Below are 114,029 nucleotides of genomic sequence, written 5' to 3' on the forward strand. Positions count from 1 at the left end.
CCCGCGACGCGGCCGCGCCGGTCGGGAAACGCGTTCACGGGCGCCAGGGCGCCCTCCACTTCGGGAGGGATACGTCCGCGCGAAGGAATCAACCGGGCACGGCGGGCTCTCGGCTCGCGGCCGGACGTCGAACGGCCGCGCCGGGTTGTGGGCTCATGGCTGGCGAGGTCGCGCGCGGACGGTGGACGGGTGCCCCCGTCGCCGGGTGGGCATGGCAGGATGACGCGGTGCTTCGCCGTCTGACCCTGCTGATCTCGCTGCTGCTCGGTGGCGTGCTCGTGCTCGGCGGGTGCGGCTCGTCGATGCTGGACGACCTGGGCAAGCGGCCGTCCTCCGCGCCGTCGGCGGCGCCCGTGCAGGTGTCGGGGGCGGTGGGGGAGCCGCCGTCCCTCGAGTACGAGCAGCCCTACGACGTGGTGCAGGCGGGGGCGCGGACGGTGTGGCCCGGGTCCGGGGATCCCGTGGCGGACGGCGAGCCCGTGCTGCTGAACATGTACGCCGAGGACGGGCGCGACGGTTCGGTCATCTCGAGCACGTACATCGACGCGCCGGGGTGGTACACGATGTCCCCGGAGTCGCTCGGCTCGAACCTCTACGACACGCTGCGCGGCCAGAAGGTCGGCGCGCGCATGCTGCTCCTCGAGGAGGACGACGACGTGCCCGTGATCCTCGTCGTCGACGTGCTGCCGACGCACGCGGCGGGCGCCGAGGTGACCCCCGCGAAGGGGCTGCCGACCGTCGAGCGGGGCGAGGGCGGCGCGCCGGAGGTCACGGTGCCGAAGAAGTCCGACCCGCCCTCCGACCTGCAGGTGCAGCCGCTCGTGCGGGGCACCGGGCCGCAGGTGCAGGTGGGCCACGTCGTGACGATGCGGTTCACGGCCGTGCGGTGGAGCGACGGGCGGCAGTTCGACACCACCTGGACCGCCGGGACGCGGCCGCAGTCCGCGACGATCGGCATCGGCCAGCTCGTCGACGGCCTCGACCAGGGCCTGATCGAGCAGACCGTGGGCTCGCAGGTGCTGCTCGTGGTCCCCCCGAGCCTCGGCTACGGTGGCACCAGCAGCGACCTCGCCGACGAGACCCTGGTCTACGTCGTGGACATCCTGGACGCGCACTTCCAGGTGACCGATGACGAGTCCACCGGCCAGGGCAAGGGCGACGACGGCGGCGACCCGGAGAAGGACCCGAAGAACGACACGGAGAAGTCGTCCGGCGACTGACCGGCGAGAGCACCGACGACAGCAGAAGGAAGGGTGAGTCCCGCATGTCCGTGGCCGTCCGCGTGATCCCGTGCCTCGACGTCGACGACGGTCGGGTCGTTAAGGGCGTCAACTTCACGAACCTGCGAGACGCGGGCGACCCCGTGGAGCTCGCGTCCCGGTACGACGGCGAGGGCGCCGACGAGGTGACCTTCCTGGACGTGTCCGCCTCCTCGGGTGGCCGCGACACGATGATCGACGTCGTGCGGCGGACCGCCGACCAGGTCTTCGTGCCCCTCACCGTGGGCGGCGGCGTCCGCTCGACGGACGACGTCGACCGCCTGCTGCGCGCCGGCGCCGACAAGGTCGGCGTCAACACCGCCGCCATCGCACGACCCGAGCTGGTCGCGGAGATCGCGGCCCGCTTCGGTCGGCAGGTGCTGACCCTCTCGGTGGACGCCCGCCGCGTCACCGGCGAGACGGTGACCCCCTCGGGCTTCGAGGTCACGACGCACGGCGGCCGCCGCGGCACCGGCATCGACGCGGTCGAGTGGGCCGCCCGCGCCGCCCACCTGGGCGCGGGCGAGATCCTGCTGAACTCCATGGACGCCGACGGCACCACCTCGGGCTTCGACCTGGAGATGCTCGCCGCCGTGCGCGAGAAGGTCGACGTGCCGCTCGTCGCGTCGGGCGGCGCCGGGGTCCCGGAGCACTTCGTCGCCGCGGCCAGGGCCGGGGCCGACGCCGTGCTCGCCGCGAGCGTCTTCCACTTCGGCACGCTGACGGTCGGCCGGGTCAAGGCGGCGCTCGCAGGGGCCGGCATCGAGGTTCGGCAGTGAGCTGCTGCCGATCCTGTCGATGAGCGGCAGGCCCGGCGTGGGCGCCGGGCGCGACGGTCGTGCCGGGGACGATCGGACCACGCTCAGCGGGTCGCGGCTGCGCCGCTCGGCGACGCTCGTGTGGCGCGGCATGCGCTCCGAGCCGCGCCTGTACGTGCTGGCCGTGGGCGCGTCCGCGGTGTTCGGCGCCGCCACCGTCGCGGTGAGCCGTGCCGTGGGCTGGGCCACCGACGCGGTCGTCGTCCCCGCGATCGCGGGCGACCCCGACGCGCGCTCGCGCATCTGGGTCGCCGGCCTCGTGCTCGCCGCGGTGGCGCTCACCCTCGCCCTCGGCGTCGCCGGGCGGCGCATCTGGGCCGGCTACGGGTTCGCGGCGATCCAGGCGCACCACCGGCGCGGGCTGTCCCGGCAGTACCTGCGCCTGCCCGTGTCGTGGCACCGCGCGCACCCCGCCGGTCGGCTCCTGTCCGCGGCGAGCGCCGACGTCGAGGCCGCCACCGGGGTCTTCAACCCCCTGCCCTTCGCGCTCGGCGTCGTGGTGATGATCGGGGTCGCCGCGGGGATGCTCCTCGCGGTCGACGTGTGGTTGGCCGTCGCCGCCCTGCTGGTCGTGCCCGCGGCGATCGCCGCGAACGTCGTCTTCCAACGACACATGACGCCCGCCGTGACGCGGGCGCAGCAGCTCCGGGCCGAGGTCGCCGACGTCGCGCACGAGTCGTTCGAGGGCGCCCTGCTCGTCACGTCGCTGGGCACGGCCGACCGCGAGGAGCGGCGGTTCGCCGAGCGCACGGACGCGCTGCGCGCCGCGAACGTGCGCGTCGGCACCGTCCGGGCCGTCTTCGACCCGGTCATCGAGCTGCTGCCCTCCCTCGGCACCCTGGCCGTGCTCGGCGTGGGCACCTGGCGCGCGTCCACGGGCGCGGTCGACGCGGGCGACGTCGTCACGGCGGCCTACCTGCTGACCGTCATGGCGGTCCCGGTGCGCGCCTTCGGCTGGGTGCTCGGCGAGCTGCCGCGCGCCCTCGTCGGCTACGACCGCATCGCCGGCATCCTCGACGCGCCGTCGACGCTGTCGCCAGGCAGCCAGGCGCTCCCGCGGGCGGCGGGCGGCCTGGCCGTCCGCCTCGAGGGCGTCGGGGTCGACGTCCCGGCGGCGGGCACGGCGGCCACCCTGCTCGACGGCGTCGACCTCGACGTCGCGCCCGGGACCACCGTGGCGGTCGTGGGCAGCACGGGCGCGGGCAAGACGACCCTGGTCTCGCTGCTCGCCCGGCTCAGCGACCCGACCCGCGGCCGGGTCCTGCTCGACGACGCGGACGTGCGCGACCTCGCGGCGGGCGAGGTCCCCGCGCAGGTGGCGCTCGTGACGCAGCAGACGTTCGTCTTCGAGGACACGGTCCGCGCCAACGTCACGCTCGCCGACCCCGGCGACGACGGCGCCCCCGACGACGCCGCGGTCTGGGAGGCGTTGCGCGTCGCCCGCGTCGACGACGTGGTGCGCGCGCTGCCCGGCGGGCTCGACGCGCCCCTGGGCGAGCGCGGGGCCAACCTGTCCGGCGGCCAGCGCCAGCGGCTCGCCGTCGCGCGGGCGCTGGTCCGCCGACCACGGCTGCTCGTGCTCGACGACGCCACGTCCGCCGTCGACCCGCGCGTCGAGGCGGAGATCCTCGGCTCCCTCGCGTCGGCGCGCGGCGGCCGGGGCGACGGGGACGACGTACCGGGCACGACCGTCGTCATGGTCGCCTACCGCATGTCGTCGGTGGCGCTCGCGGACGTCGTCGTGCACCTCGAGGGAGGCCGCGTCGCCGACGTCGGGCCGCACGCCGACCTGCTGGCCCGGGACGCGGGCTACCGCGCGCTCGCCACCGCGTACGAGCAGGAGACGGCGCGCCGGGCGCGCGAGCTCGCGGACGAGGCGGCCGCCGGGGAGCGACTGCCGGGGGACGAGCAGCTGGAGGGGACACCGTGAGCACGTCGCGCATCGCCGCCGCCAGCGAGCTGGGCGTCCTCGCGACGCTCCGCCGGGGCGTGCAGATCTCGCCGCAGATCGTCGACGGCCTGTGGCTCACCCTCGCGCTCGCCGTGCTGGCGGCTGCGGGGCGCGTCGTCGTGCCGGTCGCGGTGCAGCGCACCATCGACGACGGCATCCTCGCCGGAGGCGGGCCCGACGCCGGACGGGTGGCGCTCCTGACCGGTCTCGCCGCGGGTGCGGTGGTCGTCGCGGGGCTGTGCACCGCGGTGGTCAACGTCCGCCTGTTCCGCCGGACGGAGGCCGGGCTCGCCGCGCTGCGGGTGCAGGCGTTCCGGCACGTGCACGACCTGTCCACCCTCGCGCAGGGCACCGAGCGCCGCGGCGCGCTGGTGTCCCGCGTCACCTCCGACGTCGACACGATCTCGCTGTTCGTCCAGTGGGGCGGGATCCAGCTCCTCGTGTCGACGCTGCAGGTGCTCGTGGCCACCGCCCTCATGGCCGTGTACTCGTGGCAGCTCACCCTGGTGGTCTGGGCGTGCTTCGTGCCGCTGTTCCTCGTGCTGCGGCGCGCGCAGGGCACCGTGAACCGCGCGTACGCGGCGGTGCGCCAGGCCGTGGGCGCGATGCTCGGCGCGATCTCGGAGGCGGTCGTGGGCGCGGAGACGGTGCGCGCCTACGGCGTGGCGGCGCGGACCGGACGCCGGGTCGACGCGGCCGTCGAGCACACCCGCGCCACGCAGGCCCGCGCCCAGCTCCTCGTCTCGTCGGTGTTCTCGAGCGGCGTGCTGGTCGCCAACCTGGTGCTCGCCGTCGTCGTGGTGGTGGGCACGCTGCTCGGCGTCGGCGGCGGCCTGACGGCGGGCCAGGTGGTCGCGTTCCTGTTCCTCGTGCAGCTGTTCACCGGCCCCGTGCAGCAGGCCACGGAGATCCTCAACGAGCTGCAGAACGCCGTCGCGGGCTGGCGGCGCGTGCTGGCGGTGCTCGAGACGCCCCTCGACGTCGCGGACGCCGACGACGCCACGGCGAGCCCGCGCGGCCCCGCGGCGGTGACGCTGCGCGGGGTGCGGTACGCCTACCCCGACGGGCCCGAGGTGCTGCACGGGGTGGACCTGGAGCTGCCCGCGCGCCGCAAGGTCGCCGTCGTCGGGCGGACGGGCTCGGGCAAGACGACCGTCGCCAAGCTGGTCGCCCGCCTCATGGACCCGACGGAGGGGGAGGTGCTGCTCGACGGCGTCGACCTGCGCCGCCTCACGCTCGCCTCGTTGCGCGAGCGCGTCGTGCTCGTGCCGCAGGAGGGCTTCCTCTTCGACGGGACGGTGGAGCAGAACGTCGCCTACGGGCTGCGCCCGGACCCGCCGTCCGACCCCGCCGAGACCAGGGCGCGCGTCACCGGGGCCGTGGACGCGCTCGGCCTCACCGACTGGGTGGCCGGGCTGCCCCGCGGCCTCGACACGCCCGTCGGCCAGCGCGGCGAGGCGCTCAGCGCGGGGGAGCGGCAGCTCGTCGCCATCGCGCGCGCCTACCTCGCGGCCCCCGACCTGCTGGTGCTGGACGAGGCCACCTCGGCCGTCGACCCCGCCGCGGAGGTGCGGATCGCCCGGGCGCTGGACTCGCTCACCTCCGGCCGGTCCACGATCACCATCGCGCACCGGCTCTCGACGGCGGAGGCGAGCGACCTCGTGGTCGTCGTCGACGATGGCCGCGTGGTCGAGGTCGGCGGGCACGCCGAGCTGGCGGCCGCGGGCGGCGTCTACGCGCGGATGCACGCGAGCTGGGTGGCGCAGACCCGCTGAGCGTCCGGGCCGGTGCGGGGTTGCCGGACGGGAGCCCCGAGGCCCCTCCGGGCGTGGGAAGATGCACGGGTGCCCGACCTGACCGATGCCCCCGTGCCCGCGCTCGACCCGGCGGTCGCCGACCGGCTCAAGCGGGACGAGCACGGCCTCGTCGCCGCCGTCGTGCAGCAGCACGACACCGGCGAGGTCCTCATGCTCGGCTGGATGGACGACGAGGCCCTGCGCCGCACCCTCACCGAGGGCCGCGTGACGTTCTGGAGCAGGTCGCGCGAGGAGTACTGGCGCAAGGGGGACACGTCCGGCCACGTGCAGCTCGTCCGGTCCGTCGCGCTGGACTGCGACGGCGACGCCCTGCTCGTGCGCGTCCACCAGGTCGGCGCCGCCTGCCACACCGGCACCCGCACCTGCTTCGAGGCGGGCGGCGACCTGGGAGCCGTCGTCGGCCCCGACGCGCCGGCCGCCTGACCCACCCCGCTCGCCACCGGCGACGCGCCGAGCCCAGCAGACCAGCCCCGACCAGCCCGACGACCCTCAGGAGGACCGGTGACCACGCCCACCGTCGCGCAGCCCCACCCCGCCCCGCGCCCCACCCCCGTGGCGGGCCCGACGGAGCTGGACCTGGCGTGGGGCGCGACGTGGCCGGGTCTCGGCACGTTCCGCGCGCTGGCCGCCGACCGCCGCGTGATCCCCGTGGTCCGGCGCGTGCTTGCCGACGACGTGACGCCCGTCGGCCTGTACCGGACGCTCGCCCAGGACCGCCCCGGCACCTTCGTGCTCGAGTCGGCGGAGTCGTCCGGCGGCTGGTCGCGGTGGTCGTTCGTCGGCGTCGACTCGCGCGCCACCCTCACCGCGCAGGACGGCCGCGCCGTGTGGCACGGCGACGTCCCGGCGGGCATCCCGCGCGAGGGCGACGTCGTCGACGTGCTCGGCGCGGCGCTCGAGGCGCTCCGCACGCCGCCGATCGAGGGCCTGCCCCCGCTGACGGGCGGGCTCACGGGCGCGCTCGGCTGGGACGTCGTGCGGCACTGGGAGCCCACGCTGCCCGCGAACGCCCCCGACGAGCTGGGCGTGCCCGAGGTGGCCCTGAGCCTCGCGACCGACCTCGTGGCGGTCGACCACCACACGGGCGCCGCGTGGCTCATCGCCAACGCCATCAACGGCGACGGCACGGACGAGCGGGTCGACGAGGCGCACGCGGACGCCGTGGCGCGGCTCGACGCCATGCAGGCGCGGCTCGCCGCCCCGGCGCCGGCCGTCCCCACGGTCCTGCGCGGACCGGACGAGGTGACCGAGCCCGCGCTGGAGTTCCGCTCCACGCGCGAGGAGTTCGAGGCCGCCGTGCGGACCGGGCAGGAGGCGATCCGCGACGGCGAGGTGTTCCAGGTCGTGCTGTCCCAGCGCCTCGGCCTGGACTGCCCGGCCGCCCCGTTGGACGTGTACCGCGCGCTGCGCACCATCAACCCGAGCCCGTACATGTACTACTTCCGCCTCACCGGCCCCGACGGCCGGGAGCTCTCCGTCGTCGGCTCCAGCCCGGAGACGCTGGTGAAGGTGACCGACGGCCACGTGACGACGTACCCGATCGCCGGGTCGCGCCCGCGCGGGGCGACGGTCGAGGAGGACGTGGTGTTCGGCGAGGAGCTGCTCGCCGACCCCAAGGAGCGCGCCGAGCACCTCATGCTCGTCGACCTGTCGCGCAACGACCTCGTGAAGGTCTGCGAGCCGACGTCGGTCGAGGTGGTCGAGTTCATGGCCACCCGTCGGTTCAGCCACATCATGCACCTGTGCTCCACCGTCGTCGGCCGCCTGCGGGCGGGCGCCACAGCCCTCGACACGCTCCGTGCGACGTTCCCCGCGGGCACGCTGTCCGGGGCGCCCAAGCCCCGGGCCATCGCGCTGATCGACGAGCTCGAGCCCGCGTCGCGCGGGATCTACGGCGGCACCGTGGGCTACTTCGACTTCGGCGGCAACATGGACATGGCCATCGCGATCCGCACCGCGTGCATCCGCGACGGCCGGGCGTGGGTGCAGGCCGGCGGCGGCATCGTCGCCGACTCCGTGCCCGCGCTCGAGTACGAGGAGTCGCGCAACAAGGCGGCCGCGGCGGTGCGCGCGGTGCAGCTGGCCGCTCGGTTCCGCGCGCTCTGAGCGCGGCACGGGCAGCACGGACGGACGGACGGGCAGGCAGGACGACAGACATGGACGACGCAGGAAGTAGCGCGCACGACGGCGGTCGCCCGCCGGGCCGCGGGCCGCTGCGCGCGCGGTCACGGGCCGTGTGGGCGGTGGTGGCGGTCGGCGGGCTCACGCTCGCGACGGCCTCTCCGACGTGGGTGAGCACGACGGTGTCGACGGCCCTCCAGCCGACGGTCGACGTCGCGGTCACGGGCACCACGGCGGCACCGGCGGTCGGGGCCGCCGCGCTGGTCGTCGTGGCGGGCGGGGTCGCCCTCGCCATCGCCGGGCGGGTGGCGCGCTGGGTCGCGCTGGTCGTCGTGGCGCTCGCGGGCGTCCTCGCGGCGGCGTCGGCCGCGGCGGTGCTGCTCGACCCGCTGCCGGCGGCGACGTCAGGGGCCTCGGCGACCGCCGGGGTGACCGACCTCACGTCGCCGGTCTCCGTCGCCGTCTGGCCCTGGCTGACGGTGGTGCTGGGTGTCGTCGCGGTGCTCGTCGCGGCGCTCGCGGCGGCGGGCGCGCCCGCCTGGGGAGCCACCTCCGGGCGGCACGAGCGGGCCGACGGCGAACCCGCCGCCGGCGAGACGCACCCCGGCACCGGGGCGACGTCGTCGGGGGACGACCCCGACGCACCTGGTCAGCACGACCCCCACGACGCGTGGGACGCGCTCTCCCGGGGCACGGACCCGTCCGCGGACCGCTAGGCTGGACCGCGCACCACGTCACGAAAGGGCATCACATTCCCATGACCGAAAACCGCAACGCCGAGGTCGCGTACCTGCCCCCGGCCGTCCCGCCCACGAACCACGGCCACACGACCGCCGCGTGGACGGCGATGATCGGCATCATGCTGGGCGTGGCCGTCGGCGCCGTCGGGATGCTGCCCGACGTCCCGGACGCGGTGGTCTGGGTCGGCGTCGTGATCGTGGCCGCCTCGCTCGTGCTCGGCCTCGTGCTGCGCAACATGGGTCTCGGCCAGCCCAAGGACGGCGTGACGCCGCGCCGGTCCTCCGCCGGCCACTGAGCTCGCGCCCGGCGGCTCCGGCCGCCGCCCCGCACCTCGACGGCGCGTCCCCGACCAGGGGGCGCGCCGTCGCCGCGTCTCACGGTCGGAGACGTGTCCGGACCGGCTCGCGGACGGGCCTACGATGGCTGGCAGGCGTCGGTGCGGCGTCAGGGGACGGGGGAGGCAGACCATGACGGTCCTGGAGGACATCGTCGCGGGGGTCCGTGAGGACCTCGCGGTACGCCAGGCGCGGACGTCGCTCGACGAGCTCAAGGAGCGCGCGGCCCGCGTGCCGGGCGCGCTCGAGTGCTGCGGCCGCCTGCTCTCGGAGGATCGCGTCGCCGTGATCGCCGAGGTGAAGCGGTCCAGCCCCAGCAAGGGCAGCCTGGCGCCGATCACCGACCCGGCCGCGCTGGCCGAGGAGTACGCCAGCGGCGGGGCCAGCGCGATCTCCGTGCTCACGGAGCAGCGGCGGTTCGGCGGCTCCCTCGCCGACCTGGACGCCGTCCGGGCGCGGGTGGACGTTCCGGTGCTGCGCAAGGACTTCGTCGTCACGCCCTACCAGGTGTGGGAGGCGCGGGCCCACGGGGCCGACCTCGTGCTGCTCATCGTCGCGGCGCTGGAGCAGACCGTGCTGACGTCCCTCATCGAGCGCGTCCACTCGCTCGGCATGACGGCGCTGGTCGAGGCCCACACCGAGGACGAGGTGCGCCGGGCGCTGGACGCCGGGGCGCGCGTCGTCGGCGTGAACGCCCGCGACCTCAAGACCCTCGAGGTGGACCGCACGACCTTCGCGCGGCTCGCCCCGCTCGTCCCCGACGACGTCGTCCGCGTGGCGGAGTCCGGCGTCCGCGGCCCGCACGACGTGCTGGACTACGCCCGGTCCGGGGCGCACGCCGTGCTCGTGGGCGAGGCGCTCGTGACCGACGGCGCGCCGCGCCGGTCGGTGGCCGACCTGGTCGCGGCCGGGCAGCACCCGGCCCTGTGGTCGGTGCGCCCGGCGGCTCAGCCGTAATCCCACCCCGCACGCCACGCACAGCACACGACCACGGCACAACACCACACGGCACACCGACCCGACGGCGTCCTGGACGACGGTCGGCGGAGGTCCGGGCGACCGGTACCCTCGCCACGACCACTCGTGCAGAGCGCCGAGCGGTGGTGCCGACGAGAGACGGAGGACCCGTGCCCGACCAGCCCGTACGGGAGGCCCTGACCGAGACCCTGGCGCACCAGGTGCTCGGGCGGCTGGCGGACGTCGAGGGCCCGTACTTCGGGCAGTTCGGCGGACGCTTCGTGCCCGAGGCCCTCATCGCCGCGCTCGACGAGCTCGAGACCGAGTACCGCAAGGCGCTCGGCGACCCGGCGTTCACGGACGAGCTGGCCCGCCTGCACCGCGAGTACACCGGGCGTCCCTCGCCGCTCACGGAGGTGCCGCGCTTCGCGGAGCACTGCGGGGGCGCGGAGGCCGGCCACCGGGTGTTCCTCAAGCGCGAGGACCTCAACCACACCGGGTCGCACAAGATCAACAACGTCCTCGGCCAGGCGCTCCTGGTCAAGCGCATGGGCAAGACGCGCGTGATCGCCGAGACCGGCGCCGGGCAGCACGGCGTGGCCACGGCGACCGCGGCCGCCCTGCTCGACCTCGAGTGCGTCGTGTACATGGGCGAGGAGGACACGCAGCGCCAGGCGCTGAACGTCGCCCGGATGCGGCTGCTCGGTGCCGAGGTCGTGCCCGTGACCATCGGCTCGCGCACCCTCAAGGACGCCATCAACGAGGCGTTGCGCGACTGGGTCGCGAACGTCGAGAGCACGCACTACCTGCTCGGCACGGTGACGGGCCCGCACCCGTTCCCGGAGATGGTGCGCGAGTTCCACCGCATCATCGGCGAGGAGGCGCGCGAGCAGATCCTCGAGCGCACGGACCGGCTGCCGGACGCCGTCGCGGCGTGCGTGGGCGGCGGCTCCAACGCGCTCGGCATCTTCAACGCCTTCCTCGACGACGAGGGAGTCTCCCTGCACGGCTTCGAGGCCGGGGGAGAGGGCATCGAGTCCGGCCGCCACGCGGCCCGCTTCTCCGGCGGTGCCCCGGGCGTGCTGCACGGCGCCCGGTCCTACCTGCTGCAGGACGACGACGGTCAGACGCTGCCGAGCCACTCCGTCTCGGCGGGGCTGGACTACCCGAGCGTCGGGCCCGCCCACTCCTGGCTGCACGACCTGGGGCGGGCCACCTACGAGCCCGTGACGGACGACGAGGCCATGGAGGCGTTCCGCCTCCTGTGCCGCACCGAGGGGATCATCCCGGCGATCGAGTCGGCGCACGCGCTCGCCGGCGCCCTGCGCCTGGGGCGCGAGGCGGCGGAGGCCGGCCGGACCGGCCAGGTGATCCTGGTGAACCTGTCGGGTCGCGGAGACAAGGACGTGGCCACCGCGGCGCGGTGGTTCGGGCTCCTCGACGAGGACCATGCGGACGACGCCACGCCGGAGGGGGACCAGTGAGCACCACGACCGACACCTCGCCAGCCGCGGCACCGTCCGCGCGGTCGACCACCGGAGCGCGCCTCGACGCCCTCCGGGCCGAGGGGCGCGCGGCCCTGGTCGGCTACCTGCCCGTCGGGTTCCCCGACGTCGAGCGCTCAATCGAGGCCGTCCTGGCGACCGTGGACGCGGGCGCCGACGTCGTCGAGATCGGCGTGCCGTACACGGACCCCGTGATGGACGGCCCGGTGATCCAGCGTGCCGCGGAGGCCGCGCTCGCCGCCGGCACCCGGGTCCGCGACGTGCTGCGCGTGGTGGAAGCCGTCGCCGAGCACTCGGGCGGGCGGGTGCCCGCCCTCGTGATGACGTACTGGAACCCGGTGCTGCGATACGGGGTCGACGCGTTCGCGCGTGACCTCGCCGCCGCCGGGGGCGCCGGCCTCATCACCCCCGACCTCATCCCGGACGAAGGAGCCGACTGGATCGCGGCGTCCGAGGCCCACGGCCTCGACCGCGTGTTCCTCGTCGCCCCGAGCTCGACGGCCGAGCGGCTGGCTCTCACGGCGCGGGCGTCCCGCGGCTTCGTCTACGCGGCGTCCACGATGGGCGTGACCGGTACGCGCGACCAGGTGGGCGACCGTGCCGAGCAGCTCGTCGCCGACACCCGGGCGGCAGGCGCCGACCACGTGTGCGTCGGGCTCGGCGTGTCGTCCGGCGCGCAGGCCGCCGAGGTGGGCCGGTTCGCCGACGGCGTCATCGTCGGCTCCGCGCTCGTGCGCCCGCTGCTGGCCGATCGTCCGTGGGCCGACCGCCTGGACGCGCTGCGGGAGACCGTGGCGGACCTCGCCGACGGCGTGCGCCGCGCCCGCGGGGGGCCGGGGGCGGGCGTGTGACCACGGCCATGCTGGCGACCGCGGTCTCGGTGCAGGCGGCCATCCCGAGCCCGTCGCAGCACACGTGGTATCTCGGTCCGGTGCCGATCCGCGCCTACGCGCTCGCCATCCTGGCGGGCATCGTCGTCGCGGTTTGGATGACCACCAGGCGCTGGGTCGCCCGCGGCGGCGACGCGGACGACGTCCTCGACATCACGTTCTGGGCCGTCCCGTTCGGCATCGTCGGCGGCCGGCTGTACCACGTGATCAGCACGCCCGAGCCGTACTGGGGCGAGGGCGGCGACCCCGTCCGCGCCCTGTACGTCTGGGAGGGCGGCCTCGGGATCTGGGGCGCCGTGGCGCTCGGCGCCGTCGGCGCCTGGATCGGCTGTCGTCGCAAGGGCGTGCGTCTGAGCTCGTTCGCGGACGCGCTGGCCCCCGGCCTGCTCGTCGCGCAGGCCATCGGGCGGCTGGGCAACTGGTTCAACCAGGAGCTCTTCGGCGCGCCCACGACGCTCCCGTGGGGGCTGGAGGTCTCCCCGGAGGTCATCGAGCGCCTCAACGCCGACACCGGCACGACGTTCGCCGCCGGGACGCTCTTCCACCCCACGTTCCTGTACGAGCTGCTCTGGAACCTCGGGGCGGCCGCACTTCTCGTCTGGCTCGACCGCCGGTACAGGCTCGGTCATGGGCGGGTATTCTGGGCCTACGTCGCGCTCTACACTCTGGGCAGGGTGTGGATCGAGATGCTCCGCATCGACACCGCCGAGCACGTGCTCGGGCTGCGTCTGAACGTGTGGACGTCGATCGTCGTGGGCCTGGGTGCCCTCGTCGCCTTCGTCGTCATCGGTCGGCGCTACCCGGAACGTGAGGACGGGGTGGAGCTGCCCGGTCGCACCCGTGACCGGCAGGACTCTGAGCAGGACACCGAGCCTGACACCGAGTCCGACACTGAGCTTGACACCATGAGCACCGCGCACGCCGGGGCCGCCGCAGGCGCCTCCGGCCGGGACGACGGCCGCGACAGCGGCGGCGGACCGCACCGTGCGGACGCGGGCGCGTCCGGCCCCGACCGGGGACCGGCCGACCGCGACTGAGGCGACGCCGACCGGGGCACCACCCGGGCGGGGCCGCCTATGTTTCCGACGGGCCGACGATGTCCCGACCACCATTGAGCATGACGCGCCCGCGTGCGGGCGTGCAGGAGGACGGTGTTGATGACCACGCCGCAGCATCGGGTCGCGCGGCCCTCGGCCCAGGGCCTCTACGACCCCGCGTCCGAGCACGACGCGTGCGGTGTCGCGTTCGTCGCGACCCTGCGCGGGACGCCCGGCCGCGACATCGTGGACGCGGGCCTGACCGCCCTGCTGAACCTCGACCACCGCGGTGCGGTGGGCGCGGAGGAGAACAGCGGGGACGGGGCCGGGATCCTCACGCAGATCCCGGACGCCTTCGTCCGCGACGTCGTCGCCGCCGAGCTCCCGCCGGCCGGCCACTACGCGATCGGCATGGCGTTCCTGCCGCAGGACCGCGCGGAGGCCGACGCGGCCGCGCGCCGGTTCGAGGCGATCGCCGCGGAGGAGAAGCTCGACGTCCTCGCCTGGCGCGACGTGCCGGTCACGGCCGACCTGGTCGGCCCGACGGCGCGCGCCTCGATGCCCCTGTTCCGGCAGGTCGTCGTGGCGGACCCGTCGCGCGAGCTGTCGGGGCTCGAGCTCGACCGCCGCACCTACCGGCTGCGCAAGCGCGCGCAGAACGAGCTGGACCTGTTCCTCGCCTCGCTGTCGAGCCGCACCCTCACGTACAAGGGCATGCTCACGACGGCGCAGCTCGAGCCGTTCTTCCCCGACCTGAGCGACCCGCGCTACGCGTCGGAGATCGCGCTGGTGCACTCCCGGTTCTCCACGAACACGTTCCCGTCGTGGCCGCTGGCGCAGCCGTTCCGGCTCGTGGCGCACAACGGCGAGATCAACACCGTGCGCGGCAACCGCAACTGGATGGCCGCCCGCGAGAGCACCATGGCCAGCGAGGTGCTCGGCGACCTGACGCCGCTGCTGCCCGTGTGCACGGAGGGCTCGAGCGACTCGGCCAGCTTCGACGAGGTGCTGGAGCTGCTGCACCTGTCCGGCCGCTCGCTGCCGCACGCCGTGCTCATGATGGTCCCGGAGGCGTGGGAGAACCACGCCGAGATGGACCCGGCCCGGCGCGCGTTCTACCAGTACCACGCGAACCTCATGGAGCCGTGGGACGGGCCCGCCTGCCTCACGTTCACCGACGGCACCCTCATCGGCGCCGTGCTCGACCGCAACGGCCTGCGGCCGGGGCGCTACTGGGTCACGGAGGACGGCCTCGTCGTGCTCGCGTCGGAGGCCGGGGTCCTGGACCTCGACCCCGCGACGATCGTGCGCAAGGGGCGGCTCGAGCCGGGGCGCATGTTCCTGGTCGACACGGTCCAGGGCCGGATCGTGGAGGACGACGAGCTCAAGTCGCAGCTCGCCGCCCAGCGGCCGTACGGCGAGTGGATCGCCGGCAACACGATCACGCTGGACTCCCTGCCGGAGCGCGAGCACGTCGCGCACTCGCCGGCGTCCGTGCAGCGGCGCCAGCGCGCCTTCGGGTACACCACCGAGGAGCTGAAGATCCTCCTCACGCCGATGGCCGACACGGGCGCGGAGGCGCTCGGGGCCATGGGCTCGGACACCCCGATCGCCGTCCTGTCGAGCCGGCCGCGGCTGCTGTTCGACTACTTCACGCAGATGTTCGCCCAGGTGACGAACCCGCCGCTGGACTCGATCCGCGAGCAGCTCGTCACGGCGATCGACAGCACCATCGGCCCCGAGCCGAACCTCCTCGAGGAGGTCGCGAGCCACGCCCGCAAGCTCGACCTGCCGTTCCCGGTGCTCGACAACGACGAGCTCGCCAAGATCGTGCGCATCGACCGCGACCCGCGGCTCGAGGGCGAGTTCCGCGCCGGCATCGTGCGCGGCCTCTATGAGGTGTCGGGCGGCGGCAAGGCGCTGCAGGCCCGGCTCGAGGAGATCTTCGCCCAGGTCGACGCGGACATCGCGGCGGGCGTGACGCACGTGGTGCTGTCCGACCGCGACTCCGACTCGGAGCTCGCGCCGATCCCGTCGCTGCTGCTGACCAGCGCCGTGCACCACCACCTGCTGCGCCAGGGCACGCGCACCCGGATCTCGCTGGTCGTGGAGGCCGGTGACGTGCGCGAGGTGCACCACGTCGCACTCCTCATCGGCTACGGCGCGGCCGCGGTGAACCCGTACCTCGCCATGGAGACGGTGGAGGACCTCGCGCTGCGCGGCTACCTCGCCGTCACGCCGGAGGCGGCCGTCGCCAACCTCATCACCGCGCTCGGCAAGGGTGTGCTCAAGGTGATGAGCAAGATGGGCATCTCGACGATCATGTCCTACCGCGGCGCGCAGATCTTCGAGGCCGTCGGGCTCTCGCACGAGCTGGTCGAGGACTACTTCACCGGCACGACGAGCCGCCTGGCCGGCATCGGCCTGGACGTCATCGCGGCCGAGGTCGCGGCGCGGCACGCGGAGGCGTACCCGGCGTCCGGCAACCACGCGGCCCACCAGCGGCTGACCAGCGGCGGCGAGTACCAGTGGCGCCGGGACGGGGAGGAGCACCTCTTCGACCCGGAGACGGTCTTCCGGCTGCAGCACGCGACCCGCACGGGGCGGATGGACATCTTCCGCCAGTACACGCGCCGCGTGGACGAGCAGTCGCGCCGGCTCATGACGCTGCGCGGCCTGCTGCGCTTCACGCCGGACCGCGAGCCGGTGCCGATCGACGAGGTCGAGTCGGTCTCCGAGATCGTCAAGCGGTTCAACACCGGCGCGATGTCGTACGGGTCGATCTCCGCGGAGGCGCACGAGACGCTCGCGATCGCGATGAACCGTCTCGGCGGCCGGTCCAACACGGGCGAGGGCGGCGAGGACCCGGAGCGCCTGTACGACCCGGAGCGCCGCTCCCGGGTCAAGCAGATCGCGTCCGGCCGGTTCGGCGTGACGAGCGAGTACCTCACCAACGCCGACGACATCCAGATCAAGCTCGCGCAGGGCGCCAAGCCCGGCGAGGGCGGCCAGCTGCCCGGGCCCAAGGTGTACCCGTGGGTCGCCAAGACCCGGCACTCGACGCCCGGCGTGGGCCTCATCTCGCCGCCGCCGCACCACGACATCTACTCGATCGAGGACCTGGCACAGCTGATCCACGACGCCAAGAACGCCAACCCGGCGGCGCGCGTGCACGTCAAGCTCGTCTCCGAGTTCGGCGTCGGCACCGTGGCGACCGGCGTGTCCAAGGCGCACGCGGACGTGGTGCTCATCTCGGGCCACGACGGCGGCACGGGCGCGAGCCCGCTGACGTCGCTCAAGCACGCCGGCACGCCGTGGGAGATCGGCCTGGCCGAGACGCAGCAGACGCTCGTGCTCAACAACCTGCGCGACCGCATCGTCGTGCAGGTCGACGGGCAGATGAAGACCGGGCGCGACGTCGTCGTGGCCGCGCTGCTCGGGGCCGAGGAGTTCGGCTTCGCCACGGCGCCGATGGTCGTCTCGGGCTGCATCATGATGCGTGTCTGCCACCTGGACACCTGTCCGGTCGGCGTGGCGACGCAGAACCCGGAGCTGCGCAAGCGGTTCACGGGCAAGCCGGAGTTCGTCGTGAACTTCTTCGAGTTCATCGCGCAGGAGGTGCGCGAGCACCTCGCGTCGCTCGGCTTCCGGTCGATCGAGGAGGCCGTCGGGCACGTCGAGGCGCTCGACACGCGCAAGGCCGTCGACCACTGGAAGGCGCAGGGGCTCGACCTCGCGCCGGTGCTCGCCGTGCCCGAGCCGGCTCCGGGCACCACGCTGCACCAGGTCGCGACCCAGGACCACGGCCTCGCCAAGGCCCTGGACAACCAGCTGATCGAGCAGGCGCGTCCCGCGCTCGAGGACGCGCTGCCCGTGCGGGTCGAGCTGCCGGTGCGCAACGTCAACCGCACGGTGGGCACGATGCTCGGTCACGAGGTGACCAAGCGGTACCGCGGCGAGGGCCTGCCGGACGACACGATCGACGTGACGCTCACGGGCTCCGCCGGCCAGTCGCTCGGCGCGTTCCTGCCGCGCGGCGTCACGCTGCGGCTGTACGGCGACGCCAACGACTACGTCGGCAAGGGCCTGTCCGGCGGTCGGATCGTCGTGCGGCCGGACCGGTCCGCCGTGCTCGAGGGCGCCGCGAACGTCGTGGCGGGCAACGTCATCGGCTACGGCGCGACGTCGGGCGAGATCCTGCTGCGGGGCCGCGTGGGCGAGCGCTTCGCCGTGCGCAACTCCGGCGCGACGCTGGTCACCGAGGGCGTGGGCGACCACGGCTGCGAGTACATGACGGGCGGCACCGTGCTGGTGCTCGGCCCGACCGGCCGCAACTTCGGCGCCGGCATGTCGGGCGGCGTGGCGTACGTGCTCAACCTGCGCGACGTCGCGATGAACATCCAGGCGGTCAAGAGCGGCGAGCTCGAGGTCGGCGCGCTGGACGACGCCGACTGGGAGCGCGTGCGCGGGCTGCTGGAGCGGCACCTGGCGGAGACCGGCTCGCCCGTGGCGGCCGAGCTCCTCGAGGACGACGGCGCGCGGGCCCGCTTCTCGCGCGTCCTGCCCGCGGGCTGGGCCCGCGTGCGTGCCGCGCTGGCGGACGCCGAGGCGGCCGGGAAGACGCTGGGCGAGGGCGACGACTTCGACCCGGCGATGTGGGAGCAGATCATGGAGGTGGCGCGTGGCTGACCCCCGCGGATTCCTGAAGGTGCGGGAGCGCGAGCTCCCGCCGAACCGCCCCGTCGAGGTGCGGCTGCGTGACTGGAAGGACACGCACGCCCACCGCGAGGAGGGGCAGCCGTTCCTCAAGGAGCAGGCGGGCCGCTGCATGGACTGCGGCATCCCGTTCTGCCACCAGGGCTGCCCGCTCGGGAACCTCATCCCCGAGTGGAACGACCTGGTGTGGCGCGGGCAGTGGGCCGACGCGATCGAGCGCCTGCACGCGACCAACAACTTCCCGGAGTTCACCGGGCGCGTCTGCCCGGCCCCGTGCGAGACGAGCTGCGTGCTGGGCATCAATCAGCCCGCGGTGACGATCAAGAACGTCGAGGTGTCGATCATCGACGAGGCGTTCGAGCGCGGCCTTGTGACGCCCCAGGTGCCCCAGCGCCTCACGGGGTCGACCGTGGCCGTCGTCGGCTCGGGCCCGGCCGGCCTGGCCGCCGCCCAGCAGCTCACGCGCGCCGGTCACACGGTCGTCGTGTACGAGCGGGACGACGCCATCGGCGGGCTCCTGCGCTACGGCATCCCCGACTTCAAGCTCGAGAAGACGCACATCGACCGTCGGCTCGAGCAGATGGAGGCCGAGGGCACCCGCTTCCGCCCGGGCGTCGCCATCGGCCGCGACATCACCTGGGACGCGCTGCGCCGCCGGTTCGACGCCGTGGTCCTGGCGACCGGCGCCACCGTGCCGCGCGAGCTCGGGATGCCGGGCCGTGACCTCGGTGGCGTGCACTTCGCGATGGACTTCCTCACCCCGGCGAACAAGGCCGCGGCGGGGAGCCCCGTCGAGGGCGCGCCGTCGGCCGCGGGCAAGCACGTCGTGATCATCGGCGGCGGCGACACCGGCTCGGACTGCCTCGGCACCTCGCTGCGGCAGGGCGCGGCCAGCGTCACCACGCTCGCGATCGGCAAGAAGCCGCCGCTCGAGCGTTCGGCGAGCCAGCCCTGGCCGACCGACCCGATCGTCTTCGAGGTCTCGACGTCCCACGAGGAGGGCGGGGAGCGCAGCTACCTGGCCTCGACGGTAGAGTTCGTGGGCGGCGAGGACGGGAACGTCCGGGCCCTGAAGGTCGCCGAGACCGAGTACCTGCCGGACGGCCGGCGGGTGCCCAAGCAGGGCACCGAGCGGGAGATCCCGGCGGACCTGGTCCTGATCGCCATGGGGTTCACCGGCCCGGAGACCGACGAGCTGGTGACCCAGACCGGCGCGGAGCTCACGACGCGCGGGCTGGTCCGGCGCGGCGACGACTACGCCACCAGCCTGCCCGGCGTGTACGCGACGGGTGACGCGGGCCGTGGGCAGTCGCTGATCGTCTGGGCGATCGCCGAGGGCCGCGCCACAGCGGCCGCCGTGGACGCCTACCTGCAGGGCAGCTCCGAGCTGCCCGCGCCGGTCGGCCCGCGGACGGTCGCGCTGCGAGGATAAGAAGAACAACGACGAAGCAGTACCCGGGTGCCGTTCCGGCACCCGGGCGCCGCCCCGGCTCGCGCCGGGGCGGATCGACGACGAGGCTGGAGACATGCGCAGAGCGAAGATCGTGTGCACCATCGGACCCGCGACCGCGTCCCCGACCAAGCTCCGTGAGCTGGTCGACGCGGGCATGGACGTGGCCCGGATCAACCGGAGCCACGGGGAGCAGGCGGAGCACGAGGCCGTCTACCGCGGTGTGCGAGAGGCGGCGAAGGAGTCCGGCCGCAACGTCGCAGTCCTCGTCGACCTCCAGGGCCCGAAGATCCGGCTCGGCCGGTTCGCGGGCGACCAGAAGCACTTCCTGAACGAGGGCGACACCTTCACCATCACCACGGAGGACGTCGAGGGCACCAAGGAGCTCGTCTCGACGACCCACAAGGGCCTGGCGCAGGACGCCCGCGTGGGCGACCCGCTCCTCATCGACGACGGCAAGGTGCGCGTGCGCGTCACCGCCGTCGAGGGCCCGCGCGTCGTGACGACCGTCGAGGTCGCCGGCCCGGTCTCGAACAACAAGGGCATCAACCTCCCCGGCGTCGCGGTCTCCGTGCCGGCGCTGTCGGAGAAGGACACCGACGACCTGCGCTGGGCGCTGCGCATGGGCGCGGACATCATCGCGCTGTCGTTCGTGCGGTCCGCCAAGGACTACGACGACGTCGCGGCGATCATGGCGGAGGAGGGCCGCACGGTCCCCGTCGTCGCCAAGATCGAGAAGCCGCAGGCCGTGGAGAACCTGGAGGAGGTCGTCGCGGCCTTCGACGGCTTCATGGTGGCCCGCGGCGACCTCGCCGTGGAGATGCCGCTGGAGCAGGTGCCGCTGGTGCAGAAGCGCATCGTGGAGCTGGCCCGCCGCAACGCGAAGCCCGTCATCGTCGCGACGCAGGTGCTGGAGTCGATGACCACCAGCCCGACCCCGACGCGTGCCGAGGCCTCGGACTGCGCCAACGCGGTGCTCGACGGCGCCGACGCGGTCATGCTCTCGGGCGAGACCAGCGTGGGCGACTACCCGATCATCACGGTCCAGACGATGGCCCGGATCATCGAGGCCACCGAGGAGATGGGGCGCGAGCGCATCGCGCCGCTGGGCTCCTCGCCGCACACGCGCGGCGGGGTGATCACCCGCGCGGCCGCCGAGATCGGCGACTCGCTCGGCGTGAAGTACCTCGTCACGTTCACCCAGTCGGGCGACTCGGCCAAGCGTATGTCGCGCCTGCGCTCGGGCATCCCGCTGCTCGCGTTCACGCCGGAGGAGAGCGTGCGCAACGTCCTCGCGCTCACCTGGGGCACCACGACGTACCAGGTGCCGAAGGTCGAGAGCGTCGACGCGATGGTCGGCCAGGTCGACTCCACGCTCCGTGCGAACGGCCTCGCCGAGCCCGGCGACCGCGTCGTGATCGTCTCCGGCGCCCCCGTGGGCGTGCCGGGCACGACGAACTCGATCCTCGTGCACCAGGTGGGCAGCCACTCGGACGTCTGACGTCCCCGGCGCCCGCCGACGACGACGGCCCGCACCCCCGGTGATCATGCCGGTGGGTGCGGGCCGTCGTCGTGCGGTCGCGAGGTGCCCCGGGTGGGATTCGAACCCACACTGGATCGGGTTTGAGCCGATTGCCTCTGCCGGTTGGGCTACCGGGGCGCGCGGCCCATCCAACCACGCGCACAGGGCAGGGGCCGAACCGTCCGGCCGCTGGTCGGGCCGGGCCGTCGCGCTGGCCGTCGCACTCGTCACACCCGGCACGGGACGCGGCGCACCCTCGCGGCCACTAGGATAGACGGGTGACCGACGAGAAGCCCCACGACGCGAAGCCCGAGGCGACGGTGCCGCTCGACCTGCCGCCCCTGATCGACCAGGAGCCCGAGGCCCCGAAGACGCCGGAGCGGCCCGCGCGTCGCGCGGTCGTCGTCGAGGACGAGGCCCTCATCCGGATGGACGTCGTCGAGACGCTCCGCGAGGCGGGGTTCGACGTCGTCGGCGAGGCGGGTGACGGTGAGACCGCGGTGCGGCTCGCCACCGAGCTCAAGCCCGACGTCGTCGTGATGGACGTCAAGATGCCCGAGCTGGACGGCATCTCGGCGGCGGAGCGCATCGGCAAGGCGCACGCCGCGCCGGTCGTCCTGCTCACGGCCTTCTCCCAGACGGAGCTGGTCGAGCGGGCGCGCGACGCCGGCGCGATGGCGTACGTCGTCAAGCCCTTCACCCCTGCGGACCTGCTGCCGGCGGTGGAGATCGCGATCTCCCGCTACCAGCAGATCGGGGCGCTCGAGGCGGAGGTCGCCGACCTCACCGAGCGGTTCGAGACCCGCAAGCGCGTGGACCGCGCGAAGGGCCTGCTGATGACCAAGATGGGTCTGAGCGAGCCGGAGTCCTTCCGCTGGATCCAGAAGACGTCGATGGATCGCCGCCTCACGATGCGCGAGGTCGCGGACGCCGTCATCGAGCAGGTCGGCGGAGCCTGATCCGCACCACGGTGGCCCGGTCGCAGGAGCAGTCCTGCGACCGGGCCACCGCCCGTTGTGCGGGGGCCTCGGGCTCGCTATCGTCGCCTGGGTGTCGTGACCAATCTGTGATATTCATGCTTCAACGATCGTGACCCGGGGTCGCCCGGGCAGGCCGTGGAGAACCGGTGGGAAGGCTCCCACCGTGCCCGGGCCGGGAACGGTCATTCGTCGAGGAGGTGCCGATGCGTGCAGCGGTGGAGGTCCGGCCGGTCGAGCAGGACGACATGGTCGACGTCGCGCGCCTGGCCGAGCGTGCGGTCGAGGAGTCGCCGTCGGGCGCGCAGGGGACCCCTGCGGACGCCTCGCGCCTGCTGGAGCACCTGAGCGTGCTGCTGGGCGCGGGCGGGCAGGTCCTCGTCGCGAGCCACGAGGGCGAGATCTGCGGCTTCGCCGTCCTGCGCGTCATCGACCCCCTGCTGTTCGCCACGACCACGAGCCTGTACGTCGACGCCGTCTTCGTGAGCCCGTCCGCCCGTCGCCGTGGCGTCGGTCACGCGCTCCTCGCGGCGGCAGCCGCGGTCGCGGGGGAGCGGGGCGCGGAGAACGTCTACTGCGCGCCGGCCCCGGGTGCCCGCGGGATGCACCGCTTCCTCGCCCGCCTGGGGTTCGCACCCACGTCGGGGCACCGCGTGGTGGCCACGGCGACGCTGCAGCGCAGGCTCGTCCAGGAGAACCCCCGCGCGACGCGGACGGCTGTCCGCGTGGGGCGCCGGGAGGCGACCCGCGCGGCTATCGAGGACCTCGTCGCGCGACGTCGCCGGGCCCGCGCCGCGGGCCTGCCCACCGGCCCGGTCGACCTGCGCGCGTTCCAGGCGGAGCGCGACGCGGCGCTCCGCGCGGCCGCCGGGCGGACGGCCGGGCCCGACGAGGCCGTCGACGGTGGCGACGACGTGACCTCGCTGGGTGTCGTGCCGCGGCGCGACGCGGCGAGCGAGTCCGTCCCGTCCTGAGCGTGCCGTCCCGACGTCAGCGGGCGTCGAGGATCATGCAGGTGAGCCGCGCGGTGCAGACCCGCCGGCCGTCGTCGTCCGTGACGACGATCTCGTAGGCGGCCGTCGACCGCCCCAGGTGCAGCGCGGTGGCCGCCCCGTGCACCGTCCCGGACCGCACTCCCCGGTGGTGGGTCGCGTTGAGCTCCAGCCCGACCGCGCCGCGACCCGGCCCTGCGTGCTGCTGGGCGGCGACGGAGGCGAGGGTCTCCGCGAGCGTCGCCGTCGCGCCGCCGTGCAGCAGGCCCGCCGGTTGGGTGTTGCCGGCCACCGGCATGCTGCCGGTGGTGCGCTCGGCGGCCACCTCCGTGAGCCGGATCCCGAGGCGCTCGATGAGCGTGCCCTGCGCGGCGGCCGTCCACTCCTCGAGGGTGCGGGGGAACCGGGGCGCGTCGGCGGTGGTGTCAGACATGGGCGATAGGTTGGCACCCGTGACGACCTCCGCGCGAACCGGGACCCGCCCACGCCTCCTGCTGATCGACGGCCACTCCATGGCGTACCGAGCGTTCTTCGCGCTGCCGGACACGCTGGTGACCTCCAGCGGCCAGGTGACGAACGCCGTCTACGGCTTCACGTCGATGCTGACGAACCTGCTGCGCGACGAGCAGCCCACGCACGCCGCCGTCGCCTTCGACGCCGGCCGCGTGACGTTCCGCACCGAGCGGTTCCCCGAGTACAAGGGCAACCGGGACGCGACCCCCGAGGTGTTCCGCGGGCAGGTGCCGCTCATCAAGGAGGTCCTCGAGGCGCTGCGCATCCCCGCGCTGCAGCGCGAGGGGATCGAGGCGGACGACATCCTGGCGACGCTCGCCCGCGAGGGGCGCGAGGCGGGCTTCGACGTCCTGGTCTGCTCCGGCGACCGGGACTCGTTGCAGCTCGTCACCGAGGACGTCACCGTGCTCTACCCGAAGCGGGGCGTGTCGGACCTGGCACGCATGACGCCGGAGGCCGTGGCCGAGAAGTACGGCGTGCCGCCGCAGCAGTACCCCGACCTCGCCGCCCTCGTGGGCGAGTCGAGCGACAACCTGCCCGGCGTGCCCGGCGTCGGCCCCAAGACGGCGGCCAAGTGGGTCACGACCTACGGCGGCCTCGAGCCGCTGCTCGAGCACGTCGACGAGCTGAAGGGCAAGGCCGCGGGGAACCTGCGGGAGGCGGTCGAGCAGGTGCGCCTCAACCGTGAGCTCAACCGGCTGCTGGTGGACGTCGAGCTTCCTCTGTCGGTCGACCAGCTGGGGCTCGCCGGGTTCGACCGCGAGGCGGTGCACCGGGTGTCCGACACGCTGCAGTTCGGCGCGCTGCGCGACCGTCTGCTCGCGGCGGACCCGTCCGCGGAGCCGGCCGTGGCGGTCGAGACGGAGGGCGTGCAGGTCGCGCTCGCGACGCTCGAGCCGGGCGGGCTCGGCGCCTGGCTGTCCGCGCGCTCCGGCCGTCCCCTCGGGCTCGAGGTCACGGGGACGGCGACGCCCGGGGCGGGGGACGCCTGGGACGTCGCGCTCGCCGACGACCACGACGCGGAGACCGCCGCGGCGGTCGTGGACCTGGCGGACGTCACGCCCGAGGACGAGCGGGCGCTCGCCACCTGGCTCGCCGACCCGGCGGCGCCGAAGGTCGTGCACGGTGCCAAGGCCGCCTGGCACGAGCTCGCGGGGCGCGGGCTCGACCTGCAGGGCGTCTCCTTCGACACCGAGCTCGCGGCCTACCTCTGCTACCCCGACCAGCGCGGTTACGACCTCGCCGACCTCACGGTGCGCCTGCTCGGGCGGGAGCTGTCCGCGGGGGAGGCGCCCGACGCCGCCGGGCAGGGCGCCCTCGACCTCGCGCTCGACGGCGGCGACGAGGACCCGCGGGCGCGACAGGCGGCCGTGCGCGCGGCGGCCGTGGTCGACCTGGCGCAGGCGCTGTCCGGGCAGCTCGAGGACCGGGGCGCCGCGGGGCTGCTGACGGACCTGGAGCTGCCGCTCACGGCCGTGCTGGGCCGGATGGAGGGCACGGGCATCGCGGCGGACGTCGAGTACCTCACGGAGCTCGAGAAGCAGTTCGCGTCGATGGTGGCCGACGCCGCGGCCGAGGCGTACGACGTGATCGGCCGGCAGGTGAACCTCGGCAGCCCGAAGCAGCTGCAGGAGGTGCTGTTCGACCAGCTGGGCATGCCCAAGACCAAGAAGATCAAGACGGGCTACACCACCGACGCCGCGTCCCTGCAGGACCTGTACGTCAAGACGGAGCACCCGTTCCTGGAGCACCTGCTGGCGCACCGCGACGCGACCCGGCTGCGGTCCACGGTCGAGGGCCTGCTCAAGTCCGTGGCGCCCGACGGGCGGATCCACACGACCTTCCAGCAGACGATCGCGGCGACGGGCCGGCTGAGCTCCACGGACCCGAACCTGCAGAACATCCCGATCCGCACCGAGGAGGGGCGGCGCATCCGCCGCGCGTTCCGGGTCGGCGAGGGCTACGAGACGCTGCTGACGGCCGACTACAGCCAGATCGAGATGCGGATCATGGCGCACCTGTCCGGCGACGAGGGGCTGATCGAGGCCTTCCGTTCCGGCGAGGACCTGCACCGCTACGTGGGCTCCCGGGTGTTCGAGGTGGCACCCGACGACGTCACGCCGGAGATGCGTTCGAAGATCAAGGCGATGAGCTACGGCCTCGCGTACGGGCTGAGCGCGTTCGGGCTGTCGCAGCAGCTCACCATCCCGACGGGGGAGGCGCAGTCGCTGATGGACGACTACTTCACCCGGTTCGGCGGGGTGCGCGACTACCTCACGGGGGTGGTCGAGGAGGCGCGCGCGACGGGGTACACCGCGACGATCCTGGGTCGCCGCCGCTACCTGCCCGACCTCACGAGCGACAACCGGCAGCGCCGGCAGATGGCCGAGCGCATGGCGCTCAACGCGCCGATCCAGGGCAGCGCCGCCGACATCATCAAGGTCGCGATGCTCGGAGTGCAGCGCGAGCTGGACGAGCGCGGCCTCGCGTCGCGGCTCCTGCTGCAGGTGCACGACGAGCTCGTCGTCGAGGTGGCGCCGGGCGAGCGCGAGGCGGCGGAGGACGTGCTGCGCTCCCAGATGGGATCGGCCGTGGAGCTGGACGTGCCGCTGGACGTCTCCGTCGGCGCCGGGGCGACCTGGCACGACGCCGGGCACTGAGTGGCGACGGGAGGCGGGGGGATGCGGCTCGGACCGGCCAGGGTGACCGCATCCCACGCCGTGCCGGAGCGGCCTCCGCTGCAGGTCGTCCGCGGCGACCGGGTCCGGGTCGGTGAGCGGGACGTCACGTGGCCGGCCTTCGTGTTCGTCACCGCGGAGCACGGCACGGGATGGGTGCCGGCGCGGTTCCTCGACGACGCCCGACCTGTCGCCACGGTGGTCGAGGAGTACGACACCCGAGAGCTGGAGGTCGCCGCGGGCGCCTGGGTCGACGTCCTCGCCGACGACCGGCCGTCGCGCTGGAGCTGGTGCGTCGCCGTCGACGGACGTGCAGGCTGGGTCCCGCACCGTGTCCTCGACGGTGCGGGCCAGGCGTCCGACGGCGTCGGGCCGTCGGCCGTGGCCGGCGAGGACCGGGCGGCGGACGCCGTGCGTCACCTCGTCGCCGGCGATCGGACGTTCGCCTACCGGGAGGCGGGCGACCCGGCCGCGCCGCCCCTGGTGCTGCTGCATGCCGCGGGGGAGAGCTCGGCGTCATGGTCACCCCTGCTGGACGATCTCGCGGCCCTCGGGTTCCGGGTGCTGGCGCTCGACGCGCGCGGTCACGGCGACAGCGAGTGGCGGGGGGAGTACTCCTACGTGGCGCTCTGGCGGGACGTCCTGGAGGTGTGCGACGTGCTGGGGGTCGCCGCCGCCACGGTGGTCGGGCACTCGATGGGGGCCGCGACGGCGGCTCTCCTCGCGGCGGCGGTCCCCGAGCGCGTGACGCGGCTCGTGCTGGAGGACGCGACGCCGCCCCGGCCGGGTGGCGCGCCGCTCGCGCCGTTCGACCGTCCAGACCACCCGCTGCCCTTCGACTGGCCCCTGGCGAACGCGTTGCGGGCCGAGCGCAGCGCGCCCGACCCCGCGTGGTGGGCGGCGGCCCTGACGATCTCGGTGCCGACCTTGATCGTCGCGGGCGGGCAGGCGAGCACCGTCGACCAGCACGACCTCGCCGACCTGGCTGCTGCCCTCCCTGACGCGAGGCTCGTCGAGATCCCGGTCGGGCACATGGTCCACGACGCGGCGCCGACCGCGTTCCTGACGGCGTTCACCGAGTTCGTACGGGGACGTGGGGAGGCCGCCTGATCCGTCGGTCGGCCCGTCGGGAGGGGCGCCCGCGGGTGGTCAGTCCTTCGTCGTGACGAAGATCGCGGTGCCCGGCAGGACGGCGCCGCGCTCGGGGCTCCACCCGCCCCACGTGGCGGTGTTCCAGTCGGGCCACTCGGGCTCGACGACGTCGCGCAGGCGCAGCCCGGCGGCGGCGACGTCGCGCACGTGGTCGCCGATCGTGCGGTGGTACTCGGCGTAGCGCACCTCCCCGAGGTCGTCGGTCTCGACGTAGGGGCGGCGGTCGAAGTACGAGCGGTGCACGGTGAGGCCGTGGGACGTCGGGTCGTCGGGGAAGGCCCAACGGACCGGGTGCGTCACCGAGAACACCCACCGGCCGCCGGGCCGCAGCACGCGGGCCGCCTCGGCGTGCACGCGCTCCGCGTCGGCCACGAACGGGATCGCCCCGTAGGAGGTGAACAGGACGTCCACGGACCCCGCCGCGAACGGGAGCGACCGGGCATCGGCCTGCACCAGCGGCACCTGCGTGCCGGTGGCGGCGTTGAGCCTGGCGGCTCCGGCGAGCATGCGCGCCGAGACGTCGGTGGCGACGACCGCGGCGCCGCGTCCGGCCAGCCAGCGCGAGCAGTGCGCCGCCCCGGCGCCGAGCTCGACGACCCGCGCGCCGTCGACGTCGCCGAGCAGGCCGGCCTCCGCCTCGGTCAGCCCCTCGGGGCCCCACCGGAAGCCGGCGTCGCCGAGGAACTGCCCGTGCTCGGCGAGGTACTCGTCGGCGTTCTCGTCCCACCACCCGCGCGCGGCGGCGTTGCCGGCGTCGTCGGGGACGTCGCCGTACCCCGCGTGCGTGACGGGACGGGGCGCGGGAGGATGTTCGCTCACCCGGTCATCGTGGCACGGGGCCGCGTTGACCCCTCGCCGGACCATCGATAAGATTGTCGGCGGTGCAGTGCGCCTGAGGACGTCTCGGGGTTCGGACCGCCGTCGTGCGGACCGGTCCCCGCGTCGATGCCCGGGTGCTCGCGCCACAGACCCTGTCCGCACTACGTCCTGTCCGCATCGGAGCATCTACTCAATGACCATCTCCACCACGAAGTCCGCCCCGCAGGTTGCCGTCAACGACATCGGCACCGAAGAGGACTTCCTTGCCGCCGTCGACGCCACCATCAAGTACTTCAACGATGGTGACATCGTGGAAGGCACGATCGTCAAGGTCGACCGCGACGAGGTCCTCCTCGACATCGGTTACAAGACGGAGGGTGTCATCCCGTCCCGGGAGCTCTCCATCAAGCACGACGTGGACCCGGGCGAGGTCGTCGCCGTGGGCGACGCCGTCGAGGCTCTCGTCCTCCAGAAGGAGGACAAGGAGGGTCGCCTGATCCTGTCGAAGAAGCGCGCCCAGTACGAGCGCGCCTGGGGCACGATCGAGAAGATCAAGGAGGAGGACGGCGTCGTCACCGGCACCGTCATCGAGGTCGTCAAGGGCGGCCTCATCCTCGACATCGGTCTTCGTGGCTTCCTCCCCGCCTCCCTCGTGGAGATGCGTCGCGTCCGCGACCTCGCGCCGTACGTCGGCAAGGAGATCGAGGCCAAGATCATCGAGCTCGACAAGAACCGCAACAACGTGGTCCTGTCGCGCCGTGCCTGGCTCGAGCAGACGCAGTCCGAGGTCCGCTCCACCTTCCTGCAGACGCTGCAGAAGGGCCAGGTGCGCCCCGGTGTCGTCTCCTCGATCGTCAACTTCGGTGCGTTCGTGGACCTCGGCGGCGTCGACGGTCTGGTGCACGTCTCGGAGCTGTCCTGGAAGCACATCGACCACCCGTCCGAGGTCGTCGAGGTGGGCCAGGAGGTCACCGTCGAGGTGCTCGACGTCGACCACGACCGCGAGCGCGTCTCCCTGTCGCTGAAGGCGACGCAGGAGGACCCGTGGCAGACCTTCGCCCGCACGCACGCCATCGGCCAGGTCGTGCCCGGCAAGGTCACGAAGCTCGTGCCGTTCGGTGCGTTCGTCCGCGTCGAGGACGGCATCGAGGGCCTGGTGCACATCTCCGAGCTGGCCGTCCGCCACGTCGAGCTGCCCGAGCAGGTCGTCAGCGTCGGTGCCGAGGTGTTCGTCAAGGTCATCGACATCGACCTCGAGCGTCGCCGCATCTCGCTGTCGCTCAAGCAGGCCAACGAGGGCATGGACCCGGAGTCCGAGGACTTCGACCCCGCGCTCTACGGCATGGCTGCCGAGTACGACGAGAACGGCGAGTACAAGTACCCCGAGGGCTTCGACCCGGAGACCAACGAGTGGCTCGAGGGCTTCGAGACGCAGCGTGAGGCCTGGGAGGCGGAGTACGCCAAGGCGCACGCCCGCTGGGAGTCGCACCGCGAGCAGGTCCGTGCGGCCATCGCGGCGGACGCCGACGCGGCCGTGAACGACGCGGTCCCCGGTGGCGGCTCCAGCAGCTCGTCCTCCTCCTCCTACTCGTCGGCCCCGCCGGCGCAGGAGGCCGCGGGCACGCTCGCCTCGGACGAGGCGCTCGCCGCGCTCCGCGAGAAGCTCACGGGCAACTGATCGGCGACTGACACCGACGGGTCGTCCGCGACCCACCGGTAGCCCACGGCGGCCCGTCACCCCTCGGGGTGGCGGGCCGCCGTCGTGCGTGCGGGGAGAGCGCGCGCGAGGAGACAGGGCGGGACGCCGCCCGGTGGCCGCGCCCGCCCCTCGGCGTGCGGCTCGGACCGGGCCCGAGCCGCTACTCGGCCGCCGTCGTGCCGGCGTCCGCGAACTGCGTCGCGTAGAGCTCGGCGTACAGGCCGCCCGCGGCGAGCAGCTCGGCGTGCGTGCCGGTCTCCACCACGCGGCCCTCGGCCAGGACGACGATCGCGTCGGCGGCGCGGACCGTCGACAGCCGGTGCGCGATGACGAGGGACGTGCGGCCCGCCAGCGCCTGGTCGAGCGCCGCCTGGACGGCGGCCTCCGAATCGGAGTCCAGGTGGGCGGTCGCCTCGTCGAGCACGACGACGTCGGGTGCCTTGAGGAGCAGGCGTGCGATGGCGAGCCGCTGGCGCTCCCCGCCGGAGAGGCGGTAGCCGCGGTCGCCCACGACGGTCTCGACGCCCTCGGGGAGCCGGGCCACCAGGTCCCAGATGCGGGCCTGGCGCAGCGCCGTCTCGAGGTCGTCGTCGGACGCGTCGGGGCGCGCGAAACGGAGGTTCGCCGCCACCGTGTCGTGGAAGAGGTGCGCCTCCTGGGCGACGACGCCGACGGTGCCCCGCAGGGACGCGGCGGTGACGTCCCGGAGATTCTCGCCGGCGATGCGGACGGCACCGGACGTCGGGTCGTACAGGCGCGAGACGAGCTGGGAGACGGTGGTCTTGCCCGCCCCGGAGGGCCCGACGAGGGCGACCATCGCACCTGCCGGCACGGAGAACGACACGTCGCGCAGCGTGTCCCCCGTAGGGTCGGAGCGCAGGGTCGCGACCGACTCGAGGGACGCGAGCGAGACCTCGTCCGCCCGCGGGTACCGGAAGGTCACGTGGTCGAGCTCGACGGAGGCGCCCCGGGCGGCCACCGCAGCGCGCAGGTCGGCGGCGCCGGGCTTCTCGGCGAGCGCCGGCTCGAGGTCGAGCACCTCGAGCACCCGTTCGAAGCTGACCAGGGCCGTCATGACGTCGACCTGGACGTTCGACATCGCCGAGAGCGGCCCGTAGAGACGGCTGAGGTAGGCGGTGAGCGCGACGACGGTGCCGACCGTGAGCTCGCCCGCGATCGCCTGCAGCCCGCCCAGGCCGTAGACGACGGCGATCGCGAGGGACGCGAGGGTCGTCAGGCCGACGCGGAACCACGTGCCGAGCAGCGCCGTGCGGACGCCGAGGTCGCGAAGGCGGCGGACCTGGGCCGCGTACCGCGCGCTCTCCGCATCCGGGTCGCCGAACACCTTGACCAGGTGCGCACCGGCCACGTTGAACCGCTCGTTCATCATCTGGCCGGCGTCCGCGTTGAGGTCGTACCCCGTGCGCGCCAGGCCGGCGAGGCGGCGGCCGAACCACCGGGCGGGAAGCACGAACAGCGGGACCAGCACCAGGGACACGAGGGTGAGCTGCCACGACATCGCGAGCATCGCGGCGAGGGTGAACGCGATCGTCAGCCCGTTGGAGACGACCGTCTGCAGCGTCGAGGTGAACGCCTGCTGCGCACCGAGCACGTCGCCGTTGAGCCGCTGCACGAGCGCGCCGGTGCGCGCCCGCGCGAAGAAGGCGAGGGGCATCCGCTGGACGTGGTCGAAGACGGCGGTGCGCAGGTCGAGGATGAGACCCTCGCCCACGCGCGACGACAGCCAGCGCTCGGCCACCGCGAGGACCGCGCTGAAGAGGGTGATGCCGGCCGCGGCGGTGGCGAGAGCCAGCACGAGTCCGCGGTCGCCGGCCGTGATGCCGTCGTCGATGAGCCGCTGGAAGAGCAAGGGCGTGACGGCGCCGGCGGCGGCGCTGAGCACCAGCAGGCCGACGAACGCCGCGAGCTGCGCCCGGTACGGGCGGGCGAAGCCGAGGATGCGTCGAAGCGTCGGTCCCGCGAGCCGCCGGTCCTTCACGGTCGCGTCGTTCAGGTACGACCGCATCATGGGTCCGCCCGCCATGGCACCTCCCGGCCCGCCCCGGCCCGGTGCCGCTGGGCGCTCATGGCGGGAAGCCTACGCCCGGGGCAGGATGGTCCCCATGCTTCGCATCGGCCTCACGGGCGGCATCGCCGCAGGCAAGTCCGTCGTCGCGCGTCGCCTCGCCGAGCTGGGCGCCGTCGTGGTCGACCACGACCTCCTCGCCCGCGAGGTGGTGGCGCCCGGCACCGTGGGGCTCGACGAGGTCGTCGCGGCCTTCGGCGACGGCGTCCTCGCGGCGGACGGCAGCCTCGACCGGCCCGCGCTCGGGCGGCTCGTCTTCGACGACGCCGCCGCGCGCGAGCGGCTGGAGTCGATCCTGCACCCGGAGATCCGGCGCATCGCGGCGGAGCGCGAGGCGCTCGCCGGGGCCGCGGACGACCGTGCCGTGGTGGTCCACGACATCCCGCTGCTCGTCGAGACGGGGCAGGCCGACCACTTCCACCTGCTGGTGGTCGTGCACGCCCCCGCGGAGCAGCGGATCGCGCGGCTCGTGGGCGGGCGCGGCCTCGACGACGCGGCCGCGCGGGCGCGCGTCGGCGCGCAGGCGACGGACGAGGAACGGACCGCCGTCGCTGACGTCGTCCTGGACGGCACGGGCACGGAGGACGGGCTGCGCGAGCAGGTCGACGCCCTGTGGGAGCGGCTCCGCAGCGAGGTCGAGCAGGAGTCCGAGGGCGAGGCCTCCCGGACCTGAGCGGTCCCGCCGAGCGCGACCGGCCGGAGGCCGTGGCGACGACGGCGCCCGCCGACCCTACCCCGACGACAGGCGTGTCGGCGATTTACCCCCTGTCCGTTCTGGACCCGGTGGAACGGTGAGGTGTCGGAGGCGCGCCGTACCGTGGTGGCATGCGACCCGTGACCGACCTGCAGCGTGCGGTGGCCCCCTTCGAGGTGGTGTCCGAGTACCAGCCCTCGGGAGATCAGCCCACCGCCATCGCGGACCTCACATCGCGCGTGCAGGCGGGGGAGAAGGACGTCGTCCTGCTCGGCGCGACCGGCACCGGCAAGAGCGCGACGACCGCGTGGCTCATCGAGAAGCTGCAGCGGCCCACGCTCGTCATGGCGCCCAACAAGACGCTCGCCGCGCAGCTGGCCACCGAGTTCCGCGAGCTGCTGCCGAACAACGCCGTCGAGTACTTCGTCTCGTACTACGACTACTACCAGCCCGAGGCGTACATCGCGCAGACGGACACCTACATCGAGAAGGACTCGTCGATCAACGACGAGGTGGAGCGGCTGCGGCACTCGGCGACGTCGTCGCTGCTGACCCGGCGCGACGTCGTGGTCGTGGCGTCGGTGTCGTGCATCTACGGCCTGGGCACCCCGCAGGAGTACGTGGACCGCATGGTGCGGCTCGACGTGGGCGACGTCGTCGACCGGGACGAGATGCTGCGCCGCTTCGTGCAGATGCAGTACACCCGCAACGACACGGCGTTCACGCGCGGCACGTTCCGCGTGCGCGGCGACACGGTGGAGATCATCCCCGTGTACGAGGAGCTCGCCGTCCGCATCGAGATGTTCGGCGACGAGATCGAGTCGATCCAGACGCTGCACCCGCTCACGGGCGAGGTCCTGCGCAACGAGCAGAGCGTCTACCTCTTCCCGGCCACGCACTACGTCGCGGGCCCGGAGCGGATGGAGCGGGCGATCGGCGGCATCGAGGCCGAGCTCGCGGACCGGCTGGCGGAGCTCGAGCGGCAGAACAAGCTGCTCGAGGCTCAGCGGCTGCGCATGCGCACCACGTACGACATCGAGATGATGCGCCAGATCGGCACGTGCAGCGGCATCGAGAACTACTCGCGGCACATCGACGGCCGTGAGCAGGGATCGCCGCCGAACACCCTGCTCGACTACTTCCCCGAGGACTTCCTGCTCGTCATCGACGAGTCGCACCAGACCGTGCCCCAGATCGGCGCGATGTTCGAGGGGGACATGTCCCGCAAGCGGTCGCTCGTGGAGCATGGTTTCCGCCTGCCGAGCGCGATGGACAACCGGCCGCTGCGCTGGGAGGAGTTCGTCGAGCGGATCGGGCAGACGGTCTACCTGTCCGCGACCCCGGGCGACTACGAGCTCTCCATGTCCGACGGCGTCGTGGAGCAGGTCATCCGGCCCACCGGCCTGGTGGACCCGCAGGTGGTCGTCAAGCCGACCACGGGCCAGATCGACGACCTGCTGCACGAGATCCGCGAGCGCGTCGACAAGGACGAGCGCGTGCTCGTCACGACCCTCACCAAGAAGATGGCCGAGGACCTCACGGACTACTTCCTCGAGAAGGACGTGCGGGTGCGCTACCTGCACTCGGAGGTCGACACGCTGCGTCGTGTCGAGCTGCTGCGCGAGCTGCGGCTGGGGGAGTACGACGTGCTGGTCGGCATCAACCTGCTGCGCGAGGGCCTGGACCTGCCCGAGGTCTCCCTGGTGGCGATCCTCGACGCCGACAAGGAGGGCTTCCTGCGCTCGGAGCGCTCGCTCATCCAGACGATCGGCCGCGCGGCGCGCAACGTCACCGGCCAGGTGCACATGTACGCGGACAAGATCACGCCGGCCATGCGGTACGCCCTCGACGAGACGGACCGCCGGCGCGCGAAGCAGGTGGCGTACAACACCGAGCACGGGATCGACCCGCAGCCGCTGCGCAAGAAGATCGCGGACGTCACGGACATGCTCGCCCGCGAGGACATCGACACGCAGGAGCTGCTCTCCGGCGGGTACCGCAAGGCTCCCGCGTCCGCGCAGGGCAAGGGCCGCGCGCCCGTGCCGGGCTCGCCCAAGGAGGGCGCCACCACCGGCAACCGGCTCGCCGGGGCCGCCGCGGGCGAGCTCGCGGAGCTCATCCAGGAGCTCAGCGACCAGATGCACGCCGCCGCCGCGGAGCTGCAGTTCGAGGTCGCGGCACGCCTCCGCGACGAGATCGGCGGGCTGAAGAAGGAGCTGCGGCAGATGCAGGCCGCGACGGCCTGAGCGGGCCGGGGATCCCGTCGTGACATGCGCGGATGGCGGGTCCGGGGTCTCATGTAAGGTGTGCGGGTTGGAGGGGAGTACCCCGCCCACGGTGAGGTCGTCATCACGTCCGGCACAGATGCCGGACCGGCCTCGTCGGCCCGGACGCCAGGCTCGCAGCCGCTCCGGGTGGGGAAGACCTCCGGTGCTCAGTGCTACGTACCGGAGGAGTTTCCATGGATGTGCCCGTCTGGGTCTGGATCGTCACCGTCGGCGTGATCCTCGCGATGCTCGCGGTCGACTACGTCGGCCACGTGCGCACCCCGCACGCCCCCACGCTGCGCGAGTCGGCCACGTGGTCCCTGGCCTACGTCGCGGTCGCGGTCGTGTTCGGCGTGATCGTCTGGGTCGTGTGGGGCGGGACGTACGGAGGCGAGTACTTCGCCGGGTACATCACGGAGAAGTCGCTCAGCGTCGACAACCTGTTCGTCTTCGTCCTGATCATGACGAGCTTCCGGGTGCCCCGCGAGTACCAGCAGCGCGTGCTCCTCATCGGCATCACGATCGCGCTGGTGCTGCGCACGGTGTTCATCATCGCCGGCGCCGCGATCATCGCGAACTTCGCCTGGGTCTTCTACATCTTCGGCGCGTTCCTCATCTGGACCGCGATCGCCCAGGCCCGCTCGGGCACGGGGCACGACGAGGAGTGGAACGAGAACGGCGTCCTGCGGCTGACCCGGCGCCTCTTCCCGACGACGGACACGTACGTCGGCGACAAGATGACCGCGAAGATCGACGGCAAGCGGTACATCACGCCGATGCTCATCGTCATGGTCGCGATCGGCAGCGCCGACCTGCTGTTCGCCGTCGACTCCATCCCTGCCATCTTCGGTCTCACGCAGGAGACGTACCTCGTCTTCGCGGCCAACGCGTTCTCCCTGCTCGGCCTGCGGCAGCTCTACTTCCTCGTGGACGGTCTCCTGGACCGCCTCGTCTACCTCAACTACGGCCTCGCGGCGATCCTCGGCTTCATCGGTGTCAAGCTGGTGATCCACGCCCTGCACACCAACGAGCTGCCGTTCATCAACGGCGGGCACCACGTCGAGGCGATCCCCGAGATCTCGACGACGCTGTCCCTCGGCTTCATCGTGGTGGTGCTCGCCGTCACGACGATCGCCTCCCTGGCGCGCGACCGGCGTGACCGTCGGGCCCGTGCCCTCGCCGCGCCGACATCCACCTCCGAAGGAGACGCATGATCCACGAGCTGCCGGTCTGGTTCGAGTGGGCGTCGCTCGCGGCGCTGATCCTCCTGCTCGCCGTCGACCTCGCCATCGTCGGCAGGCGCCCCCACGTGCCGAGCATGAAGGAGAGCGGCCTGTGGGTCGGCTTCTACGTCGCCCTGGCGCTGGTGTTCGGGCTGATCATGCTCGCGGTCGGCGGCACCGCCCCAGCCGGCGAGTTCTACGCCGGCTGGCTCACGGAGTACTCCCTGAGCGTGGACAACCTCTTCGTCTTCGTCATCATCATGTCGCGGTTCGCGGTGCCGAAGAAGCACCAGCAGATGGTGCTGATGGTCGGCATCATCATCGCGCTGGTGCTGCGCGGGGCGTTCATCCTCGCGGGCGCCGCGATCCTCGAGCAGTTCGTCTGGGTCTTCTACCTCTTCGGTGCGTTCCTCATCTACACGGCGATCAAGCTGGTGGCCGGGGACGACGACGAGGAGGAGTTCAAGGAGAACGTCGCGATCCGGCTCCTGCGGCGCGTGCTGCCGGTGAGCCAGGAGTACGACGGCGCGAAGGTGCGCACGGTGGTCGACGGCAAGAAGCTGTTCACCCCGATGCTCGTGGTGTTCGTGGCGATCGGCTCGACCGACCTGCTGTTCGCTCTCGACTCCATCCCCGCGATCTTCGGGCTGACCAAGGACCCGTTCATCGTCTTCACCGCGAACATCTTCGCCCTCATGGGCCTGCGGCAGCTCTACTTCCTGCTCGGCGGCCTGCTCGAGCGGCTGGTCTACCTGCCGATCGCCCTGGCGGTCATCCTCGGGTTCATCGGCGTCAAGCTCATCCTCGAGGCGCTGCACACCAACACGCTCCCGTTCATCAACGGGGGCGAGCACGTCGCCTGGGCGCCCGAGATCCCGATCTGGCTGTCCCTCGCCGTGATCCTCGGCTCGATCGCGATCGCGACCGTCGCCAGCCTGGCGAAGACGCGGCGGACCGCCGCGGTCGCCGCGAAGGACGGGGCGTCGGCGGGCGCGGCGGACGCAGCGGGTGCGGCGTCGTCGACGACGCAGGCGCCGGTGGCACAGGACGTGACGGCGGAGCCCGGCTCCACGACCGCGTCCTCCGGGCCGGAGGCCTCGGGCCGCTGACGACGCGAGCGCGCGGGCCCCGGACGGCGCGCCGTCCGGGGCCCGCGCGCATCGTCAGGGCTCGGCGTCAGGCGGCGAAGCCGCCGATCACCGGCACGAACTCGCGCGCGGCGCGGTGCGCGACGAGCCCCTCGCGGCGCATCGGGTCGGCCGCGAGCAGCTCGAGGGCGCCGGTCGCGTCCTCCGCCTCGACCAGCAGGAGCGCACCGCCGGGCTCGCCGTCCGGCGTCGCGGGCAGCGGGCCGGACACGCGCAGCGCGCCGTCCTCGTGCAGGCCCCGGAGGAACTCCCGGTGCTCGGGCCGGACCTCCGCGAGGCGGTCGGGGTCAGTGACATAGACGTACGTGACGGCGAAGACGGACATGGCCGTATCCAAGCACCCCGGGCGGTCGCGGGCAGCAGACGTCCAGCATCCCGGGTGTGACCGGTCAGGCAGCCGAAAAGGCCTCGAAAGGGCATAGAACGCCTGTACGAATGTCGGCGCCCCGACGTAGGATGCCGGGGTGAGCAACCGCCTCGTCATCTCCGGCGCCCGCGAGCACAATCTGCGCAACATCGAGCTCGACCTCCCGCGCGACGAGCTGATCGTCTTCACCGGGTTGTCCGGCTCGGGGAAGTCCTCCCTGGCGTTCGACACGATCTTCGCCGAGGGGCAGCGGCGCTACGTGGAGTCGCTCTCCGCGTACGCACGCCAGTTCCTCGGCCAGATGGACAAGCCCGACGTCGACTTCATCGAGGGTCTGTCGCCCGCGGTGTCGATCGACCAGAAGTCGACCAACCGCAACCCGCGGTCGACGGTCGGCACGATCACCGAGGTCTACGACTACCTCCGCCTGCTCTTCGCGCGCGCGGGCACGCAGCACTGCCCCGTGTGCGGGGAGCCGGTCCGCTCGCAGACGCCGCAGCAGATCGTCGACAAGCTGCTCGAGCTGCCGGAGGGCACGCGCTACCAGGTGCTCGCCCCCGTCGTGCGCGGGCGCAAGGGTGAGTACGCCGACCTGTTCGCCGAGCTGCAGACGCAGGGCTTCGCCCGGGCGCGGGTCGACGGCGAGGTCGTGCAGCTGACGAGCCCGCCCAGCCTCGAGAAGAAGCTCAAGCACGACATCGAGGTCGTCGTCGACCGTCTCGTCTCGCGCGACGGCGTCCAGCGCCGCCTCACCGACTCGGTCGAGACCGCCCTGCGGCTCGCGGGCGGCCTGGTCATGGTCGAGCTCGTCGACGCCGACATCGACGACCTCGACCGGGTGCGCAAGTTCTCCGAGAAGCGGGCGTGCCCCAACGACCACCCGCTCGCGCTCGACGAGATCGAGCCGCGCACCTTCTCCTTCAACGCGCCGTACGGCGCCTGCCCGGAGTGCACCGGCATCGGCTTCCGCCTCGAGGTCGACCCCGACCTCGTCGTGCCGGACGAGGAGAAGAGCCTCCGCGACGGCGCCGTCGTGCCGTGGGCGCAGACGTCGTCCGAGTACTTCGAGCGCGTGCTCACCGCCCTGGCGGAGGAGATGAGCTTCTCCATGGACGCGCCGTGGCGCGCGCTGCCGCAGCGCGCCCGCGACGCGATCCTGTTCGGCCGCAACCACCAGGTGCACGTGCGGTACAAGAACCGGTGGGGACGCGAGCGGCAGTACTCCACCGGCTTCGAGGGCGCGGTGACGTTCCTCGAGCGGCGGCACCGGGAGACCGAGTCCGACTGGTCGAAGGAGAAGTACGAGGCCTACATGCGCGAGGTCCCGTGCCCCGTGTGCTCGGGGGCGCGGCTCAAGCCCGAGGTCCTCGCGGTCACCGTCGGCGGCAAGTCGATCTGGGACGTGTGCCGCCTGCCGATCGACCAGGCCAAGCACTTCCTCGACGGGCTCGAGCTGGGTGAGCGCGAGCGGGCCATCGCGGCCGAGGTGCTCAAGGAGATCCACGCCCGGCTCGGCTTCCTCGTCGACGTCGGCCTGCACTACCTGTCCCTCGAGCGCCCGGCGGGCACCCTGTCGGGCGGCGAGGCCCAGCGCATCCGGCTCGCGACCCAGATCGGCTCCGGCCTGGTCGGGGTGCTGTACGTGCTGGACGAGCCGTCGATCGGCCTGCACCAGCGCGACAACCGTCGCCTCATCGAGACGCTGACCCGCCTGCGGGACCTCGGCAACACGCTGATCGTCGTGGAGCACGACGAGGACACCATCCGCGCTGCGGACTGGATCGTCGACGTCGGCCCCGGGGCGGGGGAGCACGGCGGCCGCGTCGTGCACTCGGGCGACTACGCCGGGCTCCTCGAGGCCGAGGGCTCGATGACGGGCGCCTACCTCTCGGGCCGGCGCAGCATCGCGCTCCCTGCGGAGCGTCGTGCGACCGACCCGGGCCGGAAGGTCACGGTCGTCGGCGCCCGGGAGAACAACCTGCGGGGGATCGACGTGTCGTTCCCGCTCGGGGTGCTCACCGCGGTCACCGGTGTCTCGGGCTCCGGCAAGTCGACGCTCGTCAACTCGATCCTGCACACCGTGCTCGCCAACGAGCTCAACGGTGCGCGCCAGGTGGCGGGCCGGCACACCCGGGTCACCGGGGTGGACCAGCTCGACAAGGTGGTGCACGTCGACCAGGGGCCGATCGGGCGCACGCCGCGGTCCAACCCGGCCACCTACACGGGCGTGTGGGACCGGATCCGCAAGATCTTCGCGGAGACCGAGGAGGCGAAGGTCCGGGGTTACGGCCCGGGGCGGTTCTCCTTCAACGTCAAGGGCGGCCGCTGCGAGGCGTGCGCCGGCGACGGCACGCTGAAGATCGAGATGAACTTCCTGCCCGACGTCTACGTGCCGTGCGAGGTGTGCCACGGGGCGCGGTACAACCGCGAGACCCTCGAGGTGCACTTCAAGGGCAAGACGGTCGCGGACGTCCTGGACATGCCGATCGAGGAGGCCGCGGAGTTCTTCGCCGCCTTCCCGGCGATCTCGCGCTACCTCACCACGCTCGTCGAGGTCGGCCTCGGCTACGTCCGCCTCGGGCAGCCGGCGCCGACGCTCTCGGGCGGTGAGGCGCAGCGGGTCAAGCTCGCGAGCGAGCTGCAGAAGCGCTCCACGGGCCGCACCATCTACGTGCTGGACGAGCCGACCACGGGCCTGCACTTCGAGGACATCCGCAAGCTGCTCGGCGTGCTGCAGTCGCTGGTGGAGAAGGGCAACACCGTGCTCGTCATCGAGCACAACCTCGACGTCATCAAGAGCGCCGACTGGATCGTCGACATGGGGCCGGAGGGCGGCTCCGGCGGCGGGACGGTCGTGGCCGAGGGCACACCCGAGGAGGTCGCGCGGGTCGAGGCCAGCCACACGGGCCAGTTCCTCGCCCCGATCCTCCAGGAGCACCCGGCCGTCCCGACCGCGGCGCCGCCCGCCCGGGCGCGGTCGGCCGCCGCGACGTCGGCGTCCTCCGCGCCCCGCGCGCGGAGCTCGGCCAAGGGTGCGGCGAAGGGCGCGGGGAAGTCGGCGGCGAAGGGGAAGGACACGCCGAAGCGTCCCGGTAAGCGCAGCGCCGCCTGACGCCCTAGCGTGTGGCCATGGGTGCGCACCACAACTACGCCGTGACCGTCGCCTGGCCCGACGCCGCCGACCCCGGTGGCGGGCCGGGGACGACGTCGTACACGTCGTACTCGCGGGACCACACGGTGGTCGTGGCCGGCAAGCCGCCGCTGCTCGGCAGCGCCGACCCGGCGTTCCGCGGGGACCCCGCCCGGCACAACCCGGAGGAGCTGTTCGTCGCGAGCCTCGCGCAGTGCCACATGCTGTGGTTCCTGCACCTCGCCGCCGAGCACGGTCTCGTGGTCCGCGAGTACGTGGACGAGACGACCGGCACGATGCGGGTGGAGTCGCGCGGCGAGGGCCAGTTCACCGACGTGACACTGCGTCCGCGCGTCACCGTCGACGCCGGCCCGGACGCGACGGACGAGGCCGTCGCGGCGCTCCACCACCGTGCGCACGCCCTGTGCTTCATCGCCCGTTCGGTGAACTTCTCCGTGCTCGTGGAGCCGGCGCCGGTCCGCCTCGCCACACCCGCCGCGTAAGGGGCCACCCGCACCCGAGCGGGTGATCTATACCAGTCCGGTCACACTGTCGTGTCGGCTGTTGACGTGGCGACCTCGCATGAATATTTTCCACTCCATCCCCGTGGTGGATGGGAGATATTTCCGTGAGCGGTGCGGAACCCGCCGCAACGGCTCACCGTGGCGCGAGACGAGGAGGTCGGCGCAGGGCCCGAGCGGGCAGAGCAGCACGGTTGACGGGGCGCCTTCGGACGCACCCTGACACGAAGGGCATCAACGACGATGACCAGCAACTTCACCACTGACCAGAGCAACATCACCCCCCAGCCCTCCCGTCGGTCGGTGCTCCGCGCCGTGATGTTCACGGCGGCCGCCGTCCCGCTCGGCCTTCCCCTCGCGGCGTGCGCCACGGGCGGGGGAGGCGGCGAGGAGGCGACCAGCGCCGCTCCGGGCGGCGAGATGGACGCGAAGAACCCTTTCGGCATGGCTGAGAACACCACGATCGACGCGGTGATCTTCGACGGTGGCTACGGCGTCGACTACGTCGAGTTCGCCGGGACGGTGCTCGCCGGGCTGCACGCCGGCTCGACCGCGAAGGTCTCGCCCTCGACGCAGATCGCCACGGAGCTGCAGCCGCGGTTCGTCGGCGGCAACCCGCCCGACCTCGTGGACAACTCGGGCGCGCAGTCGATCGGGTTCAACACGATCCTCGACCAGCTCGAGGACCTCACGGACATCATCGACGCGCCCAACGTCGAGGGAACGACCATCCGCGACACGCTGTACGAGGGCGTCCTCGCGCCGGGCACCTACGGGGACAAGTTCGCGGCCCTCAACTACGTGCTCACGGTCTACGGGGTCTGGTACTCGGGCAGCCTCTTCGAGAAGAACGGCTGGACCCCTCCGGCCACGTGGGAGGAGGCCAAGGCGCTCGGCGCCGAGGCGAAGAAGGCCGGCAAGTACCTGTTCCTCTGGGGCACCGAGGCCGCGACCTACTACCAGACCCTCGCGATCGAGTCGGCCATCAAGGAGGGCGGCGACGAGGTCCGGCTCGCGCTCGAGAACCTCGAGCCCGACTGCTGGTCGAACGACGCGCTCCAGGCCACCTTCACGATCATGAAGGAGATCGTCGACGCCGGGTACTTCAAGCCCGGCGGGTCGGGCACGCAGTTCACCGCGGCCCAGGCGCAGTGGAGCAACAAGCAGGAGGCGCTGCTCTACCCGTCGGGGTCCTGGATCGAGAACGAGATGAAGGACCAGACGGCGGCGGACTTCCAGATGAAGGGCGTCCCGAGCTTCTCGGTCACCGCGAGCCCGGCCATGCCGGCCACGGCGCTGCACTCGACGGCCGGCGAACCGTTCATCGTGCCCTCGCAGGCCAAGAGCGTCGCCGGGGGCAAGGAGCTCCTGCGGGTCATGCTCTCCAAGGAGTCGGCGACGAACTTCTCCAAGACGAAGCTGGCCCCGACCATCGTCAAGGACATCGTCCCCGCCGACGGGTTCGGCTCGACGGCGCTGGTGTCGCAGACCGACATGCTCAGCGCCGCCGGGACCGACATCTTCACGTTCAACTTCGTCAACACCTACGGCATGAACCAGGAGCAGCTTCCGATCTGGAACTCCTTCCTCGACGGCAAGAAGTCGGTCGCGGACCTCACCAAGGAGCTGCAGGCGATCACGGACCGTATCGCCAACGACGACACGATCGACAAGATCGAGGTGTCATGACCGCCATCCCCGGCGCCGGGCAGGTCCTGCCCGCCGGCGAGGGAGCCGCTGCGGGGCCCGGACGCGGGCCCCGCAGGGGGCGGCCGGGCGGCTGGTCGTTCGACACCGTGAGCTTCTTCGTCGTCTTCCTCGGCCTTCCGCTCGCGCTCTTCCTGGTCTTCGTGATCTGGCCGTTCGTCCAGGCCGCGTTCTACGCGCTCACCGACTGGTCCGGCTTCACGACCGAGTTCGACGTCGTGGGGCTGGCGAACTTCACCACGCTGCTGCAGGACCCGCGGTTCGTCAACGCCGTCGGCAACAGCGTGATGTTCGGCCTGTTCATCCCGCTCGTCACCATCGCCATCGCGCTCACGTTCGCGATCCTCATCACGGTGGGCGGGTCGGGCAGGGGCCAGGTCCGCGGGGTCCGCGGGTCGGGCTTCTACCGGGTGGTGTCGCTCTTCCCGTATGTCATCCCGGCGATCGCGGTGGGCATCATGTGGCGCCTGATCCTCGACCCGAGCAACGGACTCGTCAACGGGGTCCTCACCGGGCTGGGGCTCGACCGGTTCGAGTCGTTCGCCTGGCTGGGGAACGTGGGCACGGCGATGCCGGTGACGATGTTCGTCGTCGTATGGGGCTTCGTCGGCTTCTACATGCTGCTGTTCATCGCGGCGATCAAGGGCGTCCCGTCGGAGATCTACGAGGCCGCGCGGATCGACGGGGCCGGTCGGTGGCGGACGTCGTGGTCCATCACGCTGCCGCTCATCAGGGACAACGTGCAGACCGCCTTCATCTACCTGGGGATCATCGCCCTCGACCTGTTCGTCTACGTGCAGGCGCTCAACCCGCAGGGTGGCCCGGACAACTCCACCCTCGTCATGTCCCAGCAGCTGTTCCGCTCGGCCTTCACGGAGGGGAAGTTCGGCTACGCCAGCGCCATGGGCGTCGCGATGGCGATCGTCACCCTGGTGTTCGCCGCGCTGGTGTTCACCGTGAACCGCCTCGCCGGCGGTCGCAACGAGAGGGGTCGGGGATGACTGCCCACGCCCAGGCGATGCCGCGCACGGCACGCGCCGCCGTGCCCACCCGGGCCCGCACGGCCGGTCGTGGCGACCGCGTCGCGGCGGGGGTCTCGCACACCGTCCTCGTGATCTGGTGCGGCCTCGTCATCGCGCCGATGATCTGGGTGTTCATCGGGTCCTTCAAGACGAGCTCGGAGATCTTCGCGTCGCCGTTCTCGCTGCCGTCCGAGTGGTCGTTCACGAACTACCAGAACGCGTGGGTGGACGCCCAGATCGGCCGCGCCTTCGTCAACACGATCATCGTGGTCGGGACGGCGCTGGTGCTCGTCATGCTGCTCGGGGCGATGTGCGCCTACGTGCTGGCCCGCTTCGAGTTCCCCGGGCGGCGGGCGATCTACTACCTGATGCTGGCCGGGCTGACGTTCCCGGTCTTCCTCGCGATCGTGCCGCTGTTCTTCGTGCTCCAGAACGCCGGGCTGCTCGGCACGCTACCGGGCCTGATCGTCGTCTACGTCGCGTTCGCGCTGCCGTTCACGGTGTTCTTCCTCTACGCGTTCTTCCGTGGGCTGCCGGACGACATCGCCGAGGCCGCGGCGATCGACGGCGCGGGGAACTGGCGCACGTTCTTCCAGGTGATGCTGCCGATGGCGACGCCCGGCATGGCCTCCGTGGCGATCTTCAACTTCCTCGGCCTGTGGAACCAGTTCATCCTGCCGATCGCGCTGAACCCGGCGCAGGAGAACTACGTGCTCTCCCAACGGCTGGCGGCGTTCGTCTCGTCGGCGGGGTACGCGGTGGACTTCGGCGCGATGTTCGCGGCCGTGGTGGTGACGATCGTGCCGGTGCTGATCGCCTACCTGATCTTCCAGCGCCAGCTCCAGGGTTCGGTCTCGGCGGGCACGATGAAGTAGGTCGCGAGCGGCGTGGGGGCCGCGGCCGGCGACCGGGACCGTCGGTGGCCTGACCTAGGCTGACGGCATGGCCGACCCAGCGACCTACCGCCCGAAACCGGGGGAGATCCCCACGTCGCCCGGCGTCTACCGGTTCCGCGACGCGCACGGCCGCGTGATCTACGTGGGCAAGGCGAAGAACCTGCGGGCACGGCTGTCGAACTACTTCCAGGACGTCGCGCACCTGCACCACCGCACGCAGAGCATGGTCACGACGGCGGCCTCCGTCGAGTGGACGGTGGTGGGCACCGAGGTCGAGGCGCTGGCGCTCGAGTACTCGTGGATCAAGGAGTACGACCCGCGGTTCAACGTGAAGTACCGGGACGACAAGTCGTACCCGTACCTCGCGGTGACGATGGCCGACGAGGTGCCGCGCGCCCAGGTGATGCGCGGCGCCAAGCGCCCCGGCACCCGGTACTTCGGACCGTACGGTCACGCCTGGGCCATCCGCGAGACCCTCGACCTCCTCCTGCGGGTCTTCCCGATCCGCACGTGCTCGGCGGGCGTGTACAAGCGGGCGCACCAGACCGGTCGCCCGTGCCTGCTGGGCTACATCGACAAGTGCTCGGCACCGTGCGTCGGCCGCATCGGGGTCGACGATCACAAGCAGCTGGCGCAGGACTTCTGCGACTTCATGGCAGGCGACACGCAGCGGTTCGAGCGGCGGCTCACGGCGCGGATGAACGAGGCCGCCGCGTCCATGGAGTACGAGCAGGCCGCCCGCCTGCGCGACGACATCCAGGCGCTGCGCCGCGCCACGGAGAAGAACGCCGTCGTGCTCCCCGACGCGACCGACGCCGACGTCTTCGCGCTCGCGGGTGACGAGCTCGAGGCCGCGGTCCAGGTGTTCCACGTGCGGGGCGGGCGCATCCGCGGCCAGCGCGGCTGGGTCGTGGAGAAGGTCGAGGACGTCACCGACGCGGAGCTCGTCGAGCACCTGCTGCAGCAGGTGTACGGCGCCGTCGAGGACGCGCGCGCGGCGGCCGCCGAGGCCGACCTCGACGCCGAGGGGCGGACGGCGGCCCGGCGCGAGGCGCGCGACGCCGTCCCGCGCGAGGTGCTCGTCCCCGTGCTCCCCCCGGACCCCGCGCAGATGGCGGCCTGGCTGACGGGCCTGCGTGGTGCCCGCGTCGAGCTGCGGGTGCCGCAGCGGGGCGACAAGCGCGAGCTCGCTGCCACCGTCCGGAAGAACGCCGAGCACGCCCTCGTCCTGCACCGCACGCGGCGGGCCGGCGACCTCACCACGCGCAGCCAGGCGCTCCGTGAGATCCAGGAGGCGCTGGGCCTCGAGTCGGCACCCCTGCGCATCGAGTGCTACGACGTCTCGCACACGCAGGGCACCTACCAGTCGGCGTCGATGGTGGTGTTCGAGGACGGGCTGCCGCGCAAGAGCGAGTACCGCACCTTCTCGATCCGGGGCCCCGAGGGCGACGGGGCCCGGGACGACACGGCAGCCATGCACGAGGTCATCACCCGCCGGTTCCGCCGCTACCTGACCGACCGGCTCGCGTCGGGCGAGGTGGAGCTCGACGACAGCGACGACGACGGACGCCCGTCGGGCGCCGCCCGCCCGCGGTCGGGCGAGGTCCCCGCCGAGGAGACGGGGGAGCGCAAGCGGTTCGCCTACCCGCCGAACCTCGTCGTCGTCGACGGCGGCCCGCCCCAGGTGGCGGCGGCCCAGCGCGCCCTCGACGAGCTGGGGGTCACCGACGTGGCGCTCTGCGGCCTCGCCAAGCGGCTCGAGGAGGTGTGGCTCCCCGGCGAGGACTACCCGGTGATCCTGCAGCGCTCCTCCGAGGCGTTGTACCTGCTCCAGCGGGTGCGCGACGAGGCGCACCGCCGCGCCATCACGGCGCACCGGCAGCGCAGGAGCAAGGGGATGGTGACCTCCGCCCTCGACGACGTGCCGGGCCTCGGGCCGGCGCGGCGCAAGGCCCTGCTCACCACCTTCGGCTCGGTCAAGAAGCTGCGCGCGGCGAGCGTCGACGAGATCGCCCAGGTGCGCGGCATGGGCCGCCGCACCGCGGAGGCCGTCGTCGCCGCGCTCGGCGGCGCGGACACCGCCGACCCCGGTAGCACCGACCCCGATAGCACCGACGCCGGTACCCCCGACGCTGGCAGCGCGCCGACCAGCCAGGACGCGGCGGGCCCTGGCATGCTGGGCGCATGAGCGAGCCGGATCCCATCACCGTCCCGCAGGGCATCCCCGAGATCGAGGCGACCACCCCCGCCCCGGAGCAGGCCGAGCCGGAGGTGCTGATCATCACCGGCATGTCGGGCGCCGGCCGGTCGCGCGCGGCGGGCGTGCTGGAGGACCTCGACTGGTTCGTCGTCGACAACCTGCCGCCGATGATGATCGTCCCGCTCGTCGACCTCATGACGCGCGCGGGGTCGTCGGTGGAGCGCCTCGCCGTGGTGGTCGACGTCCGTGGCCGGGAGTACTTCGCGGAGCTCGCCCGGGTGCTGCAGCACCTGCGCGACGCGGGCGTGAACTACCGGATCCTGTTCCTCGACGCGCGGGACGACACCCTGGTGCGCCGCTACGAGAGCGTCCGCCGTCCGCACCCCCTGCAGGGCGAGGGCCGGATCCTCGACGGCATCGGCGAGGAGCGCCGCGCGCTCGCGTCGATCGCCGAGCGCGCCGACGTCGTCATCGACACCTCGGAGCTGTCGGTGCACGACCTCGCACGTGAGGTCCGTGCCGCGGTCGCGGACGGCGCCCCCGACGCCCTGCGGGTCAACGTGCTCGCCTTCGGCTTCAAGTACGGCATCCCGCTCGACGCCGACCACGTCGTGGACGTCCGCTTCCTGGCCAACCCCTACTGGATCACCGAGCTGCGCCACCTCACGGGCCGGGACGCCCCGGTGCGGGAGTACGTCCTCGCCCGGCCCGGCGCGCAGGAGTTCGTGGACCGCTACGTCGCAGCGCTCGAGCCCGTCCTGGCCGGCTACCTGGCCGAGGAGAAGCGGTACGTGACCATCGCGGTCGGGTGCACCGGGGGCAAGCACCGCTCGGTGGCGATCGCGGGCGAGATCGCCCAGCGGCTGCGCGACGCGGGCCAGCGGGTCTCCCTCACGGCACGCGACCTGGGGAAGGAGTGACGACGCCGGTCGCGAGCCCGGGGGCGCCGGCGGTCACGGCGCTCGGGGGAGGGCACGGCCTGTTCGCGAGCCTCTCGGCCCTGCGGCTGATGTCCGACCGGCTGACCGCCGTCGTCACGGTCGCGGATGACGGCGGGTCCTCGGGCCGGCTGCGCGACGAGCTCGACGTCCTCCCGCCCGGCGACCTGCGCATGGCGCTCGCGGCCCTGTGCGACGACTCCGAGTGGGGCCGCACGTGGAGCGACCTGCTCCAGCACCGGTTCGTCTCGGGCGGCAGCCTGGACAAGCACGCCATGGGCAACCTCATGATCGTGGCGCTGTGGGAGCTGCTCGGCGACACCGTGACCGGCCTGGACTGGGTGGGCAAGCTGCTCGGCGCGCGCGGGCGCGTGCTGCCGATGGCGTCCGTCCCCCTGGTGGTGGAGGCCGACGTGCGGGGGAGCGGCGGCCCGACGGGGCTGGAGACCGTGGTCGGACAGAGCCGGGTCGCGGTGACCGAGGGGCGGATCGAGCAGCTGCGGCTGGTGCCGGCGGACCCGCCCGCGTGCCCCGAGGCGGTCGAGGCGGTGCGCGCCGCCGACTGGGTGGTGCTCGGGCCCGGCTCCTGGTACTCGTCGGTGCTGGTGCACCTCCTCGTGCCGGAGCTCGCGACGGCGCTCCACGAGACGGACGCCCGGGTGTGCGTGACGCTGAACCTGGCCGCCGAGCGCGGCGAGACCCAGGGCCTCACCGCCACCGACCACCTCGAGGCTCTGCACCGGCACGCGCCGGGCCTGCGCGTCGACGCCGTGCTCGCCGACCCGTCCGCCGTCGAGGATGTCGACGAGCTGGCCGACGCCGCCCAGGCGATGGGGGCGCGGCTGCTCATGCGGCAGGTCCGTCGCGGCGACGGGACGGCGCGCCACGACCCGCTGCGCCTGGCGGCGGCCTATCGCGACGTGTTCGAGGGCGTCTACGGGGACGTGTGACCGGTCCTCTGCGGTACCCCGCCGACGGCTCGGGGTGCTTGCCCCGCGTGGCAGGATGACGCCATGGCGCTGACGGCAGAGGTGAAGGACGAGCTCGCGCGGATCAAGGTGACCCGGACGTCGTGCCGCAAGGCGGAGGTCTCGGCGACGCTGCGGTTCTCCGGGGGGCTGCACATCATCTCGGGCCGCGTGGTCATCGAGGCGGAGCTGGACGACGAGGCGGCCGCCGCGCGGCTGCGCCAGGCGATCACGGAGCTCTACGGCCACACGAGCGACCTGATCGTGGTGCAGGCCGGGGGGCTGCGCAAGAACAACCGGTACGTGGTGCGCGTGGTGCGCGACGGCGAGTCGCTCGCCCGCCAGACGGGCCTGCTGGACTCGCGGGGGCGGCCGGTGCGCGGGCTGGCCCCGGAGGTCGTGTCGGCGGGCGTCGCGGAGGCCGAGGCGGTGTGGCGCGGCGCGTTCCTCGCGCACGGCTCGCTGACGGAGCCCGGCCGGTCGATGGCGCTGGAGGTCACGTGCCCGGGGCCCGAGGCGGCGCTCGCTCTGGTCGGCGCCGCGCGGCGCCTGGGCGTGCAGGCGAAGTCCCGGGAGGTGCGGGGCGTGGACCGCGTCGTCGTGCGCGACGGCGAGGCGATCGGGGAGATCCTGCGGCGGATGGGCGCGGTACGCACCCGCGAGATCTGGGAGGAGCGGCGCGCGCGGCGCGAGGTGCGCGGCACGGCCAACCGGCTCGCGAACTTCGACGACGCGAACCTGCGCCGGTCGGCACGGGCCGCCGTCGCGGCCGGCGCCCGGGTGCAGCGGGCCTTCGAGATCCTGGGCGAGGACGTGCCGGAGCACCTGCGGCAGGCGGGCGAGCTCCGGCTGGCCCACAAGCAGGCGTCCCTGGAGGAGCTCGGGCAGCTGGCCGACCCGCCGCTGTCCAAGGACGCCGTCGCGGGCCGGATCCGACGCCTCCTGTCGACGGCGGACAAGCGTGCCCTCGAGGTCGGCGTCCCGGACACCGAGTCCGGTCTGAGCCCCGAGCTCCTCGACCTCTGACGGCACCGCGTCCATATGGTCGGACCACACGTCTCACGAGGTCGTCGAGGGTCAGCGGCACCGCCGATTCGGGTATAGGCTCATTCCGTCAGGTGACGACGACGTGACCCGAGGCTGACCGCCCGGTGGAAGAACGTCGGGTGGTTCCGGGGTCACGACGTGAATCATCAGCACGCCCCTCGCGGCGTGCGGAAGTCGGCATCAACCGTGTGCGTCGGGATCTCACCGGCGCGCCCTGAGGAGGGCAATCGTGACCATCCGCGTCGGGATCAACGGCTTCGGTCGGATCGGACGGAACTTCTACCGCGCTCTCGTGGAGTCGGGTGCGGACATCGAGGTCGTCGGCGTCAACGACCTGACCGACAACAAGACTCTGGCCCACCTGCTCAAGTACGACACGGTGCTGGGCCGCTTCCCGAAGTCGGTCGACTTCGACGACGACAACATCATCGTCGACGGCCAGAAGATCCGTGCGCTCGCCGAGCGCGACCCCGCGAACCTCCCCTGGGGCGAGCTGGGCGCGGACATCGTCATCGAGTCCACCGGCTTCTTCACCGACGCCACCAAGGCCAAGGCGCACATCGACGCCGGCGCCAAGAAGGTCATCATCTCCGCCCCGGCGAAGAACGAGGACGCGACCTTCGTCATGGGTGTGAACAACGACCAGTACGACCCGGCCGCGCACCACATCATCTCGAACGCGTCCTGCACGACGAACTGCCTCGCGCCGCTCGCCAAGGCCCTCAACGACTCGATCGGCATCGAGCGTGGCCTGATGACGACGATCCACGCGTACACCGGCGACCAGAACCTGCAGGACGGCCCGCACAAGGACCTCCGCCGCGCCCGCGCCGCCGCGCAGAACATCGTGCCGACCACCACGGGTGCCGCCAAGGCCGTCGCCCTGGTCCTCCCGGAGCTGAAGGGCAAGCTGGACGGCTACGCCCTGCGCGTCCCGGTCATCACCGGTTCCGCCACGGACCTCACCTTCGAGGCCCCGAAGGAGGTCACGGTCGAGGAGGTCAACGCCGCGGTCAAGGCTGCCGCCGAGGGCCCCCTCAAGGGCGTGCTCGAGTACGTCGAGGACGACATCGTCTCCACGGACATCGTCACCAACCCGCACCAGAGCATCTACGACGCGAAGCTCACCAAGGTGATCGGCAACCAGGTCAAGGTCGTGTCCTGGTACGACAACGAGTGGGGCTACTCCAACTCCCTCGTGTCGCTGACGGTCTTCGTCGGCGAGAAGCTCTGACGACTCCGGCGCCCGACACCGCTCGAGCGTGAGTCACGACGTCCGCGTGCGCGCCGAACTCCGGCTGCGCACGCGGACGTCGTCATGTACGGACCAGATCACCCGGTCCGGGGACGTGCGGACGCCTCACGGCAGCGCCGCACGCACCGGGCCCTGACGGACAGGTGTGCCCCATGAAGACCATCGACACCCTGGGCGAGCTGCGCGGCAAGCGCGTCCTCGTCCGCTCGGACTTCAACGTGCCGCTCGACGGCACCACGATCACGGACGACGGCCGGATCAAGGCCGCGCTGCCCACGCTGAAGCGCCTCACGGACGCCGGCGCGCGGGTCGTCGTGACGGCCCACCTCGGGCGCCCGAAGGGCGAGCCGAACCCCGACTACTCCCTGGCGCCCGTGGCCGCGCGCCTCGGCGAGCTGCTGGGCCAGGACGTCGCCCTCGCGGCCGACGTGACCGGCCCGTCGGCCCAGGAGACCGTCGGCGCCCTGGCCGACGGCCAGGTCGCGCTCCTGGAGAACGTGCGCTTCGACGCCCGCGAGACCTCGAAGGTCGACGCCGAGCGCGAGGAGCTGGCCGGTGAGCTCGCCGCGCTGGCGGACGCGTTCGTCTCCGACGGCTTCGGCGTGGTGCACCGCAAGCAGGCGTCGGTCTACGACGTCGCGAAGCTGCTGCCGGCCGCGGCCGGCGACCTCGTCCTCAAGGAGGTGGAGGCGCTCTCTCGTGCCACCACGGACCCGCAGCGCCCGTACGCCGTCGTCCTGGGCGGCTCGAAGGTCTCGGACAAGCTCGGGGTCATCGAGAACCTGCTCACGAAGGCCGACCGCCTGCTCATCGGCGGCGGCATGGTCTTCACGTTCCTCGCCGCGCAGGGCCACTCCGTGGGCTCGTCGCTGCTCGAGGCCGACCAGGTGGACACCGTGAAGGGCTACCTCGCCCAGGCCGCCGAGTCGGGCGTGGAGATCGTGCTCCCCACCGACATCGTCGCCGCGGACTCGTTCGCCGCCGACGCCCCGCACCGCACCGTGCCGGCCGACCAGATCCCCGACGGCACCATGGGCCTCGACATCGGTCCCGACTCCGGCGCGCTGTTCGCGGCGCGGCTCGCGGACGCGAGGACCGTCGTGTGGAACGGCCCCATGGGCGTGTTCGAGTTCGACGCCTTCGCCGCCGGCACCCGCGCCGTCGCGCAGGGCATCGTCGACGCCACCGCGGCGGGCGCGTTCTCGATCGTGGGCGGCGGTGACTCGGCCGCGGCCGTGCGCGCGCTCGGCTTCGACGAGGCGGGCTTCAGCCACATCTCCACGGGCGGCGGCGCCAGCCTGGAGCTGCTCGAGGGCAAGGAGCTGCCCGGGCTCGCCGTCCTCGCCGCCTGACCGACCACCACCCCAGCACGAGAGAACGAGGAGCCCATCGTGGCCACCACCCGCACGCCCCTGATGGCGGGCAACTGGAAGATGAACCTGGACCACGCCGAGGCGATCGCCGCGGTGCAGAAGCTCGCGTGGACGCTCAAGGACGCGAAGCACGACTACGAGGCCGTCGAGGTCGCCGTCCTGGCGCCGTTCACGGACCTGCGCTCGGTGCAGACCCTCGTGGACGCGGACAAGCTCGAGGTGCGCTACGGCGCGCAGGACCTGTCGACGCACGCGTCGGGCGCCTACACGGGCGAGGTCTCCGGCCCGATGCTGGCCCGCCTGGGCTGCACGTACGTGGCCGTCGGGCACTCGGAGCGTCGCGAGTACCACGCCGAGGACGACGCCCTGGTGAACGCCAAGGTGCGCGCGGCCTTCGAGCACGGCCTGACGCCGATCCTGTGCGTGGGCGAGGGCCTGGACGTGCGCAAGGCGGGCGAGCAGGTCTCGTATACCCTCGCGCAGGTCGACGCCGCCCTGGCCGACGTGCCGGCGGAGCAGGCCGCGCAGGTCGTCATCGCGTACGAGCCCGTGTGGGCGATCGGCACGGGCGAGGTCGCGACCCCCGAGGACGCGCAGGAGGTCTGCGGCGCGATCCGCGGCCGCCTCGCCGAGCTGTACGACGCCGAGCTCGCCGCGGGCGTGCGCGTGCTGTACGGCGGGTCGGTGAAGTCGGGCAACGTCGCGCAGATCATGTCGCAGCCGGACGTCGACGGCGCCCTCGTCGGCGGCGCGAGCCTCGACCCGGTCGAGTTCGCGAAGATCGCGCGATACCAGTCGCACGTCGCCTGACGCGCCACCACCACGGCGGGCCTTGGCCCGCCCCACGGACGCCTTCCGAGGATCGTCACCCGATGGAAACATCGGTGTTCGCCTCGGGAGGCGTCCGTCACTTACTCTTGACCCGGCCAGGACGACGTCCTGGCCGGGTGACGAACAGATGCCCGCCCCGCGGGCGGACGACGAACGAGGACAGCCGAGGACACCGTGGACGTTTTGCAGATCATCCTTCAGGTTCTCCTGGTGATCACCAGCGCCTTCCTGACCCTGCTCATCCTGATGCACAAGGGCAAGGGCGGCGGTCTGTCGGACATGTTCGGCGGGGGGATCTCGAGCGCCGCCGGCAGCTCCGGCGTCGCCGAGCGCAACCTCAACCGGATCACGGTGAGCTTTGCGCTCGTCTGGTTCGTCGTGATCGTGCTGCTGGGTCTCATCACGAAGGTGAGCTGAGCCGGCACGACCGCGACCGTCACCGGTCCGGGCTCCGGCTCGGCCGGTGCGGGCAACGGGACCGGGCGCGAGCCCGGACCGACGGTTCACGAAGATCGTCCGTGGGCGTACGCCCACTGAGTCGAAGGTGAGGACGACAGGACGTGGCTACAGCCGGTCATGCGATCAGGGGCTCGCGCGTGGGTGCGGGTCCGCTGGGAGAGTCCGAGCGCGGCGAGGCGGCACCCCGGGTGCGGGTCTCGTACTGGTGCGCGAACGGGCACGAGACGACGCCGAGCTTCTCGGCGAACGAGGACGTCGAGCCTCCGGAGTTCTGGGACTGTCCGCGCTGCGGCTTCCCCGCCGGGCTCGACGCGGCCAACCCGCCGGAACCGGTGCGGAACGAGCCGTACAAGACGCACCTCGCGTATGTGAAGGAACGCCGCTCCGAGGAGGACGGCGCCGCCCTCCTCGAGGAGGCGCTCGCGACGCTGCGGGCGCGCCGGACGGGGCTGCGCCAGGCGAGCTGAGGGGGCCGGGCGGCAGCGGGACGGTACCGCCGGGTGTCCACCTGTCGAGACGGGGGCGCCGGGCGTAGTCTGACCGCATGTTCGAGGAAGGACAGCTCTACGCCCCCGTCACCGAGGACGAGCACGGCGTCACGGTGCACCTCACGGACGACCACCCCGGCGCGGACGACCCGGAGTACCGGCGCCGGCGCGAGGTCATCGCGGGCCCTGCGCTGCGCTGGTCGCCCGGCGACCCCGTGCCCCGCGTCGAGTACACGGACGGGGAGAACGAGATCTGGCGCACCGTGTGCGCCGAGCTCGCGCCCAAGCACGAGCGCCTGGCGATCCGCGGCTACCTCGAGGGCAAGGAAGCCCTCGCGCTGCCGACCGAACGGGTGCCGCAGCTCGACGAGGTGAGCGCGGGCCTGGAGCCGCTCAGCGGCTTCCGCCTGCACCCGGCCGCGGGGCTGGTGCCCCTGGACCAGTTCTACGGGTCGCTCGCCGACGGCGTCTTCCACTCCACGCAGTACCTGCGGCACGGGTCGCAGCCCCTGTACACCCCCGAGCCGGACATCATCCACGAAGTCGTCGGGCACGGGAACCTGCTCGCGAACCCGGCGATCGCCGACGTGAAGCGACGGGCGGGCGAGGCCGCGCGGCGCTGCGAGACGGCCGAGGGTCTCCAGTTCGTGGCCGACGTCTTCTGGTTCACCATCGAGTTCGGCGTCATGTACGAGGAGGGGGAGCTGCGCGCCTACGGCGCGGGCCTGCTGTCCTCGTACGGCGAGATCGAGGAGTTCCGCGGCGCCACCATCCTGCCGCTCGACTTTTACTCGATGGGCACCGTGGAGTACGACATCTCGCACTACCAGCCCACGCTGTTCGCCTGCGACGGCATGAGCGAGCTCACCGAGCGGGTGGGGGAGTTCTTCGCGGAGTTCGACGACGAGACGCCCGCCCGACTGCTCGCCGACCGGCACCGGTCGGCGAGCTAGCAGGTCAGGCGGCGGGGCCTGCTGCCGCGGCCGCGTCGAGCAGCCACAGCGTGCGTTCGGTGCCCCGTGCCCCGGCCGCCGGGACGTCGGTCACCGCGCCCCCGGCGAGGGCGGCGGCGGCCTGGGCGGCCTTCTCGGCCCCGGCGGCGACGACCCACACCTCGCGCGCGCGCCGGAGGGAGTCGAACGTGAGCGAGACACGTTCCGGCGGCGGCTTGGGGGAGCCGTGCACCCCGACCGTCGCGCCGCGGGCGTCGAGGCCGTCGTGCCCGGGGAACAAGGAAGCGACGTGCCCGTCGGGCCCCATGCCGAGCAGCAGCACGTCGAACTCCGGGACGGCCGGCTCCTGCGAGCCGGCCGCGGGCGCCCCGGCGAAGGCCGCGAGCTCGTCCGCGTAGGCCGCGGCCGACTGCTCCGGCGTCTCGACGGTGGCGCCTCCGGCGACCGCGCCGAGAGCGGGCATCGCGTGCACGTTCTCGGCGGGCAGGCCGGAGTCGGCGACCAGCGCGTCCACGAGGGCGGCGCGGGCCTGGGTCTCGTTACGGTCCGGGTCACCGTCGGGGAGGAACCGCTCGTCGCCCCACCACAGGTGCACCCCCGACCAGTCCACCGCGGCGCGCAGCGGGCTCGCGGCCACGGCCGCGAGCGTCTTGATGCCCACGGTGCCGCCGGTCAGCACCGCGTGCACCGGCGTGCGGACCGACTGCGCGTCGAGCAGGCGGGTGAGCAGCCGGGCCGCGGCGGCCTCCGCGAGGACCGTCGGGTCCGGGTGGACGACGACGAGCGGCGCGCTCACGCCGTGGCCTTCGCCTTCGGGCCCGTCGTGGCGCCGGGCTTGGCACCGACGGTCTCGACCCGCGCGAGGCCCTTGGTGAGCACCTCGCCGTAGAGCTCGTCCGGGTCGAGGCGCCGGAGCTCCTCGATGAGGGCCTCGCTGAGCGCGCGGATCGGGAGCGCCATGCGACGTTCCGGCTTCTCGGGCTGCGTGATCGCCACGACGCGGCCGTCGGGGCGGTCGAGCACGATGGGCCCGCTCTTGCGCTCCAGCGTCACCCGGGTGATGGCGTCGTCGCTGTCCGTGCGCACGACCGTGGCCGGGCATCGCAGACGCTGCCCGAGCCAGGCTGCCAGCAGGTCGAGGGACGTGTGCTGCTGCTGCCCCTCGACGGTCACCGCGGTGACGGGCTCGAACGGGGGCTGCTCCACCGCCGCCGCGATGAGCCCGCGCCACAGCGTCACGCGCGCCCACGCCAGGTCGGTGTCCCCGGGGCTGAACGTGCCGGACAGGCGGTGCAGCATCGCGACGGGGTCCGCCGCCGTCGTCGTGTCCGTGATGCGCCGCTGGGCCATCGCGCCCATCGGGTCCGCGGACGGGTCGTCGGGGCCGCCGGTCGGCCACCAGACGACGATCGGGGCGTCGGGCAGCAGCAGGGGCATGACGAGCGTGTCGGGGTGGTCGAGCATCGGGCCGCCGGCCCGCAGCACGACGACCTCGGAGGCGCCGGCGTCGCCACCGACGCGGATCTCGGCGTCGAGCCGCGGGGCGGAGCGGTCGCGCTGCACCAGCGGCGCGACCACCACGACGCGGCACGGGTGCTCGTGGCTGGCCTGGTTGGCGGCGCGGACGGAGTCCTCGATGTCGGCCTCCTCCGCGACCACGACGAGCGTGAGCACCCGGCCGAGCGCCACGGCGCCGCCCTCGTCGCGCAGGTGGGCGAGCCGCTTGCCGACCGCGTTCGTGGTCGTGTCCGGCATGTCGATGATCATCGGGGCTCTCCTCTGTGGAAGCGGCACAGGTGGGGGCGGCTCGCCGCGGCGCGTGGTGCGTCGTCCGGGGCGGGGGCGGGCCTCACGGGCGCCGCCACGAGCGGCCGTCGCGGGCCATCATCTTGTCGGCGGACTCCGGGCCCCAGGTGCCCGACGCGTACTGCTCCGGCTTGCCCTTGCTCGCCCAGTACGCGGTGACCGGGTCGAGGATCTTCCAGGAGAGCTCGACCTCCTCCCGGGTGGGGAAGAGCGGCGGGTCGCCGAGGAGGACGTCGAGGATGAGTCGCTCGTACGCCTCGGGGGACGACTCGGTGAACGAGTGGCCGTAGCCGAAGTCCATCGTGACGTCGCGGACCTCCATCGCGGTGCCCGGGACCTTGGCGCCGAAGCGGAGGGTGACGCCCTCGTCGGGCTGCACGCGGATGACCAGCGCGTTGTTGCCGAGGTCCGACGTCAGCGAGGACTCGAACGGGAGGTGCGGAGCCTTCTTGAAGACGACCGCGACCTCGGTGACGCGGCGGCCCAGGCGCTTGCCCGTGCGCAGGTAGAACGGGACGCCGGCCCAGCGCCGGTTGTCGATCTCGAGCTTCACCGCGGCGAACGTCTCGGTCGTGGAGTCGGGGTTGAAGCCCTCCTCCTCGAGGAACCCGACGACCTTCTCGCCACCCTGCCACCCGGAGGCGTACTGGCCGCGGGCGGTGTGGCGCCCGAGGTCGCGGGGGAGGCGCACGGAGGAGAGCGCCTTGATCTTCTCGGCGCGCAGGGCCTCGGCGTCGAAGTTGACCGGCTCCTCCATGGCGACGAGCGCGAGGAGCTGGAGCAGGTGGTTCTGGATCACGTCGCGGGCGGCGCCGATGCCGTCGTAGTAGCTCGCGCGCCCGCCGATGCCGATGTCCTCGGCCATCGTGATCTGCACGTGGTCCACGTAGTTGCTGTTCCACAGCGGCTCGAACATCTGGTTCGCGAACCGCAGGGCGAGGAGGTTCTGGACCGTCTCCTTGCCGAGGTAGTGGTCGATGCGGAAGACCGACTCCGGGTCGAAGACCTGGGAGACGACGGCGTCGAGCTCGCGCGCGCTCTCGAGGTCGTGGCCGAACGGCTTCTCGATGACGACGCGGCGCCACGCGTCCGGGGACGACTTGGAGAGCCCCGACTCGGACAGCTGCCGGCACACGATCGGGAACGCGCTGGGCGGCACGGACAGGTAGAAGGCGTGGTTGCCGCCGGTGCCGCGCTCGGCGTCGAGCTGCTCGACGGTCTGGCGCAGGCGCTCGAACGCCTCGTCGTCGTCGAACGACCCCTGCACGAAGCGGATGCCCTCGGCGAGCTGGCGCCAGGTGGCCTCGCGGAACGGCGTGCGGGCGTGCTCCTTGACCGCGTCGTGCACGACCTGGGCGAAGTCCTCGTCCTCCCAGTCGCGGCGGGCGAAGCCCGTCAGCGCGAAGCCGGGGGGCAGCAGGCCGCGGTTGGCCAGGTCGTAGACGGCGGGCATGAGCTTCTTGCGGGACAGGTCGCCCGTGACCCCGAAGATCACCAGGCCGCTGGGGCCGGCGATGCGGGGCAGGCGCAGGTCGAGGGGGTCGCGCAGGGGGTTGTGCTCGGCGGTGATCTTGGCCGGTCTCACGAGGTGGGCACCGTTCTTCGTCGTGCGGGCGGGAGGTGGTGCGGGTCCCCGGGGACGCGTCGACGCCCCCGGGGACACAGATCAGGCGCTCTGGGCCTTGAGGCCGGCGGAGGCGGTGTCCAGGAGCTCGGTCCAGGAGTCCTCGAACTTGCGGACGCCGTCGGTCTCGAGGTGGTCCGTGACCTCGGCGAGGGACACGCCGAGCGACTCGATGGTCTCGATCGTGCGGCGCGCAGCGCCCGCGGTGCCGCGAACCGTGTCACCCGGGACGACGCCGTGGTCGGCGAAGGCCTGCAGGGTCGGCTCGGGCATGGTGTTGACGACGCCGTCCGTGACCAGCTCGGAGACGTACAGGGTGTCCGAGTACTCCGGGTTCTTCACACCGGTCGAGGCCCACAGCGGCCGCTGCGGGTGCGCGCCGGACGCGGCGAGCGAGCGCCACTGGTCCGTGCCGACGAACTGCTCGTAGGCCTCGAACGCGAGGCGGGCGTTCGCGACGGCGGCCTGCCCGCGCAGGTCGAGCGCCTCGGGCGTGCCGATCTTCTCCAGGGCGGCGTCCACGGAGGAGTCGACGCGCGAGACGAAGAACGACGCCACCGACCCGATCGGTGCGAGGTCGATGCCGTCCGCGCGGGCCTGCTCGAGGCCGATCGCGAACGCCTCCATGACCGAGCGGTAGCGCTCGATCGAGAAGATCAGCGTGACGTTGACGCTGATCCCCTGGGCGAGGGTGCGGGAGATCGCGTCCAGCCCGGGCACGGTCGCCGGGATCTTGATGAAGACGTTCGGGCGGTCCACGGTGCGCCACAGGCGCTCGGCCACCACGACGGTCTTGTCGGCGTCGTACGCGAGGCGCGGGTCGACCTCGATCGACACGCGTCCGTCGACGCCGTCGGTGGCGTCGTAGACCGGGCGCAGCAGGTCGGCGGCGGCGCGCACGTCGTCGGTCGTGATGGTCTCGACCGCGGCGTCCACGTCCACGCCCGCACCAGCGCCGGCGAGCTCGGCGAGCTGGGCGTCGTAGGCGTCACCGCTGGACAGGGCCTTGGCGAAGATCGTGGGGTTCGTCGTCACGCCGACGACACCCCGCTCGGCCACGAGGGCCGCCAGGTTGCCGCTGCGCAGGCGCTCCCGCGACAGGTCGTCGAGCCAGATGGACACCCCGGCGCCGGTGAGGTCGGTGATCGGGGCGGGGACGGTGCTCTGCGTCATCGGACGTCCTTCCAGGTCGGAGACCCTCGCCGGTGAGGTGTCGACGGGGGCCGGGTGGGGCGCCGCGGGGCGGCGCCCCACCCTGGGGAATCTACGAGCGCTCAGGCGGCGTCGCCAGCGCCGCGCACGGCGGCGAGCGACTCGCGGGCGGCGGCCGCGACGGCGTCCGCCGTGATGCCGAACTCCCGGTACAGCGTCTGGTAGTCGGCCGAGGCGCCGTAGTGCTCGAGCGAGACGCTGCGGCCGGCGTCGCCGACCACGTCGCGCCAGCCCTGGGCGATGCCGGCCTCGACGGAGACGCGCGCCTTCACCGAGGACGGCAGCACCGACTCGCGGTACGCGGCGTCCTGCTTGTTGAACCACTCGCGGCTCGGCATCGACACGACGCGGGCGGCGATCCCCTCGGCGGCGAGCTGCTCGCGCGCCTGCACGGCGAGCTGCACCTCGGAGCCGGTGCCGACGAGGACGACGTCGGGCGTGCCGGTCTCGTCGTTCGTGGCGTCGACCAGCGTGTAGCCGCCCTTGAGGGTGCCCTCGGCGCCGGCGAAGCCGTCGGTACCGCGGGGGAAGGTCGGCACGTTCTGGCGGGTGAGGACGATGCCCGCCGGGTTCGCCGTGTTCTCGATGATGCCGCGCCAGGCCCAGGCGGTCTCGTTCGCGTCGGCGGGCCGGACGACGTCGAGGCCGGGGATGGCGCGCAGGGCGGCGAGGTGCTCGACCGGCTGGTGCGTCGGGCCGTCCTCGCCCAGACCGATGGAGTCGTGGGTCCACACGAACGTCGTCGGGATCTCCATGAGCGCGGCGAGGCGCACCGAGGCGCGCATGTAGTCGGCGAACTGGAGGAAGGTGCCGCCGTACGGGCGCGTGAGGCCGTGCAGCACGATGCCGTTGAGGATCGCGCCCATGCCGTGCTCGCGGATGCCGAAGTGCAGGGTGCGCCCGTAGGGGTTGCCCGGGAACTTCTTGGTCGCGTGCTCGACGGGGATGAACGACGGCTCGCCGTCCATCGTGGTGTTGTTCGAGCCGGCGAGGTCGGCGGAGCCGCCCCACAGCTCGGGCAGCACGTCCTTGAGCGCGGTGAGGACCTTGCCGGAGGCGGCACGGGTGGCGACGCCCTTCTCGGAGGCCTCGAAGACGGGCAGCTCGTCGGTCCAGCCGGCGGGCAGCTCGTGCGCGGCGAGGCGGTCGAGCAGGGCGGCACGCTCCGGGGCGGCAGTGCGCCACGCGGCGTACGACCGCTCCCACGCGGCGCGCTGGTCGGCCTGCCGCTCGGCGACGGCACGGGTGTAGGAGAGCACCTCGTCGTCGACGGCGAACGAGGCCTCCGGGTCCAGGCCGAGCGCGACCTTGAGGCCCGCGACCTCGTCGGCGCCCATCGCGGACCCGTGGATGCCGCCCGTGTTCTGCTTGGTGGGCGACGGCCAGCCGATGATGGTGCGCAGCGCGATGAACGACGGACGGTCGGTCTCGGCCTTCGCGGCCGCGATCGCCGCGGCGAGCGCGTCGACGTCCTCGGCGTAGCCGGTGCCGCCCTGCGTCCAGTCCACCCGCTGGGTGTGCCAGCCGTAGGCGGCGTAGCGCGCGAGGGTGTCCTCGGTGAACGCGATGTCGGTGTCGTCCTCGATGGAGATCTTGTTGTCGTCCCAGATCACCACGAGGTTGCCGAGCTTCTGCGTGCCGGCGAGCGACGACGCCTCGGAGGTGACGCCCTCCTGCAGGTCGCCGTCGGAGGCGATGACGTACACGTGGTGGTCGAACGGCGACTCGCCGGGCGCGGCGTCGGGGTCGAGCAGGCCCCGCTCGCGGCGGGCCGCGAACGCCATGCCGACCGCGGACGCGAGGCCCTGGCCGAGCGGGCCCGTCGTGATCTCCACGCCGGGGGTGTGGCGGTACTCGGGGTGGCCCGGGGTCTGGGAGCCCCAGGTGCGCAGCGCCTCGAGGTCGTCCAGCTCCATGCCGTAGCCGGAGAGGAACAGCTGCAGGTACAGCGTGAGCGAGGAGTGGCCCGCCGACAGGACGAACCGGTCACGACCGACCCAGTGCGGGTCGGACGGGTCGTGCCGCATCGTCTTGCCGAACAGCAGGTACGCGGCGGGGGCGAGGGAGATCGCCGTGCCGGGGTGGCCGTTGCCGACCTTCTCGACGGCGTCGGCCGCCAGCGCCTTGATGGTCTTCACCGCGCGGTCGTCGAGCGAGCTCCACTCGAGCGGGGCGACGACGGGGTCGAACGCGTTCACAGATGTGCCTCTTTCCTGCCCGGAGCGAGCCCCGGGTGATTGCTGCTGCTCTGCCGGTACGGGGCGCCGTCGCGTCGGACGCCGCACGGGGTCCTCGAGGCGACGGCGGGGGCACGGCGTCGAGGGGCCGACCGGGGGTGGGCGGCCCGCTGTTCACCGTTGTGCAGCACCACCCTAGCGCCGAGCATTCCCGGCACGCCCGTCCCGGCACGGTTCGTCCCACCAGGTGAGCCGGGCGCCGTGCACGCCGGAGGATGTCCGGACAGATGACGTCCGCGCGGCATTTCTCACAGCGGGGACGCCGCCGCCCGGGCCGCCGCGACGCTGACCTCGGCGTACGATGAGGCGGCGACCGTCCCACGTCGCCCGAGCTCCCCGGACCCCCAGCCGAGAACGGACAAGCACGCGCGTGAGCACCACGAGCACCACGACGTCCCACCCCCAGGCGCCGACCCGCGCGGCCGTGCGGGCCGAGCGGGAGCGTGCCGATGCCGACCGGGCGGACCGCCGCGGAGCGGACGCGGAGCAGGGCGGGGGCGCGAGCGGTGCGCCGGGCACGGGGTGGCGCGACCGCCTCGGTGCCTATGTCGCGCTGACCAAGCCGCGGATCATCGAGCTGCTGCTCGTCACGACGCTGCCCACCATGATCCTCGCGCAGGGCGGTCTGCCGTCGCTGTGGCTGGTGCTGCTCACCCTGGTCGGCGGCACGCTGGCCGCCGCGTCGGCGAACGTCTTCAACTGCTACCTGGACCGCGACATCGACCAGGTGATGAACCGCACCAAGCGGCGCCCGCTGGCGACGGGTGAGATCACGCCCCGGGCGGCCCTGGTGTTCGCCACGGTGCTCGGCGTGGTGTCGCTGCTGTGGTTCGCGCTGCTGGTCAACGTCCCGGCGGCGTGGCTCACCTTCGCGGCCATCGCGATCTACGTGGTCGGCTACACGATGATCCTCAAGCGGCGCACGCCGCAGAACATCGTCTGGGGCGGCATCGCCGGCTGCATGCCGGTGTTCATCGGCTGGGCCGCGGTGACCGGGTCGCTGAGCTGGGCCGCCGTCGCGCTCTTCGGCGTGATCTTCTTCTGGACGCCGCCGCACTACTGGCCGCTGTCCGTCAAGTTCAAGAAGGACTACGCGAACGCCGGCGTGCCGATGCTGCCCGTCGTGGCCACCGACCGCCGCGTCGCGGTCGAGATGGTCGCGCACACCGCCGCGATGATCGCCTGCTCCCTCGCGCTGATCCCGCTCGCCGGGATGTCGTGGTTCTACACGGTCGTCGCCATCGCGTCCGGCGGCTGGTTCCTCTGGCTCGTCATCGCGATGCTGCGCCGCGCGGGGCACCCCGAGCGCGGCAAGCTCGGCGCGATGAAGGTCTTCCACGGCTCGATCACGTACCTCACGGTGCTGTTCATCGCCGTCGCGGTGGACGTCTTCCTGCCCTTCTGACCCGCCCGGGGACGCGGCCCGCCAGCAGCGTCGCCACCTCGGGGCATGATGTTCCGGTGCCCGACACCACGTCCGCCCCGCCCCTCCCGCCCGCCCTGGCGGCCGCGCTGCAGGACTACCTGGCGCACCTCGGCGTCGAGCGCGGGCTGTCGGCCAACACCGTGGCCGCCTACCGCCGCGACCTGGGCCGCTACGCCCGCCACCTGCACACGACGGGACGCTCCGGTCTCGGCGACGTGGGGGAGCGGGACGTCGAGGAGTACGTGGTGGTGGTCCGGCAGGGGTCGGACGGGGGCGCGCCGCTGTCGCCGTCGTCCACGGCCCGCGCGCTGGCCGCGGTGCGCGGCTGGCACCGGTTCGCGCACGCCGAGGGCACCACGAGTGACGACCCCGCGTCCCAGGTGCACGCCCCGAGCGCGCTGCGGCGGCTGCCGCACGCGCTGTCGATCGACGAGGTGGCCCGCCTGCTCGACGCGGCGGGCGCCGGCGACGGGGCGGTGCCGCTGCGCGACCGGGCGCTGCTCGAGCTGCTGTACTCCACCGGCGGACGCATCAGCGAGGTGGTCGGGCTCGACGTCGACGACGTCGACGGCCTGCTCGACGACGGCGCGCACGACGGCGGTGCGCCGCGCGCCGGGTCCGTGCGGCTGCACGGCAAGGGCGACAAGGAGCGGGTGGTGCCGGTCGGCTCGTACGCGCGCACGGCGCTCGAGGCGTACCTGGTGCGGGCGCGGGCGCCCCTCGCGGAGGCGGGCCGGGGTACCCCGGCACTCTTCCTCAACACGCGCGGCGCGCGGCTGTCGCGGCAGAGCGCCTGGTCGGTGCTCCAGGCCGCGGCGGAGCGCGCGGGCCTGACGCAGCACGTGTCGCCGCACACGCTGCGGCACTCGTTCGCCACCCACCTGCTCGCCGGCGGCGCGGACGTCCGCGTGGTGCAGGAGCTGCTGGGGCACGCCTCGGTGACGACCACGCAGATCTACACGATGGTGACGCGCGACGCGCTGCGCGAGGTGTACGCCGCGGCGCACCCGCGCGCCCTCGGCTGAGCTCCCTGATGCGTCGGGACCGCCGGAAGGACGGCGCGCCCGGCGTGCCGCCCGGACCCCGGGAGGCCCTGAGGTAGCGTGACGCAGGTGAGCGAGGGACTCGGGAGCGACACCATGACGCAGACGACCACGAGCGACGCCTCACCGGCCGCGGTCACCGCGACCAGCCCCGCGCCGGGCAGTCCGGCCGGCGGGCTCGAGGAGCCGCGGACCGACGTCGTCGGGCGGCCGCTGCCCGACTTCCGCGACCCGGCGCCGCTGGCGTCCCACGGGCCCGCGCGCATCGTCGCGATGTGCAACCAGAAGGGCGGCGTCGGAAAGACCACCACGACGATCAACCTGGGTGCCGCGCTGGCCGAGTACGGCCGCCGCGTCCTGCTCGTCGACTTCGACCCGCAGGGCGCCGCCTCCGTCGGCGTCGGCGTGAGCCCGCACGACCTCGACCTCAGCGTCTACAACCTGCTCATGGAGCGCGACGTCAGCTTCACCGACGTGCTGCAGCCCACGAACATCGAGGGCATGGACGTGCTGCCCGCCAACATCGACCTGTCGGCAGCGGAGGTCCAGCTCGTCGGCGAGGTGGCCCGCGAGTCGGTCCTGGCCCGCGCGCTGCGCCCCGCCCTGGACGACTACGACGTGATCCTCGTGGACTGCCAGCCGTCGCTCGGCCTGCTGACGGTCAACGCCCTCACCGCGGCGCACGGCGTGCTCATCCCGCTGGAGTGCGAGTTCTTCGCCCTGCGCGGCGTGGCCCTGCTCGTGGAGACGATCGAGAAGGTGCGCGACCGGCTGAACCCGGCGCTGGAGATCGACGGCATCCTGCCGACCATGTACGACTCGCGCACCCTGCACTCGCGCGAGGTCGTGGCGCGCGTGCACGAGGCGTTCGGCGACACGCTGCTGCACACGGTCATCGGGCGCACGGTGAAGTTCCCGGACGCGTCCGTCGCGGCCGAGCCGATCACCAACTACGCCCCGACCCACGCCGGCGCGGCCGCGTACCGGCAGCTCGCGCGGGAGCTCGTCGCCCGTGGCGACGCCGCCTGACGTCGCCCCGGAGCAGGGGGAGGCGGTCGACGCCGTCGACGGCGCCGACGCCCGGCCGGGGTTCGAGGTCCACCTCGACAACTTCACCGGCCCGTTCGACCTGCTGCTGTCGCTCATCGCGAAGCACGAGCTCGACGTCACCGAGGTGGCGCTCGCGGCCGTGACGGACGAGTTCGTCGCGCACATCCGCGAGGCCGAGGCCGCGTCGCGCGAGGCGACGGCCCGCGGCGAGGAGCACCCGTCGTGGGACCTCGGGACGGCGAGCGAGTTCCTCGTCGTCGCGGCCACGCTGCTCGACCTCAAGGCCGCACGGCTGCTGCCGGGCATCGTCGAGGAGGACGCCGAGGACCTGGAGCTGCTCGAGGCCCGCGACCTGCTGTTCGCCCGGCTGCTGCAGTACCGCGCGTACAAGGAGGTCTCCGGACTCCTCGCCGAGCGCCTGGAGACCGAGGGGCGCCGCGTGCCGCGGTCCGTGCCGCTCGAGCCGCACCTCACGGCGCTGCTGCCGGAGCTGGTGTGGACGCTCGACGGCGCGCGCCTCGCGGAGCTGGCGGCCAGGGCCCTCGAGCCCAAGCTCCCGCCCGTCGTCGGGCTCGACCACCTGCACGCCCCCGCCGTGAGCGTGCGGGAGCAGGCGGGCGTCGTGGCGCGACGGCTCCGGCGTGAGCACGTCGCCACCTTCCGCGCCCTCGTGGCGGGGGAGGAGCGGCTCGTGGCCGTGGCGCGCTTCCTCGCCCTGCTCGAGCTCTTCCGCTCCGGGCGGGTCGCGTTCGAGCAGGCGACGGCGCTGGGCGAGCTCACCGTGCGGTGGACGGCGGGCGACGGTGGCGGCGGCGAGGACGACGACGGCGAGCTCGCGGCGGGCTTCGAGGAGTTCGACGGCACGCCCGGCAAGGACGAGGGGACCGGTGCACCCGCCGCGCGGGGCGCCGGCGTGACGGAGGTCGTGGCATGACGCAGCGGACGGACGAGCACACGGAGGCCGTCGAGGCCGAGTCTGTCGACCGGGAGCCGGGGTCGACGGCGGGGCGCGAGCCAATGGTCGACGCCGGGTCCGAGATCGAGGTGGACGTCGACGACCTGCCCGGCGGCCTCGCGGCTGCGCTGGAGGCGGTGCTCATGGTCGCCGAGTCGCCGGTGACGGTCGAGCGGCTCGCGGCGGGCGTGGTCCGACCGGTGCCGGAGGTCGCCGCGGTGCTCGAGGAACTGGCCGCGGAGTACCGCGGCGAGACGGGTGGACGCCCCCGTGGCTTCGAGCTGCGTGAGGGGGCCGAGGGGTGGCGGGTCTACTCGGCGCGGGCGCAGGCCGACGTCGTCGGGGCGTTCGTGCTCGAGGGCCAGTCCTCCCGCCTCAGCCAGGCGGCCCTGGAGACGCTCGCCGTCATCGCGTACCGCCAGCCCGTCACCCGTGGGCAGGTCTCGGCCGTGCGCGGCGTGAGCGTGGACGGCGTGGTGCGCACGCTGCTGGCCCGCGGGCTGATCGCCGAGACGGGCCAGGACCCGATGACCGGGGCGGTGCTCTTCGCCACGACGGGCGAGTTCCTCGACCGGATGGGCTGGACGTCGCTGGACGCGCTGCCGCCGCTCGCCCCGCACCTGCCGGACGTGGGGGAGGCGATCGCCCTGGACCCGTCCTCGGTCCTCCGCCGCGGGCTGACGGAGGACGGGCCCGACGCCTGACGGTCAGGCGCCCATGTCGTCGGTGCCTGTGGTCGTCAGGTGCTCGTGGTCGTCAGGCGACGGTCGCGTCGACCGTGACGTCGACGTTGCCGCGCGTGGCGTTCGAGTACGGGCAGACCTGGTGCGCGGCGGCGACCAGGGCGTCGGCCGTCGCCTGGTCGACGCCTCCGAGCTCGGCGTGCAGGGCGACGGCGAGCCCGAAGCCGCCCTCGGGCGTCGGGTGCAGCGAGACCTCTGCCACGACGGCGGAGTCGCTCACGGTGGCCTTCTCCCGCCGTGCGACGAGCTTCAGCGCGGAGTGGAAGCACGCGGCGTACCCGGCCGCGAAGAGCTGCTCGGGGTTCGTCGCCCCGCCCGCACCGCCCATCTCCTTCGGGATCGCGAGGTCGACGTCGAGAAGTCCGTCGTCGGACCGCGACCGGCCGTCCCGTCCGTCTCCGGTGGCGGTCGCGACCGCCGTGTAGAGCGCGCTCATGCTGGTCCTCCTGGATCGACAACCTAGTAGAGTTACTAGTTCGTCTACTAGACCACGCGACGTCCGTCGTCGCAAGCACCCGGATCGCGTCGCGACCCACCGGGGCAGGTCTCGACGTGAGAGGTTGGTGCGATGGGAATCAGGACGGCCGCCACGCCCCCGGAGCGGTCGGCGGGGCGCGGGCCGGTGCGTGAGCGGATCCTCGAGGAGGGGAGCCGGCTGTTCTATGCGGACGGCGTCCGCGCTGTCAGCGCCGACAAGGTGATCGCCGCGGCGGGCGTGTCCAAGGTCACGTTCTACCGCCACTTCCCGACGAAGGACGACCTCGCCGTCGCCTACCTCGAGGCGATCGCGGACGAGGAGCGCGCGCTGCTCGAGCGACTCCGGACCGACCACGCCGGCGACCCGGCGTCGACCCTCGCCGCTCTCGCCGAGGCGCTGGGCTCCGTGGCCGGCAGCGCACAGTTTCGCGGCTGCGCCTTCGTGAACGCCGGGGCCGAGTACGCGGACGCGGCGCACCCGGTGCGACGGGTCGTCGCCGACCATCGCGCCCGGTACGCGGGTTTCTTCGCCGACGTCGCGCGGGACGCGGGCGCCGACGACCCGCAGGCGGTGGCGGCCGAGCTGATGATGCTGCGCGACGGGGCCATGGTGTGCGGGGACGTCGACGACGCCCGGACGGTCGCGCCCCGCCTCGCCTCGGCCTTCGCGGCGGTGCTCGTTGCCCACCGCGGGACACCGGCCGACGCCTGAACGTCGTGCCTCTCGGCGGCACCGGTGCGGGGCGCCGTGGGGCGTCGTCGAGCAGCACCGGCCCGACCTGAGAGAATCGGGCACCATGAGCACCGAACGCCGCGGCGGGAGCCGCCGCACCAGTCGCCCCCAGGGTCCCGCCTCGCGACGCACGCAGCGCCCGCGCCAGGCCCCGCCCCGCCGTCCGGCACCGCGCTCCGGCAAGCCGGACCGCGACGTGCACGTCGCGGACGGCGTCCGGCTGCAGAAGGTGCTCGCCCAGGCGGGCCTGGGCTCGCGTCGCAAGTGCGAGGAGCTCATCGCCGAGGGGCACGTCGAGGTGGACGGCGTCCTGGTCACGGAGCTCGGCCTGCGGGTCGACCCGGCGAAGGCGGTCGTGCACGTCGACGGCATGCGCGTGCAGCTCGACACCTCGAAGATCACGCTCGCCCTGAACAAGCCGCTCGGCGTGGTCTCCACGATGAGCGACCCCGAGGGCCGCCCCACGCTCGCGGACCTGGTCAAGGACCGCTCGGAGCGGCTGTTCCACGTCGGCCGCCTCGACGCCGACAGCGAGGGCCTGCTGCTGCTCACCAACGACGGCGAGCTCGCGAACCGGCTCGCCCACCCGCGGTACGAGATCCGCAAGACCTACCTCGTGACCGTGACGGGCGGCGAGTTCTACCCCCGCCACGCCAAGCAGCTCACCGACGGGGTCGAGCTCGAAGACGGGCTCGCGCGCGCCGACAAGGTGCGCGTGGTGGACTCCGTGCCCGGCGAGACCATGCTCGAGGTGGTGCTGCACGAGGGCCGCAACCGGATCGTGCGGCGCATGCTCGACGCCGTCGGGTTCCCGGTGACGCGCCTGGTCCGTACCCGCATCGGCCCCATCGTGCTCGGCGACCTGCGGGCCGGGCGCTCCAGGGTGCTCGGCCGCACCGAGCTCGGCACCCTCATGCGCGACGTCGACCTCTGACGCCGCCCCTCGTCCTCCACTGCCGTCTCGCGCAGTACCCGCACAACAGAAGGTGAGCACACACGTGGTCGTCATCGCCGTCGACGGTCCCTCCGGGTCCGGCAAGTCCAGCGTCTCCAAGGCGGTGGCGGCCCGGCTGGGGCTCGCCTACCTCGACACCGGCGCGATGTACCGGGCCGCGACGCTGTGGTGCGTCGACGGCGGCACGGACCTCGCCGACCAGGCCGCGGTGGCCGACGCCGTGCGCGCCATGCCGCTCGAGGTGGGTGTCGACCCTGCCGCACCGACCGTGCACCTGGGCGGTCGCGACGTCGCCGCCGCGATCCGCACCACCGAGGTCTCCACCGCCGTGTCCCAGGTGGCCACCAACCTCGACGTGCGCGCGGAGCTGCGACGCCGGCAGCGCGACGTCATCGAGACCGAGAGTGCGCCGGGCGGCTTCTCGGGCGGACAGGGCATCGTCGCGGAGGGGCGCGACATCACGACCGTCGTCGCCCCCGACGCGGACGCCCGCGTGCTGCTCACCGCGAGCGAGGAGGCCCGCCTGCGCCGCCGCTCGCTCGAGGTGCACGGCGCCGCCGACGAGTCGGCCGTCGAGGCGACGCGCGACCAGGTGCTGCGCCGGGACCGGGACGACTCGACCGTGAGCCAGTTCCAGGTGGCCGCCGACGGCGTCGTCACGGTCGACTCCTCCGACCTCGACTTCGACCAGACGGTGGACGCCGTCCTCGCCGTCGTCGCCCAGGTCACCGCCTGACGCGCGCCGACTGACGCACCCCAGGGCATGGCTCGGGCCCGGTGACGCGGGTCTCGTTCGTGACACGCCGCTCGGCCTGGGAGAATGGTGCGCATGACCACTCCCGCCGACGGCTCCGTGCCCGCTGCCGAGCCCACCGACGAGCCCACCGCCCCGCCTGCGCCCGGCGTCGCCGCGGCGCCCGCGGACCCTGCGGACACCGAGGGCCGTGACGCCGTGGCGGAGGTCCTCGAGTCCGACGGCGACGACGAGGCGCGCGAGCGCGCGCTGCGCGCCGGCCTGGAGGACTTCGAGCTCGACGAGGCCGACCGCGCGCTGCTGGACGCCGAGTGGGACGAGGAGGGCTTCGGCCCCGGCGAGGCGCCGCTGCCGGTGCTCGCCGTCGTCGGCCGCCCGAACGTCGGCAAGTCGACGCTCGTCAACCGCATCCTGGGCCGCCGCGAGGCCGTCGTGGAGGACACCCCGGGCGTCACCCGGGACCGCGTGAGCTACCCCGGCGAGTGGGCCGGCCGCGAGTTCACCCTCGTGGACACGGGCGGCTGGGAGGTCGACGTCGCGGGCATCGAGTCGAAGGTCGCCGAGCAGGCCGAGGTCGCCGTCGAGCTGGCCGACGCCGTCATCTTCGTCGTCGACTCCACCGTGGGCGCGACGTCGACCGACGAGCGTGTCGTGGAGCTGCTGCGCCGCTCGGGCAAGCCCGTCGTCCTGTGCGCCAACAAGGTGGACGGTCCGTCGGGCGAGGCGGACGCCGCCTACCTGTGGTCGCTCGGCCTCGGCGAGCCGCACCCCGTCTCCGCGCTGCACGGCCGCGGCACCGGCGACCTGCTGGACGCCGCGATGAAGGTGCTGCCCGAGGTGTCCGAGCACGGCGAGCTGCGGCCCGCCGGCCCCCGCCGCGTGGCCCTCGTCGGACGGCCGAACGTGGGCAAGTCGTCGCTGCTGAACAAGATCGCCGGCGCCGACCGCGTCGTCGTCGACGAGACCGCGGGCACCACGCGCGACCCGGTCGACGAGCTCGTGGAGATCAAGGGCGTGCCGTACTGGTTCGTCGACACGGCCGGTATCCGCCGCCGCGTGCACCAGACGCGCGGCGCGGACTTCTACGCCTCGCTGCGCACCCAGGCCGCGATCGAGAAGGCCGAGGTCGCCGTCGTGCTCGTCGACGCCTCGCAGCCGATGACCGAGCAGGACACGCGCGTCATCTCGCAGGCCGTGGACGCCGGCCGGGCGCTCGTCATCGCGTACAACAAGTGGGACCTCATGGACGACGACCGTCGCCCGTACCTCGAGCGCGAGATCGAGAAGGACCTGGTGCAGGTGCAGTGGGCGCCGCGCGTCAACGTCTCGGCCCGCACGGGCTGGCACACGGACAGGCTGACGCGCGCGCTCGAGACGTCGCTCGAGTCGTGGGACACCCGCATCCCCACCGGGCGCCTCAACGCCTTCCTCGGCGAGCTCGTGGCCGCCCACCCGCACCCGCTGCGCGGCGGCAAGCAGCCGCGCATCCTGTTCGGCACGCAGGCCTCGACGCGCCCGCCGCGGTTCGTCATCTTCGCCACCGGGTTCCTCGAGGCCGGGTACCGCCGGTTCATCGAGCGCCGCCTGCGGGAGACCTTCGGCTTCGAGGGCTCGCCCATCGAGATCAGCGTCCGCGTGCGGGAGAAGCGCCGCCGCTGACCTGTCCCTGCGCTGCTTCCGAGTGGCCGAGGAGCCGCCGATGAGCCGAACGACGCGCGACGACCCGCTGGCCCACCGCGGTCGGCTGCTGCGCCTGGGCGCGGCGCGCGACACCTCCGCGGCGCGCCACCTCGTGACGTTCCTGGTGGTCACCGTGGCGACGGTGCTGGTGACCCGGTTCCTGCTGGCCTTGTCCGGCTACCCGCAGGTGGGCGGCGGTGGGCTGCACGTGGCGCACGTGCTGTGGGGCGGGCTCGGCCTGGCGCTCGCGGTGGTGGTGCTGCTCTCCTGGGTGGGGCCCGCGCCGCGGTCGCTCGGGGCGGTGCTCGGCGGCGTCGGCTTCGGGCTGTTCGTCGACGAGATCGGCAAGTTCGTCACCTCGGACAACGACTACTTCTACGAGCCGACGGCGGCGCTCATCTACGCGGTCGTCGTGGCGCTGGTGATCCTCGTCGAGGCCCTGCACGGGCGGCGGGCGCACCACCCCGCGGAGTACCTGGCGGTGGCGACCGACCGTGCCGTGGCCGGCGTGGCGGGCGGCTTCACCGACGCGGAGCGCGAGGAGGCGCGGGCGCTCGTGGAGCGGGGCCGCGGCGAACCGGCGGCCGAGGAGGTCGCCGCGCTGGTGGAGGCCGTCCCGCGCGACGACGTGACCGTGCCGGACCCCGTGCGGGCGCTGGTCGTCCGGGTGTCCGCGTGGTTCGCCGAGGCGATGGAGCACCGGTGGGCGGCCGCCGTCGTGGTGGTGGCCGTGCTCGGCACGAGCGCCGGCTCGGTCGTGGTGGCGCTGCGGGTGCTGCTCGGCGCCATCGCGGTGCCGTCCTGGGTCGGCGTCGGGATCCTCGTGGCCGTCGCCGCGACCGTGGCGTGCGTCGTGCGGGCGCTCGTCGTCGGCCCCCGCGACCACCGCGCCGGCGCGGTGTGGGTGCGCAGGGGCGTGCTGGTCAGCCTGCTCGTCACCCAGCTCCTCGCGTTCCGCGCCGTGCAGTGGGTGGCCGTGGCGGGACTGGCGGTGGATCTCCTCGTGCTCGTCGCCCTCGGCGTCGCGCTCGGGCGGGACGACGAACGGCGCACGGCACGCGGTCGTGGGTGAGACGTGCGCCACTCGGGCTTGCGAGCCGGGCGCGCGGCGTGGCACGGTCAGCGGTGACGAGCGAACTTGCTCGCGTGCTCTGGGGTCGGTGAAATTCCGAGCCGGCGGTGAAAGTCCGCGACCCGGTCACAGCCTGTGACCGGTTGACCAGGTGGAACTCCTGGACCGACGGTCAAAGTCCGGATGGGAAGCGCACGCGACGGCTCCCCGTCCGGTCCGTCCACCGACCCTCGCGGCCGGTGCCGTCCGTCGTCCGTCGTGACGACCGTCCGTGACCGGCCGGCGCGAGCACGTCCGACCCCGCCTTCCTGCCCCGGGGTCCGCGACCGGACGACAGGGGCAGGACGAATGATCGCCACCACGGCGGAGCGCGCCGCGATGCAGCGCGCCCTCGAGCTGGCCGCGCAGGGGCCGGCCCGAGGGCCCAACCCGCGCGTCGGTTGCGTGCTCCTCGACGCCGACGGCGCGACGGTCGCGGAGGGCTACCACCGCGGTGCGGGCACGCCGCACGCCGAGGTCGAGGCGCTGCGCCACGCGACAGAGTCCCGCGGCCCGGGCGCCGCGCGCGGTGCCACCGCCGTCGTCACGCTCGAGCCCTGCAACCACCACGGCCGCACCGGTCCCTGCGTCGACGCGCTGCTGGCCGCAGGGGTCGCGCGGGTCGTGCACGGCCAGCACGACCCCAACCCCGCCGCGTCGGGCGGCGCCGCACGCCTGCGCGCCGCGGGCGTCGAGGTGGTCGGCGGCGTCCTGGCCGACGAGGCCCGCGCCCTCAACGACACCTGGACGCGCGCGCTGGAGCTCGGCCGTCCCGTCGTCACCTGGAAGGTCGCGAGCACGCTCGACGGCCGCTCCGCCGCCGCAGACGGCACCTCGCGCTGGATCACCGGGCGGGCAGCGCGCCACGACGTGCACCGCCTGCGCGCCGGGGTGGACGCCGTCGTCGTCGGCACCGGCACCGCGCTCGCCGACGACCCCGACCTCACCGTGCGGCACGCCCCGCTGACGGGGCAGCAGCCGGACCGGGTCGTCGTCGGCCTGCGCGACCTGCCGCCGTCGTCCCGCCTCGCGCGGGCCGCGGCCGCCGGCGAGGCCGTGCTGCACCTGCGCACCCACGACCCGCACGAGGTGCTCGACCTGCTCTGGTACCGCGAGCACCGGCACGTGCTGCTCGAGGGCGGGCCGGCGCTCGCCGCCGCGTTCTGGCGCGCCGGGCTCGTCGACGACGTCGTCGCCTACGTCGCCCCGGTGCTGCTCGGCGTCGGCGCCTCCGCCGTCGCCGACCTCGGCATCGGGACCATCGCCGACGCGGCGCGCCTCGACCTGCTCGACGTCGCCGTCCTGCCCCGGGACCCCGACGACCCCACCGACACCCCCACCGTGCGGCTCGCGCTGCGGCCGCGGAAGGAAGGCTGACCCATGTTCACCGGAATCGTGGAGGAGCTCGGCACCGTCGTGGCCGTGCGTGAGCACGCCGACGGCGCCCGCCTCACCGTCGCGGCCGAGACCGTCCTGGACGGGGTCCGGCTCGGCGACTCGATCGCCGTCGACGGCTGCTGCCTCACCGTCGCGGAGACCGGCGAGCACGACGGCCTGCCCGCCTGGACCGCCGACCTCATGGCGGAGACGCTGGCACGCACGAGCCTGGGCGGTCGGCGGCCCGGCGACCCGGTCAACCTCGAGCGGGCGCTCGCGGCGGACGGCCGGTTCGGCGGCCACGTCGTGCAGGGGCACGTCGACGGCGTCGGGACGGTGCTGGCGCGCACGCCGGGCACGCAGTGGGAGGTCGTCGAGGTCGCGCTGCCCCCGGAGCTGGCGCGGTACGTGGTGGCGCAGGGCTCGATCGCCGTCGACGGCGTGAGCCTCACCGTGGTCGACGCCCGCGACGACGCGTTCACGGTGAGCCTCATCCCCGAGACCCGGGCGCGCACCACGCTGGGCGCCCGCGCCGTGGGCGAGCCGGTCAACCTCGAGGTCGACGTCCTGAGCAAGTACGTCGAGCGGCACCTGGCGGCGATGGGGGCGGCGCGATGAGCGGCTCCGTCGAGCGGGTGGCGCGGGCGATCGCGGAGGTCGCGGCGGGCCGCCCCGTCGTCGTCGCGGACGACGCGGACCGCGAGAACGAGGGCGACCTCATCCTCGCCGCCGACGCTGCGACGCCCGAGCTCATGGGCTTCCTGGTGCGGCACACGACCGGGCTGGTGTGCGTGGGCGTGGCGGGGGAGCAGCTCGACCGGCTCGGCCTGCCCCTCATGGTCGAGGCCAACCAGGACGCCTACCGCACGGCGTACACGGTGACGGTCGACGCCGCGACGGGCGTGACCACCGGCATCTCCGGCGCCGACCGGGCCCGTACGGCCCGGGTGCTCGCCGACCCGGCGGCGGAGCCTGCCGACCTCACCCGGCCCGGCCACGTGCTGCCCCTTCGCGCCCGGCCGGGCGGCGTGCTGGAGAGGCGCGGGCACACCGAGGCCGCCGTCGACCTCGCGCGCCTGGCCGGGCGGGCGGAGGCCGGGGTGCTCGCCGAGCTCGTGCACGACGACGGCACCATGATGCGGCTGCCGGCGCTGCGGGAGTTCGCGGCCGAGCACGGCCTCGCGCTGATCAGCGTGGCCGACCTCGTCGCCTACCGGCACGCCACCGAGCTGCTCGTCGAGCGGGTGGCCGTCACGACCCTGCCCACCCGCCACGGCGACCTCACCGCCGTCGCCTACCGCGACACGCGCACGGGCGACGAGCACGTCGCGCTGGTGGCGGGGCCGCTCGACTCCCTGGCCGAGCTCGAGCGCGGGCCGGTGCTCGCGCGCGTGCACTCCGAGTGCCTCACCGGGGACGCGTTCGGCAGCCTGCGGTGCGACTGTGGCCCGCAGCTCGACGAGTCGCTGCGCCAGGTCGTGGCGGCCGGGCGCGGCGTCGTCGTCTACCTGCGCGGGCACGAGGGGCGCGGGATCGGCCTGGCCGCGAAGCTCGCCGCCTACGCCCTGCAGGACGCCGGCCGCGACACCGTCGACGCCAACCTCGACCAGGGGCTGCCCGCCGACGCCCGCGACTACACCGCCGCCGCGCACGTGTTGCGCGACCTGGGCGTGCCGGGCGTGCGCCTGCTGACCAACAACCCCGCCAAGGTGGACGGGCTCGTCGCCGGGGGAGCGGCCGTCGTCGAGCGGCTGCCCCTCGTCCTGACCGCCCACCCGCGCACGCTCGGCTACCTGCGCACCAAGCGCGACCGCATGGGCCACGACCTGCCCCACCTGGCCGACGCGGGGCACGACGACCCGCACGACGCCCCCCACGAGACCGGAGGACCGATGCACACCGCACCGACGCCCAGCCCGACCCTGCCCGCGCCCCTCACCGCCGGGGCCGCCCGATGAGCGGCGCGGGCGCCCCGGCCGCGGCGCCCGTCGACTGCTCCGACCTGCGCGTCGCCGTCGTCGCGGCGAGCTGGCACCGGGCGGTCATGGACGGCCTGCTCGACGGCGCGCTGCGGGCCTGCGCGGACCACGCCGTCGTCGCCCCCGAGGTCGTGCGCGTCCCCGGCTCGTTCGAGCTGCCCGTCGCGGCCCAGGCGCTCGCGGCCGCCGGGTACGACGCCGTCGTCGCGCTGGGTGTCGTGATCCGCGGCGGCACCCCGCACTTCGACTACGTCTGCGCCGCCGCGACCGACGGGCTGAACCGCGTGGCCCTCGACCACACCGTCCCCGTGGGGTTCGGACTCCTGACGTGCGACGACGAGCAGCAGGCCCTCGACCGCGCCGGGCTGGAAGGGTCGCACGAGGACAAGGGCTACGAGGCCGCCGCCGCCGCGCTCGCCACCGCGCGGGTGCTCGGCGACGTCCGGAAGGCCCCGGTCGGCGCTGCCCGCGTCGATGCAGGAGCAGTGTCCGACCTGGGGTAGTATTTCGGTCGGCCCTTCGGGGTGGCGCCTCGGTGTCACCAGACGGGTCGACGGGCTGTGGCGCAGCTTGGTAGCGCACTTGACTGGGGGTCAAGGGGTCGCAGGTTCAAATCCTGTCAGCCCGACGTCGTGACTTGGTCTCTGACCTGCGAATGAGCAGGTCAGGGACCAGTTTCGTTTCCGGAGAGTGCTGGTGACCCAGAGTGAGAGGTCGCCAGACATGGCCAACCGTCCAGAAACAGTCCAGAAACCTCTCGCCGGCCCGCCCGTAGACGGAACCGGACATCCGGTGCCTGCGTCACATCACAGCTGTCCCCGCCTACCCGCGCGACCTCTAAGTCCGATCGAGCCGTGCAGGGGCTGTCGCAAGAACTAGTGGATGCCTACCCTGCCCGCGATTCTGACTTCCCCGGTCGTCCTTCAGGGGCGGGCGTCGGAACAGGTGATTTTGCCGACCGCGAGGGCAGACCTGCGCAGCTCGCTCGGCCTGGCCGTCTTCCGCGGGCGAGGCCGCGTGCGTCACGCGGTGCGTGAGTCAGCCACATCGAGGACGGCGGTGACGAGGTCGTCGGGGCGGTCCGTGATCCGGAGGAACTCCTGCGGGGCAGCCCTCCCGGGTTCCACGTGGCCCAGGTAGGCCACGAATGGCTGGTCGTAGCCCTCGCCCCGCGCCCGGGTCGCAAGCTCGGGCCCGGCCGCTGGATCATTCCCGCGCCGAAAGTCCGTGATCACGATGTCGTAGTCGTCCGTTCGCAGCTCGCGCAGGGCGGACTCGGTGTCGAGTGCGTTAACGACGGTGATTCCCGCGGCCCGGAAGTAGCGCCGCTCGTGCCTGTTCCCCGATGGGTGGTCGTCGACCCACAGGATGCGAAGGCCTACCAGGTCGTCCGCGCGTTCCTTCGTACGTCGGACCAGTGCGCGGGCGACAAGTCCGGGCACGGGCGCGTCGGCGCGGGCCGTCGTCAGCGCGGCACCGGCTGACTCAAGCTCGAATCCGCCGATCGCCAGCCTGTTCGCGCTCAGCAGCTTTTCCGTCAACGGCTGTCGGAAGTGGAGGACGAGGAACACTATCGCCACGATCGTCAGCCACAGCGGGCTGGTCTCGATGATCGCGACCCAGATGTCGTCGCTCACAGTGAGCTCCTTGTCGTCCGCGGTGCCGCGGTGAATTCACCCGGGCCGGGTGCTAGCGGGTGAGAGAGCCCGATAATAGCCTCACGGTGTGGCAGCGCAGCCGCCGGAACTGGACCCGTTGTACTTCGCTTGCGTTACGTGGGCGGAGCGGGTCTCCGCGTGGATGGATGCCTCTGCGGGCAGTCCCTTCGTCGCGGCCAACGAGCGCGTCGTGCGCGACGTGGTCTCCGATCCTCGGTCCGGCGCGCGCGTCGTCGTCAACCTCGGGCCGACGGCCCTGGCAGCACTGCTGACGGGCGAGCGATACCGGAACCTCTACGAGCGGCCGTTGGTCGGCGGCGAGCGGCCTACGCCCTCGCGGGAGCGACTTCAGGTGGACGACGCCCTCGAACTTGACGGCCCGGACGTGTACTTCGGCGCCCTTGCTGTCGGTGGGACCGGGGTCGCCTTCTACGGTGAGTACTGCGCGGTGCTCGTGCTGGATGCGGTTGATCCAGAACCCCGGCTCTTCGACCGGGACTCCTATGACATCCTGTTTCCTCCGTTCGAGGGGCGGGAGGATCTTTCGCACCTTGTGGAGGCCCTCCGGGGGACGTGGGAAGAGCGGTTCGACATGCTCGTGCTCAGCGTCCTGCCGGGGCTGACGTCGGGGCCTCGGATCGTTACCTCCGGAACGGTGGCACAAGCGGTGCTTCGCGACCAGCAGTTTGTGGAGGTGCATCTTCATGTGCCGTCCACGGGCACCGGTCGGGGTGGCTTCGAACTGAGCGACATCGAGGAGGTTCGCGAGTCTCCGGACGTCGTCACGACCACCGCGTGGTTGCGTCGCCGGGCCGACGCGGGGCATCGCCTCAGCGACGTGGAGCAGAAGCTGATGGAGGACCGCGAGGGAGTCGAGGAACTGCTTGCGCTCGGCGGAGTGCGTCGGCGGGTCGTCACTCAGCACGACAGGGGCTACCAGTGGGCGTGACGCCGGACGACGAGTCGTTGCCGTGGCACCTGGACGCGTGGGCCGTGGAGGACGGCCGTGCGTTCGCTTCCCGACGCGCGCCGGAGTCGATCTCGTCGCGATCGGAAGTGTTCCTCGCTGTGCCGGACCTAGAACCGGTCCCGGTCGGAGGTCTCGCCACCGCGCTTCGTGCCACGCGGAGCGGCTTCCAGGACGGGCTGCGCGACGATGAGGGCGTGGAGATCTCGTTCGATACGTTCGAGGAGGTGCGCGACGTTGTCCGACGGGGCTTCCTCGCGGGCGGGCTTGGGCCGCTGGGTCCGGGCGCGGTTCCCGGTCCCGGCCCGGGGACCCGGCGGTGAGCCCGAGCCGGGTTCGATCTGGAACGACGTGGTCCCGGATCCCCTGGACTCCCGGCCGTGGATGCAGCAGGTTCTGTGGCGTGCGAAGCAGCCCTTCGACATCCCACCGCATCCGCAGTTCCACCTTCGCGACGCCGTCCTCGATGCAGCTACGCGCTCGGTGCTCGCCTGGGAGGAACACCTGGCGGCGGACACGAGTTCGGCCTGGAGTGCATTCGCCGGTTGGGTCGACCTGCTTGCCCTACGACTCATCGACGACGACCACTACGACGAGGAACTCCTCGACCGGGTCGACGCAGCAGCCGGTCCGGCGGTTTCCTTCGCCCTCCAGCTGATGAGAAGTGGGCGACTCGTGCGCCCCTCCCGCCGCTCGCCGCTGAGTATTCGCGAGGTAGCGGCGCATCGCCGAGTGCGCACTGCGCCGGCAGGACCCCAGCCCGGCCTCCCGACCGCGGTGGCCCGGCTGGCGGAAGCCCACACGCTGGCGGTTACCGATCGGCGGTTCTGGGATCGCCCGATCACCGCGGTGGTGTTGGCCCCCGTGCTGCTGGTCGACCTCTTGCGGTCGGGACCGTCGACGGAAGCGCTTGACGTCGAGAGCTCAATCATGGCTGCCTACGCCCGGCTCCAGGCCCACCAGCTGTTCGCCAGGCTGCCCTGGGCTGCTGAGCAGGCCCTGGACCGGTATATCGACATAAGGACCGAAGCCAACGGTCGTACCCAACCGCCGCCCAGCGCGAGGGCCACGGCCCAGGCATGAAATAGCTCGCCGGCATTGTCGCCTGAAGTGACGATCGCCCAGGTGCGCTCGGTGATCCTCGTGGGGTCAGGCGCTGAGTTCCAGGACTGGGTCGATGCCCACCTCGTTCCAGCCGGGTGGCGGTGGTGAGGCGGCAGCGGTTCAGGAACTCGAGGCCGAGGTATCGGCGGCCTTCGGCCCATTCGCGTCGGTCTGCTCGGCCAGCACGGCGCCGACGAGCCGAACGATCGGGCCTTGGTTCGGGAAAGATGAACCGTCCTGGGTCTGATGGAGGCTCTAGTCATTTGATTTCGGCCAGGGTCCTCGCGCCCTGCTGGGTAGCGTAGAGGCCGTTCTCGAACTCGGCGGGCGGGACGTCGCCGAGGTAGCCGTGCAGGCGCTCGGTGTTGTGCCAGTGGGCCCAGCCCAGGGTCGCGAGCTCGACGTCTTCGACGCTCTTCCACGGCCCTGATCGTGCAGGTCCGCGGATGAGTTCGGCCTTGTAGTAGCCGTTGACGGTCTCGGCCAGCGCGTTGTCGCACGAGTCGCCGACGGTCCCGATCGACGGCGTGGCGCCGATCTCGGCGAGTCGCTCGCCGTAGCGCAGGCTCGTGAACTGGCTGCCGGCATCGGAGTGGCACCGCAGCCCGGCCAGTCGGGTGCCGCGGGACCAGCGGGCCCTCTCGATCGTGTCGAGGACCATCGTGGTGCGCATATGCGCGGCGACCCGCCAGCCGACGATCATCCGTGAGTAGGCTCGATGATGAAGCACACGTAGGCCACGCCGGCCCAGCTCGGCACGTAAGTCAGGTCGGTCACCCACAGCTGGTTCGGCGCGGTGGCGGTGAAGTCCCGGCCGACCAGGTCCGGATGCCTCGGTGCGCCCGGGTCGGGCCGGGTGGCGGCCGCCCTGGTCGAGGGCATCGTCCGGCCGGACGTGGCCTGGCGCCCCCTGGTGTCGGTGCTCGCCCTGGCGCTGATCCCTGCCTTGCTCTGGCGGCGGAGCCGCCCCCTGGCGGCCGCCCTGGTCGGGTGGGGCGTCGCCGGGCTGCTCTCGGTCCTCCAGCTGACTGCGCACGCTGGGGACCTCGGCCTCTACGCCATGATCGCCGTCCTGATCCTGCTCTACTCCCTGGTGCGGTGGGGCTCGGGACGGGAGATCGTCCTGGGGACGGCCTTCGTGGCGCTCGTCGTCGTGCTCGGGATGTACGCCTCCTCCGCGAGCTGGGCCGACGTCTTCGGGGGGACCGTCCTCTTGCTGCTGTTCGTCGCCGTCGCGGCGGTGTTCCGCTACCGCGCGGACCTCTGGCATCGCCGGCAGCGCGAGATCCGCAATCAGGAGCGGGTGGCGCTGGCGCGCGAGCTGCACGACATCGTGGCCCACCGCGTCTCGGCCATCGCGGTGCAGGCGCAGGCCGGTGGCGTGGTCGCCGGCGTCCAGCCCGGGAAGGCTGTCGAGGTCCTGGCTGCGATCGAGTCCGAAGCGTCGCGAACCCTGGAGGAGATGAGGTCCATGGTGCGGGTGCTGCGTGAGGAGGACGCCGTCGCTTACTCGCCGCAGCTGGGTGTCGCGGAGCTGCCTGCTCTGGCGCGCGCCGACGCGACGCCCAGCGTCGAGGTCTCGCTGAACGGTTCGTTGACCCGGCTGGCACGACCCGTGGACGCCGCGCTCTACCGGCTCGCGCAGGAGTCGCTGACCAACGCCGTACGGCACGCCCGGAGCGCGACCCGCGTCCGGATCGACGTACGCCGGGAGGGCGACGCCGTCAGGCTGCGTGTCAGCGACGACGGACGGACCGAGCCAGGGCCCGCACCGGAGCCTGGGTTCGGCCTGCGGGGCATGGCCGAACGCGCCCAGCTCCTCGGCGGGTCGCTCTCCGCGGGCCCGGCAGACGAGGGCGGCTGGGTGGTCGAGGCCGTGCTGCCGGTGGAGGCGCTGGCATGAGCATCCGTGTTGTCGTGGCCGACGACCAGGACCTGGTCCGGACCGGGCTGGTGATGATCCTCGGCGCGCAACCCGACCTCGAGGTCGTGGGGGAGGCGGCAGACGGGCCCGCAGCGCTCGATCTGGCGACCCGGCTGCGTCCCGATGTCCTCCTCGTCGACATCCGGATGCCCGGGCTCGACGGCGTCGAGGTGACGCGGCGCCTGGCCGGGCCAGGTGTGACGGACCCGATGGCGGTCGTCGCGATCACCACCTTCGACCTCGATGAGTACGTCCTCGGCGCCCTGCGCGCGGGCGCCCGCGGCTTCCTGCTCAAGGACGCCGGGCCAGAACTCCTCGTGCAGGCCATCCACGCGGCGGCCGACGGGGACGCGCTGATCGCCCCCAACGTCACCCGCCGGCTGCTGGCGACCTTCGCCGACCAGGCGCCGGCGGTACCGGTCCAGCCCATCGACGCGCTCACCAAGCGCGAGGAGGAGGTGCTCGCGCTGGTGGCGCGGGGCCGGACCAACGCCGAGATCGCCACGGTGCTCTTCGTCAGCCTGAGCACGGTCAAGACCCACGTAGCATCGTTGATGACCAAACTCGGCGTCCGCAACCGCGTCGAGGTCGCGATGTGGGCATTCGACACCAGACGCGTGAGAGTCGACTAGTGGGTACAGATCGCAGCGCACGACGGTCCGGCTCGGCGCTCTCGGACCTGAATGAGAACGCTTCTGGCTCGATCGGGTGAGGTCGAGGAGACCGACGGACGGCCCGAAGGACGCTGCGACCTCGGCCTCGAGATTCTCGCCCGCTGCCGGCTTACCAGCATCACCGAGCCAGGAACGGAGGTGAACACCGACCCCGACCTCGAACTCAGCGCTTGACCTCATGAGGATCATCAAGCGCGACACCACTTCCGGGGACTTAACTCGAGGCGTGCGGGGTTCATCGGTGACGTCCGCGGGCCCTTCCCTTAGACTTTGAGCGCAGCTAGCGTGACCCGACCCGGACGCGGTCTCCTTCCGGCAGGGTGGGGCCGGACGGGCCAGAAATCGTCAAGAAACCTTCGGCCGTGGTCGGTCCTGGCCAGTCCGGATCGGTAGGCTGCAAGACCAAGAAGATGCAGGTCATCAGCACTTTTCGGCTCGTGTGAGTATGCAGCCGGACCATGTCGGACCGGGCCCGATCTCTCCAGGGGGTCGCAGGTTCAAATCCTGTCAGCCCGACCGGCACACGACGAGAGGCTCGGACCGCACAGCGGCCCGAGCCTCTCGTCGTTCTCAACAACACCTTCTCTGAGCGTGTCGGTCGCGGCCCCTACGGCGCACATATGCCACGTGAGCCGTTGTCCGGACATCTCGTGGCCTGCAGGCGATTCACGTCGGCGCGTACGAGCGCTACCGTGTGCCGGCGCTTGCCGTGCCGCTCACCTCGACTCCGGGCTCCTCGAGCGTGGTTCCCCCTTCGTCCTGACCTGGCGATGGACGACCACGGCCTCGGGTCGGGAATCTCGCCATGCTCGATCGTCGAGCAGGTCGGCATGCCATCGGGTGTCGCACTCTCGCATGGGGGCACTGGGCGGATAGGGCGCGACGCAGAAGCCTCGCGGTGGCATTGCCCGTGAAGCGATGACCACCACCGTCGTCCTGATGCGGGTCCCGAGGTGAGCCGTACCCGCGCGTCGCCCACCGTCGACGGGCGCCGAAGTGCCCATCGGGTCCGGTCGGGCAAGATGGTCGGATGCCGAACGACGCCCGCAGCGGCCTGCGCGTGACGCCCGCTCTCGTCCTCCCGGAGGCGGAGCTGTCGTGGCGCTTCTCGCGCTCGTCGGGGCCGGGCGGTCAGGGCGTGAACACGACCGACTCGCGCGTCGAGCTGTCGTGGGACGTCACGGCGTCGCGGCTGCTCACCGAGACCCAGCGTGCACGGATCCTCGAGCGGCTCGGGCGCCGGGCGACGGACGGCGTGCTGACCGTCGTGGCGTCCGAGCATCGCGCGCAGCTGCGCAACCGGGACGCCGCGCGGACCCGGCTCGCGGCACTCGTCGCCGACGCGCTCGCCCCGCCCGGGCCGAGCCGCCGCGCGACGCGCCCGACCCGCGGGTCGGCGCAGCGGCGCATCGACGCGAAAAAGCGGCGCGCGGGGGTCAAGCGGATGCGGCGGCCCCCGCAGGACTGAACCGGACGTCGTCGCCGGCGGGCGGGTCGGCTCGACGGTCAGACGCCGCGGTCGGGCGCGCCCATGTCCCCGGTGGCGGGCACGCCGTCGGCGAGGCCGTAGTGGAGGTACACGGTGCCGCTCGGGCCTGCGACGGGAGGTTCGAGGAGGCGGAGGTTCGTCGGCACCTCCCCGCCGTCGAACACCTTCTTCCCGACCCCCAGGACGATGGGGTGGACCCAGAGGTCGATGCGGTCAAAGAGCTTCTCGTGCAGGAGCGTCTGCACGAGGTCGAGGCTGCCGACGACGCGCACGTGCTCGTGCCGGTCGCGGATCTCACGCACGGCGGCGGGCAGGTCCGGGCCGAGCTGGGTGGAGCCGGCCCAGGTGAGGTCGGGGGTGCCGCGGGAGGCGACGTACTTCGGGATGCTGTTGAACAGGGTCGCGATGTCGCCGTCCTGGCCGTCGCCGCTCTGGTGCGGCCAGTAGGCGGCGAAGATGTCGTACGTCCGCCGCCCGAGGAGGAGGGCGTCCGTGCCCTCCCCGTAGGCGGCGTCGATCTGCTCCCCGGCGACCTCGTCGATGAGCGGGGCCTGCCAGCCGCCGAAGGGAAAGCCCTCGGGGTCCTCGTCGGGGCCGCCCGGCGCCTGGGCGACGAGGTCGAGGGTGGCGAACAGCTCGAGGTGGATGAGTCCCATGGTGCCCTCCCGGTGGGTCGTCCGACCCGGGTGGCCGGGCGGCTCACGGGGGAGACCCTCGGGGTCCCGCGAACTCATCGGCACAGAAACCTTCCACTGTGAGGTTTTGGGGGTAGGCTCGTCCCCGGCTTCCGGCGCGGTGCGACGTACTTCTGTACGGGCATCGACGGAAGTTGGACCGCAGACCACGCGAAGGAGCCCCCAGATGCCCACCACGTCCGTGCAGCTGTACTCGCTGCGGGATGCCATCGCCGCCGACCTGGACGCCGCCGTCGCGCGCGTCCGTGAGATCGGGTACGAGCACGTCGAGCCGTACGCGTTCGTCGAGCGCGTCGCCGACTTCGAGCGCGCGTTCGCCGCGACCGGCCTCGCCGCGCCGTCCGGCCACGCCGCCGTCATCGACGTCGCCGAGCCCGACGTCGTCTTCGAGGCCGCTGCCCGCCTCGGCATCGGCATCGTCATCGACCCGTTCGTCCCGACCGAGCGGTGGCAGACCGCCGATGACGCGAAGAAGCTCGCCGACCGCGTCAACGAGCTGACGGTCCGCGCGGCGGGCCACGGCCTGCGCTTCGGCTACCACAACCACCAGTGGGAGTTCACGAACAAGGTCGACGGTCGCCCGGTGTTCGAGATCTTCGCCGAGCAGCTCGACCCGGAGGCGGTGCTCGAGGTCGACACGTTCTGGGCCACCGTCGGCGGCGCCGACGCGCCGGCCGTGCTCAAGACGCTCGGCGACCGCGTCGTCGCGATCCACGTCAAGGACGGCGAGGTGTCCGGCGACATCGCGACCGTGCTGCCCTCCAGCGAGAGCGCGCTCGAGGTGCCGCCCGCGCTCAAGGCCGCCTACGAGAACCAGGTGCCCGCCGGCCAGGGCGACGTCGACGTGCCGGCGATCCTCGCCGCCGCGCCGCAGGCCATCCGCGTCGTGGAGTTCGACTCCTACGCGGGCGACGTCTTCGAGGGCGTCGCCGCGTCCCTCGCCTGGCTGCAGGAGAACGACAAGTGAGCCGCGTGGGCGTCGGCATCATCGGTGCCGGGAACATCTCCACGCAGTACCTCGAGAACCTCACGAAGTTCGCCGACGTCGAGGTCCGGATGGTGGCCGACGTGCTGCTCGACCGCGCGGCCGCCCAGGCGGAGGCCTACGGCGTCGCGTCGTCGGGCACGGTGGAGGAGCTGCTGGCCCGCGACGACATCGAGATCGTCGTCAACCTGACGATCCCGGCCGTGCACGCCGAGGTCGGTCACCAGATCGTCGCGGCCGGCAAGCACGTGTGGAGCGAGAAGCCCATCGCGACCGACCACGCGTCGGCCGCCGCGCTGCTGGCCGCCGCCGAGGCGAAGGGGCTGCGCGTCGCGTGCGCCCCGGACACCGTGCTCGGCGCGGGCATCCAGTCCGCGCTGCGCGCGATCGCCCGCGGCGACATCGGGGAGGTCCTCACGGCGACCACGATGTTCCACGTCCCAGGCCCCGAGGCATGGCACCCGGACCCCGACTTCCTGTACGCGACGGGCGCCGGCCCGCTGTTCGACATGGGCCCGTACTACGTCACGACGCTCGTGCACGCCCTCGGCGCCGCGTCCCGCGTGCAGGCCGTGTCGTCGAAGTCGCTCGAGAAGCGGACGATCGCGTCCGGCCCGCGCGCCGGCGCGACGTTCCCCGTGGAGGTGCCCACCCACCACGCGGCGCTGATCGAGTTCCGTGGCGGGCAGTCGGCGCAGTCGACGTTCTCGTTCCAGCACGCCCTGCCGCGCGCCGGGTTCGTCGAGATCAACGGCACGACGGGCACGATCGTGCTGCCCGACCCCAACGTGTTCGACGGCGACTCGACCTTGTGGCGCTACGGGCAGGAGGAGCCCGAGACGATCGCCGCGACGGGCTCCACCTGGGGCCGCGGGACCGGGGTCGTCGAGCTGGCGCGCGCGATCCGCGAGGGGCGGCCCGAGCGGGCGTCCGGCGCGGTCGCGCTGCACGTGCTCGACGTGCTCCTCGCGATCCGCGACGCCGCGGAGTCCGGGACGGCGGTCGACGTCGCGTCCACGGTCGACGCGCCGCCGCCGCTGGCGGAGGACTTCGACCCGGCGGCGTCGACCTTCTGACGCCACCCGCGACGAGGGCCGGGTCCTGCGGGACCCGGCCCTTCGTCGCGTCAGGACGTCGGAGAGGGCGGCGGCACCAGCCGCTCGAGGAGCTCGAGCACGCGCGCGCCGTCCACGGCGTCGGGGTCGAGCAGCCACTGCACCTGGATGCCGTCGGACGCGGCGATCGCCAGCGCGGCGAGGTCGCCGGCGTCGACGGCGGGGTCGATCCGGCCCGCCTCCTGGTCGGCGCGGACCTGGTCGGACAGCTCGGCCCGCAGGCGGGCGAAGCGCTCGCGAAAGAACTCGCGAGTGACCGGGTGGCCCTCGCCGGCGGCGTCCCCGGCGAGCGTCGTGTAGAGCTGGACGAGCCCCGGCACCTCGCGGTTGAGGACGGCGCTCTTGCGCATCCCGCCGACCACGGACGACGGCGGGCCGCCGTCTTCGCCCCGCTGGACCTCGTGCTCGTGGTAGACGGCCACGAGCAGGTCGTCGCGCGAGGGGAAGTAGTGCCGCAGCGTGGCGTGCGAGACGCCGACCGCGTCGGCGACCGACCGCAGCGAGGACGCGTCGACCCCGTGCTCCGCGACCATCCGGAGCACCTGGTCCAGGATCTGCGCCCGGCGCGCCGCGCCCTTCGCGTAGCCGCGCCGGGGCGCCGCGTCGTCGTCTGCCCCGTCCGGTTCGCCCACGCCGCCAACCTACCGGGCGTGGGCGGACCGTCCTCGGTGGCGGCCGTCAGAAGTCGAAGTCGTCGATGTTGTCCTTGTTGAAGCGGTAGGGGTCGCCGAGCAGCACGGTCGCGTCGGCGTCGACGGTGAAGTCGCCGAGCTTGCCCGCGGTGAACGAGTCGCCCTCGGCCCCGGTGATGGTGCCCTCGACCATGGCGTCGGCCGCGAACGCGGCGAGGTAGCCGAGGTCCTCCGGGTTCCAGAGCGCGAACTCCGTGACCGTGCCGTCCTCGACGTACTCGCGCATCTGGTTCGGCGTGCCGAGGCCGGTGACGGCGACCTCGCCCTTCGCGTCCGACGTCGAGACGTAGCGGGCCGCGGCGGCGATGCCCACGGTGGTGGGGGAGACGATGCCCTTGAGGTCGGGGTGCGACTGCAGCAGCGCGGCCGTCTTGTCGAACGACGTCTGGTCGTCGTCGTTGCCGTAGACGGTGTCCACCAGGGTGATGTCGGGGTGGTTGTCGGCCAGGTCCTTCTCCATGAGCTCGATCCACGCGTTCTGGTTCGTGGCGTTGGCGCTCGCGGAGAGGATCGCGACCTCGCCCGAGTCGCCGATCTGCTCGGCGATCATGTCGACCTGCACCTTGGCGATGCCCTCGGCGGAGGCCTGGTTGACGAACAGGTCGCGGCACGCGGGGTCGGTGTCGGAGTCGAAGGTCACGACCTTCGTGCCGGCCGTCCGCGCCTCGTCGAGCGCGTCGCAGATCGCCTTCGGGTCGTTGGCCGACACGATGAGCGCCTTGGTGCCCTGCTGGGCGGCGGTGTTGATGAAGGGCACCTGCGCGTCGGGCGTGGCGGTGTCCGGCCCGACCTCCGAGAAGGAGCCGCCGAACTCCTCGGTGGCGGCCTTCGCGCCCTTCGTGCTGGTGTCGAAGTAGGGGTTGCCGAGGTTCTTCGGGAGCATGACGACCGAGACGTCCCCGCCGCCGCCGCCGCTCTCGTCCCCGCCGCCGCCGTCGTCGCCGCCGGACGAGCATCCGGCGAGGGCCAGTGCTGCGGTCATCGCGAGGGCCGCGAGGGCGGCCGACCGCTGGTTGGTGAGCTTCATCGTTCTTCCTTTCCGACGGGCCGCGGGATGGTCGGGCGTCGGCGCCGGACGAACCAGGCGGTGACGCTCGGGGAGATCACCGACAGCACGAGGAGCGCGCCGATGATGATGTTGATGACGTTGACGGTGACGCTCTCCAGCCGCAGGGCGCTCGAGACGACGCCGATGAGCAGCACGCCGGCGACCACCCCGTGCAGTGCGCCGCGGCCGCCGAAGATCGACACGCCGCCGAGCAGGACGGCGGCGACCACCTGCAGCTCCATCCCCGTCGCGTTGTCGCCGCGCGCGCTGCCGTAGCGGAGGGTGAAGAACACCCCCGCGAACGCGGCGACGGTGCCGGTGAGGACGAAGAGCACGAGCTTGGTCCGGGCCACACCCACGCCGCTGAACCGCGCGGTGTCGGCGCTGAGGCCGATGTCGTAGACCCCACGGCCGAACGGCGTGAAGTGCAGCAGCACGACGAAGACGGCGGCCAGCACGACGATCGGCACGAGGGCCACCGGGAGCTGGGTGTCCCCGAGCCGGGCGGTGGCGAGGTCGGTCCAGGTCTCGGGGAAGTCGGTGACGGCCTTGGTGCCCAGCAGCCCCACCGCGACACCGCGGTACAGGGCGAGGGTGCCGATCGTCACGGCGAGCGAGGGCAGCCCGACGAACGCGACGAGGAAGCCGTTGAGGACTCCGCACACCACGCCCACGAGGAGCGCGGCGCCGGCGGCGGCCGGCACGGCCCAGCCCGCCTCGACCAGGAGGCCGACGGTGACGCTGGAGAGCCCGACGACGCTGGCGACCGACAGGTCGATCTCCCCGGTGATGATCACCAGGGTCATCGGCAGCGCGATGAGGAGGATCGGCGCCGTGTCCAGCACGAGGTAGGGCAGCGTGAGCGGGCCGCGGAAGTTGTCCACGTACTGCAGCGAGAGCGCGACGACGACCACGAGCAGCGCGATGATCCCCGTCTCGCGGGTGAGCAGGGTCCGCTGCCACCAGGGCCGCGCGTGGGCGGCGTACGCGCGCCCGGTCCGTTCCGGACGGTCCGTGGTCGTCATCGCGCATCCCTCGCTCGGACGAGTCGCCGGGCGGTGCGGTCCGCGAGCACCCGGTCCAGCACGATCGCCCCGATGATGAGCACGCCGACCACGGCCTGCTGCCAGAAGTCGGGGACGCCGAGGATCGGCAGGGCGCGGTTGATCGTCACCAGCAGGACGGCGCCGAGCGCGGCGCCCCAGACCGTGCCGCTGCCGCCGAAGATGGCGACCCCGCCGATGACGGCTGCGGCGACGGCCTGCAGCTCGGTGCCGAGGCCCGCGCCGGAGCTGATCGTGCCGTAGCGGGCGGCGAACATGATGCCGGCGAGCCCGGCCAGCGCGCCCGAGAGCACGAACGCGCCGATCACCCGGCGGCGCACGGGCAGGCCGTACAGCACCGCGGCCTCGGGCTCGGAGCCGATCGCGTACAGCTCGCGCCCGCTGCGGGCCGTGTGGAGGTAGTAGCCCACGGCGGCGAGCACGACGAGCGCGACGACCGTCAGGACGGGCACCGTCAGCACGGTCCGCGTGCCGAGGGCGAGGAAGGTGCCGGGCAGGTCGGACGCGTTGACCCGGTCGCTCCCGGCCCACGTGAGGACGACGCCCCTGTACACGTACAGCGTGCCGAGGGTGATCACGAGGGCGGGCACGCGGCCCAGGCCCACGAGCAGGCCGTTGACGAGCCCGAGGGCCGCCCCCGCCAGCATCGCGACGAGGAACACCACTGGCACGGGGAGGTCCGGGTTCGCGATGAACAGCCGCCCGCTGAGGTAGGCGGTCAGCGCCAGGACCGAGCCCACCGACAGGTCGACGTTGCGGGTGATGATGACGACCGCCTGGCCCACCGCGAGCACCACCAGCACGGACGGCGTCAGGAGCAGGTCGCGCCAGCTGTTCGGGCTGAGCAGGAAGCTGTCGTTGGCGGCGGTCGCGGCCGCGATCACGGCGAGCAGGACGAGGCCGATGGCGAGCTCGCGGGAGCGGAGCACCGTGCGCCAGGCGCGGCGGGCGGGGGAGAGGCGGCTGGGCTCCACCAGCTGCTCGGTCGCGGGCCCGGTCACGGCTGGTGCTCCAGGGTGGCGGTGGCGGCGTGCATCACGGCCTCCGGGGTGGCGTCGTCGCGCGGAAGCTCGGCGGTGACGCGGCCCTCGGCGACGACGAGCACGCGGTCGGCCATGCCGAGCACCTCGGGCAGCTCGGAGGAGATCATGAGGATCGCCATGCCCTGCCCGGCGAGCTCCGACAGCAGCCGGTGCACCTCGGCCTTGGTGCCGACGTCGATGCCCCGCGTCGGCTCGTCGATGATCAGCAGGGTCGGCGTCGTCGCCAGCCACTTGGCGATCACGACCTTCTGCTGGTTCCCGCCGCTCATCGTGCTGCCGTGCATGTCCAGCGCGCTCGTCTTCACCTCGAGCCGCGACGCCCAGGGCGCGGCGGCGTCGCTCTCGCGCCGGGTCGTGAGCATCCCGAGCCGTGCGATCCGGGACCGGATCACGGCGGTGACGTTCCGCGCGACCGTCGAGTCGGTGACCAGGCCCTGCTGGCGGCGGTCCTCCGGCACCAGCGCCATCCCGGCCCGGACCGCCGCGCGCGGGCTGCGGGGCGGCACCGGGCGTCCGTCGACGCGCACGCTGCCCGCGTCGTAGGGGTCGACGCCGAACACGGCCCGGGCGATCTCGCTGCGACCGGCGCCCACGAGTCCGGCGAGGGCGACGATCTCCCCGGCCCGGACGTCGAACGAGACGTCGTGGAAGACGCCGGCGCGCTGCAGCCCGCGCACCTCGAGCCGGACGTCGCCGATCGGCGCGGGGAGCTTCGGGTACAGGTCGTCGACGGTGCGCCCGACCATGTGCGTCACCACCTCGGTGACGGAGGTGTCGGCGACCGCCGCGGTGGCGACGTACTCGCCGTCGCGCAGCACGGTGACCGCGTCGCACAGGTCGAAGACCTCGTCGAGGCGGTGGGAGATGAACACCAGGGCCCGGCCCTCGTCGCGCAGGCCGCGGGCCACCTGGAGCAGCCGGCGCACCTCGTGCCCCGACAGCGCCGCGGTGGGCTCGTCCATGACGAGCACGCTCGCGTCGAGGGAGATCGCCTTGGCGATCTCGATGATCTGCTGGTCCGCGATCGACAGGCCCTCCGCCGGGCGCAGGGGGTCGAGGGAGACGCCGAGCCGTGCGAACAGCGCGGCGGCCTGCTCGCGCATCGCCCGCCGGTCGACCCGGCGCCCGGACCGCAGCGGGTGGCGGCCCATGAAGATGTTCTCCATGACGCTGAGGTCCGGGAACAGGGTGGGCTCCTGGTAGATCACCGCGACGCCCGCCGCCCTCGCCTCGGCGGTCGTGGCGAAGTCGACGTCGCGCCCGTGCAGCCGGAACGTGCCGGCGTCGCGGCGGTACAGGCCGGAGAGGATCTTCACCAGGGTCGACTTGCCGGCGCCGTTCTCGCCGACGAGGGCGTGGATCGACCCGCCGTCGACGCTCAGCGCTCCGGACCGCAGCGCGGCGACGGGACCGAACGACTTGCGCACGTCCCGCAGCTCGAGCACGGGCCCCGCGGGTGGGCTCGCCATGGGCCGCTCCCTCCGACGTCGTTGTCGCGAGTGATGCCTAAAAACGATTCAAAGTGCCTGCCACAGAACGCTATTCGTCCCCGGTGCGCAGCGTCAACGCGCCGTTCCGGATCGTGTCGATGTCGTGACAGACGTGCCCGTCGTCCGTCGGGTGCCCGCGACCTGCGCCCGGGGTCGTGCTCGACGCCCTCAGACCTCGTCGAGCCAGGCCTGCACCTGGGTGTGGTCGGGCATGCGGGCGTCGCCGATGACGTGCGGCACGACGCGCGAGTAATAGTCGGTGACCGGTCCGTCGGACTCGCGCACGAGACAGCCGGCGGACCGGCCGCCGACGACCCAGGACCCCAGGACCACGCGGTTGCCGTCGAGGTCGGGCAGGCGCGTGTACTGCTGGTACACGAGCGGCTGGTCGCCGTAGGAGCCGTCGTTGACCTGCTCCAGGTCGTCGGCGTGCACGTGCACGTTGTCGCCCTCGCGGCCCCACAGCGGCTTCGCGACCCACTCGGTGAGGTCGCGCGGCTCGCCGAGGTAGGCGGGCAGCAGGTTCGGGTGACCGGGGAACAGCTCCCACAGCACGGGCAGGATCGCCTTGGTGGACAGCAGGAGCTTCCACGCCGGCTCGATCCACCGGGTGGGCCGGCGCTCGTGCCCGCCCAGCAGGTGGGTGCCGAACTCCTCGCTCAGCATGTCCTCCCACGGGTAGAGCTTGAACGCGGCGTGCACGGTGAGGTCGTAGTCGTCCACGAACCGCTGCCCACGGGGGTCGTCGTCCCAGCCGAGCTTCTCGATCGGGTGCCCGTAGGTGGCCAGCCCGGCGCTCGCGGCCGTGTCCCGCAGGTAGGTGACGGTCATCTCCTCCTCGCCGGAGTCGTCGGCGGTGGAGTGCAGGAAGTGCACGCCCTGCGGGTAGCGGCCGGCCTCGGCGGCGTCGCCCCACCACCGCACCAGCCGGTCGTGCACCGAGTTCCACTGGTCGTAGCGGGGGAACACGTCCTCGAGCCAGCGCCACTGCGCGACGGCGGTCTCGACCAGGCCGGTGGGGGTGTCGCCGTTGATCTCGAGCATCTTGGCGGGCCCGGTGCCGTCGTAGGCGAGGTCGAAGCGCGCGTACAGGGACGGGTCGCTCCGCTCCAGCGACTCCCGCGCGAGGGCGAGCGCGCCGGAGGGGAGGGCCAGGTCGGCGTCGGAGTAGCGCCGCAGCATCTCCCGGGCCGCCTCGAGGCACATGCCGTACAGCTCCTCGGTGGCGCCCTCCAGCCGCTCGACCTCGGCCATCGTGAAGTCGTACCAGGCCGACTCGTTCCAGTAGACGACCTCGCCCTCCTCCCCGTGCAGCCCGGTGGTCGGCGTGACGGGAAAGACGAGACCCTGCGAGACCACCGTCTCGCGCCACCCGGGGCGAGGGGCGATCGTGTGCCGGCGCATCAGGCGATGCTGGCCACGACGACGAGCGCGACGGCGACGATGACGCCCGCGCTCACGCCGGCGAGCGGCACCACCGGGCCGGGCGCGGTGACCTCCTCGCCGAGCGTCCCCGGCGTGACGAGGTCCACCAGCCGCCACGCGAGCGACTGGAGCAGCACGCCCAGCACGCTGAACGCCACCGTCCAGGCGAGCGCGGCCCCGAACGCCGAGTCGGCGTTCGACCAGATGGCGGTGAAGACGATGGCGCCCTGCGCGACCATCCAGGTCGCGGCGACGAGCGCCGCGGAGTGCGAGTCGCGCAGGTGCTCGCCCAACCGGCCCGGCGTCAGCAGGTCCAGGACGAACCAGGAGGCGACGAGCACGAGCGTCCCGACGAGGCAGTAGGCGACGCCGCAGCCGAGCGCGGGCAGGAGGTCGGTCATGGCGGAGGGGTCTCCTTCGGTGCGGAGCGAGAGGTGAGGGGGCGAGCCGGACGTCAGGAGCCGACGTGGCCGCTGCCGCCGAAGCCGCCGCGGGTGATCGTGCCGCCGTCCGAGTCGACGCCGCCCTTGGCGGACGTGCCGGACAGCCGGGTGGAGTCGAAGCTGCCGGTGCTCGTGGCGTAGGAGGTGCCGACGGCGGGCGCGCGGCCGCCGGAACGCAGGTAGTACCAGTAGAAGCCGGACGCCGGAGTCCCGCTGCCGTGGTAGTCGTCGTCCTCGTCGCATCGGTCGTCGTCGACCCGCAGCTGGGTCTCGGGGTCGACGCAGATCGCGCGGTTGTCCGCCGACTGCGAGCTGCAGCCGGTGAGGGACGCCGCTACGACGGCGGTCACGCCCAGCGTGACCGAGGCGCTGCGCATGCGACGGACGGGGGAAGTCACGGGTGGTCCTCCTGTGGGACGGGACGGGGGCGGGAAGCGGCGGGCACTCCGGCGGTACGGACGAGCGGCACGCCGGCGGCGACCGAGACGGCGACGACGAGCAGCGAGACTCCGCCCAGGTCGAGCACCGACAGCACGAGGACCGCGCCGAAGACCACGGCCGCGACGGCCGGCACGACGACGCGCCACAGGGGGCGGGCGCCCACGCCGTCGGCGTACGGGAAACGGATCGTGGCCACCGCCGTGGCCAGGTAGTAGGCCGCCACGAGCACGGAGGTCGCGGCGACGGAGTCGGCGAGCACGGCGTCGGACAGCAGCACCAGGAGCACGTAGATCGCTGCGGCGACCGCCGTGAAGACCCACGTGGCGGTGGACGGGGTGCCGAACCGCGGCGACACGTCCGCGAGGCGCGGCGAGCCGACGCCGTCGCGCCCCATGGACAGCATCGTGCGCGTGGTGGGCAGGATCGTGGTCTGCGCGGACGCCAGCGCGGACAGCAGCACGGCGGCCACGAGCACCTTGCCGCCGGTGGTGCCGAGCAGGTCGCCGGCGAGCACGGCAAAGAAGTCGTCGTCGGCGACGTCGGCGAGGCGGTCGGCGCCCGACCAGCTGATCGCGGCCCACGTCACGACGACGTACAGGAGCACGAGGACGGCGTTGGCGGCGAGCGCGGCGGCGCCGGGGGTGCGGCGGGGGTCGTCGGACTCCTCGTTCGTGGAGAAGGACGAGTCCCATCCCCAGTAGAGGAAGACCGCGGCGAGGAACGCGGTGGTCCACCCGCCGACGCCGCCCTCCCCACCCGCCTGGACCGTGGGCCAGGCGAGCTGGTCGGCCTGCGTCAGCGCTCGGCCCGCGAACCACAGGAGCGCGACGAGCTCGATCCCGACGAGCACCAGCTGCAGCCGGGCGGCCACCTGGACGCCGCGGTACGCGAGCCAGGCCATCGCCCCGAGGCACGCGGCGCCCGCGACGGCCTGGGCGACGCGCGACCCTGCGAGGTCGGTCGCGCCCACCAGGTCGAACGCGTACACGGCGCTCACCTGGGCGAGGTTGGCCATGACCAGCAGGCAGGCGGCGATGGTGAGCCACCCGGCCATCGCGCCCGAGCGCGGGCCGAGGGCGCGCTGCACCCAGGCGTACGTGGTGCCGCAGTCGGGCAGCTCGCGGTTGAGCTCGCGGAAGCACAGGGCGACGAGCACGACCGGCACGGCGGACAGCACCAGGGCCGTGGGGGCGGCCGTGCCGACGGCCGCGACCAGGAGTCCGACGCTGACGGCGAGCGAGTACGCCGGGGACGTCGAGGCGACGCCGAAGACGGTGGAGCCGAGCCGCCCCACCACCCCGGACCGCAGACGTCCGGCCGGAGCGGCCGGAGCCGCCGGGGCGAGCGTCATCGGTCGGCCACGGCGGCCCGCCGACCCGAGTCGCACCACCACGAGACCGCCCGAGACACGCGCTGCACCACGTCCGACCCCTTCGCGCCGTACGCCCCTCGGCCGGCGTCCCTCGGGCGAGGGGCCGCGGGCGGCGCGGGCGGCAGCATAGGGTGCCCGCGCGCACCCTGTCGATCCTGTTCAGGAGCGCACAGCGTCCGGCCCTCGCCGTGCGTGCATCGGCGCGGCGGCGTACCACGGAGCATGCCTTCGACGCAGAGCGGCGCGACGACGTTGCGGACCATCACCACCGACATCCCGGCCCGGCTCGACCGGCTCCCGTGGGCGCGGTGGCACTGGATGATCGTGATCGGGCTCGGCACGGTCTGGATCCTCGACGGGCTCGAGGTGACGATCGTCGGCAACCTGTCCGACGCGCTCAAGGGGGAGACCGGCCTCGGCCTCACCAGTGCCGACATCGGCCTGGCGGGCGCCGTGTACGTGACGGGCTCGTGCCTGGGCGCCCTGGTGTTCGGGCAGCTCACCGACCGGTTCGGCCGCAAGCGGCTGTTCATCCTCACGCTGCTCGTGTATCTCACGGGCACAGTGCTCACGGCGTTCTCGATGAACCCGCTGTACTACTTCGCGATGCGCTTCGTGACCGGCCTCGGCATCGGGGGCGAGTACGCGGCGGTGAACTCGGCGATCGACGAGCTGATCCCGGCGAAGTACCGCGGCCGGATCGACATCGCCATCAACGGGTCGTACTGGCTCGGCGCCGCGGGCGGCGCGCTGCTGACCATCCCGCTGCTGAACCCCGAGCTGATCCCGGCCTGGCTCGGGTGGCGCCTGTGCTTCGCGCTGGGCGCCGTGCTCGGGCTGTGCGTGCTGTTCGTGCGTCGCAACGTGCCCGAGAGCCCGCGGTGGCTGTTCATCCACGGCCGGGAGCGGGACAGCGAGCGGATCGTGTCCGGCATCGAGCGGCGGGTGGCCGAGGAGGACGGCGTGGACCTCCCGGAGCCCGAGGGCACCCTGACGGTGAAGCAGCGGCACACCGTGAGCCTGGCGCGCGTCGCGCGCACCGTGTTCGCCGAGTACCCGCGGCGCACGGTGCTGTGCCTCGCCCTGTTCGTGGGGCAGGCGTTCCTCTACAACGCGTTCTTCTTCACGTTCGGCGACACGCTGCAGACGTTCCTCGGGGTGGGGCAGACGGGCGCGTACATCGCGCTCTTCGCGGTGAGCAACTTCCTCGGGGCGATCGTCCTGGGCCCCTTCTTCGACAAGGTCGGGCGGGTGCGGATGATCTCCGGGACGTACATCGTCTCCGGCGTCCTTCTCGCGGTCGCGGGGCTGATGCTCGGCGGTCTGACGGCGTGGACGCTGACGTTCTTCGGGATGGCGATCTTCTTCGTCGCGTCGGCGGGGGCGAGCTCCGCGTACCTCACCGCGAGCGAGGTCTTCCCGATGGAGACCCGGGCGCTGTGCATCGCGTTCTTCTACGCGATCGGCACCGCGGTCGGCGGCATCACCGGGCCGCTGCTGTTCGGGCGGCTGATCGAGTCGGCGAGCCAGGCGGAGGACATCGGCGGGATCGCGGTGGGGTACTACATCGGCGCCGCACTGATGGTCGGCGGCGGGGTGGTGGCGATGTTCCTCGGGGTCGGCGCCGAGAAACGTTCTCTGGAGGACGTGGCGACCCCGCTGTCCGCGCGCGACGCCGAGCACGACGGGGAGGGCTGAACGTCCGTGTGCGGGCGCACGCGCCGCTGACCAGCGGATTCGGGCGAGCAATACCCCCGGGGGTATTCTCGACCCATGATCGACAGCAGCACCGCACCGGAGGTCCTCGCCTCGCCCGCCCGTCGGCGGATCGTCGTCGTCGGGGGAGTTGCCGGCGGCATGAGCTTCGCCGCCCGCGCCCGGCGCCTCGACGAGACGACCGAGATCGTCGTGCTCGAGCGCGGCGCGCACGTCTCGTTCGCGAACTGCGGCCTGCCGTACCACGTCGGCGGCGAGATCCCCGACGCGGACCGGCTCCTCGTGCAGACCCCGGAGTCCCTGCGCGCGTCCCTCGCCCTCGACGTCCGCACCGGCCACGACGTGACCGCGCTGGACACCGACCGGCGCGTCGTCACCGCGACCACCGCCGACGGCGTCGTCGAGCTGCCCTACGACGCCCTCGTGCTGTCGCCGGGCGCGCGCGCCGTGCGCCCGCCGATCGACGGGCTCGGCTCCGCACGGGTGCGCACGCTGCGCACCGTCGAGGACGCACGGACGCTGCGGGAGCGGGTGCAGGGCGGTGCGCGCCGCGCCGTCGTGCTCGGCGCCGGGTTCATCGGCGTCGAGGCCGCCGAGGCGCTCGCGGCCGCCGGCCTCGAGGTCACGCTCGTCGAGCTCGGCCCGCACGTGCTGCCGCCGCTGGAGGACGAGGTCGCGCACCCCGTCACCCAGGAGCTGCACCGCCTCGGCGTGGCCGTGCGGACCGGGGTGGCCGCCGAGGCCGTCGTGCCCGGTCCCGACGAGGACGTCGTCGTGCTGGGCGACGGCACCCGGGTGCCGGCCGACGTCGTCGTGCTGTCCGTGGGCGTCCGACCGGACACGGAGACGTTCGAGGCGGCCGGGCTGGAGTGCGAGCGCGGCGCGATCGTCGTCGACGCGCACGGTCGCACCTCCGCCCCGGGCGTGTGGGCGGTGGGCGACGCGGTCGTGCAGGCCGACGCCGTCACGGGCCTCCGCCGCCCGGTGGCCCTGGCCGGCCCCGCCAACCGCGCGGGCCGCCTGGTCGCCGACGACGTCGTCCGCCCGGGCACGGCCCGCCCCCTGCCGCCGCCGCTGGGCACGGCGATCGTGCGGGTCGGCGAGCTGACCGCGGCCACGACGGGCGCGAACCGCGCCGCGCTCGACGCCGCCGGGATCGCCACTCGAACGCTGCACCTGCACCCGAACCAGCATGCCGGGTACTTCCCCGGCGCCAGCCAGGTGCACCTCGTGCTGCACGTGCGCCCGGACGACGGGCTGCTGCTGGGCGCGCAGGCCGTGGGGCGCGACGGCGTCGACAAGCGGATCGACGTGCTCGCCGCGGCGCTGCGCGCCGGCATGACCGCGCCCGACCTGATCGACCTCGACCTCGCGTACGCCCCGCCGTACGGGCAGGCGAAGGACGCGGTCAACCTCGCGGGCATGGTCGGGTCCAACGTGCTCGACGGCACCCTGCGGCTCTGGTACGCCCAGGACGTGGACGACGTCCTCGCCGAGTCCCTGGTGCTCGACGTGCGCACCCCGCAGGAGGTCGCGACCGGGCACCTGCCCGGCGCCCTCCCCGTGCCGCACACCGAGCTGCGCGGCCGCCTCGACGAGGTCCGGGAGGCCGCCGCAGGGCGGCCCGTGCGCGTCCTGTGCGCCTCGGGGGTCCGCTCGGCGATCGCCCACCGCGTCCTGACCCAGGCGGGGTTCGACTCCGCGTCGCTGTCGGGCGGGACGCTCACCCTGCGCGCCGTGCTCGGCGACCGCGCCGCGGAGCTGCTCGTCGTGCCCGAGCCCGCTCTCGCCTGACCTGCACCGACCACGCCGAACGCCCGGGAGGACCCGATGCTCACCACCGACAGCGACGCCCAGCGCCGCATCGCCAACCGCCTGCGCCGCGCCCGCGGCCAGCTGAACGCCGTCATCGAGGCCGTCGAGGAGGGGCGCTCCTGCCGCGACGTCGTCACCCAGCTGGCCGCTGTCTCGGCCGCCCTGGACCGTGCCGGCTTCGCCGTGATCTCCACCGCGATGAAGGAGTGCCTCGCCGACCCGGACGCCGGCTCCGGCGAGGACGGCCTCACCACCGAGGAGCTGGAGAAGCTCTTCCTCACGCTGGCCTGAGCCGGCCCGCGCCGCCGCTCGAACCACCGACCCGAACCACCGACCCGAACGACCGAAGGAGATCTCTCACCGTGTGCTACCCCGTGACCTGCAAGACGTGCGGCAAGACGACCTGGAACGGCTGCGGCCAGCACGTCGACGACGTCCGCCGCTCCGTCCCCGCCGGCCAGTGGTGCCCTGGCCACGACGACGAGCCCGCCGCGGGCGACCGCCCGGCGGGCGGCGGGTTCCTGGCGCGCCTGTTCGGGCGCTGACGGGTCAGCCCGCGGCGGGGCGGTAGGGGCGGAAGAACTCCCGCAGCTCCGCCGCGTAGAGCTCCGGCTCCTCGAACGCGGCGAAGTGCCCGCCCCGGGGCGGCTCGCTGACGTGCACGAGGTTCGTTGTCCGTTCGAGCCACGCGCGCGGCGGGCGCAGCAGGTCGCCGGGGAAGAGCGCGAAGCCCGAGGGCACCTCCACACGGCGGGAGAGCTGCACCGGGTCGATCGCCCCGTTGGCGTGGTACATCCGCATCGACGAGCCGATCGTGCCGGTCACCCAGTACTCGGTGATCAGCGCGAGGATCTCGTCCTTCGCGTACGAGCGCTCGACGTCGCCGCCGCAGTCGCTCCACGCCCGCAGCTTCTCGATGATCCACGCGGCCAGGCCGACCGGGGAGTCCGTCAGGCCGAAGGCGGCGGTCTGCGGGCGGGTGCGGTGCATCGCCGCGTACGCGCCCTCGGTGGCGCCCCACGCGGCGGCGGCCGCGAACCACTCCCGCTCCTCGGCGGCGAGCTCGGCCAGGTCGCCCGCCCAGACCGGCACCCCGCCGTCCGTGCGGTGCACGGCCACGACGCGGTCCGGGTGGTCGAGGGCGAGGTAGCGGCTCACGTGGCTGCCGATGTCGCCGCCGGCCGTGCCGAACCGGTCGTACCCCAGGGCGCCCATGAGCTCGGCGTACAGGGCGGCGACGTCGATCGAGCTGAGGAGGCGGTCGCGCGGCGCGGGCGACCACCCGTAGCCGGGCATGTCGGGGACGACGACGTCGAACGCGTCCGCGGGGTCGCCGCCGTGCGCCCCCGGGTCGGTCAGCAGCGGCACCACCTTGCGGTACCGCCAGGAGGAGTCCGGCCAGCCGTGCGCGAGCAGCAGCGGCAGGGCCCCGCGCGAGCCCTCCGCCGCGCGCACGTGCACGAACCGCACGTCGCGGCCCCCGACGTCCGCCGTGAAGCGCGGCAGCCGTGCCTGCGCCGCGAGGTCCGCCGCCCAGTCGAACTCCTCCGCCCAGTACGTCACGAGCCCGCGCAGGTAGTCGGCGTCCGTCCCGAGCGACCAGCCCGCGCCGTCGGGGGCGTCGGGCCACCGCGTCGCCCGCAGGCGGGCGCGCAGGTCGGCGAGCTGCGCGGGGTCGGCGGGCGGGGTGAACGGTTCGATCCGAGGTGCGGTCGTCACGACCGTCACGCTACGACCGCCCGCCGACGGTCGTCGAGGGACGACCCGGCCGGCGCCCGATGTCGAGAACCTCGCGACGGCTCCGTCCCTGGGGTGTCGGCGGTGACAGGCACCGCCCGCGACGACAGGATGAGAACCATGGCCAAGTACCTGCTGCTGAAGCACTACCGCGGGATCCCGGAGCCGGTGCCCGGCACGGACGTGCCGATGGACCGGTGGACGCCCGACGAGGTCACCGCCCACATGGAGTTCATGGGCCGGATGATCGAGGACCTCAAGGAGCGCGGCGAGTTCGTGGACGCCCAGGCGCTCTCTCCGCGCGGGGACTTCGTGCGGTACGACGGCGAGGGGCGGCCGCCGGTCACCGACGGGCCGTTCGCGGAGACCAAGGACCTCATCGCCGGGTGGATGGCGATCGACGTCGACTCCCAGGACCGGGCGTACGAGGCCGCGGCGTACCTGTCCTCGGCCCCGGGCCCCGGGGGGCGTCCGCTGCACGAGTGGATCGAGGTGCGGCCCTTCCTCACGGACGACGCCGAGGTCACCGGATGACGCCGACCGACCGGGACGAGGCGCTGAGAGACCTGGGCCCCCAGGTCCTCGGCGTCCTCGTCCGGCGCGGCGCCGACTTCGCGACGGCCGAGGACGCCGTCCAGGAGGCGCTCCTGGAGGCGGTGCGCCGCTGGGACGCCCCGGGCGGCGCGCCGTCGGACCCCAAGGGGTGGCTCGTCACGGTCGCGTGGCGCAAGTTCGTCGACGCGCGCCGATCGGCGTCCTCCCGCGCGCAGCGCGAGATCCGCGTGACGCTCGAGCCCCCGCCCGGCCCGGCGGAGCAGGCCGACGACACCCTGCTGCTGCTCAGTCGCTGCTGCCACCCGGCGCTCTCCCCGGCCTCGGCGGTCGCCCTCACCCTGCGTGCGGTCGGCGGGCTGACGACGGCGCAGGTCGCCCGCGCGTTCCTCGTGCCGGAGGCGACCATGGCGCAGCGCATCTCGCGCGCGAAGCGGACGGTGGCGGGGGAGCGGTTCGGCGAGCCCGGGGACGTGCGCGCCGTGCTGCGCGTGCTCTACCTGATCTTCAACGAGGGCTTCACGGGCGGGCCTGCGGGCCGGGCCGACGGCGTCGACCTCGCGGCCGAGGCGATCCGGCTGACGCGCCAGCTCGTCGGTGCCGTCCCCGACGACGCCGAGGTCGCGGGCCTGCTGGCCCTGCTCCTGCTGCACCACGCCCGCCGCGACGCCCGCACGACCGCGGCGGGCGAGCTGGTGCCGCTCGACCGGCAGGACCGCTCGCTGTGGGACACGGCGGCGATCGCGGAGGCGGTCGCGCTGCTGCAGCGCGCCCTCGCCCGCGACCGGCTCGGGCCGTACCAGGCGCAGGCGGCGATCGCCGCCCTCCACGACGACGCGGCGACGGCCGAGGAGACGGACTGGCCGCAGGTCCTCGAGTGGTACGACGAGCTGGTCCGGCTGGAGCCGCGCAACCCGGTGGTGGAGCTCAACCGCGCCGTCGCCGTCGGGCACGTGGACGGTCCGCTCGCCGGCCTGCGCCTGGTCGAGGCCCTGCCGCCCGACGTCCCGCGCCGGGACGCCGCTGCCGCCTACCTGCACGAGCGGGCGGGCGACCTCGCCGAGGCGGCGCGGCGCTACGCCCTGGCCGCCGACGCGGCCACCAGCACCGCCGAGCGCACGCACCTGACGACGCAGGCCGCGCGCGTGCGGCAGCAGGCCGGCTGAGCCGTCGGTGGTCGAGGCCTCCGGGGTCGGGACCTACCCGGCGGCCCGCACCCCGAGGCGGTACCAGCGCGGCCCCGTGCGGTTCATCGGGAAGCCGAGGCCAGCGGTGTCCGCGTCACGGACGTCGAGCAGGTCCCAGGCGTCGAACGCGCCGGTGACCTCGTCCTGGGAGACGCCCTCGGTCAGCCGCTGCCAGCGTGACGGGCCGAACTGGAGCATGAGCAGCGTCGCGCCGGGGCGCGCCAGGGACGTCACACCCCGCGCCTCGGCAGCACGCTGCGCGGGGTCGAGGCCCTGGAAGCAGCCCACGTCGAGGAAGAGGTCGAACGTCCCGAGCCCGGCCGACGGCAGGTCGGTGACGTCGCCGACGACGTAGGTGCCGGCAGGGTCGCGGCGGCGCGCCTCGGCGATCGCCCGGGGAACGGCGTCGACGCCCACGGCCTCCCAGCCGCGCCGCGCCAGCTCCGGGGTGTACTGACCGCGGCCGCAGCCCAGGTCCAGCGCCCGCCCCAGCGGCGGCGTGCGGTCCGTCTCCTCCCGGTCCAGCACCGCGGCGACGCTGGGCGCCGCCGCCTCGGCGTAGCCCTCCCACGGCGTCATGCCGAAGCGGTACATCCGGGCGTAGTTGGTCATGCCGTCAGTCCAGCACGACGCCGCCGCGCCCGCGCCTGCGGGGGTGCGGGGTTCGTGGGCCGCCGGTTCAGCGGGCGGGGCTCAGCCGCACTCGTCGCAGATGCCGGTGGCGGGCAGCGCGGTGAAGCAGGTGGGGCAGATCGCGAGCTCGGGCTCCGGGGCGGCGGGCTTGCGGGCGGGGGCGCTCGCGGCCTTGCGGCGCGGGGCGGCCGTCTTGCGGGCCGGGGCCGGCGCGGCCGACGCGGGGGCGGTCGCCACGAAGCCGTGCTTGCGCAGGATGGCGGCGTCGTCGCACTTGGCGTCGACGAGGTCCTCGGCGCGCGCCGGGACGCCCGTGGCGTACTTGTGCGCGACGCCGAGCACGGCTTTGGAGTCGTACGTGCGGTCCTCGTGGACGAACGTGTGGCCGGGCGTCGGCGTGAACCCGTAGACGCCGACGAAGGCGTCGGGGCCGCGGTCGTCGTGCTCCTCGATCGCCCGGAGGATGTGCTGGCGCGTCACGCTCGAGAAGGTAGCCACGGCATCAGGTTAGTCGCGCCCGGGGCCCGCACGGACCGTCCGGGCGCGACTGTGGCGAGGACCGCACCCCGGGCGCCGTCTAGAATCGATTCGTGCGCCGGAAAGCCCTTGCCAGCACGTCCGACCAGCCCCTCCTCGACGGCCGACGGCCGGTGCGCTCGCTGCTGCGCCTGCTGGCCACGCACCCGCGCCGCATGACCGTCGCGCTCCTCGCCTTCGCGGTGAAGGAGACGCCCCTGTGGTTCCTGCCGGTCATCACCGGGGCGGTGATCGATGTCGTCGCCCAGGGCGGGCCGGTCACGACCGTGCTGATCTGGTTCGCCGTGGCGGTCGTGCTCCTGGCGCAGAACTACCCGAACCACATCGTGTACACGCGGAACTTCATGACCGTCGTGCGCGACACGGGCGCCGCACTGCGCAACGCGCTGGTCGAGCGGCTGCAGGAGCTGTCCATCGGCTACTACTCCCGGGCCAGCTCCGCCGTCGTGCAGAGCAAGGTCGTGCGCGACGTCGAGAACGTCGAGCTCATGCTGCAGCAGGTCACCCACCCCCTCCTGTCGGCGGCGATGGTGATGGTCGGCGCGATCACGATGACGGCGATCAAGGTCCCCGAGTTCCTGCCCGTGTACGCGCTCGCCATCCCGACGGCGCTGGTCATCCGGCGCACGATGTCGCGGCGCTCGCAGGCGCGCAACGCGGAGTTCCGCCGCGAGATCGAGGGCTTCTCGGCCCAGGTGGGGGAGATGGCGTCGCTCATCCCGGTGACGCGCGCGCACGGGCTCGAGCGCACCGCGGTCTCACGGGTGGCGGACGGCGCCGAGGAGGTGCGCCGCGCCGCCCTGCGCCTCGACCTGCTCAACGGTCGCGTCGCGTCCGTGTCGTGGGTCGCGATGCAGCTGCTCGGGGTGTGCTGCCTCGTCCTGGCCGCGGTGGTCTCGCTCACCGGGTTCATCGCCGTCACGCCCGGCGAGGTGGTGCTGCTGTCCACGTACTTCGGTCTCCTCACCCAGGGCCTGACCCAGGTGCTCAACCTGGTGCCGGTCACGGCGCGCGGTGTGGAGTCGGTGCGGTCGATCGCGGAGGTGCTCGCGGAGCCCGACCTCGAGCGCAACGAGGGCCGCCGCCAGGTGGACGACGTGCGCGGGCACCTGCGGCTCGAGCACGTCTCGCACCGGTACCCGGACGCCGCAGACGACGCGCTGCACGACGTCGACCTCGAGATCCGCGAGGGCGAGACGGTCGCGTTCGTGGGGCCGTCGGGCTCGGGCAAGTCCACGCTGCTCAACCTCGTGCTCGGTTTCGTGCGGCCCACCGCCGGTCGTCTCCTGCTCGACGGTGCGGACATGGCCGAGCTCGACCTGCGCACGGTGCGCCGGTGGGTCTCCGTCGTGCCGCAGGAGTCGGTGCTCTTCGAGGGCACGATCCGCGAGAACGTCGCGTACGGCCTCGACACCGCCGGCGAGGACCCGGCGGCGACGGACGCCCGCGTCCGGGCGGCGCTGCGCGACGCCAACGCGCTGGACTTCGTCGAGGCGCAGCCCGACGGATGGGACACGGTGGTGGGGCAGCGCGGCGCCCGGCTGTCCGGCGGCCAGCGTCAGCGCCTCGCGATCGCCCGCGCGCTGGTGCGCGACCCGCGGATCCTCTTCCTCGACGAGGCCACCAGCGCCCTGGACCCGGAGGCGGAGGGCGTCGTGCGTGACGCCCTCGACCGCCTCATGCGTGACCGCACGACCCTCGTCGTGGCGCACCGTCTGTCCACGGTGCGCGCGGCGGACCGCATCGTGGTGCTCGAGCACGGCCGGGTCGTGGAGGTGGGCAGCCACGACGCGCTGATGGCCCGCGGTGCCCGGTACGCCGCGCTGCACGCGGCCCAGGCGGGGGCGGCGTAGTGCGGGTCGGCTCAGACCGCGGAGCGCAGCTCGGGCAACGCGGCGACCACGCCGTCGAGCTCGCGCAGCGCCGCCTCGCCCGACGACAGCACCACCACGAACTCCGTGACGCCCGCCGCGGCGTACCGCCCCACCAGCCCCGGCAGCTCGGCGAGCGGGTGCTCGCGCAGCCGCAGCTGGACCGTGCGCCGGATCTGCGCCGGGTCGCGGCCGACGTCGGCGCAGTGTCGGTCGAGCACCTCACCGAGCGCGGCGACCTGCTCCGGCGTGCTGGAGGTGTCGTTCCACACGTCGGCGTACTGCGCCACCAGGCGCAGGGTCCGCCGGGGGCCGGAACCGCCCACCCAGATCGGCGGGTACGGGCGCTGCACCGGCTTCGGCTCCGCGACGGCGTCCGCCAGCCGGTAGTGCGCGCCGTCGAACGTGGTGCGCGGCCGGGTCCAGAGCGCGGTGATGACCTGCAGCGACTCCTCGAGGCGGTCCATGCGCGTGCGCACGCTGCCGAGGTCGAGCCCGTACATGGTGTGCTCGTGCTCGTTCCAGCCGGCGCCGATCCCGAGCTCCAGCCGACCGCCCGACAGGTGGTCGACGGTCGTGGCCAGCTTGGCCAGCATCACCGGGTGGCGGTAGGAGTTGCCCGACACCATGCAGCCGATCCGCACCCGCGAGGTGGCCACGGCCATCGCCGTCTGCATGGCCCACGCGTCGAAGATCGGACGGTCGTCGTCCGCGCCCAGGGAGGCGAGATGATCCATCACCCACACGTGGTCGAACCCCGCCTCGTCGGCGGTCTGCCAGACCTGGCGGAACGTGGCGACGGGGGCGTCCTGCGTGAGCTTCACCCCGAAGCGCAGGGGAGCGCCGGGCGTCGGTCGCGTGTCCATCCGCCCATCCTGCACCGCCCCGTCCTGCACCGCCCCGTCGTGGCGGGTGAGCGCGGATGGTGACCATCCACGACGTGGCGCGGCACGTGGGCGTGTCCGCCGCGACCGTCTCCAACTACCTCAACCGCCCGGAGAAGGTGGCGCCCGCGACGACGGCGCGCATCCGGGCGGCCGTGGAGCAGCTCGGGTTCGTGCCGAGCCTGTCCGCGCGGCAGCTGCGCTGGCAGCGCTCGGGCATCGTGGGCGTGTCCGTGATCAACGCGTCCAACCCGTTCTTCGCCGACGTGGTGAGCGCCGTCGAACGAGTGGTGGCGGGCGCGGACCTCACCCTCGTCACGGGCAGCACGCACGAGTCGCCCGAGCAGCAGGAGCGGCTCGTCGCCCTGTTCGAGCAGCTGCGCTTCGACGGCATGGTCGTGGCGCCCCACGACGCGCAGATGGCTGCGCTGACGGCGCGCAAGGAACGCGGGAACCCGGTCGTGGTGGTCGACCAGCAGGACCCGGACGGGCGGCTGTCGACCGTGTCGCTGCGGCACCGGGAGGGCGGCCGGGTCGCGGCGCAGCACCTGGTGGACGGCGGACGCCGCCGGCTCCTCGCGGCCACGGGGCGGGCACGGGTGCAGCAGGTGCGGCGCCGGCTCGAGGGCATGCACGAGGTCGTCGACGGCACGCCCGGGGCGACGCTGGAGGTCGTGCACTCCGACGACCTGGGCATGCCCGAGGGGGCCGAGGTGGGGCGGCGGATCGCCGCCGCCGCGCCGGGAGAACGGCCCGACGCCGTCCTCGCGGGGAACGACATGCACGCGCTCGGCCTGCTGCGCTCGCTGCTGGACGGCGGGGTCCGGGTGCCCGAGGACGTCGCGCTCGTCGGCTACGACGACATCCCGTTCGCGACCACCGGCGCGGTCCCGCTCACGACGGTGCGCCAGCCGGCCGAGGCCATCGGGACCACCGCCGCCGAGATCCTGCTGCAGGAGATCGACGACCCGGCGTCCGCGCCCCAGGAGGTGCTCTTCGACCCGGAGCTGGTGGTGCGCGCGAGCACCTGAGCGTCAGCCGACCGCCGGGTCGCCCTCCAGCAGGGTCAGGTAGGGGGCGATCGCCGGGAAGACCCACAGGAACAGGGCCGCCACGACCGCGGCGACCAGCACCACCGACTGCAGCACCCGCCAGAACAGGTTGCCCGGCAGGTGATGGAAGATCCACGCGTACATGTCGTCTCGTCCTCGTCGAAGTCTCGTCGGGCTCTCAGCGGACCTGCTCGGGCGTGCCGTCGGCGCGGTCCATCCAGCCGACGAAGGTCGCGTACGTGATCCAGCGGTGGTCGTTCCCGAACTCGCCGAGCGTGAGCGAGTGGCAGGTGGTGAGCGTCAGCAGCCGCTCGGTGGGCTTCTCGTCGGGATGGTGGGGCACGGGCGCGACGACGTCCACCTGGTCGGGGGTGACGATCTCGTGGTCGGTGACCTCGTAGACGTACCAGGTCGTCGCCGTCTCGACGATGATCTGGTCGCCCTTCTCCAGGTCGTCGACGTGCCGGAACGAGTTGCCGTGGGTGCGCCGGTGCCCGGCGAGCGCGAAGTTGCCGATCTCGCCCACCTGCTGCGACGTCTCGTAGTGGCCCGCCATGGCGCGGTCGAGCACGTCCATGCCGGTGCCCTCCGCGATCGGCATCGCGTTGTTCGTCAGGCCGTACCAGGCCGGCACGATGAGCGTGCCGATCGTCTCGCCGTAGGCCGCCTTGTCGGGCACCGGCGGGTCGTCCGTGCGCAGCTCGGCGGGCTCGGGGTTGGCGGGCGGCAGCGTCGCCTCGAACTCCTGCATGACCTCCTGGGCCTGGGCCGTGGCCTCGACCGACGTCCACCACAGCTGCCACACGACGAACAGCCCGAGCACCACGCCGAGGGTGATGAGGATCTCGCCGACGCCGCCCACGATCGTGCTGCCGACGCCGCGGCGTCGGGCGGGTCGGGCATGGGTGGGACTCGTCACGTGCGAAATGCTACGTGGTCCGCGGCCCTGTCGCGGTCCCGGTGGCCGTGGCAACCTGGGGCGGTGACCAGCGACGACGGCGTGCAGCACGGGCGGACGGAACGCGGGCGGGCGGCGCGGCTACGACGCCGGTGGGACCGCGAGTCCGCCGGCTACGACCGGGCGTTCACGGCCGCCGAGCGACGCATGTTCCCCGGCGTGCGGGAGAGGCTCTGCGCGCTGGCCGAAGGACGCACCCTCGAGGTCGCGGTCGGTACGGGGCTCAACCTCGAGCACTACCCGTCCGCGGTGACTGCCCGGCCGGGCGGGTTCGTCGGCGTCGACCAGAGCGGCGGCATGCTCGGGGTCGCGCGCCGTCGTGCGGACCGCCTGGGGCTCGGGATAGACCCCGCGTCGGACCTGCGCCGGGGCGACGCGCAGGCGCTCGACCTGCCCGACGCCTCGTTCGACACCGCCGTGTGCACCTTCTCGCTGTGCGGCATCGCCGACGAGCGGACGGCACTGGCCGAGATGGCGCGCGTGCTGCGCCCGGGCGGGCTGCTCCTGCTGGCCGACCACGTGGCGTCCAGCGCCTGGCCGCTCCGGGCGCTGCAGGTGCTCGCGGACGTGGTGAGCGTGCCGCTGGCGGGCGAGCACTTCCGGCGCCGGCCGATGCGGTGGGTGCTCGAGCGGGGGCTCGCGGTCGAGGAGCACGCGCGCACGCGGGCCGGCGTCGTCGAGCTCGTGGCGGCGCGCGTGCCGGCCACCATGAGGGACGTCAGCCGCTGACGTCGAAGGCGGTCTGGCCGAGCGGCGGGACGTCCTCGACGACGACCCCGGTGACGAGGGCCCCGGGCGGGCCGTCGCGCAGGAACGCGAGGATCGCGTCCACCGCGTCGGGTGTGCCCTCGACCTCCGCCTCGACCGTCCCGTCGGGGAGGTTGCGCACGAGCCCGCCCACGCCCGCCCTGCGGGCCGCCTCTCGGGTCGACCAGCGGAAACCGACGCCCTGCACGCGCCCGTGCACCCGCACCCGCCGCCGCACCGTGGTGGTCATCCGCCCTCCCGTGCTCGTCGTCCTACCGCTCGTACCCCGCGGCGTCGTCGACGTCAGTCGAAGATGTCGCCGATGTCCCCGATGTCGTCGAGGATGCCGCCCAGCACCATCCCGCCCAGGACGGCGCCGAAGACGTCGGAGCCGCCGCGGCCACCGGGGCGGCGTCCGCCCTGCCAGCCGTACCCGCCCCCGTACCCACCGCCGTACCCGTCCGGTCCGCCGTTGTAGCCGCCGTCCCAGCGCTGCCCCTGGCCCGACCGGGCGATGTCCCGGTGCGCCAGGGTCGCGGCCTCCGCGGCGAGCGCGGCGCCCCGGCGGGCGGCGGCGACCCCGCGCTCGGGGTCCTCCGCGGCGCGGGCCTGCGCCACCTCGCGCTCGGCCTCCGCCAGGCGCGTGCGGGCGTCGGGGCCCACAGGGGCGCGGTAGTCGTCGACGACGGACCGCGCCGCCGCGAGCTGCCGCTCGGCGTCGTCGAGCGCAGGCCCGAGCCGGGACGCCGCACGCCGGGCGCGCTCGTCACGCTCCGCCCGCTCCGCGACGGCGTCGTCCAGCGCGGTGTTGGCCTCGCGGACCCGGGTGAGGGCGCCCACCGGGTCGCCGGGCTCGCCCGCGGCGGGGAGCGCGGACAGGGCGTCCTCGAGCGCCGCGACCGCGCCGTCGATCCGGCCCGCCCGCTGCGCCGACGGGAGGGCGCGTGCCTCGGCGAGCTCGGCGCGGGACTCCGCGACGATCGCCCCGAGGGCCGCCTCCGCCCGCAACGCCTCGGCCTCGTAGTCGTCGACGGCGCGCAGCAGCCCCTCGGCGCGGCGCACGGCCTCCTCCGCCGCGCGTGCTGCGGCGCCGGCCTCCGCGACCTGCTGCGTCGTCAGGCGCTTGCGGGCGGCTGCGGTGCTGCGACCGGCGAACTCGAGCAGCCGCTCCGCCTGCTCCGGGTTGTCCGCGACGGGCAGCAGGGCCCGCTCGGCGTACTGCCCCCGCAGGCGCTCGAGGTCGGCGCGCGCGGCGGGCACGGCCTCGCGCACCCGGGCCAGCTCCGCGTCCACGCGGTCGACGGCGTCGGGGGTCGAGCGGACCGTCTGCCGCAGGGCGGCGAGCCCACGGTCGAGCTCGTCGAGCGAGGCGTCGGCCGACCGGCACAGGTCGACGACCCGCGCCGACCACTCGCGCCTCTGCTGGTCGGTGTCCGGGACGTGGTCGTGCAGGAGCTGGTTGTGGTGGAACGCCTCGGACAGGCGCTCGCGCGCCCGCCGCAGCGTGGGCGCGAGCTCGCGCGTCTCCCGGTCGCCGAGCTCCGCCTGGGCGAACGCGAGCTCGTCCTCCGCGAGCCGGGCCCGCTCGTCCGCACGGACCAGGGCGGAGCCCGCCTCCAGCCCGAGCCGCTGCAGCTCCGCCTCCAGGTCCTGTGCCCGTCCGCGCGCCGCCCGGCGGCGTCGTGCCGCCCAGAAGGCCACCGCCGTGACCAGCACGACCACCACGACCAGGCCCGTCACGATCCCGACGATCTGCCCCGCATCCATGGTCGGCATCGTAGGCGGCTCCGACGCGGTCCGGGGACGACCCGACGGCGACGCAGGTGTACTCGAGCCGCCAGGACCATCGACCTGTCAGGGCCAGCGCGGGGTATACCCAGCCCCGGCCCTGACAGCTCGGGGGGCACCAGGACTTGTCAGGGCCAGGGCGCGGTATACGCGGCGCTGGCCCTGACAGGTCGCGGGGTGCGGCGCGTCAGCCCATGCGTCAGCCCCGGCGTCGGGCGAGCCGCAGTGCCACGAGCACCGCCGCACCGGCGAGCACGACGACGCCGCCCGCGATGCCGAGCACCACGGCCAGCTCCGAGGCGCTGCCGTCCCCGGAGGGCGCGTCCGCTTCGGACGCACCGCCCGCCGCAGGGTCCGCCGCGCCGCCGGAGGCGTCGTCCCCGGCCGTCCCGGCCGCGTCGCACGGTGCCGCGTCCGCCGCCGGAGCGGCGGCCTCAGCCCCGGCGGGCGGGTCGTAGGTGAACGAGAACTCGCCGCTGGTGGGGTGCCCGTCCGCCGACACGATCCGCCAGTCCACGGTGTACTCCCCGCCGACGCCCAGCGCGACGGGCACGGACACGGTGCGGTCCTGCGTCGTCGGGCAGCCGGTCGCGTAGTTCGTGCCGTCGGGGTCCGTGACCGTGAGGACCGTGCTGGAGCCCTCGGCGGACAGGTCGAGCACCACGTCGTCGAACGTCACGTCGACGGACTCCGGCGGCTCGGTCACGGTCGACCCCGAGGTCGGCGACGTCCCGACGACGACGTTGTGGGCGCTCGCGGGCACGGCCGCGCCGACGACGCCGGCCGCGCCGAGGCCCACGGCGAGCGCGAACGAACCGGCCGCGGCGAGGGCGCGCCGCGCGGCGGTGCTCCTGCTCTGCACGCTCATCGCTGCTCCGTGCTGCTGGTGCCGTCGGTGCCGTCGGCGCGGGCGCGCGTCCGGGCGAGGGCGACGACACCCGTGACGGCGCCGACCAGCCCGAGCCCGAGGCCCGCGGCGCCCAGCGCCAGCGGGAGGGTGCCGGAGCCGTCGTCCTCGGCCGAAGCGTCCGTGCCCGCGTCCGTGCCCGAGTCGCCGGCACCGGCGGCCGACGCCGCGCCGTGGCCGCCGTCCTCGGCGGCGGGCACGACCTGCAGGACGGGAGCAGGGTGCTCGGGCTCGGCGTCGCCCGACGCCTCCTGGTCCCAGGCGACGACCTCGCCGTCGGAGTAGGTCTGGGTGGCGGGGAGGACGATCTCCTCCACGCCGTCCGGGACGGCGCCGGCCGACACCGTGAACCGGAGGAACTCGCCCGGCGCGATGCCGGCGTCGGCGTCGTCGGCGGTCCACTCGATGGATGCCGGCGCCTCGGTGACGGTGGTGCCGTGCACCTCGACGGGCTCGGGCAGAGGCGCCTGGGTGACCTTCGCCGTCCAGCCCGGCACGGGCTCGACGGACACGCTGGTGAACGGGGTGTCGCTCGGCAGGTCGACCTGCACCGCGGTGGTCGAGGCCTCGGCGGACTCGTTCGGGACCTTGAAGGTGAGGGTGGCGTACGACCCGGTCTCGGCCGCGTCCGGGGTGACGGTCACGTGCGCGGACGCGGCGGTCGCGCCGAGCACGAGGGCAGGGAGGGCGAGGGCGGCCACGCCGGCGAGGCGGCGCGGGCGGAGGGCAGGGGTGAGGACAGGGGTGGTCCTGGACATGGGTTCTTCTGCTCCTGGCTGTCAGGTGTGTCAGACGGTCGTGGGACGGCGAGGGACCCGCCCCCGTCCGACGACGGACCAGGGCAGGGTCAGGCGGCGCGCGCGAGCGCGCCCGGGAGCAGCGGGGGGCCCCGCGGGGGCGTGCGCCGGCGGACACGGGCCGGGTGGGGGCGCCAGGTGCGCCCGACGACGACGGCGGGCTCGCGGACCACCGGCAGCACCGGCGGCTCCTGCACGAGCAGCGCGACGTGCCGCAGGTGTCCCACGACGGTGAGGGCTGCCCGGTCGCCCGCCGCGAGCAGCAGGGCGGTGAGCAGCACCGCGGCGGCGTGCGCCGCAAGCATCCAGGAGGTGGTGCCGGTGTCGGACGCGTGGTGCAACAGCCCGCCGCCCGTCGCGGGCGCGAGGGAGCCCGGGCCCAGGGCGTGGAGCGCATGCCCGTCCGGGGTGGTGCCCGGGGTCGAGAGCTGTGCCGAAGGAGCGCGCGTGCCCGCCGCGCCGAGCACGGACAACGTCGTGTGCTGCACGAGCTGCAGCGCGACCATCGCCGGCAGGAGGCGCCGGAGGGTCAGCC

102 protein-coding genes, 2 tRNA genes, 3 pseudogenes and 1 riboswitch (1 of these 108 running past the window's edge) are annotated in these 114,029 nt (G+C 73.4%); of the genes and pseudogenes, 72 read left to right on the forward strand and 35 right to left on the reverse strand.

The window, feature by feature from the left end:
• The first annotated feature begins 227 nt into the window (after nt 1-227).
• The 15 genes from ABZ493_RS09120 to pyk all read left to right on the forward strand — a co-directional run bounded on the left by ABZ493_RS09120 (nt 228) and on the right by pyk (nt 21,098).
• The gene (locus ABZ493_RS09120) at nt 228-1,220 is read left to right on the forward strand and encodes an FKBP-type peptidyl-prolyl cis-trans isomerase (protein ID WP_430581852.1); all 993 of its coding nucleotides are present in this window, start codon (nt 228-230) and stop codon (nt 1,218-1,220) included.
• A gap of 44 nt (nt 1,221-1,264) precedes the next feature.
• Nucleotides 1,265-2,038: an imidazole glycerol phosphate synthase subunit HisF gene (gene hisF, locus ABZ493_RS09125; protein WP_430581853.1), complete on the forward strand. Its 774-nt coding sequence runs from the start codon at nt 1,265-1,267 to the stop codon at nt 2,036-2,038.
• A gap of 130 nt (nt 2,039-2,168) precedes the next feature.
• Nucleotides 2,169-4,007 carry an ABC transporter ATP-binding protein gene (locus ABZ493_RS09130; protein ID WP_430581947.1) on the forward strand — a complete coding sequence of 613 codons (1,839 nt, stop codon included), beginning with the start codon at nt 2,169-2,171 and terminating at the stop codon, nt 4,005-4,007.
• The gene (locus tag ABZ493_RS09135; RefSeq protein ID WP_430581854.1) at nt 4,004-5,803 is read left to right on the forward strand and encodes an ABC transporter ATP-binding protein; all 1,800 of its coding nucleotides are present in this window, start codon (nt 4,004-4,006) and stop codon (nt 5,801-5,803) included. The genes ABZ493_RS09130 and ABZ493_RS09135 overlap by 4 nt, the downstream gene beginning before the upstream one ends.
• A gap of 69 nt (nt 5,804-5,872) precedes the next feature.
• Nucleotides 5,873-6,268, forward strand: a complete 396-nt coding sequence (gene hisI, locus ABZ493_RS09140) for a phosphoribosyl-AMP cyclohydrolase (RefSeq protein WP_430581855.1) — start codon at nt 5,873-5,875, stop codon at nt 6,266-6,268.
• Nucleotides 6,269-6,397: 129 nt separating this feature from the next.
• Nucleotides 6,398-7,951 carry an anthranilate synthase component I gene (locus tag ABZ493_RS09145; RefSeq protein WP_430581948.1) on the forward strand — a complete coding sequence of 518 codons (1,554 nt, stop codon included), beginning with the start codon at nt 6,398-6,400 and terminating at the stop codon, nt 7,949-7,951.
• A 50-nt stretch (nt 7,952-8,001) separates the two neighbouring features.
• The gene (locus ABZ493_RS09150) at nt 8,002-8,682 is read left to right on the forward strand and encodes a Trp biosynthesis-associated membrane protein (RefSeq protein WP_430581856.1); all 681 of its coding nucleotides are present in this window, start codon (nt 8,002-8,004) and stop codon (nt 8,680-8,682) included.
• 41 nt (nt 8,683-8,723) lie between these two features.
• The gene (locus tag ABZ493_RS09155) at nt 8,724-9,002 is read left to right on the forward strand and encodes an HGxxPAAW family protein (RefSeq protein ID WP_430581857.1); all 279 of its coding nucleotides are present in this window, start codon (nt 8,724-8,726) and stop codon (nt 9,000-9,002) included.
• A gap of 172 nt (nt 9,003-9,174) precedes the next feature.
• Nucleotides 9,175-9,999 carry an indole-3-glycerol phosphate synthase TrpC gene (gene trpC, locus ABZ493_RS09160; RefSeq protein ID WP_430581858.1) on the forward strand — a complete coding sequence of 275 codons (825 nt, stop codon included), beginning with the start codon at nt 9,175-9,177 and terminating at the stop codon, nt 9,997-9,999.
• 221 nt (nt 10,000-10,220) lie between these two features.
• Nucleotides 10,221-11,483, forward strand: coding sequence for a tryptophan synthase subunit beta (gene trpB / locus ABZ493_RS09165; protein ID WP_430581949.1), 1,263 nt, complete (start codon nt 10,221-10,223; stop codon nt 11,481-11,483).
• Complete coding sequence (gene trpA / locus ABZ493_RS09170; RefSeq protein ID WP_430581859.1) at nt 11,480-12,355, forward strand: tryptophan synthase subunit alpha; 876 nt, start codon at nt 11,480-11,482, stop codon at nt 12,353-12,355. Before trpB ends, trpA begins: the two co-directional genes overlap by 4 nt.
• Nucleotides 12,356-12,363: 8 nt before the next feature.
• Nucleotides 12,364-13,431, forward strand: coding sequence for a prolipoprotein diacylglyceryl transferase (gene lgt / locus ABZ493_RS09175; RefSeq protein WP_430581860.1), 1,068 nt, complete (start codon nt 12,364-12,366; stop codon nt 13,429-13,431).
• Between the two features lie 120 nt (nt 13,432-13,551).
• Nucleotides 13,552-18,120 carry a glutamate synthase large subunit gene (gene gltB, locus ABZ493_RS09180; protein WP_430581861.1) on the forward strand — a complete coding sequence of 1,523 codons (4,569 nt, stop codon included), beginning with the start codon at nt 13,552-13,554 and terminating at the stop codon, nt 18,118-18,120.
• Nucleotides 18,113-19,579, forward strand: a complete 1,467-nt coding sequence (locus ABZ493_RS09185; protein ID WP_430581862.1) for a glutamate synthase subunit beta — start codon at nt 18,113-18,115, stop codon at nt 19,577-19,579. The genes gltB and ABZ493_RS09185 overlap by 8 nt, the downstream gene beginning before the upstream one ends.
• 94 nt (nt 19,580-19,673) lie before the next feature.
• On the forward strand, nt 19,674-21,098 hold the full coding sequence (pyk, locus tag ABZ493_RS09190; protein ID WP_430581863.1) for a pyruvate kinase: 1,425 nt from the start codon (nt 19,674-19,676) through the stop codon (nt 21,096-21,098).
• An 85-nt stretch (nt 21,099-21,183) separates the two neighbouring features.
• Here the strand turns inward: pyk and ABZ493_RS09195 are convergent.
• Nucleotides 21,184-21,257, reverse strand: a tRNA-Leu gene (locus ABZ493_RS09195).
• 194 nt (nt 21,258-21,451) lie between these two features.
• On the opposite strand from ABZ493_RS09195, the gene ABZ493_RS09200 reads away from it, so the two are divergent.
• Together ABZ493_RS09200 and ABZ493_RS09205 are read left to right on the forward strand one after the other, a co-directional pair.
• Entirely contained in the window at nt 21,452-22,078 is a 627-nt protein-coding gene (locus tag ABZ493_RS09200) for an ANTAR domain-containing response regulator (RefSeq protein WP_429729957.1), read from the forward strand.
• A gap of 224 nt (nt 22,079-22,302) precedes the next feature.
• A complete protein-coding gene (locus ABZ493_RS09205) occupies nt 22,303-23,070 on the forward strand; it encodes a GNAT family N-acetyltransferase (RefSeq protein WP_430581864.1) in 768 nt (255 codons plus the stop codon).
• A gap of 16 nt (nt 23,071-23,086) precedes the next feature.
• Here the strand turns inward: ABZ493_RS09205 and ABZ493_RS09210 are convergent, their stop codons facing one another.
• The gene (locus ABZ493_RS09210) at nt 23,087-23,521 is read right to left on the reverse strand and encodes a hotdog fold thioesterase (protein ID WP_430581865.1); all 435 of its coding nucleotides are present in this window, start codon (nt 23,519-23,521) and stop codon (nt 23,087-23,089) included.
• Between ABZ493_RS09210 and polA the strand changes: the two genes are divergently transcribed.
• Together polA and ABZ493_RS09220 are read left to right on the forward strand one after the other, a co-directional pair.
• A complete protein-coding gene (polA, locus tag ABZ493_RS09215) occupies nt 23,520-26,261 on the forward strand; it encodes a DNA polymerase I (RefSeq protein WP_430581866.1) in 2,742 nt (913 codons plus the stop codon). The genes ABZ493_RS09210 and polA overlap by 2 nt on opposite strands.
• A gap of 42 nt (nt 26,262-26,303) precedes the next feature.
• Nucleotides 26,304-27,389, forward strand: coding sequence for an alpha/beta fold hydrolase (locus tag ABZ493_RS09220; RefSeq protein ID WP_430581867.1), 1,086 nt, complete (start codon nt 26,304-26,306; stop codon nt 27,387-27,389).
• A gap of 39 nt (nt 27,390-27,428) precedes the next feature.
• Here the strand turns inward: ABZ493_RS09220 and ABZ493_RS09225 are convergent, their stop codons facing one another.
• A complete protein-coding gene (locus ABZ493_RS09225) occupies nt 27,429-28,250 on the reverse strand; it encodes a class I SAM-dependent methyltransferase (RefSeq protein ID WP_430581868.1) in 822 nt (273 codons plus the stop codon).
• Between the two features lie 193 nt (nt 28,251-28,443).
• Between ABZ493_RS09225 and rpsA the strand changes: the two genes are divergently transcribed.
• Entirely contained in the window at nt 28,444-29,928 is a 1,485-nt protein-coding gene (rpsA, locus tag ABZ493_RS09230; protein ID WP_430572785.1) for a 30S ribosomal protein S1, read from the forward strand.
• A gap of 181 nt (nt 29,929-30,109) precedes the next feature.
• On the opposite strand, the gene ABZ493_RS09235 is transcribed toward rpsA, so the two are convergent.
• Nucleotides 30,110-31,993 carry an ABC transporter ATP-binding protein gene (locus ABZ493_RS09235; RefSeq protein ID WP_430581869.1) on the reverse strand — a complete coding sequence of 628 codons (1,884 nt, stop codon included), beginning with the start codon at nt 31,991-31,993 and terminating at the stop codon, nt 30,110-30,112.
• A gap of 79 nt (nt 31,994-32,072) precedes the next feature.
• On the opposite strand from ABZ493_RS09235, the gene coaE reads away from it, so the two are divergent.
• The 4 genes from coaE to ABZ493_RS09255 all read left to right on the forward strand — a co-directional run bounded on the left by coaE (nt 32,073) and on the right by ABZ493_RS09255 (nt 37,328).
• On the forward strand, nt 32,073-32,708 hold the full coding sequence (gene coaE / locus ABZ493_RS09240; RefSeq protein WP_430581870.1) for a dephospho-CoA kinase: 636 nt from the start codon (nt 32,073-32,075) through the stop codon (nt 32,706-32,708).
• A gap of 152 nt (nt 32,709-32,860) precedes the next feature.
• Nucleotides 32,861-34,975, forward strand: a complete 2,115-nt coding sequence (gene uvrB, locus ABZ493_RS09245) for an excinuclease ABC subunit UvrB (RefSeq protein WP_430581871.1) — start codon at nt 32,861-32,863, stop codon at nt 34,973-34,975.
• Nucleotides 34,976-35,190: 215 nt separating this feature from the next.
• Nucleotides 35,191-36,210 carry a TerC family protein gene (locus tag ABZ493_RS09250; RefSeq protein WP_430581872.1) on the forward strand — a complete coding sequence of 340 codons (1,020 nt, stop codon included), beginning with the start codon at nt 35,191-35,193 and terminating at the stop codon, nt 36,208-36,210.
• A complete protein-coding gene (locus ABZ493_RS09255) occupies nt 36,207-37,328 on the forward strand; it encodes a TerC family protein (protein WP_430581873.1) in 1,122 nt (373 codons plus the stop codon). Before ABZ493_RS09250 ends, ABZ493_RS09255 begins: the two co-directional genes overlap by 4 nt.
• Before the next feature lie 67 nt (nt 37,329-37,395).
• Here ABZ493_RS09255 and ABZ493_RS09260 read toward each other — a convergent pair whose 3' ends face one another.
• On the reverse strand, nt 37,396-37,692 hold the full coding sequence (locus ABZ493_RS09260) for a YciI family protein (protein WP_430581874.1): 297 nt from the start codon (nt 37,690-37,692) through the stop codon (nt 37,396-37,398).
• Nucleotides 37,693-37,831: 139 nt separating this feature from the next.
• Here ABZ493_RS09260 and uvrA point away from each other — a divergent pair, with 139 nt between their 5' ends.
• From uvrA to ABZ493_RS09335, 15 genes are all read left to right on the forward strand, one after another.
• Entirely contained in the window at nt 37,832-40,846 is a 3,015-nt protein-coding gene (gene uvrA, locus ABZ493_RS09265; RefSeq protein WP_430581875.1) for an excinuclease ABC subunit UvrA, read from the forward strand.
• 17 nt (nt 40,847-40,863) lie between these two features.
• Nucleotides 40,864-41,367, forward strand: a complete 504-nt coding sequence (locus tag ABZ493_RS09270; RefSeq protein WP_430581876.1) for an OsmC family protein — start codon at nt 40,864-40,866, stop codon at nt 41,365-41,367.
• Between the two features lie 336 nt (nt 41,368-41,703).
• On the forward strand, nt 41,704-43,074 hold the full coding sequence (ngcE, locus tag ABZ493_RS09275) for an N-acetylglucosamine/diacetylchitobiose ABC transporter substrate-binding protein (RefSeq protein ID WP_430581950.1): 1,371 nt from the start codon (nt 41,704-41,706) through the stop codon (nt 43,072-43,074).
• The gene (locus ABZ493_RS09280; protein ID WP_430581877.1) at nt 43,071-44,093 is read left to right on the forward strand and encodes a sugar ABC transporter permease; all 1,023 of its coding nucleotides are present in this window, start codon (nt 43,071-43,073) and stop codon (nt 44,091-44,093) included. The genes ngcE and ABZ493_RS09280 overlap by 4 nt, the downstream gene beginning before the upstream one ends.
• A 17-nt stretch (nt 44,094-44,110) precedes the next feature.
• Complete coding sequence (locus tag ABZ493_RS09285; protein ID WP_430581951.1) at nt 44,111-44,989, forward strand: carbohydrate ABC transporter permease; 879 nt, start codon at nt 44,111-44,113, stop codon at nt 44,987-44,989.
• 67 nt (nt 44,990-45,056) lie between these two features.
• A complete protein-coding gene (gene uvrC, locus ABZ493_RS09290; RefSeq protein WP_430581878.1) occupies nt 45,057-47,198 on the forward strand; it encodes an excinuclease ABC subunit UvrC in 2,142 nt (713 codons plus the stop codon).
• Nucleotides 47,195-48,130, forward strand: a complete 936-nt coding sequence (gene rapZ, locus ABZ493_RS09295) for an RNase adapter RapZ (protein ID WP_430581879.1) — start codon at nt 47,195-47,197, stop codon at nt 48,128-48,130. The genes uvrC and rapZ overlap by 4 nt, the downstream gene beginning before the upstream one ends.
• Nucleotides 48,127-49,098: a uridine diphosphate-N-acetylglucosamine-binding protein YvcK gene (yvcK, locus tag ABZ493_RS09300; protein WP_430581880.1), complete on the forward strand. Its 972-nt coding sequence runs from the start codon at nt 48,127-48,129 to the stop codon at nt 49,096-49,098. Before rapZ ends, yvcK begins: the two co-directional genes overlap by 4 nt.
• A 63-nt stretch (nt 49,099-49,161) precedes the next feature.
• Nucleotides 49,162-50,142 (forward strand): DNA-binding protein WhiA, encoded by a 981-nt coding sequence (gene whiA / locus ABZ493_RS09305; protein ID WP_430581881.1) that lies wholly within the window; start codon nt 49,162-49,164, stop codon nt 50,140-50,142.
• 250 nt (nt 50,143-50,392) lie between these two features.
• On the forward strand, nt 50,393-51,397 hold the full coding sequence (gene gap, locus ABZ493_RS09310; protein ID WP_430546145.1) for a type I glyceraldehyde-3-phosphate dehydrogenase: 1,005 nt from the start codon (nt 50,393-50,395) through the stop codon (nt 51,395-51,397).
• Nucleotides 51,398-51,570: 173 nt separating this feature from the next.
• Nucleotides 51,571-52,770: a phosphoglycerate kinase gene (locus tag ABZ493_RS09315; protein WP_430581882.1), complete on the forward strand. Its 1,200-nt coding sequence runs from the start codon at nt 51,571-51,573 to the stop codon at nt 52,768-52,770.
• A 63-nt stretch (nt 52,771-52,833) separates the two neighbouring features.
• Nucleotides 52,834-53,601 carry a triose-phosphate isomerase gene (gene tpiA, locus ABZ493_RS09320; RefSeq protein ID WP_430581952.1) on the forward strand — a complete coding sequence of 256 codons (768 nt, stop codon included), beginning with the start codon at nt 52,834-52,836 and terminating at the stop codon, nt 53,599-53,601.
• 195 nt (nt 53,602-53,796) lie between these two features.
• Nucleotides 53,797-54,039 (forward strand): preprotein translocase subunit SecG, encoded by a 243-nt coding sequence (gene secG / locus ABZ493_RS09325; RefSeq protein WP_380326827.1) that lies wholly within the window; start codon nt 53,797-53,799, stop codon nt 54,037-54,039.
• Between the two features lie 143 nt (nt 54,040-54,182).
• Complete coding sequence (locus ABZ493_RS09330; protein ID WP_429729145.1) at nt 54,183-54,548, forward strand: RNA polymerase-binding protein RbpA; 366 nt, start codon at nt 54,183-54,185, stop codon at nt 54,546-54,548.
• Nucleotides 54,549-54,625: 77 nt separating this feature from the next.
• Nucleotides 54,626-55,522, forward strand: a complete 897-nt coding sequence (locus ABZ493_RS09335; protein ID WP_430581883.1) for a phenylalanine 4-monooxygenase — start codon at nt 54,626-54,628, stop codon at nt 55,520-55,522.
• Nucleotides 55,523-55,526: 4 nt separating this feature from the next.
• Here ABZ493_RS09335 and pgl read toward each other — a convergent pair whose 3' ends face one another.
• The 5 genes from pgl to tkt form a co-directional block, all read right to left on the reverse strand.
• Entirely contained in the window at nt 55,527-56,318 is a 792-nt protein-coding gene (gene pgl / locus ABZ493_RS09340) for a 6-phosphogluconolactonase (RefSeq protein ID WP_430581884.1), read from the reverse strand.
• The gene (opcA, locus tag ABZ493_RS09345) at nt 56,315-57,289 is read right to left on the reverse strand and encodes a glucose-6-phosphate dehydrogenase assembly protein OpcA (protein WP_430581885.1); all 975 of its coding nucleotides are present in this window, start codon (nt 57,287-57,289) and stop codon (nt 56,315-56,317) included. The genes pgl and opcA overlap by 4 nt, the downstream gene beginning before the upstream one ends.
• An 82-nt stretch (nt 57,290-57,371) precedes the next feature.
• Nucleotides 57,372-58,913, reverse strand: a complete 1,542-nt coding sequence (gene zwf / locus ABZ493_RS09350) for a glucose-6-phosphate dehydrogenase (RefSeq protein ID WP_430581886.1) — start codon at nt 58,911-58,913, stop codon at nt 57,372-57,374.
• A gap of 81 nt (nt 58,914-58,994) precedes the next feature.
• On the reverse strand, nt 58,995-60,125 hold the full coding sequence (tal, locus tag ABZ493_RS09355; protein WP_430581887.1) for a transaldolase: 1,131 nt from the start codon (nt 60,123-60,125) through the stop codon (nt 58,995-58,997).
• Nucleotides 60,126-60,226: 101 nt separating this feature from the next.
• Nucleotides 60,227-62,362 (reverse strand): transketolase, encoded by a 2,136-nt coding sequence (gene tkt / locus ABZ493_RS09360; protein ID WP_430581888.1) that lies wholly within the window; start codon nt 62,360-62,362, stop codon nt 60,227-60,229.
• 409 nt (nt 62,363-62,771) lie between these two features.
• Between tkt and ABZ493_RS09365 the strand changes: the two genes are divergently transcribed.
• The 5 genes from ABZ493_RS09365 (at nt 62,772) to scpB (ending at nt 67,579) form a co-directional block, all read left to right on the forward strand.
• Nucleotides 62,772-63,806 carry a heme o synthase gene (locus tag ABZ493_RS09365; RefSeq protein ID WP_430581889.1) on the forward strand — a complete coding sequence of 345 codons (1,035 nt, stop codon included), beginning with the start codon at nt 62,772-62,774 and terminating at the stop codon, nt 63,804-63,806.
• Between the two features lie 56 nt (nt 63,807-63,862).
• On the forward strand, nt 63,863-64,852 hold the full coding sequence (gene xerD / locus ABZ493_RS09370) for a site-specific tyrosine recombinase XerD (RefSeq protein WP_430581890.1): 990 nt from the start codon (nt 63,863-63,865) through the stop codon (nt 64,850-64,852).
• Nucleotides 64,853-64,939: 87 nt separating this feature from the next.
• Nucleotides 64,940-65,899, forward strand: a complete 960-nt coding sequence (locus ABZ493_RS09375; protein WP_430581891.1) for a ParA family protein — start codon at nt 64,940-64,942, stop codon at nt 65,897-65,899.
• Complete coding sequence (locus ABZ493_RS09380; RefSeq protein ID WP_430581892.1) at nt 65,883-66,854, forward strand: ScpA family protein; 972 nt, start codon at nt 65,883-65,885, stop codon at nt 66,852-66,854. Before ABZ493_RS09375 ends, ABZ493_RS09380 begins: the two co-directional genes overlap by 17 nt.
• An 83-nt stretch (nt 66,855-66,937) precedes the next feature.
• Nucleotides 66,938-67,579, forward strand: a complete 642-nt coding sequence (scpB, locus tag ABZ493_RS09385; RefSeq protein ID WP_430581953.1) for an SMC-Scp complex subunit ScpB — start codon at nt 66,938-66,940, stop codon at nt 67,577-67,579.
• Nucleotides 67,580-67,631: 52 nt separating this feature from the next.
• On the opposite strand, the gene ABZ493_RS09390 is transcribed toward scpB, so the two are convergent.
• On the reverse strand, nt 67,632-68,054 hold the full coding sequence (locus tag ABZ493_RS09390) for an organic hydroperoxide resistance protein (RefSeq protein WP_429763419.1): 423 nt from the start codon (nt 68,052-68,054) through the stop codon (nt 67,632-67,634).
• A gap of 132 nt (nt 68,055-68,186) precedes the next feature.
• Between ABZ493_RS09390 and ABZ493_RS09395 the strand changes: the two genes are divergently transcribed.
• From ABZ493_RS09395 to ABZ493_RS09440, 10 genes are all read left to right on the forward strand, one after another.
• On the forward strand, nt 68,187-68,807 hold the full coding sequence (locus ABZ493_RS09395) for a TetR/AcrR family transcriptional regulator (RefSeq protein WP_430581893.1): 621 nt from the start codon (nt 68,187-68,189) through the stop codon (nt 68,805-68,807).
• A gap of 85 nt (nt 68,808-68,892) precedes the next feature.
• Nucleotides 68,893-69,762 (forward strand): pseudouridine synthase, encoded by an 870-nt coding sequence (locus ABZ493_RS09400; protein WP_430581894.1) that lies wholly within the window; start codon nt 68,893-68,895, stop codon nt 69,760-69,762.
• Between the two features lie 52 nt (nt 69,763-69,814).
• Nucleotides 69,815-70,519 carry a (d)CMP kinase gene (gene cmk / locus ABZ493_RS09405; protein ID WP_430581895.1) on the forward strand — a complete coding sequence of 235 codons (705 nt, stop codon included), beginning with the start codon at nt 69,815-69,817 and terminating at the stop codon, nt 70,517-70,519.
• 93 nt (nt 70,520-70,612) lie between these two features.
• A complete protein-coding gene (gene der, locus ABZ493_RS09410) occupies nt 70,613-72,196 on the forward strand; it encodes a ribosome biogenesis GTPase Der (protein WP_430581896.1) in 1,584 nt (527 codons plus the stop codon).
• Between the two features lie 40 nt (nt 72,197-72,236).
• Nucleotides 72,237-73,289, forward strand: coding sequence for a hypothetical protein (locus tag ABZ493_RS09415; protein WP_430581897.1), 1,053 nt, complete (start codon nt 72,237-72,239; stop codon nt 73,287-73,289).
• A gap of 70 nt (nt 73,290-73,359) precedes the next feature.
• Nucleotides 73,360-73,489: riboswitch (FMN riboswitch) on the forward strand.
• Nucleotides 73,490-73,637: 148 nt separating this feature from the next.
• Complete coding sequence (ribD, locus tag ABZ493_RS09420) at nt 73,638-74,705, forward strand: bifunctional diaminohydroxyphosphoribosylaminopyrimidine deaminase/5-amino-6-(5-phosphoribosylamino)uracil reductase RibD (protein ID WP_430581898.1); 1,068 nt, start codon at nt 73,638-73,640, stop codon at nt 74,703-74,705.
• A 3-nt stretch (nt 74,706-74,708) separates the two neighbouring features.
• A complete protein-coding gene (locus tag ABZ493_RS09425) occupies nt 74,709-75,323 on the forward strand; it encodes a riboflavin synthase (protein WP_430581899.1) in 615 nt (204 codons plus the stop codon).
• Nucleotides 75,320-76,663 (forward strand): bifunctional 3,4-dihydroxy-2-butanone-4-phosphate synthase/GTP cyclohydrolase II, encoded by a 1,344-nt coding sequence (locus ABZ493_RS09430; protein ID WP_430581900.1) that lies wholly within the window; start codon nt 75,320-75,322, stop codon nt 76,661-76,663. Before ABZ493_RS09425 ends, ABZ493_RS09430 begins: the two co-directional genes overlap by 4 nt.
• On the forward strand, nt 76,660-77,187 hold the full coding sequence (gene ribH / locus ABZ493_RS09435; protein WP_430581901.1) for a 6,7-dimethyl-8-ribityllumazine synthase: 528 nt from the start codon (nt 76,660-76,662) through the stop codon (nt 77,185-77,187). The genes ABZ493_RS09430 and ribH overlap by 4 nt, the downstream gene beginning before the upstream one ends.
• Nucleotides 77,188-77,238: 51 nt before the next feature.
• Nucleotides 77,239-77,312, forward strand: a tRNA-Pro gene (locus tag ABZ493_RS09440).
• A gap of 394 nt (nt 77,313-77,706) precedes the next feature.
• On the opposite strand, the gene ABZ493_RS09445 is transcribed toward ABZ493_RS09440, so the two are convergent.
• Nucleotides 77,707-78,321 carry a response regulator gene (locus ABZ493_RS09445; RefSeq protein WP_430581902.1) on the reverse strand — a complete coding sequence of 205 codons (615 nt, stop codon included), beginning with the start codon at nt 78,319-78,321 and terminating at the stop codon, nt 77,707-77,709.
• An 88-nt stretch (nt 78,322-78,409) separates the two neighbouring features.
• Here ABZ493_RS09445 and ABZ493_RS09450 point away from each other — a divergent pair, with 88 nt between their 5' ends.
• From ABZ493_RS09450 to ABZ493_RS09460, 3 genes are all read left to right on the forward strand, one after another.
• Entirely contained in the window at nt 78,410-79,291 is an 882-nt protein-coding gene (locus ABZ493_RS09450) for a hypothetical protein (RefSeq protein WP_430581903.1), read from the forward strand.
• Nucleotides 79,288-79,632: a hypothetical protein gene (locus ABZ493_RS09455; protein ID WP_430581904.1), complete on the forward strand. Its 345-nt coding sequence runs from the start codon at nt 79,288-79,290 to the stop codon at nt 79,630-79,632. Before ABZ493_RS09450 ends, ABZ493_RS09455 begins: the two co-directional genes overlap by 4 nt.
• A gap of 61 nt (nt 79,633-79,693) precedes the next feature.
• Entirely contained in the window at nt 79,694-80,392 is a 699-nt protein-coding gene (locus ABZ493_RS09460; protein WP_430581905.1) for a hypothetical protein, read from the forward strand.
• A gap of 66 nt (nt 80,393-80,458) precedes the next feature.
• Here ABZ493_RS09460 and ABZ493_RS09465 read toward each other — a convergent pair.
• A pseudogene (locus tag ABZ493_RS09465) lies at nt 80,459-80,638 on the reverse strand (IS256 family transposase); the annotation flags it as partial.
• A 34-nt stretch (nt 80,639-80,672) separates the two neighbouring features.
• Nucleotides 80,673-81,271, reverse strand: a pseudogene (locus tag ABZ493_RS09470) (IS3 family transposase); the annotation flags it as partial.
• Between ABZ493_RS09470 and ABZ493_RS09475 the strand changes: the two are divergent.
• The 4 genes and pseudogenes from ABZ493_RS09475 (at nt 81,270) to arfB (ending at nt 84,479) form a co-directional block, all read left to right on the forward strand.
• Nucleotides 81,270-82,316 (forward strand): histidine kinase, encoded by a 1,047-nt coding sequence (locus ABZ493_RS09475; RefSeq protein WP_430581906.1) that lies wholly within the window; start codon nt 81,270-81,272, stop codon nt 82,314-82,316. The pseudogene ABZ493_RS09470 and the gene ABZ493_RS09475 overlap by 2 nt on opposite strands.
• Entirely contained in the window at nt 82,313-82,969 is a 657-nt protein-coding gene (locus ABZ493_RS09480; protein ID WP_430581907.1) for a response regulator transcription factor, read from the forward strand. Before ABZ493_RS09475 ends, ABZ493_RS09480 begins: the two co-directional genes overlap by 4 nt.
• 84 nt (nt 82,970-83,053) lie before the next feature.
• Nucleotides 83,054-83,185, forward strand: a pseudogene (locus ABZ493_RS09485) (IS256 family transposase); the annotation flags it as partial.
• An 856-nt stretch (nt 83,186-84,041) separates the two neighbouring features.
• Nucleotides 84,042-84,479 (forward strand): alternative ribosome rescue aminoacyl-tRNA hydrolase ArfB, encoded by a 438-nt coding sequence (gene arfB, locus ABZ493_RS09490; protein WP_430581908.1) that lies wholly within the window; start codon nt 84,042-84,044, stop codon nt 84,477-84,479.
• 38 nt (nt 84,480-84,517) lie between these two features.
• Here arfB and ABZ493_RS09495 read toward each other — a convergent pair whose 3' ends face one another.
• The gene (locus ABZ493_RS09495) at nt 84,518-85,156 is read right to left on the reverse strand and encodes a dihydrofolate reductase family protein (RefSeq protein WP_430581909.1); all 639 of its coding nucleotides are present in this window, start codon (nt 85,154-85,156) and stop codon (nt 84,518-84,520) included.
• A 205-nt stretch (nt 85,157-85,361) separates the two neighbouring features.
• On the opposite strand from ABZ493_RS09495, the gene ABZ493_RS09500 reads away from it, so the two are divergent.
• Both ABZ493_RS09500 and ABZ493_RS09505 read left to right on the forward strand, forming a co-directional pair.
• Entirely contained in the window at nt 85,362-86,162 is an 801-nt protein-coding gene (locus ABZ493_RS09500) for a sugar phosphate isomerase/epimerase (protein ID WP_430581910.1), read from the forward strand.
• Nucleotides 86,159-87,256 (forward strand): Gfo/Idh/MocA family oxidoreductase, encoded by a 1,098-nt coding sequence (locus ABZ493_RS09505; protein WP_430581911.1) that lies wholly within the window; start codon nt 86,159-86,161, stop codon nt 87,254-87,256. The genes ABZ493_RS09500 and ABZ493_RS09505 overlap by 4 nt, the downstream gene beginning before the upstream one ends.
• Nucleotides 87,257-87,306: 50 nt before the next feature.
• Here the strand turns inward: ABZ493_RS09505 and ABZ493_RS09510 are convergent, their stop codons facing one another.
• The 9 genes from ABZ493_RS09510 to ABZ493_RS09550 form a co-directional block, all read right to left on the reverse strand.
• Complete coding sequence (locus tag ABZ493_RS09510; RefSeq protein WP_430581912.1) at nt 87,307-87,927, reverse strand: TetR/AcrR family transcriptional regulator; 621 nt, start codon at nt 87,925-87,927, stop codon at nt 87,307-87,309.
• A 46-nt stretch (nt 87,928-87,973) separates the two neighbouring features.
• Nucleotides 87,974-89,014, reverse strand: coding sequence for a rhamnose ABC transporter substrate-binding protein (gene rhaS / locus ABZ493_RS09515; protein WP_430581913.1), 1,041 nt, complete (start codon nt 89,012-89,014; stop codon nt 87,974-87,976).
• Nucleotides 89,011-90,060, reverse strand: a complete 1,050-nt coding sequence (locus ABZ493_RS09520; RefSeq protein WP_430581914.1) for an ABC transporter permease — start codon at nt 90,058-90,060, stop codon at nt 89,011-89,013. Before ABZ493_RS09520 ends, rhaS begins: the two co-directional genes overlap by 4 nt.
• Nucleotides 90,057-91,076: an ABC transporter permease gene (locus ABZ493_RS09525; protein WP_430581954.1), complete on the reverse strand. Its 1,020-nt coding sequence runs from the start codon at nt 91,074-91,076 to the stop codon at nt 90,057-90,059. Before ABZ493_RS09525 ends, ABZ493_RS09520 begins: the two co-directional genes overlap by 4 nt.
• A gap of 20 nt (nt 91,077-91,096) precedes the next feature.
• Nucleotides 91,097-92,611 (reverse strand): sugar ABC transporter ATP-binding protein, encoded by a 1,515-nt coding sequence (locus tag ABZ493_RS09530; protein ID WP_430581915.1) that lies wholly within the window; start codon nt 92,609-92,611, stop codon nt 91,097-91,099.
• A 189-nt stretch (nt 92,612-92,800) separates the two neighbouring features.
• Nucleotides 92,801-94,036 carry a glutathionylspermidine synthase family protein gene (locus tag ABZ493_RS09535; RefSeq protein WP_430581916.1) on the reverse strand — a complete coding sequence of 412 codons (1,236 nt, stop codon included), beginning with the start codon at nt 94,034-94,036 and terminating at the stop codon, nt 92,801-92,803.
• A complete protein-coding gene (locus ABZ493_RS09540; RefSeq protein WP_430581917.1) occupies nt 94,036-94,458 on the reverse strand; it encodes a DUF350 domain-containing protein in 423 nt (140 codons plus the stop codon). Before ABZ493_RS09540 ends, ABZ493_RS09535 begins: the two co-directional genes overlap by 1 nt.
• Before the next feature lie 53 nt (nt 94,459-94,511).
• On the reverse strand, nt 94,512-94,898 hold the full coding sequence (locus tag ABZ493_RS09545; RefSeq protein WP_430581918.1) for a tRNA-dihydrouridine synthase: 387 nt from the start codon (nt 94,896-94,898) through the stop codon (nt 94,512-94,514).
• Nucleotides 94,895-96,292 (reverse strand): APC family permease, encoded by a 1,398-nt coding sequence (locus tag ABZ493_RS09550; protein ID WP_430581919.1) that lies wholly within the window; start codon nt 96,290-96,292, stop codon nt 94,895-94,897. The genes ABZ493_RS09545 and ABZ493_RS09550 overlap by 4 nt, the downstream gene beginning before the upstream one ends.
• A gap of 243 nt (nt 96,293-96,535) precedes the next feature.
• Here ABZ493_RS09550 and ABZ493_RS09555 point away from each other — a divergent pair, with 243 nt between their 5' ends.
• From ABZ493_RS09555 to ABZ493_RS09570, 4 genes are all read left to right on the forward strand, one after another.
• Nucleotides 96,536-98,011, forward strand: a complete 1,476-nt coding sequence (locus ABZ493_RS09555; protein WP_430581920.1) for an MFS transporter — start codon at nt 96,536-96,538, stop codon at nt 98,009-98,011.
• 75 nt (nt 98,012-98,086) lie between these two features.
• On the forward strand, nt 98,087-99,823 hold the full coding sequence (locus tag ABZ493_RS09560; protein WP_430581921.1) for an FAD-dependent oxidoreductase: 1,737 nt from the start codon (nt 98,087-98,089) through the stop codon (nt 99,821-99,823).
• Nucleotides 99,824-99,859: 36 nt separating this feature from the next.
• Nucleotides 99,860-100,135: a metal-sensitive transcriptional regulator gene (locus tag ABZ493_RS09565; protein ID WP_429763445.1), complete on the forward strand. Its 276-nt coding sequence runs from the start codon at nt 99,860-99,862 to the stop codon at nt 100,133-100,135.
• A gap of 71 nt (nt 100,136-100,206) precedes the next feature.
• Nucleotides 100,207-100,389 carry a hypothetical protein gene (locus ABZ493_RS09570; protein WP_430581922.1) on the forward strand — a complete coding sequence of 61 codons (183 nt, stop codon included), beginning with the start codon at nt 100,207-100,209 and terminating at the stop codon, nt 100,387-100,389.
• Between the two features lie 4 nt (nt 100,390-100,393).
• Here the strand turns inward: ABZ493_RS09570 and ABZ493_RS09575 are convergent, their stop codons facing one another.
• Nucleotides 100,394-101,563 carry an epoxide hydrolase family protein gene (locus tag ABZ493_RS09575; protein WP_430581923.1) on the reverse strand — a complete coding sequence of 390 codons (1,170 nt, stop codon included), beginning with the start codon at nt 101,561-101,563 and terminating at the stop codon, nt 100,394-100,396.
• Nucleotides 101,564-101,701: 138 nt separating this feature from the next.
• On the opposite strand from ABZ493_RS09575, the gene ABZ493_RS09580 reads away from it, so the two are divergent.
• Both ABZ493_RS09580 and ABZ493_RS09585 read left to right on the forward strand, forming a co-directional pair.
• The gene (locus tag ABZ493_RS09580; RefSeq protein WP_429763446.1) at nt 101,702-102,115 is read left to right on the forward strand and encodes a YciI family protein; all 414 of its coding nucleotides are present in this window, start codon (nt 101,702-101,704) and stop codon (nt 102,113-102,115) included.
• The gene (locus ABZ493_RS09585) at nt 102,112-103,299 is read left to right on the forward strand and encodes a DUF6596 domain-containing protein (protein ID WP_430581924.1); all 1,188 of its coding nucleotides are present in this window, start codon (nt 102,112-102,114) and stop codon (nt 103,297-103,299) included. Before ABZ493_RS09580 ends, ABZ493_RS09585 begins: the two co-directional genes overlap by 4 nt.
• A gap of 33 nt (nt 103,300-103,332) precedes the next feature.
• Here ABZ493_RS09585 and ABZ493_RS09590 read toward each other — a convergent pair whose 3' ends face one another.
• Complete coding sequence (locus ABZ493_RS09590) at nt 103,333-103,932, reverse strand: class I SAM-dependent methyltransferase (RefSeq protein ID WP_430581925.1); 600 nt, start codon at nt 103,930-103,932, stop codon at nt 103,333-103,335.
• Between the two features lie 81 nt (nt 103,933-104,013).
• Nucleotides 104,014-104,451, reverse strand: a complete 438-nt coding sequence (locus ABZ493_RS09595; protein WP_430581926.1) for a hypothetical protein — start codon at nt 104,449-104,451, stop codon at nt 104,014-104,016.
• 92 nt (nt 104,452-104,543) lie between these two features.
• Between ABZ493_RS09595 and ABZ493_RS09600 the strand changes: the two genes are divergently transcribed.
• Entirely contained in the window at nt 104,544-106,343 is a 1,800-nt protein-coding gene (locus ABZ493_RS09600; RefSeq protein WP_430581927.1) for an ABC transporter ATP-binding protein, read from the forward strand.
• An 11-nt stretch (nt 106,344-106,354) separates the two neighbouring features.
• On the opposite strand, the gene ABZ493_RS09605 is transcribed toward ABZ493_RS09600, so the two are convergent.
• Nucleotides 106,355-107,227, reverse strand: a complete 873-nt coding sequence (locus ABZ493_RS09605; RefSeq protein WP_430581928.1) for an LLM class F420-dependent oxidoreductase — start codon at nt 107,225-107,227, stop codon at nt 106,355-106,357.
• 56 nt (nt 107,228-107,283) lie between these two features.
• Here ABZ493_RS09605 and ABZ493_RS09610 point away from each other — a divergent pair, with 56 nt between their 5' ends.
• Complete coding sequence (locus ABZ493_RS09610) at nt 107,284-108,276, forward strand: LacI family DNA-binding transcriptional regulator (RefSeq protein WP_430581929.1); 993 nt, start codon at nt 107,284-107,286, stop codon at nt 108,274-108,276.
• Between the two features lie 3 nt (nt 108,277-108,279).
• Here the strand turns inward: ABZ493_RS09610 and ABZ493_RS09615 are convergent, their stop codons facing one another.
• Nucleotides 108,280-108,441 (reverse strand): hypothetical protein, encoded by a 162-nt coding sequence (locus tag ABZ493_RS09615; protein WP_430581930.1) that lies wholly within the window; start codon nt 108,439-108,441, stop codon nt 108,280-108,282.
• Nucleotides 108,442-108,475: 34 nt separating this feature from the next.
• The gene (locus ABZ493_RS09620) at nt 108,476-109,216 is read right to left on the reverse strand and encodes a class E sortase (protein ID WP_430581931.1); all 741 of its coding nucleotides are present in this window, start codon (nt 109,214-109,216) and stop codon (nt 108,476-108,478) included.
• A gap of 63 nt (nt 109,217-109,279) precedes the next feature.
• Between ABZ493_RS09620 and ABZ493_RS09625 the strand changes: the two genes are divergently transcribed.
• Nucleotides 109,280-109,984: a class I SAM-dependent methyltransferase gene (locus ABZ493_RS09625; protein ID WP_430581932.1), complete on the forward strand. Its 705-nt coding sequence runs from the start codon at nt 109,280-109,282 to the stop codon at nt 109,982-109,984.
• Here the strand turns inward: ABZ493_RS09625 and ABZ493_RS09630 are convergent.
• The 5 genes from ABZ493_RS09630 to ABZ493_RS09650 all read right to left on the reverse strand — a co-directional run.
• Nucleotides 109,974-110,252: an acylphosphatase gene (locus ABZ493_RS09630; protein ID WP_430581933.1), complete on the reverse strand. Its 279-nt coding sequence runs from the start codon at nt 110,250-110,252 to the stop codon at nt 109,974-109,976. The two genes, ABZ493_RS09625 and ABZ493_RS09630, sit on opposite strands and share 11 nt — an antisense overlap.
• A 53-nt stretch (nt 110,253-110,305) precedes the next feature.
• Nucleotides 110,306-111,769, reverse strand: a complete 1,464-nt coding sequence (locus ABZ493_RS09635; RefSeq protein WP_430581934.1) for a hypothetical protein — start codon at nt 111,767-111,769, stop codon at nt 110,306-110,308.
• A 220-nt stretch (nt 111,770-111,989) separates the two neighbouring features.
• Entirely contained in the window at nt 111,990-112,658 is a 669-nt protein-coding gene (locus ABZ493_RS09640) for a copper resistance CopC family protein (RefSeq protein ID WP_430581935.1), read from the reverse strand.
• Nucleotides 112,655-113,455 carry a YcnI family protein gene (locus ABZ493_RS09645; RefSeq protein ID WP_430581936.1) on the reverse strand — a complete coding sequence of 267 codons (801 nt, stop codon included), beginning with the start codon at nt 113,453-113,455 and terminating at the stop codon, nt 112,655-112,657. Before ABZ493_RS09645 ends, ABZ493_RS09640 begins: the two co-directional genes overlap by 4 nt.
• An 89-nt stretch (nt 113,456-113,544) precedes the next feature.
• Nucleotides 113,545-114,029 carry the 3' portion of a hypothetical protein gene (locus tag ABZ493_RS09650; protein ID WP_430581937.1) on the reverse strand. Its footprint extends 169 nt past the window's final position, so the window shows 485 of its 654 coding nt (coding positions 170-654); its start codon lies beyond the right edge, outside the window — the gene reads right to left on this strand; it ends in the stop codon at nt 113,545-113,547.

This window comes from Isoptericola sp. NPDC019482 (assembly GCF_040632295.1).
GTDB lineage: Bacteria > Actinomycetota > Actinomycetes > Actinomycetales > Cellulomonadaceae > Isoptericola.

Coding starts and splice junctions, on each gene's coding strand:
- scpB (WP_430581953.1), top strand. CDS start 66,938: ATGGTCGACGCCGGGTCCGAGATCGAGGTGGACGTCGACGACCTGCCC.
- ABZ493_RS09640 (WP_430581935.1), bottom strand. CDS start 112,658: ATGAGCGTGCAGAGCAGGAGCACCGCCGCGCGGCGCGCCCTCGCCGCG.
- ABZ493_RS09400 (WP_430581894.1), top strand. CDS start 68,893: ATGAGCACCGAACGCCGCGGCGGGAGCCGCCGCACCAGTCGCCCCCAG.
- ABZ493_RS09630 (WP_430581933.1), bottom strand. CDS start 110,252: ATGACCACCACGGTGCGGCGGCGGGTGCGGGTGCACGGGCGCGTGCAG.
- hisF (WP_430581853.1), top strand. CDS start 1,265: ATGTCCGTGGCCGTCCGCGTGATCCCGTGCCTCGACGTCGACGACGGT.
- ABZ493_RS09335 (WP_430581883.1), top strand. CDS start 54,626: ATGTTCGAGGAAGGACAGCTCTACGCCCCCGTCACCGAGGACGAGCAC.
- ABZ493_RS09130 (WP_430581947.1), top strand. CDS start 2,169: ATGCGCTCCGAGCCGCGCCTGTACGTGCTGGCCGTGGGCGCGTCCGCG.
- ABZ493_RS09565 (WP_429763445.1), top strand. CDS start 99,860: ATGCTCACCACCGACAGCGACGCCCAGCGCCGCATCGCCAACCGCCTG.
- ABZ493_RS09210 (WP_430581865.1), bottom strand. CDS start 23,521: ATGTCTGACACCACCGCCGACGCGCCCCGGTTCCCCCGCACCCTCGAG.
- polA (WP_430581866.1), top strand. CDS start 23,520: ATGGGCGATAGGTTGGCACCCGTGACGACCTCCGCGCGAACCGGGACC.
- ABZ493_RS09645 (WP_430581936.1), bottom strand. CDS start 113,455: ATGTCCAGGACCACCCCTGTCCTCACCCCTGCCCTCCGCCCGCGCCGC.
- ABZ493_RS09480 (WP_430581907.1), top strand. CDS start 82,313: ATGAGCATCCGTGTTGTCGTGGCCGACGACCAGGACCTGGTCCGGACC.
- ABZ493_RS09615 (WP_430581930.1), bottom strand. CDS start 108,441: ATGTACGCGTGGATCTTCCATCACCTGCCGGGCAACCTGTTCTGGCGG.
- ABZ493_RS09415 (WP_430581897.1), top strand. CDS start 72,237: ATGAGCCGAACGACGCGCGACGACCCGCTGGCCCACCGCGGTCGGCTG.
- ABZ493_RS09560 (WP_430581921.1), top strand. CDS start 98,087: ATGATCGACAGCAGCACCGCACCGGAGGTCCTCGCCTCGCCCGCCCGT.
- ABZ493_RS09250 (WP_430581872.1), top strand. CDS start 35,191: ATGGATGTGCCCGTCTGGGTCTGGATCGTCACCGTCGGCGTGATCCTC.
- pyk (WP_430581863.1), top strand. CDS start 19,674: ATGCGCAGAGCGAAGATCGTGTGCACCATCGGACCCGCGACCGCGTCC.
- ABZ493_RS09150 (WP_430581856.1), top strand. CDS start 8,002: ATGGACGACGCAGGAAGTAGCGCGCACGACGGCGGTCGCCCGCCGGGC.
- ABZ493_RS09500 (WP_430581910.1), top strand. CDS start 85,362: ATGCCCACCACGTCCGTGCAGCTGTACTCGCTGCGGGATGCCATCGCC.
- ABZ493_RS09205 (WP_430581864.1), top strand. CDS start 22,303: ATGCGTGCAGCGGTGGAGGTCCGGCCGGTCGAGCAGGACGACATGGTC.
- ngcE (WP_430581950.1), top strand. CDS start 41,704: ATGTTCACGGCGGCCGCCGTCCCGCTCGGCCTTCCCCTCGCGGCGTGC.
- ABZ493_RS09530 (WP_430581915.1), bottom strand. CDS start 92,611: ATGGCGAGCCCACCCGCGGGGCCCGTGCTCGAGCTGCGGGACGTGCGC.
- ribD (WP_430581898.1), top strand. CDS start 73,638: ATGATCGCCACCACGGCGGAGCGCGCCGCGATGCAGCGCGCCCTCGAG.
- coaE (WP_430581870.1), top strand. CDS start 32,073: ATGCTTCGCATCGGCCTCACGGGCGGCATCGCCGCAGGCAAGTCCGTC.
- ABZ493_RS09430 (WP_430581900.1), top strand. CDS start 75,320: ATGAGCGGCTCCGTCGAGCGGGTGGCGCGGGCGATCGCGGAGGTCGCG.
- ABZ493_RS09260 (WP_430581874.1), bottom strand. CDS start 37,692: ATGTCCGTCTTCGCCGTCACGTACGTCTATGTCACTGACCCCGACCGC.
- ABZ493_RS09395 (WP_430581893.1), top strand. CDS start 68,187: ATGGGAATCAGGACGGCCGCCACGCCCCCGGAGCGGTCGGCGGGGCGC.
- trpC (WP_430581858.1), top strand. CDS start 9,175: ATGACGGTCCTGGAGGACATCGTCGCGGGGGTCCGTGAGGACCTCGCG.
- ABZ493_RS09605 (WP_430581928.1), bottom strand. CDS start 107,227: ATGGACACGCGACCGACGCCCGGCGCTCCCCTGCGCTTCGGGGTGAAG.
- opcA (WP_430581885.1), bottom strand. CDS start 57,289: ATGATCATCGACATGCCGGACACGACCACGAACGCGGTCGGCAAGCGG.
- uvrC (WP_430581878.1), top strand. CDS start 45,057: ATGGCCGACCCAGCGACCTACCGCCCGAAACCGGGGGAGATCCCCACG.
- ABZ493_RS09635 (WP_430581934.1), bottom strand. CDS start 111,769: ATGGATGCGGGGCAGATCGTCGGGATCGTGACGGGCCTGGTCGTGGTG.
- ABZ493_RS09590 (WP_430581925.1), bottom strand. CDS start 103,932: ATGACCAACTACGCCCGGATGTACCGCTTCGGCATGACGCCGTGGGAG.
- arfB (WP_430581908.1), top strand. CDS start 84,042: ATGCCGAACGACGCCCGCAGCGGCCTGCGCGTGACGCCCGCTCTCGTC.
- ABZ493_RS09535 (WP_430581916.1), bottom strand. CDS start 94,036: ATGCGCCGGCACACGATCGCCCCTCGCCCCGGGTGGCGCGAGACGGTG.
- ABZ493_RS09580 (WP_429763446.1), top strand. CDS start 101,702: ATGGCCAAGTACCTGCTGCTGAAGCACTACCGCGGGATCCCGGAGCCG.
- ABZ493_RS09610 (WP_430581929.1), top strand. CDS start 107,284: ATGGTGACCATCCACGACGTGGCGCGGCACGTGGGCGTGTCCGCCGCG.
- rhaS (WP_430581913.1), bottom strand. CDS start 89,014: ATGAAGCTCACCAACCAGCGGTCGGCCGCCCTCGCGGCCCTCGCGATG.
- ABZ493_RS09280 (WP_430581877.1), top strand. CDS start 43,071: ATGACCGCCATCCCCGGCGCCGGGCAGGTCCTGCCCGCCGGCGAGGGA.
- der (WP_430581896.1), top strand. CDS start 70,613: ATGACCACTCCCGCCGACGGCTCCGTGCCCGCTGCCGAGCCCACCGAC.
- gltB (WP_430581861.1), top strand. CDS start 13,552: ATGACCACGCCGCAGCATCGGGTCGCGCGGCCCTCGGCCCAGGGCCTC.
- ribH (WP_430581901.1), top strand. CDS start 76,660: ATGAGCGGCGCGGGCGCCCCGGCCGCGGCGCCCGTCGACTGCTCCGAC.
- ABZ493_RS09270 (WP_430581876.1), top strand. CDS start 40,864: ATGGGTGCGCACCACAACTACGCCGTGACCGTCGCCTGGCCCGACGCC.
- whiA (WP_430581881.1), top strand. CDS start 49,162: ATGGCGCTGACGGCAGAGGTGAAGGACGAGCTCGCGCGGATCAAGGTG.
- ABZ493_RS09520 (WP_430581914.1), bottom strand. CDS start 90,060: ATGACGACCACGGACCGTCCGGAACGGACCGGGCGCGCGTACGCCGCC.
- ABZ493_RS09460 (WP_430581905.1), top strand. CDS start 79,694: ATGCAGCAGGTTCTGTGGCGTGCGAAGCAGCCCTTCGACATCCCACCG.
- ABZ493_RS09390 (WP_429763419.1), bottom strand. CDS start 68,054: ATGAGCGCGCTCTACACGGCGGTCGCGACCGCCACCGGAGACGGACGG.
- ABZ493_RS09585 (WP_430581924.1), top strand. CDS start 102,112: ATGACGCCGACCGACCGGGACGAGGCGCTGAGAGACCTGGGCCCCCAG.
- ABZ493_RS09235 (WP_430581869.1), bottom strand. CDS start 31,993: ATGGCGGGCGGACCCATGATGCGGTCGTACCTGAACGACGCGACCGTG.
- ABZ493_RS09495 (WP_430581909.1), bottom strand. CDS start 85,156: ATGGGACTCATCCACCTCGAGCTGTTCGCCACCCTCGACCTCGTCGCC.
- tal (WP_430581887.1), bottom strand. CDS start 60,125: ATGACGCAGAGCACCGTCCCCGCCCCGATCACCGACCTCACCGGCGCC.
- ABZ493_RS09425 (WP_430581899.1), top strand. CDS start 74,709: ATGTTCACCGGAATCGTGGAGGAGCTCGGCACCGTCGTGGCCGTGCGT.
- ABZ493_RS09285 (WP_430581951.1), top strand. CDS start 44,111: ATGCCGCGCACGGCACGCGCCGCCGTGCCCACCCGGGCCCGCACGGCC.
- rpsA (WP_430572785.1), top strand. CDS start 28,444: ATGACCATCTCCACCACGAAGTCCGCCCCGCAGGTTGCCGTCAACGAC.
- uvrB (WP_430581871.1), top strand. CDS start 32,861: ATGCGACCCGTGACCGACCTGCAGCGTGCGGTGGCCCCCTTCGAGGTG.
- ABZ493_RS09555 (WP_430581920.1), top strand. CDS start 96,536: ATGCCTTCGACGCAGAGCGGCGCGACGACGTTGCGGACCATCACCACC.
- ABZ493_RS09540 (WP_430581917.1), bottom strand. CDS start 94,458: ATGACCGACCTCCTGCCCGCGCTCGGCTGCGGCGTCGCCTACTGCCTC.
- rapZ (WP_430581879.1), top strand. CDS start 47,195: ATGAGCGAGCCGGATCCCATCACCGTCCCGCAGGGCATCCCCGAGATC.
- lgt (WP_430581860.1), top strand. CDS start 12,364: ATGCTGGCGACCGCGGTCTCGGTGCAGGCGGCCATCCCGAGCCCGTCG.
- tpiA (WP_430581952.1), top strand. CDS start 52,834: ATGGCGGGCAACTGGAAGATGAACCTGGACCACGCCGAGGCGATCGCC.
- ABZ493_RS09550 (WP_430581919.1), bottom strand. CDS start 96,292: ATGACGCTCGCCCCGGCGGCTCCGGCCGCTCCGGCCGGACGTCTGCGG.
- ABZ493_RS09155 (WP_430581857.1), top strand. CDS start 8,724: ATGACCGAAAACCGCAACGCCGAGGTCGCGTACCTGCCCCCGGCCGTC.
- ABZ493_RS09315 (WP_430581882.1), top strand. CDS start 51,571: ATGAAGACCATCGACACCCTGGGCGAGCTGCGCGGCAAGCGCGTCCTC.
- ABZ493_RS09255 (WP_430581873.1), top strand. CDS start 36,207: ATGATCCACGAGCTGCCGGTCTGGTTCGAGTGGGCGTCGCTCGCGGCG.